Origin of the sequence: Streptomyces olivaceus, from assembly GCF_000721235.1 — a bacterium.
Lineage (GTDB): Bacteria > Actinomycetota > Actinomycetes > Streptomycetales > Streptomycetaceae > Streptomyces > Streptomyces olivaceus.
Genome location: NZ_JOFH01000010.1, coordinates 112,903 through 195,795 on the forward strand (window position 1 = coordinate 112,903; position 82,893 = coordinate 195,795).

The window sequence follows — 82,893 nt, forward strand, 5'->3', positions numbered from 1 at the left end:
CAACGCGGCCGCGGTGCCGGACCAGGTGGTCCTCAGCCGCCGCTCGCCGGACGGCGACTGGTCCGACGTCACGGCGGCGGAGTTCGCCGCGCAGGTCCTGGCGGTGGCCAAGGGCATGATCGGGGAGGGCCTGATGCCGGGCGACCGCATCGCGGTCATGGCGCGGACGACGTACGAGTGGACGCTCCTCGACTTCGCCGCGTGGGCGGCCGGCCTGGTCACCGTCCCGATCTACCCGACCTCCTCCCTCTTCCAGACCCGCTGGATCCTCCAGGACTCCGGCGCCGTCACCCTGGTCACCGAGACCACCGCGCAGGCCGCCGCGCTCGGTCCCGAAATGGACCGCATCCCCGACCTGAAACACCTGTGGGTGATGGAGAAGGGTCACGTGGAGCGCCTGGCCGAGCTGGGCGGGCGGCTGCACGACGCCGAGGTGGAGGTGCGCCGCGGCATGCTCGGCCCGGGCACCCTGGCCACCCTGATCTACACCTCCGGCACCACCGGCCGCCCCAAGGGCTGCGTCCTGAGCCACGGCAACTTCTTCGCCGAGGTCGACAACGCGATCGAACTGCTCTACCCCGTCTTCAAGGCGGAGACCGGCGAGGAACCCTCGATCCTGCTCTTCCTCCCCATGTCCCACGTCTTCGGCCGCATGGTCGCCGTGGCCTGCGTCCGCGCCCGGGTGCGCCTGGGGCACGCGCCGAGCCTGAAGCCGGACGACCTGCTCCCCGACCTGGCCGCCTTCCGCCCGACCTGCCTCCTGACCATCCCGTACATGCTGGAGAAGGTCTTCAACACCGCCCGCGCCAAGGCCGAGTCCGGCGGCCGGGCCACCTCCTTCGACCGCGCCGCCTCGGTGGCGGTGCGCTACGGCGAGGCCAAGGAGGCCCGCCAGACCGGCACCGGCAGCGGTCCCGGCCGGGGCCTGCGCACCGCCCGCTCCCTCTACGACCCCCTCGTCTACCGCAAGATACGCAACGCGATGGGCGGCCGGGTCAAGTACGCCATCTGCGGCGGCTCCCCGCTCGGCCGCCGCCTGGCCGCCTTCTACGCCGGGGCCGGCATCGACATCTTCGAGGGCTACGGCCTCACCGAGACGACCGCCGCGGCCACCGTGACGCCGCCCCTCCAGCCGCGCCTGGGCACCGTCGGCTGGCCGCTGCCCGGCACCCGCATCCGCATCGCCGCCGACGGCGAGGTCCTCGTCGCGGGCGACCAGGTCCTGCACGGCTACTGGGACCCCCAGGCGGGCGTCGTCCCGGCCGCCCCCGACGGCTGGTTCGCCACCGGCGACATCGGCAGCCTGGACGACGAGGGCTATCTGACGATCACCGGCCGCAAGAAGGAACTGCTGATCACCGCGGGCGGCAAGAGCGTGGCTCCGGCCCCGCTGGAGAACTGGCTGCGCTCCCACCCCCTCGTCTCCCAGTGCATGGTCCTCGGCGACCGCCGCCCCTACGTCTGCGCCCTGTTCACCCTCGACCCCGACGGCGTCACCCACTGGCGCCGCATGAACGGCAAGCACCCGGTGCCGCCGGAACTGCTGACCGACGACGAGGACGTCCACGCGGTGCTCCAGCGCGCGGTCGACGAGGCCAACAAGCTGGTCTCCCGCCCGGAGTCCATCCGCCGCTTCGCCGTCCTGCCCAGGGACTTCACCGAGTGGGAGGGCCACCTGACCCCCTCGATGAAGCTCCGGCGCGAGACGATCATGCGGGACTTCGCGGGGGTGGTGGACGGGCTGTACGAGGGGTAGCCCGCTCCGGGGATCCCCGGCTTCGGGTTCCTGGCCGTGGGGTCCCGGCTGTCGGGTCCGGGTCGTGGGGTCCTGGCCGTGGGGGCTCGGCTGTCGGGTCCGGGTCGTGGTCCTGGCCGCGGGGTCCTGGTCGGGGAGGTATCCGGCCTCAGCGCCGGGCGATGAGACAGGCCTGCGGGACCTTCGCGGAGGCGTCGCCCTCCTGTATGCGCACCGTCCGCGACAGCACCGTGAACCCGGCCTCCTCCAGCAGCCCGGCCATCGGCTCCGGCCGCCGCCGCTCGAAGTCCAGGGCGACCGGATGACCCCACGGACGGTCGTGGTGCTGTGGCTCGTCCCCGACCTGGAACCCGACGAGCAGGTGCCCGCCCGGCGCCAGCACGCGCCGCACCTCACCGAAGAGGTCCGGCAGCCGCTCCCACGGCGTGTGGATCGACGAGTACCAGGAGACGGCCCCCGCGAGCGCTCCGTCGGGCAGGTCCAGCTCCATCATCGACCCCCGCTCGAACCGCAGCCCCGGATTCTCACGGCGCGCGATCTCCAGCATCGACGCGGACAGGTCGAGCCCGAAGACCCGCAGACCCAGCGACGCGAGGTACCCGGTGACCAGGCCGGGCCCGCAGCCCAGGTCGGCCACCCGCCCCTCCGTCCCCACCAGCTCGGCGAAGGCGCCCAGCAGCGCCCGGTCCAGCGGGGCGTCGGCGAGCACGGTGCGGAAGCGGTCGTGGTAGTCCTCGGCGACCGCGTCGTAGAAGGTCCGGGTGGTGGCCACGAAGGCGGGATCGGTCATGTCGGGAACGGTCATGACGGTACCCTAGCGGCGGCCACTGACATGGGCCCCAGCGACGGCCACTGACACCGGTGCGGGCGGGAAGCCGCGTAGAACTCGTGAAAAGGGCCGAAAAGGGCAGGAGCCCCGTCGCCGAAACCGGCGCGGGGCTCCTTGGGTACTGCTGTCAATCAGACAGGAGTGACATTCTCCGCCTGCGGGCCCTTCGGACCCTGCGTGACGTCGAAGGACACCTGCTGGTTCTCCTCGAGGGAACGGAATCCCTGAGCGTTGATCGCGGAGTAGTGGACGAAGACGTCCGGGCCGCCGCCTTCCTGGGCGATGAAACCAAAGCCCTTTTCGGCGTTGAACCACTTCACGGTTCCGGTAGCCATAAGCCCTCCTTGGGCCCAAAGGGTTGCCCTGCTCCAGAACCAGCAAGTGTGAAGATGTTAAATTCCGCACAACTGCATACGCCTGAGAACGACGAGAGCCCGCGGTCACATGCTCCGCAGGCTCTGTACTGCAAGGGAAACCAAACTGCAACTTGCTGTGAGCCTAGCACGCAGGCCCCCCGGCGCAACAGAGGCCAAGATCACTTCACCTGAACGTTTGAACAACTGCGCCGTTCGGCTGACCCCGGGGGTCGGGGCCGGGCCGATACACAGGGAGGTCTAGCCTCGCGATGTGGATAATTCTCGCACCCGGCCGCGTGTCGGCCACATCCAGTTCCTGAACTGCCTGCCCCTGTACTGGGGGCTCGCGAGAACAGGCACGCTCCTCGACTTCGAGCTGACGAAGGACACCCCGGAGAAGCTCAGCGAGCAGCTGGTGCAGGGCGATCTCGACATCGGTCCGGTCACCCTGGTCGAATTCCTCAAGAACGCCGACGACCTCGTCGCCTTCCCCGACATCGCCGTCGGCTGCGACGGCCCGGTGATGTCGTGCGTGATCGTCTCGCAGGTCCCGCTGGACCGGCTGGACGGCGCCCGGGTCGCCCTGGGCTCGACCTCCCGCACCTCCGTACGACTCGCGCAGCTGCTCCTGGAGGAACGCTTCGGCGTCCAGCCGGACTACTACACCTGCCCGCCGGACCTGAGCCTGATGATGCAGGAGGCCGACGCGGCAGTCCTCATCGGCGACGCGGCCCTGCGCGCCAACATGATCGACGGCCCGCGCTACGGCCTCGACGTGCACGATCTGGGCGCGCTGTGGAAGGAGTGGACGGGCCTGCCGTTCGTCTTCGCGGTCTGGGCGGCCCGGCGCGACTACGCGGAGCGCGAGCCGGCCATCACCCGCAAGGTGCACGAGGCATTCCTCGCCTCCCGCAACCTCTCCCTGGAGGAGGTCGACAAGGTCGCCGAGCAGGCGGCCCGCTGGGAGGCCTTCGACGAGAAGACCCTCGCGAAGTACTTCACCACCCTCGACTTCCGCTTCGGCGGCCCGCAGCTGGAGGCGGTCGGCGAGTTCGCCCGCCGGGTCGGTCCCACCACGGGCTTCCCGGCGGACGTCGAGGTGGAGCTGCTCGGCAGCTGACGCGCCCGGGGTGCCCCTCGCGGCGGCCCACTACCCTGCTGGCAGACACCGGCGTACGGGGGAGGGGTGGACGCCATGCGGGACACCGTGCGGCCGCTCGATGCCGACGAGCCCACCGTCGTGGGGCCCTACCGGCTCCTCGGGCGGCTGGGCTCCGGCGGCATGGGCCGGGTCTACCTGGGCCGCAGCGCCGGCGGACGCACGGTCGCGGTGAAGATCGTGCACCCGCACTTCGCGCTGGACGAGGAGTTCCGCACCCGCTTCCGGCGCGAGGTGGAGGCCGCCCGGCGGGTCGGCGCCGCCTGGACCGCGCCGGTACTGGACGCGGACCCGGACGCGCGCGTGCCGTGGGTCGCCACGGCGTACGCGGCCGGCCCCTCCCTGACGGCGGCCGTCGCGGACGGCGGCCCGCTGCCCGCCCACTCGGTACGGGCACTCGGCGCGGGCCTCGGCGAGGCGCTGGCGGCCGTGCACGAGCTGGGCCTCGTCCACCGCGACGTGAAGCCGTCCAACGTCCTCCTCACCCTCGACGGCCCCCTCCTGATCGACTTCGGCATCGCCCGTGCCTCTGGGGGAGGCACGGCCTCGCTGACGTCGACGGGCGTGTCGATCGGCTCGCCCGGCTACATGTCGCCCGAGCAGATCCTCGGCAAGGGCGTGACGGGCGCCGCGGACGTCTTCTCGCTGGGCGCGGTACTGGCGTACGCGGCGACGGGCCGGCCACCCTTCCCCGGGGACTCGTCGGCCGCGCTGCTCTACAAGGTCGTCCACGAGGAGCCCCGGCTGGACGGCCTGGACGATCTCGACAGATGTGATGGTCCCGGCGGTGGGCTGCGTGAGCTGGTCGCGGCCTGCCTGGCCAAGGACCCGGCCGCCCGCCCGGCGCCCGGTGAGGTGGCCCGGCGGCTGGCCCCCGAGGGCGCGGCCCGGCTGGTGACCGGCGGCTGGCTGCCGGGGGCGCTGGTGGAGCAGGTCAGCCGCAGCGCCGTACAGCTGCTCAATCTGGAGGCGGCGGAGTCCGCGCCGGGCCCGGGGGCGGGCGCGGGGTCCGTGACGGCGTCGGGTCCGGTGGGGTTCAGCCGGTCGTCGGTGACGGCGGAGGGCGGGGCCGCGGGAGCCGCGGGGGCGGCGGCCGGTGTCTTCGGGCCCCCACCGGTGATGCCACCGCACACCCCGCCCCCGTCGCTCTCGCCCTCGTCGCCCTCCCCGCCGGGCTCCGTCCCGGGGCAGCGGAACGCCGCCGGGCGGAGTGCCGAGCAGGTCGGCGACCGGGCCGCCGGGTCCGCGCCCGACCGGCTGGCCCTCTCCGTCGAGGCGACCGCAACCCGGGGCGCCGGGGGACGTGGCCGGCGCCTCAGCTGCACCGTGGCGCTCGCGGTGGCGGGCGCGCTGGCGGCGGTGACGGTCGGCTCGGTGTTCGTCCTCGACCTGCTGCCGGGCGGGGGCAAGGACGCCAACGACTCCGGCGACAGCGCCCCCGCCGGGCGCCCCCCCTCCGCCTCGGCCTCCACCGGCAGCCTGCCCCAGCGCTACGTCGGCACCTGGGAGGGCCAGGCCGCCGCCCTGGAAGGCAAGCTCCCGCTGGGCACCTTCCGCATCACGATGAAGCGGGTGAACGTCGGCCAGGAACTCGGCAGGCTGCACCAGACCGACGCGCTGGGCGGCGTCTGCGTCGACGTGCTCACCCTCAAGAAGGTGACCGGCAAGCAGATCGTCGCCGGGTCCGTGGGCGCCGAGGGCAACCACGACGGCTGCAACCCCGCCCCCACCACGGTCACCTTCGCCCCGGTCGGCGACGACCTCGACTACGCGTCGCGCAGCGAGGAGTCGGGCCGGCCGGAGGCGCGGCTGTCGAAGATCGGGTAGCGGGACCGGCGGCCGGCCGGGGGAAGGGGAGGCCCCGGTTCCCCGCCGCCCCGTCCGTCCCGGCTCGGCCGTCCCGCCTCTGCCGATCCTCCTCCTGCCCCCTCGGCTCAGCCCGGGACCACGACCGTGCGCAGTTCCCCGTCGCCGAGGTGGAGCATGCCCTTGCCCGGCGCGACCTGGCCGCCGACCATGCCGCGCGAGATGCGCAGGCCGATGAGGTCGCCGCTGGAGGACTCCTGCGGGGAGAGCAGGATGCCGCGGCGGGCCTTCTTGGCGTCCACCTGCCACCCGGAGAAGCCGCTGCACACGTCCTCCTCGTCACCGGCGATGACGAGGGCGAGGCCGCGTTCGGCCCCACGGGACACGATCTTCTTCATCTGGCTCTCGGCGTCGCAGTCCTCCAGGATCTCGCCGTCGTCGATGAGCACGGCGATCGGCTCCTCCGGGCTGGCCTCGTCGATCAGCTCCTCGAACTCGTCCTCGTCGATGTCGTCGCCGGTGAAGACCTTCAGTACGCCCTCCCTGCCGTCCAGTTGCCGTACCGGTGACTGACGGGGCGCCGCGACGACCAGGCGGGTGCCCTGGGCCAGGAGCGACTGGGCGACGTTCATCAGCACCGTGGAGCGGCCCGACTTGGCGGGCCCCGCGATGACGAACGACGGCACGCCGTCGGCGAGGTCGGGCCCGAAACCGACGATCTCGTCGCCGCCGATGCCGATCAGCGCCCACAGCTTGGAGCGGGACGACTCCGGGTCGCGCATCTCCCAGGCATCCGGGAAGGCGATCCGGCTGGGCAGGCTGTCGACGCGGAACGGCCGCCGGGCACGCGGCACTTCGGCGTCGCGGGCCGTGGCGGCCTCGCCGATGGCGGTGATCGCCGCCGCCTGGCCCTGTCCCGTGGTGTCCTCGGAGAGCAGCGCGAACTGAGTCTCCGTACCGGCCTCGTTGCGGAAGGCGCGGCCCGGCGGGATCTCCTCGGGCACCTTGCGGGTCGGGATGCCGAGGGCGGAGAAGTCGCCGCGGTCGGCCAGGCGCAGACCGTACTTGTCCTCGGTGAGGGTCGCGATGCGTCCCACGAGCAGCGTGCGGTCACCGGTCAGGACCAAGTGGATGCCGACACTGGCGCCTTCGCGCATCATCGTCTGCAACTCGTCGGTCAGCGACCCGTGGTCGACCTCGCCGAGGGTGGGCACCCAGCCCTCCCACCGGTCGAGGAGCACCACGATGTGCGGCAGCCGCTCGTCCTCCGCCACCGAGGTCCGCTGCTCGCCGATGTCCGCGAACCCCGCGTCGGCCAGCAGGTCCTGCCGGCGGGACAGTTCGCCCTTGAGCCGGTTGACGAGGCGCACCACCCGCTCGGTCTGGTTGCGGCCCACGACCGCGCCGCAGTGCGGCAGCCGGGTCAGCGCGTTGAGAGCGCCGTTGCCGCAGTCGATGCCGTACAGGTGGACGTCGGCGACGGAATGGGTGCGGGCCAGCGAGCCCGCGATGGTGCGCAGCACCTGCGAACGGCCGCTGCGCGGGGCACCGCCGATCATCAGGTGGCCGAAGCTCGCGAAGTCGACGACGACCGGGCGGCGAGCCTGGTCGGAGGGCAGGTCCTCGATGCCGAACGGGGCGGGCGGCAGCTTGCCCGGGGCGGCGCCGGCGAGGACCGGGGCGTCGATGTCGTCAAGCAGCAGCGTCTCGTCGAGCGCCGGCAGCCAGGGACTGTGCTGGGCCGGAATGCCCAGGGACCGGTTGGCGTCGCGCACCGCGTCCACGAGCACCTTGAGGTCGGTGACCTCGTCGTCCTCGCGGGCCTCCGTCTTCGGCTTGGTCAACGCCGCACGGCCCAGGTCCTCCCAGCCCAGCGCCCCGACCCACGGCGCGAGCGCGGCGGGGTCGGCGGCACCGGGGCGGCGGCCACCGACGCGCCCCGACTGGAAGGGAACCAGGGAGGAGTGGCCGAGCCGCACGTAGGCGCGCCCCGGGGTGTTCTTCGAGATGTGCCCGGCCTCGGGCGAGTCGATGACGTCGCTCGACTCGCCGCCGTCGGTCACGCGCAGCGCGATCCGCAGGTTGGTGTTGGCACGGATCTCGGGGGAGACCACACCGCTGGGCCGCTGCGTGGCGAGCAGCAGGTGGATGCCGAGGGAACGCCCTCGCTGGGCGATGTTGACGAGCCCGGTCACGAAGTCGGGCAGGTCGCGCACCATGGAGGCGAACTCGTCGATGACGATGAGCAGCCGAGGCACCGGAGCATGCGAGGGATCGCGTTTGACGAGATCCTGGTAGTCCTCGATGTCCTTGGCGTCGGCGGCGGCCAGGATGTGCTCGCGCCGCTTCAGCTCGGCCCCGAGCGACTCCAGCGCCCGCTCGACCAGGTGCGCGTCGAGGTCGGTCACCATGCCGACGGTGTGCGGCAGCTTCACGCAGTCCTTGAACGCCGACCCTCCCTTGTAGTCGACGAGGACGAAGGTCATGTTCTCGGGCGTGTTCGCCACGGCGAGCGCCGCCACGATGGTCTGCAGCAGCTCCGACTTGCCGGAACCGGTCGTACCGGCGATGAGGCCGTGCGGCCCGTCCTTGCGCATGTCGATGCCGAAGGGACCGTCGTACGACTCGCCGATGACGGCCATCGTCGACTGCCCGCCCATCCGCCAGCGGGCGCCGATCGCGTCGGCCGTCGGCGGCTCCAGCTGCAGCACGTCGAGGAGCCGGCTCGCCCCGGGCAGCGCGGAGTCCTCGGTCTCCCCGCTGATGTCCCGCAGCGCGGACATGGCACGCGCCAGCCGCAGGCACCAGGCGGACGTGACGAAGTCCGGCCGTACGTCGGTGATCCGCTCGACCCCCGCCTCCTCGACCCGCAGCCGCAGCTTCTCGGTACGAGCCCGCTGCTCGGTCTCGGCCGGGGCGCCCGTGTGCCACGCCTGGAACGACGGGAAGCCCCCCACGACCGGCTGCGCGGCCTGCACCTGCTCCTCGTCCTGCGGCCGGCCACTCTCCTCGGCCATCGGCTCGGCGACGACGAACGCCTGGCACTCACCCGGCAGGAACCGCTCCTCGGCGTCCAGGCAGACGGCGAACATCGACACGGCCGGCCCCTCACGCAGCAGCCGCACCACGCCGGGCAACGACCGCAGCCGCCGAGACCCGTCCCACACCACCACGATGTCCGGATCGCTGAAGCTGCTCCCCTGCGCCCCGCCGCCCTTCTGCTCCGCGGCCTTCTTGCGGGCGTCGAGGATCTGCGTCAGCTCGCCGATGCGGGCCCCGACGGTCTCGGCGTCGGTGCCGATGAGGACGTTGACGTCCTGTCCGCCGGAGGGCTTGGAATGCGGCAGCCACCGCACCCAGTCCCACCCGCTCTGCGCGGAGTTCTCACTCAGCACGTAGAACTGCACGTCCATGGGGCTGTGCAGCGCGGCGGTCTGCGCGACGGCCCACCGCCCGAGCGACCGCGCGGAATCCCCGGGCCCGGCGATGCCGACGACCCCGAGGGTGCGCAGCGACAGCGCGACGGGAGCGTCCTGGATCTTCCAGGTGACCTGCCGCCGGTGGTCGTCCTGCTCGGGATCGTCGAGCACGACCTCGGAGGCCAGTTGGCCGGTCCCCACCCGTACCAGCAGATGGTCCCGATCGGTGCGCCGCCGCTCCCACAGCCGCGTCCGCGGCCCGGTCCCGACGGAGAGCACGACCGCAGGATCCGGAATGGCCTGTCGCCGATCGTCCCGCTCGGCGACCAGCGCGTCCCGCGCGTCCTTCTCGATCCGCTCCTTCTGCTCCTCGTACTCCTTGACCTGCTTGGCGTGGGACTTGCGCCCGTGCTTCTTGTCGTTGAAGTAGTTGGCGAACAGCAGGATCGGGCTGAGCCCCGCCATGATCAGGTAGTACCACCGGCCGAACACGGCCACCGCGATGACGGCACCGACGAGCGGCGTCAGCGCCATCAGCCAGGGCAGCGGCCGGGCCTCGTACTCGCGGGGCGGCGACGGCAGCCGGAAGCTGGTCTGCCGCTGCGGCGGGCGCAGCCGCGGCGGCCGGTTGTAGTCGAGCCCGACCCCGTCCTCGGACCACTTGAGCGCGGCGTTGGGCGGCGCGTACCGGGCCAGCTCGACGAGCGAGTTCCCGACCCCGATCTGCCCCCCGAGCGGCCACTCCTCACTGTCCCGGTCCTTGACGGTCTCCCCGTCGAGGGTGACCTTCTCCTTGTCGCCGTGCACGACGACCTTGCAGGCCCCGTCGCTGGAGACGGACAGCGTCAGCGCCCGGGCCTCGACCTCGGGATCCTCGATCTTGACGTAGGCGGCAGGCCCACTCCCGATGTCGTACTTCCCGACCCCGAGCCGGTGCACGAACCCGGCCCCCGGCCCGCCGACGACCCGCAGCTCCACGAGCCCGGTGGGCTCCCCGGGCAGGCACCCGGACGGATCCTGGAGCGAGACGACGGCCCCCTCGCGCAACGGCGACCCGACAACGGTGGCCGAAGGATCAACGGCGTACCCGTCCACATAGACAAGCGGAGCGCCGCCGCTCCCGCCGCCGCCCTGCTGCCGCTGATGCCCGATCGGAATGACCTGCGCGCCCGAGACCCCGACCTGCTTGGCCAGCTCCTCGGCGATGTCCCCGACGGTGGACTCGGGATCGGCGTCGAGTACGACGTCGGCGGCACCCCCGCCGTACGGGTCGACGACGGTCAGAGTCAGTCGCACGCTTGTCCTCCCCAGGCGAGCCCACAGTCCCAGGCGACGATATCCGTCGCGTGTCGCGATACGGCAACAGGGATGCGCCCGGCCGTTCCCGAAGGCAACGCAGGGATGTGACACCACTGGCCTCCCCCGTAAGCTGCTGCCTCAAGAGCGGACGATCACACCGGCCAGCACACACGGCCGGTCCGACCGGTGCGCCGGTTCGGTCCGCAAACGAGGAGCCACGGGGGTTGGCCCTGCGGCGTTGTGAGAGGAAGCGGTCTCATGGCCAAGGACCTTGATGTCACATATGACGACATGCGGAGTGCGGCGAAGCACGTCGTGAAGGAGAAGGAAAAGCTCCAGGAGAAGCTCGACGGCCTCCGCAAGTACATCTCCAACCTGGTGGAGGGCGGCTACGTCACGAAGTCCTCCTCCAAGGCCTTCGACGAGAACTTCGACGAGTTCACCAAGGGCGCGAAGGAAACCCTCGACGGCCTCGACGGCATGGGCAACTACCTGACGACCGCCGCCGACAAGTTCGAGCAGATCGACGAGGAACTGGCGAAGCAGGCGCGGAGCAAGTAGCGCAGGCGGACGCCGAGCGGGACGCGGTGCGGCGGGGGATGCCACATGCCTCGCCGCACCGCTGCCGCGGGAACGGGTGAGGATGCGTCCTCAACCCGCCTCGTCGGCCGATGCTTCGGCCGGGTCGACGAAGGACACCGTCTGAAGAATGGCCTCCAGCATTTCGCAGAACTGCGGCCAGTGATCCACGTATGCCGTGAGAAGCGTGAAGACCGCGGTGAAAGGTCCTGTGGGGAACGGGACGTGCACTTGTATCTGCGCGGTGACGACCTCCTTGGCCTCTCCGTCGGCCGTGGCTTCCGGATTGATCCGGTACTCGCGCCATGTGATGCAGGCCACTGCCGGGCCGCACGGTAGATCCAGCCACCGGACGTCGTTGTGCTGCTCCGCCGACAGGGCCGCGACGATCCCCTGAGCCACGACGTCCGTGTTCGCGCCCTCGTGCTCCGTCGGGACCGCGGCCAGAGTGAAAGCGCACTGCGCGGCACCTTCCGACAAGTCGTGCCGGGTCTCGCCGCTGTCCGGCGCGAGGCTCTCGTCGGCGGTGGAGAACAGCCCCAGCGCGGCGTACGAGACACCGGTGTCCGTCAGGAGTTCCGCCAATGCCGCGTAGTACGGCGCCGCCGGGCCCCAGACGGAGTCGTCCCCCCGCGAATACAGCTCGCGCACGAAGGAGTCGGCACGCTCGGCCCGCCCCTCAGCGCTGTCGGCGAGCGGCAACGCGAAGAAGCCTTCCGGCGTGAGGAACCAGAGCGGGGGAGGCTCGGAAGGCGGCGCCGGAACAGCGTGATGCGAGAGAGAAGTCATCGTCTTGCGGGCTCGATTTCAGAGATGTGTGTGAACTTCGTCAGAAGTCGCCGGGGAGGTAGTCGTCGATGTCAACTCGCCGCCCTTCGGCGTCCAAGGTGACACGCACCTCTGCGATACCAAATGCAGGCGTCAGGCGGGCGGGTAGGAGGATCTCGGCTCGGAGGCGTCCCGTTGGGTTGCGGGTGATGTTCGCGGGCGCCGAGTCCGAGTTCTCATTCTCCGCAGTGAAATCAAGTACCGCCTGTCGCTGAGGGGGCGGGAGGGTTTCGAGTGGGATCAGATCACGCGGGGGCGCCAGATAGCGCATCAGCTGTTGCCGTCCGCTGGAGCACAACCTGCTCCACGACCCGTCCTTGAACGTGATGGTGAAGTCGTTCCCCTCCTTGAAATTGCGAGGAGTCACGGCTTCGATCTCGGTGAGAGGGCACTCCCAGATCATTTCGTCCTCGAAGACCCTCTCGCGTACGGAGAGCAGCACGACGACCAGTCTCTGATCCGTGACGATCAGATGAGTGTGGCCGTTCTTTCGTTTCATCCGGCCGGGGTCCAGCTGCCACGGAAGAGTACGGGCCCTCGTCATCGGCGCGGCCCACATCACGGGGAAGTCGTCAACCTCGTTGGTCGGCTCGTCAGGCGTGTCCTTACCCTCTTCGGAGGGTGCGACGCTGGTACCGGTGACATTGCCGCCGGCGGAGCTGAGCAGGGCCATCACTGCCACCCCCGCGACCTTGGCCGCGCCCAGCAGGGTCTTCTGGGCGGCCGAGCCTGCGCTCGTGTGCGGGGTGAAGGACGGCCCGGCGGGCCAGCCCGCCAGCTCGTGCTGAATGTCGTGGCGTTCGGTGTCCCGGAACCAGCGCATGCCCTTGACGCGTGACGCGGCTCCGGTGGCGAAGGCCACTGAAGACCGAGCAACCATGTTTTCGTCCGGATCCGGCTGCCAGATGTTCATCGCTATACGCTCTTCCTGCCCGGGAACTCTTGTCCTCTACTCAATCACCGGACACGGCCTGGCCGATGTGTGTCGCCACCTTCGGTGCAATTTTCAGGCTGCCGTCGAGGGCCCTGCCCACACCGCTGATCGGATCCATGTTCCCCTTGAAGAAGGTATTGATCCCCCTCGTGCCCAGCCACTGTCCTTCTTGGTAACCCGCGCTCACCAGTCCTCCCATCCGCGATGCCAGCCCACTGCCGGCGTGCGAGACCTCGAAGACGTTTTGGGCGCGGCCCCCGATCATCACCAAACCCGGCTTTCCCAGCCCCTCCGCGAGGTCCGCGGACTTCTTGCCGAATGCCATGAGGATGCGGGAACTGCCGATGTCCGTGTACTTGAAGCCCTTGCCCAGCAGGGAGGTCGTGGCCTTTGCAGCCCCCTCCGCGGCATCAACCGTTTTCCCGGCCACCTTGATGCCCTTGCCGAACATGCCGATGCCCGGCATGAGTCCCACGGCGTCCAGCCCGATGGTCGCCCAGCTCACGTCCGCGCCGGCTGCCATGGCGACGCCGTGGGTGGCCAGGGTGAGCCCGCTGCCGATCAGTGCGGCCGTACCGAAAATGGCTGCGAGGGGCGGGAAGGGGAGGGTGGCGATGGCCAGCATTCCCAGGACCGCGGTGATGTCGCTGAGTACGTCGCCGATCGCCTTGATCAGGTCGGCGTGCTCCTTGAGCCAGTCGCCGGTGGCGTCCCAGGCGTCGGAGATGCCCTTGCCCAGTTTGTCCCAGAAGCCGGGCTCGTTGGGTGCGAGGTCGCCGGCCTTGTCCAGCTCCTTGCCGATGAGGCGGGCCGCCTCTTTGAAGCGTTCCTCGAGGTCGTGAACCTTCTGGACGACCCCGTCGACGGCGCTGGACGCCTCGCCGAGTTCCTTGCTGCCCTTGCCGTCGGCCTTCGCCTCGGCGTCGGCCCTCTCGTCGAGCTTCTTCCCGGCCGACTTCTCCAGCCGGTTCGCCTCGTCCTGGAAGTCCTCCAGCTCGTTCGACCAGCGGTGCAGCGCGCGTGAGGCCTTGTCGAAGGACTCGAAGCTCTTGCGGATGAGCGGGGTGACGTCCTCGCCGACGTACTCGGTGAAGGCGATCGCGGTCTTGCCCTTCCAGGCACCGCACTCGATGCGCTCGAGTTCCCGCACGGCGGTGCCCAGATCACTGGCGAGACTGCCGAGCTTCTTGGCGAGGTCGCGGGTGTCATCGACGTTCCCCGGGGTGGGGTCCCAGCCGATGTTCGGGAACGCGGGACGCGTACCGGCCACGTCTACTTGCCCTTCTTCGCCTTGGCGGCCTTCAGGGACTCGGCCAGCTCCAGGTCGAGTTTGCCGAACGTGTCGCCGATGTGGTTGATCATCTTCACGGCACCGTGCGTGTGCTTGCCCAGCTGCTTGACGCCGTAGCCCCACTCGTCGGCGAAGTCCTGCACGTCCTCGACCAGCCCGGGTTCTCCGACGGCCGAGGCGTCGGCGCCGCGCAGCGTTCGGCGCGTCGATTCCATACGGTCGCTGATGGAGGAGAACGTCTCCTTCAGGTGCTGGAAGATGGTGTCGTCGAGTGTCAGGTCGCTCATGCGGCGTACCGGGTCCCTCCGGGCGATGGGGCAAGCTCGCTGACCGTATCGATCAGTTGTCGGCTTTCGCCAGCGCGAACGAGTCAAGAATGGCTACCGGTCCCGATGACGTCGGCATCGGAGCGGGACAGCCGCATCAGGTGCATGTGGATCTCGCTGCGCTCCTCGTCGGTGACGACGGTCAGCCACGACCCGTCGTGAAACAGAACGCGGAGTCTGTCACTGCGGTGGACGCCGAGGAGGGGATCCTCGACCCGGGCATCCGCCCCGGCTATCTCGGCAACCACCACCATGCGCTCGGTCTGCCGCACGGAGACCCGTTTGGGAGGAGCCGCCAGCACGATGCGGTCCGGTGTCAGCACGAGCAGGCGCCTGGGATGCGACGAGTGCCCGTACCAATGCAGCAGGAACTGCCCGGCCGCCGCCGTCCAGTCCCCGTCGAAGAGTTGGTCCAGGGCATGAGCGGAGACGGCCTCCCGCTGCTCCTTGGCGTCATGGGCCCGGGCGCGGGCCCTGTCCCGCTCCTTGGAACTCAGGCACCACTCCGCCAGGTCCTCCAGTGAAGCGAGCAGTGTCAGGACCGCCATGACGGGCCAGAGGACGACCGTCACAACCACGCCCAGCATGCCGAGCGGCCTGATGAACGCCGGCCGCAAGGGTGCACCGCCCGCGACCTGGACGAGGTCTGCGGGCGGTCGCGGGATTCTGGTGATCCGGCACCAAGCGGCGCAGTCGGCTTCAAGTCCGAGACGTGTACTCGCGGTTCTTGCGAGTCGTGCGCGTCTCATCAGCGATTGACCGCCTGGATCTCCTGGACGGTGACCGCCTGCGTGGTGCCGAACGTCCCGTCGGGCAGGTCGCCGCCCGCGCCGCCGGTGCCGGTCCAGGCGATGTCCCAGGTGATGGTGGCCTGGAGGTCGAAGGTGCCGTTGCCGGAGGAGCGGAGGTACTTGATGCCGCAGGGCGGGGCCTGATCGGCCTTGCCCTTGGCGTAGGGCTCGCCGATGGAACCGTCGGCGTTGATCGTGCACTCGCCGGACGCCGGGTAGGTCTCGGCGTCGTCGGTGCCCGGCTTCAGTTGGAGGGCCACCGGCTTGGCGGTCGTCGTGGCCTGGAGGGCGAAGCCGGGGGCGTTGATCGCCGCGGTGGCCTGGACCTCGTGGAAGTCGGCCTTGTCGAGCCAGCTCCAGGTCGGCAGGTTCACCTTCGTGGTCCCGTCGGGAGCGAGGGTGACCTCGGTGTCGGGGAGTTCCATGTGCTGGTAGGCGAGGGCGGCGAGCATCTCCGGGTCGATGGCCTGCTCGAACTGGGGCGGCGGGGCCTCGCCGTTGTCGACCCAGAAAGGCAGCTCGCTGCAGGAACCGCGTTTGAGGATGTCGGGCTCGTTCGGATTCTCGACGCCGGCCCAGAACATCCCCTCGCCGTCCTTGTCGACGTTGTAGTCCTTGTAGCCGGGGTGGTCCTCCCAGCCGAACTCGTCCTCGTAGTGCTGCTTCGTCTGGCCGATCGCGGAGCTGGCGGTACCCGTCGCGGTGCCTGCGGCTTCCTCGATGTCCGCCGACATCTTCTTCTTGAAGTCCTTGGCGCCGAGGTAGGGGGCGTACCAGCAGGGCGGAGGTTCCCAGTTGACGTCGGCGGACGTCACGTTCCCCGTGCCGCCGTTCGGGGCGACGGATCCGGAGTACTCGATGCGGACGGCGGCGTGGATGCCGGTCTTGTCGCTGCCGGCTGTCTGCTCCGTGCCGGCACCCTCATCGTTGCCCGTACGCTCCGCTGAGTGGGCTGGCGCCGCTAGAGAAGCGACGGCGACGGCAAACGCCAGGGCGGCAGATGCTCTGCCGAGTGCCGTCCGCTGCGACGAGTTCACTGGCACTTCTCCGCCTTTGTCTCGACGAACACCTTGGAGGCCTGCCACAGGTCCTCAGTCGTGGGGTACTTGATCATGATGATCTTGAAGAAGTCGAAGTCCGCGATGCTGGGCTCGCTCTTCAGGACCTTCCCGGTCTTGACCTCTTTGCCGTAGAACTTGCTGGAGTCCACGCAGAATGCAACTTCGACAGAGTTGCCGTTCGACGCTGACCGCGTGGCCAGCTGGTAGTGACGCCGGGTGCCCGTTGCGGTCCAGCCGTCGTCGACCCTGCTGTCGATCTGAGTCTTTGCGTACTTCAGCCCACCGTCTGTGGCATATGTGGCCACGGCGGGTTCCTTGGACGTGCGCCTGTCGACACCCCGGTAGATGGCCCGGAGGAAGTTGGCGGCATCGTCCATGGCCGCCGCCTCGTTCTTGTCCGTCGGCTTGTCCCAGTCGAAGACCAGGTTCATGTCCTTGGGGAGGGACAGGTCCACGCCGTCCGAGTTTCCCTCCGTCGGGGTTCCGGAGGACGCCGCCGACTCCTTCGGTGTCTCCGATCCCTGGTCGGCGCCCGCGATCTTGTCGTTGTCGCTGGACTTGTCGTCTCCGCCCCCGCAGGCCGTCAGCAGCAAGGCTGCTGATGCGGCGAGCGCGGCGGCAACGGGCAAAGAGCGGCGCTTCACAGTGAACTCCCCGTGAGACAGCAGTGAGGTATGGCCTACTGACGGTATCCGTGGGGTTCCGCAATTGGCCAGGGAGGGTTACGCCAGGAACCGTGTGATGCAAGGCCCCTGGGTGCGGGTTGGTCGTGTCCTTGTGTCCTGATCGTGCCTGAACGCGCGGCAGCCCCGGACGCGTTGGGTGTCGCGTCCGGGGCTGTGCAGTGGGGGGTGCAGCCAGTGGTTACTGGGAGGCGCGGCGGCACCTCGGGCACGTGCACGGCGGGTACGCCGACGAGTGGGGGATTGGTCCGTTGGGGGCCGCCGGCGTGGACCCCGACCTGGCGGTCGACATCGGCCGCGATCCCGTCCGCGTCGACCTTGTTAACGCGGAGAGTGAGGTGGGAGCGGTGGCGGGCGGCGGAGTCGAGGATGTCCAAGGGGTCCGTCGTCGGCGGGTAGTGCGGGACGCACTCGGGGCACGCGTAGACGTTGAAGCCTGGGCCGGTGGCGGCGTGAACCTCGTGGACCAGGACTGGCTCGTCCGTCGTTCGCTGGCAGCGGGCGCACATCCGCACGGTGGGGCGGGTCACCGGTTGGCCGCCGATGCTGATGGGTCGTGGAAGGGCTTCTGGGCCCGGGCTGCCGGGGGTTGCCGTGGTCTGGCTGCAAGCGAGGGTGATCTCGGTGTCGGGAAGTTCACTGCCGTCCTTGGCGACGTTGCAGTCCTTGTACTCGGAGTGGTCATGCCGACCGGACTGCGTCCCGCAATGACGCCCACAGGTCTACCGGCATCTTCTTCCAAGTCCTTGGCGTCGATGTAGGTGGCCTAACAGCAGGGCGGCTGGTCACTGGCTGACAGGAGGATTCCGCGGTGGCGGCGGAACAGGTCGGCCACCTGATGCACCGGGCCGTTGTGCGTCGGCGCGCCGGTTCCCACGCACGCCAAGTACGGCCGCGCTCAGCGAACACGCAGTGAAGGCGATGTTCGCGCCGGCCGCTGCCCAGAGCCACCTGGCGACGTGCGGTGCGCTCCAACTGGGCGGTACTCGTCCTTCGGGGTCGTGGAACACGCGAATCCGGTCCCCGGGCCGCGCGCCACGGCAGCCACCGACCGGGCCCGCGACGATCGCGCCATCGCTCCGGCGCAGCTCACAGGTCGAGTTGACTCTGGTCCGTGCCTTGGACGTCACGACCACGTCGATCCACTCACCATGCTGCTGCAGGGCCCGGTCCTGGACCAGGAACAGACCGAGGACGAAGAGAACCGCCGTAGAGAGGAGGAACATCAGGGTCAGCGCGATCCGCTGTCCGGTGTGCACCGCGATGAGCCAGAGCAGCACGAGCGCCACCGCCAGGCCGGGAAGCACGAGCCAACGGCCGACGAGTCCGCAGAGCATGGCGCCGTCGAGGGCGGCCAGGACGGTCACTCCCGCGTAGAAACGTGGGGCGGAGTGGCGCAGTTCCAGGCGGTCGAGCCACGCGGGGCCTGCCATCACTGCGTCCCTTTCTCGCGGTCGCGGCTCTGCCCGCGAAGACGCACGGGGCGGCCGTTGCCTACCACCGGGAAGGGGCGCTGGGCCAGGACTTCTCCTCCGAGACTCTCGCCCGGGCCTCTCGCAGTGCCCACGCATAGTGCCGCAGGCCCTTGCCCACGCCCCACAGACCGAGGGCGGCGAACGCAGAGCCTCCGCCCGCCACACCGATCTGAAGGCAGAAACCGCCGTCCTTCCGGTCGAGGTCTCCCGTCAGGGCAACGAGCACCAGAACGACACCCATCATGAGTGGAGCGACGGGGGCCATCATCCACATGAGCGACTTACCGGAGAGGAACACGAGGTACCGGCGCCCGTCGAGTGGAACGGTGTTCTTCCAGGGCTGCCCCGCACGCATCAGGTCCCACGTCGAGGCGAGAGGCTGCTGAACGTTTCCGGGAGGGAGCGAGCGGGCCGGGGCGAGGCGGTCGAGCCTCGTCCACGCCTCAAGCAGTCGCTGTGCGGCGCTGCCCCGCCGCACCACCCGCACGAACACCGCAGCGGCCACTGCCGCCGCCAGAGACGATACGGCCATGAGCAGGACGACGACGAGCAGGTCCGCCCCCTTGGGATCGTCCAGACCGAGGTACCAGCCCAGCCCCGCCCAAGCGACGAGCCAGCTGCCCGCGACCACCGCTGTGGCCAGCCCGGCCCACAGCATGTTCCGTAGCGCCATACTGCGCCGGGCCAGGACGTCCGTGGCCGCGGCCCTGGAGCTTAGAAGCCCGGCGCGGTCGTACCAGCTCAGCGTCCGGGGGTCCGGGGGAAGGTCGGGCGGGTTCCCGGCATTCATGACGATGCACCGTCCTCTGTGGGTTCCGGGTCTTCGAGAAAGGTCGACTTCCCGGCGATGAGGGCCACGACGCTCGCCATGGAAAGCACCTGCTCGGCGTCCAGGCAGGTACCCACGACCATGAGACCGCGCCCGCCACCGGGAGGGCAGGCGAGGCAGACGGCGAGTCCCAGCTTCGCCAGCGGCCGGGTCGAGCCGGCCGTCTGCGGCTCCGGAAAGAGTTCCGTCCTGTTGACCGATATCAGTTCCGGCTGGGAGATGACCCCCATGCCGATCCCCATCTCGGTGGGGAAGGACTCGGTGTAGACCTGCCGCCCCCGCAGTTCCTGTCCGAAATGACGCGCGAGCACCTCGCCGAGGTCGACGTCTTGATGGACCGTGGACACCTCGACGACCCCGGCACTGATCTGCCACACAGCCCTACCGTATTCACCTTCCGGCACAGCTACGACGCCGTGGGCGATCACACCCTGAGAGAGAAGAACTTGGCGCCAGGCCATCAGCGCGTCGGCGTAGGCCTGACGTGGTCCGGCTGCCTTGTGCGGATAACTCCGGTTGATCACGTCAACGCAGCGGGTGTGTGCGGCCTCCTCGTCGTCGCCGTCGGCGAGAAGGTCGAACCAGTCGGTCGGTGCGTACAGCAGGACGGAACCGAGCGGGTCCCGCAGCGCTGAGGCTTCAAGAGGTCGGGAGACAGGCATGTCAGGCCGTTCTGAACGTACGGTCGGTGGGCGCACGGGTCGCGGCCGTCGGGCCGGCCACGTCCGTTCGCAGTTATTTCTTGTCCCTGAGGGGCTCGGGTGTCAGGGCCTCGGGCCACACGTCCTCGCCAGGACCCTTCGTCTGGTCACCCGGGATGGCGTACTTGCCGACGTCCCACATCAGCTGAGCTCCTCCGCCAGGGCCGAGAGCGGCGGTGTTGGCGCCCCAGTTGGCGCCGAACTGGGCGACCTTCAGTCCGAACTCGGCTCCTTCCAGCACGTGGCCGGGCTGCGTGAGAACTCCGCGGAAGAAGCCGTATGGGGAGGCTCCGGCCAACTTTCCCAGCTGACTGCCGGCTTTGTAGGCACCGAAGCCGAATGCCAGCGCTGCGGCGTCGGCGACTACTGTCGGATCTGTCAGCGCGTCGATGAAACTTCCTGACTTACCCACCTTTTCCAGGTAGTGAGACCCAAGGGCAACGGCTCCGAGGATCAATGCCGGTGCAGCCAGGAACTGGAGTCCGGGGACAAGTGACATCAGGCCAAGGACGGTGCTGGCGAAACCGGCGACGTTGCCGATGAACTCGAAGACCCAGGCGTATTCCTTGAGGAAGTCCTTGAGGTCGTCGAGGATCGCCTCACCCAGTTCTGCGGCCATCTCCGCGAACTTCGCAATGGCTTCGCCGATCTTGTCCCAGATTCCGGGCTCGTTGGGCGCGATGTCCATCGCGTGCTTGAGACGGTCGGCGATCGCCCCGCCTTCCTCGATGTAACGTTCCCGCAGTCGTTCGGCCCGGCCGCGTATCTCCTCCAGGTCGGCGTTGGCCGCATGCAGCGACTTCTCCTTGCCGCTGCGCTTCTCCTCCTGCCGCTCCCGCTTCGCCTTCTCCTCGTGCGTCTGGGCGCCCAGCCGCTCGCCGAACCCGGGCTTGGACGGCATGCCGTCCAGTTCGCGCTGGATGCCGGCCGCCTTGGCCTTGGCGTCCTGCGCCTCGCTCTCCAGCTTCTCCGCGTACGCCTGGTGCTCGCGCATGTACCGCACCCAGTCGTCCAGGGCCCGCCCGGCATCGGTGAAGGAGTCACGTGCGTCGTTGACCTTGGGCCGGAAGTCGTCTTGGAACTGTTCACGGAACGCCTCGGCGGCCTTGCCCTTCCACTCCCCGCGGCCGGTGCCGTTGAGGACCTGGGCTATATCGCCGAGCGTCTTTCCCGTCCTGACCACGATCTCCGCGACGCGTGCGGCATCCGCCCGCTTGCCGGGGCAGGGGCAGAACCCGATTGCAGGGAAGCGGGCGTCGGCGGCGGGGTCCGGACGCAGCCAGCCGGGCTGGGAGTAGTCCGTCACCGCTGCCCGCCCTTACCGGACCGGGCTTTCTCCAGCTCCCGCGCGAACTCCTCGTCCGTCTCCTCGAAGGTCTTCTTGATCTGCCCCAGCGCCTTCGCCGCAGACTTCGAGAACTTCGACATCTGCTTGATCCCGTACGACCACTCGTCACCGAAGTCATCCATGCGCTGCGCCAACTTGAACACACCCATCGCCGCGCCGTCGACCTCTTCCATCTCACGGCACGGCGCCGCCATCACCTCATGGATGTCGTGGATGTCCTTCTGCGTCTGCTCCAGCATCTCGAAGTCTATGTACAGGTCACCCATGACTCCCCCGTTCCTGCTGCGACTGCTGCTTCACATGTACGCACCAACGCTATACAGAAAGTGAACGGGGCACTTGAGCGGGGGTGAAGGCCACCATCGCGCCGCACACGATCACTGCGAGGGGTGTGTGAGTGGTGCCGGCTGCACCACGAGCCGATGCGACGCGGTACCGCAAGGCAAGGCACCTCGGGCGTCACGATGGGACTTCGCCCTCGTACGAGCCGAAGGAAGAGATGGCCATGGACGAACGGCACCTGCTGAACGAACTGATGAAGGCGGTCGCTGAAGAAGCGCACGAGTTCGTGGTCAGGCCGCACATCCCCGGTTTGAAGAAGTTCGCGGCCTTCGCATATGTTGCTGAACGCTTCGGATATCGCTACATGGGACACGCCCCGGGCGGTGTGGCACTGAACAACCCCTACTTCCTGTTCCTACGCACACCTGATGCTCGGGAGGGGGCTGCCCTGCTTACGCTCAGCTCAGAGGCATCCAACCGCAAGCTACTGCCGGGCATGCGGCCGGGTCTTGGTCTCACCCCGGACAAGGAAGCCCGGCCACAAGTGCAGATTCTCTACTCACAGATGGTCGTCGATGCTGGCGGGCGATACAACGCGCGTGTTCTGAGTAACATTCTCATTCTGCCGATCGTTATGGCGATCTTCCTCATCTTCCCCGGGTACACAACGAAGAGCGTATCCATCGCAGCGGGAATTTGGTTCGCCTTCTTCCTCTGCTATCTCGTCGGTCTCGGTGTGACCCGACGAAGGCGGACCAAGCACCTCGCACTTCTCTCCGCAGCGGGCGTGGAGTGGCCGCCGCGGATCGATGCGTGAGGTACTCAAGGCCCGCGAAGATCAGCCGTTCTTCTAATCCGTAGTCCCACGAGTCGGCACTTCGTCGGAGAAGAACCTCAGGAGCGACATGTGCAGACCTCTGGTAAGTGCGTACCGGCGGCTGGAAGCCGGCTTCGGATTCGCAGCGCTACCCCAGCTTCCCGTTCTGCGCCTTCACCACCGTGGGTGAGAGTTTCACGTCGCTCGGCCTGTTGCTGGCCATCGCCAGCCCGTCGACCGAGAAGTAGACGGCGAGGACGTCACCGCTGCGGACGACCTCGCCGTGCAGAACGTGCTTCACGTCGCGGAAGGTGATCGTGGACTTGAAGCCCAGCGACTCGTCCCCGGCCGGCGTGACCTTCTCCGGTGTCACGGAGTCGTACGGGCTCTCGTCGCCGTTCGCCTCGGCCGTGAAGCCGCTCCCGCACGCGTCCACGGCCTTGCGGGCGTCGGCAAAGGCGGACCGCGCGTCCCCGGAGGCGTGGGCGGACAGAGTGACGTACGTGTAGGTGATGCCCTTGGTCAGCGCTGTCTCGGCGTCCGTCTGCCCCGAGGCCACCCGAGTGAGGGAGGCTTGTGGGTCGCCGAGCGGCAGTTGATTCATGGCGTAGGCGAGGGGCGCGCAGACAGGCTTGTCGACCGTCACCTCGTCCGACGACTTCGCGAAGATGTATTCGTCCTGCGTCTCTTGAACACGGAAGCCGTCGGTGTCCGACGTCGTGATGATGGTGTCGGCCAGGCGCTTCCCAGGAGACGCGGTCCTCTCCGTCGAGGCCGTCGCGTTGGCCTTCGGCTTGTCTGCAGCCGGGTCCGAGTCCGAGCTGCCGCCGCAGGCGGTGAGTGCGGTGAGGGACAACAGGGACAGGGTGGTGGTGACGACTGCCGTGGCGGGGCGGTTCACGAGTACTCCGTTGCTTCGAGGGCTTGGGTGCTTCGAGGATCTGTCCTGCGCCGCGCGCCTTTGAGGTCAGTCGCCGTCGACCAGTTCGCGCAGTTGCGGGGAGAGCTCCGGTACGTGTGCGCCCGCCGCCTGTGCCGCTTCCAGCGACTTGACGTACTTCAGGGCCTCTTCCCGCAGCTGATTCTTCTCGTGGCCCTGGCGACTGCCCGCGAGCCACACGAGGATGGCCACGGGGACGAGGAGGAGGGCGGCGTATCCGACCGGGGAGCCGGTGGAATAGGCCCAGGCGGTGCCGATCAGGCCCGCGAAGACGAGGAGCCAGCCCGTCTCGTCGTGCCAGCCGCCTACGTCTGCCAGGTGCTCGTATTCCGTGACGGCTGGGGGCTTCGGCGGCACGGGTGCGGGCGCGGAGGTCGCGGGCGATGCGCGTATAGCGGCCTGCGGTGCCGGTCCTCCCTCATCGGCGGTGCCCTCGTGGTCAGGAGAGGAAGAGGACGCCGCCGCCTGAGCGGTGGCCGGTGGAACGGGCGGATGTGCCGGGACGGGGGTGGCCCCCTTCCCGCCGCCGGTCGGAGACCGGCCCTCCAGCCACGCCGGCACGTGCGTCAGCCGGATTCCGTGGGCACGGGCGATGCCCAGTGTCTCGCGGTAGCCGACGAGCGCCGGGTGGGTCAGCTCCCGTTTCCAGCGGACGCGTACGAGTGCGAGGGCAGCGACGGCGACTACGAGCAGGGGCCCAGCCGGGGCGTACACCAGTACCGGTTTGCCCGCGAACGCAGGGAGGATCGGGGCGAGGAACGGCCAGATGACACCCACCGTGAGCGTCGAGCCGCCCAGCCAGACGAGTGGGCCGCGCTGCGTCGCCTCCACTGCCCGCCGCCGCTCCGCCAGCAGCGCCGTCACCGCCGTGTCGTCGCTGTAGTCGACGCCGTGGCGGGTGCCGACGGTGCGTACGGCCGCCAGGGCTCTCGGGTCGGCCGACAACGCGGCCCCGCTCACCGGAAGTAGGTCCACCGTTGCCGCCCCCATGCTCTCTCCGTACTCGCCCCGTCACTGATCCGAGCGAAGATCATGGCATGGGGGCGACGTTCTCCCGTGAGTGAATCGTGCAGGACCCATGGGCGCAGCGTGATGAAGTGCACGCGGGTGGTGTCCGGGGCTGGTCGTCTGGGATTCGCGCCAGCACAGTGGGAGTGGCTGGTCGGTGGGCCGTGCTCAAGGGGGTTCTGTGGATGCGAAGTTGCAGATGGGTAGCGGTGGACGGGGTGCGTGGGCGGGGGTGGGTATGCCTTGAGGGGCTTATGTGGGGCTGATACGGTGCGATGGCTTGACACTCGCCTTACTGCTGGTTGTTCGCCCAGGTCCGGCGGGTGTGTCAGCGGATGTCCCGGGACGTCATCGGTCGGGTGAGTGCGGGGCAAGTGTCCGGAAATGCAGATGTGATAGCGCGTTCTGTGTGCTGGGCGCGCTCCGGCAGTTGATGGCAGTCGATGTCCGCGTCAGGGCATGTCGGAACATGGCAGACAATTTCTTGGGTGTACGGGGAGCGGTTGCGTGAAGATCCAGGAGCGTACGGGGGCGGGCGCGGGACGTTCCGCATCTCCGGCTCAGCCACCGGTCGGTGACCGGCTTCCCAGCCCTCCTCGCGAGCGCAAACCCGCGCTGGCCGCGCTGGCGGTGCTGCTGATCCTGGTGGGTGCGCTGGGCGCCACGATGCTGGTGCTGCGGGCCGGCGACCGGGTGGAGGTCGTCAAGGTGACGGCGGACATCCAGGCCGGCGAGTCCGTCGGCAACAAGGTCACCTCCGTCATGGTGGCCGCCGACGACAGCATCAACTACATCGAGTGGTCGCAGCTCGGAGCCCTGAAGAAGCTCAAGGCCAAGTCCACGATCTACACGAACACGGTCGTCATGGGGCAGATGTTCGCCGCGCAGGAGCAGATCCCCGAGGGTAAGGCGTCCGTCGGCGTCGCCCTGAAGGAGGGGCAGTACCCGGCAGGCGTGAAGTCCGGCGACATCGTCGCCGCCTACCGCGTCGGCTCCAGCAGCTCCGGCGACTCCGCCGACAAGGACACGTCGTCCTCCGCCTCCGGCGGCGCGATCGTCCCCGACGCCCGCGTGAACGGCGTGGCGGACGACGGCGACTCCACCGTGAGCACCGGCAACAAGTCGTTCACGCTCCTGGTGGACGAGGCCGACGCTGCGGCCCTCGCCTCGGCGGCCGCCGCCGGCGAGGTCGCCATCGTGCGCGTTCCCGGCAACTAGAAGGCGACCGAAGAAGCCATGGCCCTCATCGCCCTCGCCGCCGACAAGGGTTCCCCCGGCGTCACCACCGCGGCCGTCGCCCTCGCGGCGGTCTGGCCGCGCCGCGTCCTGCTCGCCGAGACCGACCCGGCCGGCGGCGACCTGGTGTACCGGTCCGCCGCAGCGCACGGCGGTCCGCTGAACCCGAACACCGGCATGCTGTCGATCGCCGCCACCGCGCGCCGCGGCCTCGTACCCGACCAGCTCTGGGACCACGTACAGCCGCTCAGCGGCGGCCTGGAGGTACTGGTCGGGCTCGGGATCTCCGAGCAGGCCGCCGGTCTCGCGGGGCTGTGGCCCACCCTCGGCCGGGCCTTCGCCTCCCTCGCCGACTCTCCGAACGCGCCCGCCGACGTCATAGCCGACTGCGGCCGCGTCAGCGGCGACACCCCGGCCGCGGAGCTGTTCCCGCACGCCGCGCTGGTCCTCCTGCTCTCCCGTACCGAGCCCGAGGCCATCGCCCGCGTGCGCGACCGCGCCGCCGCGCTCTCCAACAAGCTGCACGGCGGAACCAACCCTTCGGTGCGTCCCGGCGTGCCCGGCGCGCCGCTGATCGGCGTCGTCCTGGTGGCCGACACGAACAACGCCGCCAAGCTCTCCGGCCAGGTCAACGACATGCTGGTGCACGCCCAGACCGGCGCCCGCGTGGTCGGCACGATCGCCGACGACCCCGCCGGTGCCGAGCAGTTGGCCGGGCGCCGGCGCGGGCGGCTGGAGAAGTCGCTGCTCATCCGGTCGGCCCGCAAGGTCGCCTCCGACCTGTACCAGCAGTTCGGCGCCGCCTGGTCCGTGCCCCACACGGGGCCCGCCGGGCACCCCGGTCCCGCCGCCGGACCCGCCGGCCCCACCGGCCCCGTCGGGCACCACGGACAGCCCGGCTACCCCGGGCCCGCCACCGGCCACCCCGGACCCGCCGGCACCGCCGGTCCCGGAGGCCACGCGGGGGCCGGTCGATGAGTGCCGTCGACCACTCGCTGGTCAAGCGGTTCCGGCAGGACGCCGGTGACCGCATCTCCGAGCAGCGCCGCCAGGACCAGGTCGCCGGTGTCACACCGATGTCGACCGAGGACGAACGGCACTACGCCCGTGCCGTCATCGCGCAGATACTGGAGGAGTACGCCCGCGCCGAGATCAACGCCGGGCGTACGCCGCTGGACGCGGAGACGGAGGAGGCGTACGCCGCCGCCGTGCACGCCGCGCTGTTCGGCGTCGGGCGGCTGCAGCCGCTCCTCGACGACCCCGAGGTCGAGAACATCGACATCAACGGCTGCGACCACGTCTTCGTCGGGTACGCCGACGGGCGTGAGACGCGCGGTGAGCCGGTCGCCGAGACCGACGAGGAGCTCATCGAGCTGATCCAGATCCTCGGCGCCTACTCGGGCCTCTCCTCACGCCCCTTCGACTCCGCCAACCCCCAGCTCGACCTCAGGCTGCCGGACGGTTCGCGTCTGTCGGCGGTCATGGACGTCACCCGGCGCCCCGCGCTCTCCATCCGCCGCGCCCGCCTGGGCAAGGTCTTCATCTCCGACCTCGTCGGCAACGGCACCCTCACCCCCGAGCTGGGCCACTTCCTGGCCTGCGCGGTCCGGGCCCGCAAGAACGTCATGATCGCCGGTGCCACCAACGCCGGCAAGACGACGCTGCTGCGCGCCCTCGCCAACGAGATCCCGCCGGGCGAGCGGCTGATCACGGTCGAGCGGGCGCTGGAGCTCGGGCTCGACACCTTCCCCGAACTCCACCCCAACGTCGTGGCGTTCGAGGAGCGGCTGCCCAACTCCGAGGGCCAGGGCACCATCAGCATGGCGGAACTGGTCCGCCGTTCCCTCCGTATGAACCCCTCCCGCGTCATCGTCGGCGAGGTCCTCGGCGACGAGATCGTGACCATGCTCAACGCGATGTCGCAGGGCAACGACGGCTCGCTCTCCACGATCCACGCCAACAGCTCGCACGAGGTTTTCAACCGCATCTCCACGTACGCCCTCCAGGCCACGGAGCGGCTGCCGATCGAGGCCAGCCAGATGTTGGTGGCCGGCGCCGTGAACTTCGTCGTCTTCGTGCAGCGGCGCAACGACTTCCAGAGCGGCGGCCGCCTCCAGCGCATGGTCACCTCGGTCCGCGAGGTCAACGGCGTCGACGGCCGCGTGCTGTCCAGCGAGGTCTTCGCCGAGACGCCCGACGGCCAGGTCGTGCCGCACGCCCCCATCGCCTGCCTGGAGGAACTCATCGCCTACGGCTACCGGCCCAACGGAACCTGGGGGTGAGGGACGTGACGACGCAGACCACGCACGTGCCGCTCGCGGCGCTGGACTCGCTCGGCTCCATGGGGGGCCTGTTCTCCACCACGGTTCTGTACGCCCTCGGCTGCGGTGTCGCCGTCGGCGGCGGCCTCGCCCTGCTCCTGGTCGCCGTACGCGGACTGCCCGCCAAGCCCGAGCACGAGAAGCGGCAGACGAGCGAGCGCGTCAACGAGCTGATCCGCTGGGCGGGCCGGCGCGGTTCCGCCGCCGCCATCGTCGGGCTCGTCGTCCTGCTCCTGACCCGCTGGGCGGTGCTCGGCATCGCGGCCGGCGTCCTCGTTTTCTTCTGGGACCGCCTCTTCGGCGGAGCCTCCGAGGAGCGCGCCGCCATGAAGCGGGTGGAGGCCCTCGCCTCCTGGACGGAGTCCCTGCGCGACACCATCGCGGGCGCGGTCGGCCTGGAGCAGGCCATCCCCGCCTCGGCCCGCGCCGCCGCCCCGGTGCTGCGCCCGCACCTGGACGCCCTGGTCGACCGGCTGCGCTCGCGCACGCCGCTGCCCGAGGCGCTCCAGCACCTCGCCGACGAGATCGACGACGCGTCCGCCGACATCATCGTCGCCGCGCTCATCCTCAACGCCCGGCTGCGCGGCCCCGGTCTGCGCCAGGTGCTGGGCGCGCTCGCCAAGTCGGCGCGCGAGGAGGTCGACATGCGCCAGCGCGTGATGGCGCAGCGCGCCTCGACGCGCCGGTCCGTGCAGATCGTCGTGGCGGTGTCGGTGCTGTTCGTCCTCGGCCTGTCCATCTTCAACCGCGACTTCGTCGAGCCGTACGGCTCACCCGTCGGCCAGCTCGTCCTGGCCTGCGTCTGCGGGCTGTTCGCGCTCGGCTTCTGGTGGCTCCGCAAGCTGTCCACCATCGAGACGCCGGAGCGCTTCCTGGTCCGGGACGGCACCGACGTCCAGTTCGTGCGCCCGCGTACGCCGGGGCAGGCGGCCGGCCCGGGGGGCGTCTCCGGTCACCCGGGTCAGCCCGTACAGCGCCTGCCGCAACCGTCCCAGCAGCCGCCGGCGTCTGGGAACGAGGGGGTACGTCGATGAACCTGACCATGCCGGTCCTGGTGGGCGCCGTCATCGGCCTGGGCATCTACGCCCTGGTCCGCGCCCTGATGCCGAGCAGACGCAGCTCCATCCAGCAGGTCGCCCGCATCGACGCGATGCGGGCGCGCGGGGCGGCGTACGAGTCGTCGCGGGTGGCGCAGGACGCCGGCCGCCTCGGTTCGCTGCGCGCCCAGGTCGGCGCGCGCGTCGCCGAGCTGTACCTGCAGCAGGGCTGGGAGCAGCGCTCGCTGCGCGCGGACCTCGCGGTGCTGGACCGCAGCTGGGAGAAGTTCCTGGCGACGAAGGCGCTCCTTGCGGTGGGCGGGCTGTTCTTCGGCCCGTTCCTGTTCGCGATCGTATGGCAGCTGGGCTTCGGCGACAGCCCGATCATCCCGGTCTGGCTGGCCCTGCTCTGCGCCGCGCTGTTCTTCTTCCTCCCCGACCTGGAGGTACGCCGGGACGCCGCCGACAAGCGCCGCGACCTGCGGCGCGTCATCGGGGCGTACCTGGACCTGGTCTCCATGAGCCTGGCCGGCGGCCGCGGTCTGCCCGAGGCCCTGATGGCGGCGGCGGAGGTGTCGGACGGCTGGGCCACCCACCGCATCCGCAACGCCCTGGCCGACGCGCGCATCACCGGCACCAGCCAGTGGCAGGCGCTCGGGCAGCTCGGTGAGGAACTGGGCGTGGAGGAACTCAAGGACCTCTCCGCCTCGCTCGCCCTGGTGGCGGACGACGGCGCCAAGGTCCGCGAGTCGCTCGCCTCCCGCGCCGAGACCATGCGCCACCGCGAACTGGCCGACATCGAGGGCAGCGCGGGGGAGAAGTCGCAGTCGATGCTCGTGGCGCAGCTCCTGCTGTGCGCCGGATTCCTGGTGTTCCTGATCTACCCGGCGGCGATGCGGGTGTTCCAGGTGTGACGCGGCTTCCCGCGCTGTCCGCGCTTCGCTCCATTCGGTTAGCAGATCCGAGCCGCTCCACTCCCAGAACTTGCACGATTCGCCCCACAACTGACACGAGAGGACAGAACCCGCCATGAACGGACGGAACTTCCGCACCGGCACCACGGGCATCGTGCCCGTCGACTTCCTGATCACCTTCCTGCGGGCCCGCGTGGACCGCGCCCGCTCCGGCGAACTGGACCGCGGCGCCTCCGCGGTCGAGTGGGTCATCATCTCCGCGGTCGTCGTCGCGATCGTCGGCGTCGTGGCCGCCATCATCAACGCCGCGCTCAGCGACGGTGCCAACAAGGTCGGCGACTGCATCAAGGGCGCGGACGCGGGCAAGACCTGCTGACCAGCCGCGACACGCGAAACGGGGCTGACGGGGACGATGACGTGAGGGAACCGACGGGGACGGGGATGCCGGCCGCTGTGCGCGGCGTCCTCGGACGGGTGCGCCGAAGAGTGGACGCGGCACGCGAGGCGGCGGCCACCCGCGGCGACGACTCCGGCATGACCGCGATCGAGTTCGTGCTGCTCACGCCGGTCCTGTTCTTCATGATCTTCGCAACGGTGCAGTTCGGTCTGTACTTCTTCGCCGACCACGTGGCCCAGGCCGCGGCCCAGGCGGGCGCACGCAAGGCCCGCGCGACGGCCGACGCCCAGCCCGGCGGCTGGCGGGGCGAGGCCAACGACGTGGTCGACAGCTACATCCGCCAGCTCGGCCCGCAGCTGGTCCTGTCCCCGGACGTGAAGACGCTCCAGCCGCAGCAGGACACGGTCGGCGTCGAGATCACGGCCCGGATCCCGACGGTCTTCCCGGGCCTGGACCTCACGGTGCACGCCCAGTCGATGGGCCCCGTGGAGCGCTTCGTGCCGGAGGGGCAGAACTAGATGAACGCAGCCCCTGCCGACCGGCGTCGGCGGCGCACCGGTGACGACGCGGGCCTGTCCACCATCGAGGTGGTCATCCTGGCCCCCGTGATGATCCTCTTCATCCTCGTCCTGGTGGCCTTCGGCCAACTCGTCGACGGCCGCGGCGCACTCGACGGCGCGGCCAGGGACGCGGCACGCGCGGGCTCGATCCAGAAGAACCACGGCACGGCGATCGCGGAGGCGCGGAGGGCCGCGGAGGCCGACCTCACGGACGTCTGCTCCGGCCCGGTCTCGGTCGTCCAGAAGAGCGCCGGCTTCGAACCGGACACCCTCTTCACCGTCGAGGTGAGCTGCGAGGTGCGCGGCCTGGCCACGATCGGCCTCGACATCCCCACCACCCTGTCGGCGACCTTCAGCTCCCCGCTGGACCCGTACCGGAGGACGGCGTGAGAACCCCCGTACCCGTCGAGAGAACGGTCGTGGCCGACGTACGGAGGCTCGTACCCGAGTGGTGCGCGCGCCCGCTCGCCCGCCGGCGCGCGCACCTGGACGACCGCGGCTCGGGCGCCGGCGCGGTCATCATCTTCGCCCTGGTCTTCCTCTCCCTCTCGGCCTTCGTCATCGACGGCGGCATGTCCATCTCCAAGCGCGAGCGCGCCGCGGACATCGCCGAACAGGCCGCCCGCTACGCCGCCCAGGACATAGACCGCGAGGCCCTCTACGACGACGTGGGCGGCCCCGCCCCCATCAACTACGAGAACTGCGACGCCCGGGTCAAGGCCTTCGCCGCCGAGATGGACATGACCGGCGCGGACATCGCCGCGACCCACTGCGTCGCGGCCGACGCGGCCCAGGTGGAGGTCGAGGTCCAGCTCACGTACTCCCCGGTCTTCACCGGCATGTTCTACGGCGGCGACGTGGTCGTCCACGGCCAGGCGCTGGCGGAGAACGAGGTGGGCTGACCGACCGCTGGCCACCCCTTCTCCGTACCTCTCTAACCAAAGGAGGCAACACCCCTCATGCGCACCCGCACCCGTACCGGCACGACCACCACCGTGGCCGCCGCCCTGACGACTGCGGTGGCCCTGCTGCTCTCAGGCTGCGGCGGCTCCGACTCCGACGACTCGGGCAAGGATCAGATCGCCGGCGCGGACACGGGGGCTTCAACGTCTGCACCTTCGACGCCTAGCAAGGACACGGTCGAGCGACCTGAGATCAAGCTACCCGAGGACATCGAGAACGTGTTCGAGGGCAGTCCGACCGGCGATGCGAAGAAGGACGCCGTTCTGGCGGACAACGAAAGGCGCGTCAATTCGATCGATGAGGCGATCGTCGTCGATGCGGAGAAGCACCCGGCGCTGGAGTTCTACTCCAAGGGGGACGCCCTCGCATCGGCCGCGACGTACATCAAGTCCTTCTACGACAACGACCGCAGCTTTACCGGCAAGACCCGCTACTACGACCGCGAGGTCACGTTGGCGAAGGACGGGTCGGCGACGGTCACCTACTGCGTGGATGGGACGGACACCTACCCCAAGGACCGCAAGACCGGCAAGGCGGACCGCTCGGTCAAGGCGTCCCCCAGCGACTACGTGTTCTACAACTCCCGCCTGGAGAAGAGTGCCGAAGGCGTGTGGCAGACCACGAGCGTGTCCTCGACCAAGGCGGCGAAGAGGTGCATGTGATGCGCCCCGCGATCCCGAAGCGTCTGTTCCTCGTCCCCGCCCTTGCCCTCATCCTGAGCGCTGTGCCGTCCGCTGTCGTAGCCGGTGGTGGCCGTGATGCGGGCGCTGGTACGGAGGGGAACGCCGAAGGTTCCGCCCGCGACGGTGTGATCAGGGCAAAGACCAAGGTCACAACAAGCGTGAACGGCGTCTCTCGGGGGACAGGCACGCTCACGGCTCAGAACAGCAGCTGGACGCCTCCTGCCTGCTGGTACGAGCCCGCCTTTTCGCCCAAGGAGATCGAGACCACGGTCAAGGCGTGGCGAAGCATAGACGGCGTGCCGTTCCTCGGCGGCGTCGGGAAGCTGGTCGGCGACTCGCTGGACGCGTACTACAAGGACGGGGAGCCGTACGAGGACTACAACGTTGACAAGCAGGGTGAAGGAATGTTCTGGGCGGCGGTGAAGAACCCGAACCGTCACGATGATCCCGAGGCCAATGCCTGCGACAAACAGCCGTTCTGGGTGAACGAAGGGGATGTACCGGAGGAGCCGCTCGCTGTGTCTCCGCGGATTCTCGCCGAATACGCCTACGACGAACTCCCCGTGCCCGGGACCGAGATCGAGATGAAACCGGCCGGTGCGACGAAGGTGAATCTGCCCACCTGGGTCTGGCTGGACAAGGCGACGTTCAAGAAGATCTCGGTGACTGCCAGTCTCCCCGGCACCGGCCTCTCGGCGACCACCTCCGCCGAACCGGTCTCCCTTCATCTCGACCCGGGCACGGGCGACGCCCGGACGTACCCTGCCTCCGGCGACTGCGAGATCAACGCCGACGGCAGCATCGGCCAGCCGTACGCGCAGGGCAAGGCCAACGACACCCCGCCCTGCGGAATCACCTACCTGCGCGCCTCCGGCTCCGACCGGCCGTATGCCATGCAGGCCACCGTCACCTGGCAGATCACCTGGACAAGCACCACGGGCGAGGGCGGCGACCTCCCGGACGGCACGTTCGGAGTGACACGGGACGTCGCGGTCCAGGAGATCCAGTCGGTGAACCGCTGAGAGAAGGGGGAGAAAGCCGTGAGCGATCAGCAGGCGGACATCGACCGAATAGCCGAGTGCGCGCGGGAGCTGGGCAAGATCCACCGCACGTTCACCAAGGGCGCCGACCCGGCTTCGGGCTTGGGAGTATCCGTACTCGGTAGCGAAAAGGTGATCGATGCCCTGTCGTCCTTCGGCAGTAACTGGAAGATCCACCGGGAGAAGCTCGCCGAAGAGGTGAACGCGCTGGCCGGGATCACTTCCGCCGCGGCAGAGGCGTACGAAACGATCGACAGTGAGCTGGCGAAGGCCCTCCGCGAGGTGGATGCCAGGCATGGTGGGAAGCGGGGGAGGAAGTGAGCGCCCGCCCGGCACCACACCGCTGGGAAGTTCTGGGCGAGCCGTCCGATCCGGTGCCGGGTGATCCGTACGAGGTGGCTGCGCTCGGCAAGAAGCTTCGTAAGACGGCGGAATCGATCCAGAAGCAGGCCGACAGCATCAAAGCACTGTCCAGTGTCGAGAACTGGAAGAGCAAGGCCGCCACAGAGTTTCGCGAGGCGGCTGAGGGTGCGGAGGGCAGGCTGCGGAAAGCCTTCAAGCGCTATGACGCGGCAGCTGACGCCCTGGGCACCGAAGTCCGCGAAGGTGTGTGCAGCACGGAGTACGCCTCAGAGTTGCACCGGGCGCAGCAGGCGGCAGACAAGGCGCTTACGGAGGCCGAGGGTGCGGACTCGGACAGACAGAGCGCGGAGAAGGCCCTCGAAGGTGACCTCCCGGACAAGGACAAGGGCCGGAAAGAGGACGACAAAGAAGCCGCAGAGGGAGCAGTACGGGCAGCCAAGCGCGCCCTTGAGGGGGCCAAGGCCGTTCGTGACGGCGCCGCGAGGGCCGCAGCCGAGGCCATCGAGTACGCGATCGACAACGACGGGTTGAAAGACGGCTTCTGGGACAAGTTCAAGGAAGTCGTCAACGAAATCTCCAACTGGGCGGGGCAGATAGCTTCATGGCTGGGAGTGGCAGCTCTGTTGCTTTCCTGGGTCCCAATCCTCGGCCAGGTGCTGGCGGTGCTGGCGACTGTGGTCACGGTGGTCTCCCTGCTCTCCAACATCACCAAACTCGCCATGGGGGAGGGGAGCTGGGCTGACGTGGCGCTCGATGTCGTCGGGCTCGCGACGGTGGGCGTCGGCCGGGCCGCAGCTCTGGGGGCCAAGGCGGGTATCAACGGGACCAAGGCATTGGCCCACTCCCGGCTGTTCCAGCAGGGTGTCAAGGCCGCCGCCAAGGCGGGAGCCCGCTACCCGGCCCGTGCGGCGCTTCAGTTCGCCAACAAGAAGGCGCCCGGGGCCGTGCTCGGACCGGGTAAACAGGCTCTGATCGATGCCATCCCCAAGAAGGGGTGGCCGGGGCTGAAGAACATCAAGGACGGCTTCAGCCCGGCCGGTATGGGCAAGGACTTGGCCGGCGTCCTCAAGGGAGGCTTCAAGGTCGACGCGCGTTCGCTCGGCGACGCCAACGTCGTCGAAAGTCTCAAGGGGCTGAAGGACCTCGGGAGCGTGGGCCTTCAGAATCCGGCGATCCGGTCGGCCATGCTGAACACCGCGGGGCAGTCCGCGGTGTGGGCCGGCTCGACGGCCACCAGCATGGCCGCAGGGCCTGGAAACGTCTGGGGACACTGGTATGACGACCTCAAGTAGACGACGCCGAAAGTAGTGACATGACCGATATCGCAGTGGAGATCGAGCTGCCACCCGACTGGGTCGAGCTGCCGCTGTCGCCCACCGCCGATGTGGACTCCTGGTCCGTGACGGAGGCGGAACGGATCGCTCAGCGGTTTGCCGCAGAAGGCGAGGAGGCCAGTCCCGAAGCGCTCGCCCGGGACCTCAGAGAGCGTGCGGAGGACAGCCGCGAACGAGAGCCGCAGTTCGCCCTGGCCCTGTTCCTGAGCGGATTCAGCGCGTCGGTCGGCTGGCTCGAGACCGAGGTGTGGAAGCCGAGCGAGGCGATGCCCGAACTGTCCTTGGAACAGCTCGTACAGGCATTGTCGTACGACCACTTCGGTGAGCCGGACCTGCGGGAGGTACAGACCTTGGCCGGCCCCGGTGTTCGCATTCGTCAAAATATTCGCGGGGAGCGGCTACTTCGGCTCGGGCCAAGGCGCGTGTTGCAGACGCTGACCTATGCCATCCGGCCGGAGGCGACGGACCGGGCCGTGGTGATGCGGGTGTCCTGGCGTTCGGCAGCACTGGACGAGCCGATGCAGACCATGGCCGATCGCGCCGCGGAGACGCTCACGGTGACGGCGGCGCCCGGGCGGGAGGGCACCGAATGAGCGCCGACCTGACACCCGACGACGGGTCGCGTGCCGCCCCGCCGGGCCCTGCGGAACCACCCAGCGACTACTCCCTGACGCTGCCAGAGGGATGGTTCAGGATCCCGCTGAGCCCCGAGGAACTGGACGCTTCCGTCGATGCACTGGTCGAGCGGCAGTTCGAGGGTGTGGACGATGCTCCGCATCTCAAGCGGCAGATCCGGCGTGACCTGGTGAAGCGTGGCAGGAAGTCCTTCCGTAACGGCGGTATCGAGTTCTACGTGAGCTTGGAGATGGGTGGCCCTCTCCCGATCCCGGCGTCCCTTGTCGTGACCCTTGTCCCACCGGGACAGGACGCACTTGTCCCGAGGGACCTGGCGGTGAGCCTCGCCGCTTCCGGGCCTCTTGGACGGGAGGTGAGCATCATGGAGCGGCTGACGGGCGACATCGTCCGTACTCGCGTGCGCACAGAACCGGAACCGGACGACGCCATGGGTAACACGTTGCCGGTCACCTCTGCCGACTACTACCTGCGGGTTCCCCGTTCTCCGGCGATCCTGCTCCTGTCCTTCTCCACACCGCTCGACCCGATCGCCGAGACCATGGTGGAACTCTTCGACGCGATCGCCGGCTCGCTGACATGGCGCGAGTAGCGGAGCCGGCGGAGTCGGAGCGGTTCGCCGTACGCCTCCTCTGGCTGCTGGCCGGGTCCTGCGTCGCCTGGGTCGTAGGCATCGTCCTGGTGGCGGCGCTGCTGCAGGACGTCATGATCTCCTGGGCCCGAGGGTGGCCCGGAGGCGCGTACGGGTTCCTGCTCAGCATGGCGGTCCTGGCGCCGACCGGCTTGGCCGGCATCGCGCTAGCGTGGAACTGGCGGATGCATGGCGCGGGTCCGCTGAGGTGGGCGTGCGCAGCCGCTTTCGCTGCCGTAGTGGCGGGTTCCACGGTGATCCCCCTGCTGGCCGCAGCTCCGAGGGGACGCGACGACTCGGGGGCGACCCCGGAGTTCCAGACGTGGGTGACCGCCGCCGCCCCCGGGGCGTTCTGGTGGGCGCTGGCAGTGTCGTTCGTGACCATCATCGGCTGGTCCTTCGTCGTTGCCAAGGCGGCCAAGCCGGGAAAACCGACAACCTCTGTGCGAAGAACCACAGTTCGCCGACCTGGACGGAGTGACTACTGACATGACCGCCGACGACCTGTCGAACCTCGGCCTGGAGTGCTCGGAGGACTGGGTCCCCTTCCCCGTCGCCGGAACACTCGACCTCGACTACTGGGCCAAGCACCAGGCAGGGGAACTGGTCGAGCGGTACGCACGCGACGGGGAGAAGGGCAACGCCCGCCTCCTCGCCCGCGACCTCAAACGCGCCGCGGCCGACAGCCGTACCCGCGAACCCCTGGGCGCCTTCGGCTGGTACCTCAGCGGCCACCAGACGGTGGCGGCCGTCCTCGAACTCGACGCGATCCACCCGGACGCCACGTTCCCGGAGGTCACCCTCCCGCTCCTCACCGAGCACATGACGGCGAGGGACTTCGGCGAACCCGACGTCCGCGAGGTCCGCCTCCCCCTGGGCGACGCGGTCCGCATCCGCCAGAACCTCATCGAGGAGAGGAAACGCCTCCTCGGCCCCCGCCCGGTCGTCCACACCCTCTTCTACGCCGTCCGCCCCGCGACGACGGACGCGGCCATCACCCTCCTGGTCTCCTGGACCGAACCGGTCCTGGACGAGCCCCTGGAGAACATCGTGGACACCATCGCGGAGACGCTGCACCTGTGACGACGGAAGTTACTTCTCGCTGCCGCCCTTGCCGCCCTTGCCGCCCCGCTTGTCCTCGGTCTTCACGGCGTCGTTGATCTTCTTGGTCAGCTCGTCCTCGAGCTTCTTGAACTCCCGGACGACGGCGTCCGACATGTCGCCGAGCGCGTCGAGCTGCTGGCCGATGTCCTCGCGGCCGTCCTCCCAGTTGGACTCGAAGTCGCTGAGGGCGTCGTTGACGCTGCCGTCGCCGATGTCGTCCTTGTACGACTCGAAGAGCTTCTTGGTGTGGTTCAGCCGCGTCTTGAGCGACCGCAGCCGGCGCCCGTAGTCCTCCATCTCGGTCAACGGCAGTGCGAGGTCGCTCTTGCCCATGGCCGAAGTCCTCTCTGCGGGGTCAGGGTCAGACGAAACGGAACGTGCCGGTCACAGCGTCGAAGATGTCGTGGAACGCCTCGGCGAGATCCAGCACCGGGCTGGCTCCGGAGACGAGCACGACCTGGTCGGTGGTTCCCGGTACGGGGACGTACGTCTGCGTCAGCACCATACGAAGGGTACGACGGTCGCCCGGCGCGACGGGCACGTCTTCCACGCCGTACGTCCGCGCGGCCGGGCCCACTTCGGGGATGTCGACGGTCGTCACCTTGCGCCAGGCGTCCCCTTCACGCCGAGCGGTGACCGTCCGCAAGCTGTCGGCGATGGCCCGAGGGTCGGTGGACAGGGCGACACCCTGCTGGTTCTTGGCACCGAGGACGGACACGGTGACGGTGGCGGAGAGCGGGACGCCTTCGAAGTTCTCCGCCATGCAACCCAGGTAGAGGGCCCCGGAGTCGTGGGCGTCCCTGGCCATCTTGCGGAGCATGGCAGTCAGGTCGGAACGGTACGGGGCGAGTTCCGGTGTCTCGTTGACGCGCTCGTCCACGAGGTCACGGATCGTCGCTTCCCGTCCTTCGGGACGGATTTCGAACTCCCACCATGAATCGGGAACAGTGAGGGAGAATCCGGCGGGCGATACATCCGTTGAGGTCATGGCTGCTCTTTTGCTGTCACAGTGGCGGTCAGGCGAAGAATTTCCTGATGTCGGTCGGCGCCTTCCCTTGCTTCTTCCACTGGGTGCCGAGATGAGCTGCCAGCAACCTGAAGTCTTCCACTCCGAGCGAGGTCGGACTGCTCGAGCTCTTGTCTGTCACCTCGACATTTCCGCTCAGGAGCGACATGCGCATGCTGTCCGAAGTCTCCCCGCCGCGATCTGAGAGGTAAACAGTCTCGGAGTCTTCTTCCAGCAGCAGAAAAGCCTCCAACGTGCCGTCCACAAGCGCATGGTAGTGATGTGGAGAGTTCCCATTGGAAATCAGTTTCAGTCGAAAAGAGTGAGCCATCATCATTCCTCTGCGGTGACCGGCCGCCCGTGACCGTCACGGGCGGCAGCAGCTTGATCCCAAGTGTAGCCAGCGTCGATCGTGGCCTTGTGAGCCGTGCTGTAACTCTGACTTCCGGTGGTCCTCATGTGGTTTGATTCGTGTAGTTCATGTCGCAGAAGGTCAATATCAGCCGAGTGTGGACTTCCGTTATTCAATCTCTGCCAAGCTTCAGCGATGCGTGGGTTGGCATCGAATCGCGCCATGTAGGCGTCACCATAGCTGTCGAGAAGGTGCTCCTCGTGAAAGAGATGGTTCTTGATCTGCTCGATCTCTGACCGGGAGAACCCGTGATCGGCAGTATTCCTGGCGACATTGTCGATGTCGTCCGACGAACGGATGACGTCGTATGCCTCATCTGCCCAATCGGTGACGAAGTCCACGTCGCCACGTACGCGGCGGAGTGCTCCTCCTGTTTGTAGCAGACGGTCAACCTGTCTGAGTCTCGCGGCACCTTCGCGTATTCCGCGGAGAGTTTGCGCCACACTTTTAAGACCGCCGCCGATGCCCTTCATGAACCCGGCCCCCAGGGAGCGCAGGCCCCCCGCTTTCCACAGCTTGCCGAGCTTGGCGAGGCTGGTGAAGCCCTTGGTGGCGGGGATGCAGTCCAGGGCGGCCCATAAGAGGTCGCCCCAGCCGGCCTCTCCCTTGATGACCTTTCTTATCGTGTCGGCCATCACGACGAGCGCCGCCGCGAAGACGAGCCAGCCGAGCGGGCCGCCGACGATCATCACGATGATGCCGACGATGGTCACGACCCACTTGCAGACGGTGACGATCTCGTCCCAGTGGTCGGAGACCCAGTCGCCGATCTCCTCCCACCAGTGCCGGTTCGGGATTCCGGCGTCGGAGGCTTCCTGAAGCTTGGTCACTGTCCGGCGGGCCGCCTCCTGGCGCAGGCCCTTCGCCTGGCCGGCGAGCTTCTTGGCCGCGTCCAGGGCACTCTGCGCGCTCTCGACGTTCCGCTCGGCCGCCGCCTGACGGGCCTTCGCGTGCTGGGCGTCGCGGGTGGCGCGGCGGACGTCGGCCTCGGCGGGCTTGGGTACGTCCTTGCCGCCGTTCTTGGCGGGGTCGTACGAGTCCGTCTTCTCGGTCGCCCTGCGGACCCAGTCGTCGGCGCCGGTCAGCGCGGTCTGGGCGGTGGTGAGTTCCTCACGGGCCTTGCGGCCGTCGCGCAGCGCCTTGTCGGCCTTCTCCTGGGCGTCCTGGAGGTCGGGCCAGAAGGTGGCGAGCGCGTCGCCCGCCAGGCCGTACGACTTCTTCAGCTTGCGCAACTGCTTGGGGGCGTCCTCGAACTCGTCGGCGAACACCTCCGCCGTCTTGCCCGCCCAGGAGAGGATCTCGTCCTCCTTGGCGATCCCTTTGAGATCGCGCAGGGCGTCGGACACGTCGTCGGCGAAGTCGTGCAGAGTTCCGGCGAGTTTGCGAATACGGCCGGGGTCGCCCGGAGTCGGATCGTTGTCCAGGTCGAGCACGTGCCAATCCGTCGGCCTGTACGACACCGTGTCCCCCTTGTACGCATGCATCGCCCTCGCGCAGAACGCGCGTATGAACTTATCGCACGGGTGCTGCGTCCGAAGGTCAGGTCGTGGGCGCCTTGAGGCTCCGGAGGAGGGAGGCAAAGGAGCCGGCCGGGACGGTCAGGGTCCCGCGGGACGGGTCCTTCGAGTCGCGTATCGCGATCCGGGTGTGCAGTCGGGCAATCTCGACGCACGTGTTGCCGTCACCGCCGCCGGAGAACGACGACTTGCGCCAGCACAACGTCTCGATCACTGCTCGCCTCACAGTTCCTTGGCCAAACGGTGGATGAAGTCCCGTGACGCCGCAGGGCTCAGTGACGCCTTCTCCACCTTACGGAACAGTGTTCGAAGCTGGTTCAGTTGAGGCTCTGCGTCGATGAAGGCAGTCCCCGTGGGAGAGTCGCGGAGTACGGTGTCCAGCGGGGGCACAGGTCCGCATGCCTGCATCATCGAGGCCTCGGCGCCGGCGAACCCGTCCTGGTCGGCGGGGATGACTCGGACCGTAGCGTGACCGTCCTCGCTCTGCGCCAGGATCTGACGGAGCTGCGCCTGCGCCACCGGACGGTCGGCCACACGCACTCTGAGCGCGAACTCGTGGATGATCGTCTCGTACGGAGTCGGGCTGTCGCCCTCGATCACGGAACGGCGCCGCATCCGGTGCTCGATCCGAGGAAGTACCTCGCTGTCGGGCAGTCCCGGCATCATGTACGTGAACACCGCGCGGGCGTAGTCCGTGGTCTGTAGCAGCCCGGGAACGTGCGTGATCACGATCTCGCGCAGAGCCGTCGCATGGTGCTCCACCTCGGCCGTGTCCAAGAACACCGGTGGCAGCACGCCTCGGTACTCCTCCCACCAGCCGCGGGTGCGATCGGTCGCCATCGCGACCAGCGCGTCGATCAGGTCGTCGTCCGTACAGGCGTAATGAGCCGCGAGGCGGCGTACGCGCTTGGCGCTCACCCCGGCTACCCCGGACTCGATCTGGCTCATCTGGACTGAGTCCGCCCCGAGTAGTTCGGCAGCCTCCCTGGACTTCATGCCCATTGCCTCGCGCAGTTTCCGCAGTTCGGAGCCCAACCGCACCCTGCGTGCCGTGAGGTGTCTCTTCGGCGGCAACTCGCTCCTCCTGGTTTCAACTGCACACGTGACGTCGCTCGTTCGGGGGCAGAATACGGCAGCCGCTTGTAGTTTCCTAAAACTAGGAAATACGGTCAGTGCTGCCACGTACACCGTGTGGCATTCAAGAGTGCCGGAAGAGCACCGCTTCGTCCTGCCTGGATGAGCGGCGACGCCACCGGTTGGTCACTTGTCCTCATCGAACGGAGTTAACCCATGCCTGATGTCGAGCCGACCGCCCAGTCGGCCGTGGCCCCCTGGGAGTACACCCTCTACATCCCGAACGATCTCCGCGCCGTCACCGTCTGCCGCCGCACTCTCCGGCTGGTCCTCACCATGCACGGCCTCATCCGCCTCGTGGATACCGCCGAGCTGCTCGCGACCGAATTGGTCTCCAACGCCGTGCGTCACACCGAGGGCCCCGCCGCGCTGAGGGTGCGGTGGGCGGCCGGCGTGCTGCGGGTCGGGGCGTGGGACGCCGACCCCGAACCACCGGAGCCCCCTGGCGAGTTCGAGGCGCTCGGCGAGGCTGAGGAAGGGCGCGGGCTCGCGCTGGTGCGGGCGTGCGCAGATGCCTGGGGATGGCAGCCGCTGGTCAGGGACGGGAACCGGGGCAAGTATCTGTGGTGTGACCTGGTCGCGGCGTAGCGCGTTGATTGCTTCGTACAGGAGGGAGAGCTGATGGTCAGCGCGTCGCACGAGGCGCTGCACTGGGTCTTCCAGAAGGATCCTGCGCTGCTGACGCGAGCGTTTCAGAAGGTGCTGCGTGTTCCGTTCCCGGAGCCGCGTGACTTCGCGGTCCTGAACACCGATGTCACGGAGATCGAGCCCGTCGAGCGGCGGGTGGACACGTTGATGCGGGTGGAGACGGATGAGGGGGCGTACCTTCTCGTCGTCGAGGCGCAGGGGAAGAAGGACGACGACAAGCGTGCCAGTTGGCCGTATTACCTCTCGTATCTCTATGCGAAGTATCGGTGTGAGCCGGTGCTGGTGGTCATCACGCAGAGCAGTGCGACAGCCCGCTGGGCGGCGGAGCCCATCCGCAGAGGGCTGCCCGGCTGGGATTCGCTCACCGTGCGGCCGTTGGTGATCGGCCCGGACAATGTGCCGGTGATCGCGAATGAGCGGGAGGCCGAGCGAGACGTCCCGCTTGCCGTTCTGTCGGCCATGACGCACGGGCGGGGCGTGAAGGCCGCCGCCATACTGGAACCGTTGGCGTTTGCCCTGCGTACCGTCGACGGCGAGAGCGCGGCGGTGTTCGGACAGCTCATTGAATCGTGCCTGGGGGACCCCGAGGCCAGAGACCTCTGGAGGGAACTGATGTCGGAGATCCGCTACTTCTTCAACAATCCGGTGGCCGAGAAGGTCCGTGAGGAAGGTCGGGAGGAGGGCCGGGCCGAGGATCGTTCCGAGATCACGTTGCAGATCCTTGAGTGGCGGGGCATCCCCGTGTCGAGTGCCGTGCGGGAGCGGGTGCTTGCCTGCACCGACCTGGAGCAGCTCAAGATCTGGTCCCAGCGGGCCATTCAGGTCGCTCGGGCCGAGGACCTGTTCAGCGGTTGATGGACTGGATCTCCTGGACGTCCATGTCCTGGGTCGTTTCGAAGGTGCCGTCGGGGAGGTCGCCCTGGGTGTCGCCCGTACCTTCCCAGGAGATCTTCCAGGTGATCGATGCCTTCAGCTGGTACGGCTTGCCGCCCGAGGCGCGCAGGTAGCGGATTCCGCAGGGCGGGGTCTGGTCGGCCTTGCCCTTCGTGTACGGCGTGCCGATGGAACCGTCGGCGTTGATCTCGCAGTCGCCCGAGGCGGGGAAGGTCTCGGCGTCGGCCGTGCCGGGCTCCAGGTGGAGGGCGACGGGTTTCGCGGTCGTCTCCGCCCACAGCCCCGTGTTGGGCAGTTCGGCGCGGACCTTGACGTCCTTGAAGGTGCCGTTGTCCAGCCAGACCCAGGTGGGCAGGTTCACCTTGGAATTCGTCTGGGGCTTCAACTCGACCTCGGTCTTCGGTACGTCGATCTGGTCGTACGCGTAGGCGGCGAGGGTCTCGGGAGTGGGGGCGTGCGGGTCGTCCGGGATCGTTCCGGCGTCCTGCCAGAACATCACCCGGCCGCAGTCCCAGGCCTCGGTGTCGTCCTCGTGGCCGTTTCGGACCACGCTGCGCCAGAACATTCCGTCCTTGCCGGTGTTGTAGTCCTTGTAGCCCTCGGCCATGGTGTTCTTGGAGGAGTTGAGGTCGAAGTTGTCCTGTTCCTCGCCCTCCTCGTAGTGATCCACGAAGATGCCCGAGGTCCAGAACTCATGGGCGTTCACAGCGCCCGATCCGCCGTTCTTCTTGAGGTCCGCGACGGCGGCCTTGAGCTCCTCGGGCGTGAACACCGGCTCGTACCAGCAGACGGGCGGCTCCCAGTTGGGGTCGACCGAGGTCAGGTCCTCCATGGAACCGCTGCCGGTTCGGCCGTTGGGATAGGTGACTTGAATGCGGGACTGGGAGACCGAGGCCAGCAGGGTGCGGCCGTGGCGGTTCCCCTCGGGACTCTGGTCGGCCGGCGGAGACGTGGTGTTGCCGGGGGCCCCGTTTGCGTGGGCCGCAGGGGCCATGCTTCCCAACAATGTGGCCGAGAGAGCGGCGGACGACCAGTACAGAACGCGGCGAGACATGGTCATCCCTGGCACTCCTTCACCCGGCCCTGCACCTCGATCTGCCGTGCCTGCCAGACCTTTGCCGACTGCTCGGACGGGCTCATCAGCAGACTGAACTTCTGGTAACTGTCCAGGTTCTCGTCGGTGTAATTGACCTTCCCGGTCTTGACTTTCTTGCTGTAGAACTTCGCCTGGTTGCGACAGAAGGTGATGAGTGTGGACTTGCCTTCACCCACGGGATCGATACTGGCGTTGAAGTAGCGGTCGTTCCCCGTGACCGTCCAGCCGTCCTTCACCCAAGCTTCGATCTGTGACTTGGCGTATTTCGCGGCCCCACCTGTCGAGTAGAACTGGTACGCCGGGTCGTTCGGATCCTGCTGCGCGATGCCATGGTCCAGGGCTCGGATGTAGTTCGCGGCGTCATCAAGTGCCGCGGCCTGTTCCGCGTCCGACGGCTTCTCGAAGTCGAAGACCAGCTTCAGGTCCTCGGGCAGGCTCACGTCCGGGCGGTCCACGTCGGACGAACCCGATGCCGAAGGCGACGGCGTGGCACTGCTCGTGCTCGTCTCCGCCCCCTTGATGTCGTCCTGCGACGAGTCGTCGGCTCCGCCGCCGCAGGCGGTCAGGAGGAGGGCCGCCGTTGCGGTCAAGGTGGCGGCGGTCATGGTGAGGGCGGTGCGGGCCACTGGTGTTCCCCCCGGGGTGCGGCGTGTGCGACAGGGAACGAAGTTATCAGGGGGCGTGCAGGCGCTCTGGCCGGATTCGGGGCGCGTGTGCGAGGTGTGAAGCGTTGGGGGCGAGGGGTTCACATCCCTGCTCCTGCTTCCTCTCCCGTACTGGAGCCGGCAAAGGTGTGGGCCGAGAGGGGTGTGTCCGAGGGGTCCGAGGGCGGTCGGTCGCCAGTAACGCGGCGGTCGTGGGCAGCCCTGCGCCAGGCCCTCACTTCGCGCAGCCGCCCCTCTCCGAGCGAACGGTGTCGTTCTGCCACACGCCTTGGCTGCTCTTGCGAAGTGTGACCTGGTAATACACGTGAGGGTCCATGTACTCGGGGTTCCCCTCGGTCTCGCCGGTCTTACGGTGCTTGGTGTAGGCCTCGCTCTCGTCGGTGCAGTAGCCGAGGGACGCCGTACTGCCGTCGTCGAGAAGGGTCACCTTCGGATCGAAGACCGGCAGCTTGCCGACGACCGTCACGCTCTTGTCCGTGTACGACTTGATCCACTTCTTGCTCTGCGACCGACTGGAACCGGTGTCATAGAAGGCGACGGACTCGCTGTCGGGGTCGTCGGCGGTGATCGCGGCGTATCCCGCCCGCAGCTCTTCCCTGGCGTCGTCGAGCACGGCCTGCTGCTTGGCGTCGCTGCTTTTCCAGTCCTCGAAGGTCAGTTGAAAGCTGCTTGGAAGCTTGATCACCGGACGATCGATGCCGGGACGTGTTGATGGGCTCGGCGATTCCGAAGCCGAAGGCCTTGCCGCCCCCGTCTCTGTCCCGTTGATGTCGTCCTGCGACGAATCGCCGCTGCCTCCGCCGCAGGCGGTCAGGAGCAGGGCCGCCGTCGCGGTGAAGGTGGCGGCGGTCGTGGTGAGGGTGTTGCGGACCACTGGTGTTCCCCCGGGTGCGGCGTGTGCGAGAGGGAACGAAGTTATCAGGGGCGCGTGCAGGCGTCCTGGCCGGTTTTCGGGACCGGGTAGGGGCGTGAAGGAGAGGGGTGACAGGGACAGGCAGTGGAGGAAAGGCGCTGCGCATGGCCGGAGGCGATCAGCTCCGACAGGCGTCGGACTTCCCCTCCACGGTGATCTGTTGGGCGTGCCACACGGACGAACCCTCCTGGGGCGCCATGAGGAGGCTGAACTTCTGGTAACTTGCCGGGCTTTCCTCAGTTCGGTGGACCTTGCCGGTCTTCACTTCCTTGCCGTAGGCCTGGGACTGGTCCTCGCAGAACGTGACGACGATCGACTCCCCCTCGTCCGTGGGGCTGGTTCCGGCCTGGTAGTACCGGTCCTTGCCTGTCAGGGTCCAGCCGCCGTCCACGTACTCCTGAATCTGCGACTTGGCGTAGCGGGCGGCTCCGGCTGCCGAGTAGAAGCCGTACGCGGGGTCCTTCGCGTCCTGCTCGGTGATGCCGTGGTTCAGCGCTCTGATGTAGTTCGCGGCGTCGTTCAGGGCGGCAGCGGAGTCCGCGTCCGACGGTTTCTCGAAGTCGAAGACCAGCTTGAGGTCCTTGGGCAGGCTGACGTCCGGCCGGTTCACGTCGGCCGTACGCGACGGCGGGGGCGAAGACGACGGGCCGCTCACTCCCTCGGTGTCGCCTCCTGAGCCGCAGGCGGTCAGGAGCAGGGTCGCCGCCGCGATGAGGGTGATGGCGGTCGTGGTGAGGGTGTAGCGGGCCACTGGTGTTCCCCCGGGTGCGGCGTGTGCGAGAGGGAACGAAGTTATCAGGGGGCATGCAGGCGCTCTGGCCGGTTTTTGGTGATTGTGTGCGGGGCTGAAGGGGAGATTGGCATGGGCGGGTGAAGGGGGATCAAGCGGGCGGCAGTTGTGAGGTGGTCCGTTCCCGGGCCTTCGTCGCTGTCGGTCGGAGTCCATAAGATCTCTGTAGGCTCAGCACGCCCCGCATACCGGACGCCCCCACGGCCTCCGCCGCCCACGACCCAGGACTCCGCCCATGCCGCGACGCCGCACATCAAGCTCCTCAAGCTCGTCGGCGCCTTCGGCAGCGCCCTCGGCACCTTCGTCTTCCTCTTCCTCGTCTTCCCCGACACCGAGGAACCGCACGCCTCAGCCCGTGCGGGTGCGGCGGCGGTCGTTCGGGGACTTCGTCAAGGCGTTCTTCGCCTTCGTCGCGCTGGCGGGGCTCGTGGCGGGGGTGCCGGTCGCGTTGGCGCTGACCGTCGGGTGGCCGCTGCCCGGCGGTGCGCCCAGTCTCGACTGGCTGCAGCGTGAGATCACCGTAGAGACCTTCCTGCACATCCTCACCGTCATCGTCTGGCTCGCGTGGGCGCAGTTCACCGCCTGCGTGCTCGTCGAGGTCAAGGCCGCGCTGTCCGGCGCCGGGGTGCCGGGACGGGTGCCCGGGTCCGGGCCCAGTCAGCTGCTGGCTCGGCAGCTCGTCGCCGCGCTGCTGCTCGTCGGCGCCACCGCGGCGAGCCTCACGCCGGGGCTGTCGCAGCTCGGGCAGAGCCTGGAGGGGAACCAGAGGCCGGCCGTCGCCGCCGCGCAGCAGACGCCGGGGCTCTTCGCCCAGCAGCAGGAGCAGGCCGCCGCCACGGCCGGTGCCCTCGCCGAGCAGGCCGGACAGGCGGAGCAGGCGGCGGCGCGGGCCGACGGAGGCGGTTCCGCGGCGCACGGGGACACGAAGTACTACCGGATCCAGCCGCCCGAGGGACGTCACCACGACTCGCTGTGGGAGGTGGCCGAACGGCACCTCGGGGACGGGCGGCGGTACAAGGAGATCTTCGAGCTCAACAAGGACCGGGTGCAGCCGGACGGGTCCCGGTTGTCCGAGGCCTCGCTCATCCGGCCGGGCTGGATCATGGAGATGCCCGGCGACGCGCGCGGCGGCGAGCTGGTGGAGATGCCCGACGAGGCGCCCAACGTCTCCGAGCAGGTGCAGCAGCAGATCAGTGACTACGCCCGGAGCGGGGATCACGCGCAGGGGGGCGGTCACGCCGGTGGCGGGAGTGGTGACGCGCGGGTGTCTCTGCCCGAGCAGCGGCCCGCGCCCGCGACGCCCGCGCCCGCTCCGAGCGCCGGGCAGGACCACGCGACCCCCGCCGCCGGACAGGCCGGGGCCTCCTTCGGGCTGCCCGAGGCCCTCCTCGCCGCGCCTCTCCTGGCCGCCGGGCTCCTCGGGGCCCTCGGCCGGCGGCGCCGGCAGGCGTTGTGGCAGTCGGCGCTCGGGGCCGTCGGCGGGCGGCGCGGTATGGAGCCGCCCACGCCGACCGGCGACGCCCAGGACGTCCAGGACGCGCTGCTCGTCGGCGCCGACCCCGACGGTGTACGCCTGCTGGACCGTTCGCTGCGCGGGCTGGCCGCGTCGCTCGCCGCCGAGTCGCGCGCGCTGCCCGTCGTCTACGCGGCCTGGATGAGCGGCGACGGCGACCTGCACCTCCAGCTCGCCCAGCCCGCCGGGAAGCCGCCCGCGCCCTGGCAGCTCGGGCAGGACCAGACCTTCTGGATGCTGACCCGCGCCGATGCCGAGCGGTACGAGGAGGCCGAGACGGCCGCTCCCTACCCGGGGCTCGTCAGCCTCGGCACCATGGACGACTCCCGGCTGCTGCTCAACCTGGAGGCCGTGCCCGGCATCGTCTCGCTCAGCGGCACCGAGGCCGACCGGGCCGCCGTGTTCGCGTCGGTCGCCGCCGAACTGGCCACCAACGGATGGTCGGACCGTATGACCATCACCCTTGTCGGGTTCGGGGACGACCTCACGCCGCTCGCGCCCAACCGGATCCGCCATCTCGACGGGTTCGAGGACCTCTTCGAGACCATGTCCGCCGAGACCCGGCAGCGGCGCGGCGCGCTCGGGGCCGCCGGGCACGACTCCGTGCTCACCGGCCGCACCGGGCCCGCCCAGCACACGCGCTGGGCCCCGCACCTCGTCCTGCTCGCCGCCCAGCCGTCCGACGAGGAGGCGCTGCGGCTCGCCGAACTCGCCGCCGACGCCGGCCGGCTCGGCATCGGCTACCTCGTCGGGACCGGCGGCACCGATCTGCCCGGTGCCGCCTGGGAGATGGAGATCACCGGACAGGGCCGGCTGCTCGCGCCGCTGCTGGGCCTGGAACTGGACGCCCAGTTGCTGCCGGTCGCCCAGCAGCGGGCCGTCGTCGAGCTGTTCAGCGACACCGACCCCGAGCACGGGTCCGACGGCTCCGGCGGCTCCGGCAACAGGCCGCCGTTCCTCGTCGACGTCAGCGAGCAGGGGCGGCCCGCGGTCTACGCCCGGCTCGTCGGGACGTACGAGATCATCGGCCTGGACGCGCCCGACGGTGACCGCAGCGCCCAGCTCCACGAGGCGCTCGCGCTGCTCCTGCTGCACCGCGAGGGCGTCCACCCGCGCGTGCTCTCCTCCGCGCTGTGGCCGCGCGGCGTCACCGAGGACGTGCGCGACGCGCTCCTCGACCGGCTGCGGACCTGGCTCGGCACCGACCCCGACGGCGGCGCCCGGCTGCGTACCGACGCCACCGGACGGCTCACCCTGGCCCGGTCCGTCGTCTCCGACCTCGACGTACTGCGCTCCCTCTACTACGAGGCCACCCAGGGCCGGGGCGCCGGCAGCCGCCAGGTGCGCGGACGGCTGCTCACCGACGCGCTGGTGCTGGTGCGCGGGCCGCTGCTCGCCGACCGGCCCGAGGGCCGCTACCGCTGGCTCACCCACGAGATCATCGACGCCCAGCTCCCGCTCCTCGTCGCGGACACCGGGCTGGCGCTCTGCGAGTTCCACCTGGAGAGGGACCGCGCGGAGAAGGCCATCGAGGCGCTGAACGCCGCCCTGCGCACCGCCCCCGCCGACGAGCGGCTGTGGCACGAGCTGCTGCGCGCCACGCACGCCACCGACGACACCGACCGGCTGCGCGCCCTCGCCGCCGACCTGATCGGCCGCAGCGGCGCGCGCGGTCTGCCGCCGCGCACCGAGGCGCTGCTCGACGAACTCCTGCCGACCTGGCGCGACGGCGCCGCGGCGGCGGGCTGACCTCGGGCCGCCGGATGGGTCCCGGTCTCGGGGTGGACCTCGATCTCCTGGTCGTTCTCGTCGCCGCGCTCTGGGGCGCGGGGGCGGGCGCGCTGCTGCCCCGCGCCGTCTACCGGTTCGCCGCCCCGTCCGGGGAGGCCTGGCGCGAACGGTGCCCGAGGGAGCACCCGGTGCGCGGCTGGCTCGGACGGGCCCGCTGCGCGCAGTGCACGGGCGAGCGGCAGGCATACGGTCCCGGTGCGGGCCTGCTCGCCGCCGTCACCGCCGTCGTCTGCGTCGCCCTCGCCGGTGCCACCGGTGCCCGGCCCGAGGTCGCCGTCTGGCTGCTGCTCGCCCCGGTGGGCGTGCTCCTCGCCGCTGTCGACCTGCGGGTACGGCGGCTGCCCGACCCCCTCACCCTGCCGCTCGCCGGCGCCGCGCTCGTCCTGCTCGGGCTCACCGCGCTCGTGCCCGAGCACGCGGGGGAGTGGACCACCGCCCTGCTGGGCTCCCTCGCCCTGGGCGCCGGCTACCTCGTGCTGTTCCTCATCAACCCGGCCGGCATGGGCTTCGGCGACGTGAAGCTGGCCCTCGGCGCCGGTGCCGTCCTCGGCTGGTACGGCTGGCCCACGCTGATACTGGGCACCTTCGCCGGGTTCCTGCTCGGCGCGTTCTACGGCGGAGTCCTCCTCGTCACCCGGCGGGCGGGGCGCAAGACGGCGATCCCGTTCGGGCCGTTCCTCATCGCGGGCGCCTTCCTCGGCCTCCTGGTCGGCGCCTTCACTGCTTGAGACGTGCCTGGTCGGTGCCTGCGCGGCCTGCGCACGAGGCCGCGGAAGGGCTGGCGTACGCTGGTCGGGTCCGTCCACAACCCTTACGAACCTTGCGAAAGGGACGCCGGTGACCGAGAAGGCCGACCTTCAGCCCATCCTCGACCGCGCCGCCGCCGGTGGGCGGATCACCCCCGAAGAGGCGCTCGACCTCTACCGCGACGCCCCGCTGCACGCGCTGGGCGCCGCCGCCGACGCCGTACGCAGGCGCAGGTACGCCGGCACCGAGCACATCGCCACGTACATCATCGAGCGCAACATCAACTACACGAACGTGTGCGTCACGGCGTGCAAGTTCTGCGCCTTCTACGCGGCCCCCAAGGACACCAAGAAGGGCTGGACCCGCGAACTCGACGACATCCTGCGCCGCTGCGCGGAGACGATCGAGCTGGGCGGCACGCAGATCATGTTCCAGGGCGGCCACCACCCGGACTACGGCGTGGAGTACTACGAGAAGCACTTCGCCGCCATCAAGAAGGAGTTCCCGCAGCTCGTCATCCACAGCCTGGGGGCGAGCGAGGTCGAGCACATGGCGCGGATCTCGAAGGTGTCGGTCGAGGAGGCCATCACCCGCATCCACGCCGCCGGGCTCGACTCCTTCGCCGGTGCCGGCGCCGAGCTGCTGCCCGAGCGGCCCCGCAAGGCGATCGCGCCGCTCAAGGAGTCCGGCGAGCGGTGGCTGGAGATCATGGAGATCGCGCACAACCTGGGCGTGGAGTCGACGTCCACCATGCTCATGGGCACCGGCGAGACCAACGCCGAACGCATCGAGCACCTGCGCATGATCCGGGACGTGCAGGACCGCACCGGCGGCTTCCGCGCCTTCATCCCGTACACGTACCAGCCCGAGAACAACCACCTGAAGGGCCGCACGCAGGCCACGCTCTTCGAGTACCTGCGGATGATCGCGATCGCCCGTGTGTTCATGGACAACGTCGCCCACATCCAGGGCTCCTGGCTGACCACCGGCAAGGAGGTCGGCCAGCTCTCCCTGCACTACGGCGCCGACGACCTCGGGTCGATCATGCTGGAGGAGAACGTCGTCTCCTCCGCGGGCGCCAAGCACCGGTCCAACCGGCTGGAGATCATCGACCTGATCAGGAAGGCGGGGCGGGTGCCCGCTCAGCGGGCCACCACGTACGAGCACCTCGTCGTGCACGACGACCCGGCGAACGACCCCGTCGACGAGCGCGTCGTCTCGCACATCTCGTCCACCGCCATCGAGGGCGGCACGGCGCACCCCGAGTTGAAGCTGCTCGCCTCCAACTGACGGCGGCCGTCCCGATGCTGACGATTCACGCGGCCGAGCGGGTGCGGCGCACCTGGGACTCGGCCTCGCTGGAAGGCGGCGCCGTCGCCGTCGAGGGCGGCCGGGTCGCCGCCGTGGGGCCGCTCGCCGAGCTGGCCGAGCGGTTCCCGGGCGCGCGGGTGCGGCGCTGGCCCGGTGTGCTCGGCCCGGCGCGGGTGCACGAGGGCCCGCTGCCGGACGCGCCCACGCCGCGCGAGCAGGTCCACGCCGTGCTGAAGCTGGGCGCGGTGGCGGTCCTGGCGGAGTACGCCGGTTCCCGCGAGCTGCGGGCGGCGGCCGAGCGCAACGACGTCGCGGTGCTCGAACGGGCCCGCCCCGCCGCCCTCGTCGACCTCGGCCGCGCCGACCTCGCCGTCCTCGACGACGGCGGCGCCTGCATCGCCACGGTGTGCGCGGGGCGCCTGGTGCACCGGCGGCGCTGAACCCCGGAGACACCCGAAGAGGCCCGGCCAGGCGCCGTGCCTCGGCGACACCCGGCCCGGAGGTTCCTTCGGCTCGGCACTCCGTGCGGCTCGACACCCCGTGCGGCTCAGCCTCCGAAGGCGGCTGCGAACGCCCCCGCCTCCTGCTTCACCCCGCTGCAGTCCGTCGCCGCGTCGTCCGAACCGGATCCGTCGTCCGAGCCGGAACCGTCGTCCGAGCCGGAGCCGCCCGTGCACGGCTGGTCGCGGAAGGCCGCCCACATCGACACCCAGCCGATCCCCTTCTCCTCGGCGAAGGCGCGGACCTCGGCCGCGTCGTCGAGGGTGAACGTCTCACCGGCCACGTCGTTGACGCCGAGCATCGAGGTGAGGGCCATGCCCCGCCAGGCGTCCGCGTCGGACGTCCCGAAGACGTCCCTGAGCTGGGTGTGCGCGGCCTTCGCCGAGGTCAGGGCGTACTCGCCCATGTCGCCGGTGTAGGACTCGCCGTAGTTCATCGTCATCAGGTCGACCGTGGCGACCCGTACGCCGTGGTCGTTGGCGGACGCCAGCAGCGCCAGGCTGTCGGCGTCCAGGCCCGAGGGCATCACCGGCAGGGTGAAGGAGACCTCCAGGTCGCCCCGCTCCTCCTGGAGCAGCGCGATCGCCTCCGAACGCAGGGCGCGGGAGCCGGCATCGGTCAGCTCGTCGCCCTCGACGTCGAAGTCCGCCTGGGCGGAACCGGCGGCGTCCAGCGCCTCGCCGTACGCCGCCGCCAGGTCCGAGGCGCTGTCGCAGGCCGCCGCCAGCTCCGTGCCGGAGGCGCCGCCGAAGGAGACGCGGACGGTGGCGCCGGACTCCTTCAGCTTCTCGACGCGGGCGGCGACGGAGGTGTCGCCGATGTCCTGGGTGCCGTTCCAGCGCGGGACGCAGTCGTCGCCCGAGGAGATGACGAACGCCAGGTTGTACGTCGCCGGGGAGCCCGCCGTGTCGTTGGCGGAGGCGGTGGTGGCGCTGACGTAGGGGGCGTAGGCCGTGGCCGCCGAGGACGGTGCGGAGGTGCCGGCCGGGGCCGCCCCGTCGGCGGTGCCGCCCGAGTCGTCCTGTCCGGCGCAGCCCGCCGTGGCCAGGGCGAGCAGCAGGGCGCACCCGGCCGCCGCCTTCCGGTGAGCCCTCATGTGCGTACGCTCCCGATCCTGTCGGCGTCTGTGTTCGGACGAGTGAGCCTGGCACGCGTTTCTGGGTCTTCGCTGAGGAAAGGGCACGGATCGGCCCCCTCTCCCAGCAGACGCACAGCGCGGGCCGGTTTTCACCGGGATCTCTCAACAAGCTCCCGGTTCACGACAGGGAAGGCTCCTTAACGTCCGGGGAATGCAACCCGAGCCTGCCATCGCCTCCCGTGCCGCCGCGCGCGGTCGCCGTCGCAAACGAGGCAAGGGGTCCGCCGAGGGCCCCGTGTTCGTCGACAGCTCCGGACGCCGTGCGCGGCTGCTGCGCCGGCTCGGGCTCCTCGTGGGAGCCGTCTGCGTCGGTTACGCGGCCGTCCTGGGCCTGGCCTTCATGGGCGTCGGCATCTCGGTCAACCCGTCGTCGCTGCTGCCGTTCGGGGCCGGCGGCGACGGGCCGGGCGGCCCGGGGCCGGGCAGTGGCGCGGGGCCGCAGGGCGGTGTCGCCCCCACGGGTCCTCCGCCGAGCGCAGGTCCCTCCACTTCTCCCAGCGCGGTCCCCAGCGCCGCCTCCACCGACTGACCGGACGCGCCCACTCCATGACCACGCCCACCACGCCCACCGCACCCCCCTCCCCGCCCGCCCGGGGCCGTCGGCGCGCTCCCTCCCGGATCGGCCGGGCCGCCTCCCGCGCCGCCGCGCTGCAACGCCCGCGCGTCCTCCTCGCCCTGCTGCTCCTCCTCGCGCTGACCTGCGTGATGCTCCTGGACGGCTATCTGCGCGCCGAGGTCGGCGGCGACGAGCGCGTCCGCACCGGCGCCTCCGCGAGCGACGTGCCCGACGACGTCCTGGACGGCGGGCCGATCCTCACCTTCCCCGGCGGACAGGCCACCACCGTCTCGGTGCCGGACAAGACGATCGTGCTGACCTTCGACGACGGACCGGACCCCACCTGGACGCCGCAGGTCCTCGACATCCTGGACGAGTACGACGTGCCCGGCACGTTCTTCCTGGTCGGCTCGATGATCTCGCGCCACCCCGGCATCGTCCGGGACCTGGTCGAGCAGGGCAACGAGGTGGGCGTCCACACCTTCACCCACGTCGACCTCTCCTACCAGAGCGAGGCCCGCGTCACGCGGGAGGTCGAGCAGACCCAGCTGGCGCTGGCGGGCGCGGCGGGCATCACCACCACACTGTTCCGGGCGCCGTACTCCTCCGAGACGAACGCCATCGACGACTACAGCTGGCCCGTCTACCAGAACCTCGGCGAGGACGGCTACACCAGCGTCTTCATCGACACCGACAGCGACGACTGGAAGCGGCCCGGCGTCTCGAAGATCGTCGAGTGGGCCACGCCGGAGGACGACGAGGGCGCCTCCGTCCTCTTCCACGACGCCGGGGGCGAGCGGTCGCAGACGATCGCGGCGCTGCCGAAGTACATCGAGAAGATGAAGGCGAAGGGCTACACCTTCACCACCGTCAGCGGCGCCATGGCCGACCAGCAGTCACCGCAACAGCAACAGCAACAGGAACAGGAGTCGCAGCAGCCGGGTGGCGGCCGGCAGCCGGAGCAGTCCGGCGGTGGTCTCCAGGCCGCCCACCACAAGGCCACCGGCGCCACCCTCTACGAGGGCAAGGCGCTCGTCGCGGCGGTCGCGGTCGCCGAGTGGACGGTGCCCGCGCTCTCGGTCGGGCTCGTGATCGTGGGCGTCGCCGTCATGGGCCGGTTCGCGATGATGCTGGTCCTCGCCCGCCGCCACCACAGGCAGCGCAACAGACGCCGCTTCAGCTGGGGCCCGCCCGTCACCGGGCCGGTGAGCGTGGTCGTCCCGGCGTACAACGAGAAGGAGTGCATCGAGGCGACCCTGAGATCACTGGCGCGCAGTACGCACCCCGTCGAGATCATCGTCGTGGACGACGGTTCGACGGACGGCACGGCCGAGATCGCCGAGTCCCTGGGGCTGCCGGGAGTGCGGGTGGTCCGGCAGGCCAACGCGGGCAAGCCCGCCGCCCTCAACAACGGCGTCCGGCACGCCCGGTACGACATCGTCGTGATGATGGACGGCGACACCGTCTTCGAACCCGACACCGTACGGCACCTGGTGCAGCCCTTCGCCGACCCCGCCGTCGGCGCGGTCGCGGGCAACGCCAAGGTCGGCAACCGGCGCACCCTCATCGGCGCCTGGCAGCACATCGAGTACGTGATGGGCTTCAACCTCGACCGGCGCATGTACGACCTGCTGCGCTGCATGCCGACCATCCCCGGCGCGATCGGCGCGTTCCGGCGCGAGGCGGTCCTCCAGGCCGGCGGCATGAGCGACGACACGCTCGCCGAGGACACCGACATCACCATCGCCCTGCACCGCGCGGGATGGCGGGTCGTCTACGAGGAGCACGCCCGCGCCTGGACCGAGGCGCCGGGGTCGCTCGGCCAGCTCTGGTCGCAGCGCTACCGCTGGTCGTACGGCACGATGCAGGCCCTGTGGAAGCACCGCCGGTCCCTGACGGACAAGGGGCCCTCGGGCCGCTTCGGGCGGGTCGGCATGCCGCTGGTCGTGCTCTTCCAGGTGGTCACGCCCGTCTTCGCCCCGCTCATCGACGTGTTCACCGTGTACTCCATGGTCTTCGTCGACTTCCGCGCGGCGCTGCTCGCGTGGCTGGCGGTGCTCGGCGTGCAGCTGGTGTGCGCGGCGTACGCCTTCCGGCTCGACCGGGAGAAGTACCGGTACCTGCTGATGATGCCGCTCCAGCAGCTGGCGTACCGGCAGATGATGTACCTGGTCCTCATCCACTCCTGCGTCACCGCCCTCACCGGCGGCCGGCTGCGCTGGCAGAAGCTGAAACGGACGGGCGAGGTGGGGACGCCGGCGGGGAACGGGTGATGGGGGCGCACAGCAAGGGGGCGGCGCGCCGAGGGCCAGCGGAGGGAAAGCCCCACGCCGAGGAAAGCGCCCCCGCACCGGACCGGGGCGCCGTACCGGACCGGGGCTCCGCACTGGACCGGGGTGCCGTACCGGACCAGGGCTCCGCGCGGGACCGGTATTTCGACACCCTGCGGGCGCTCGCGCTCGTCCGGGTGGTCGCGTACCACGCCTTCGGCTGGCCCTGGGCGGGGCTGGTCTTCCCGTCCATGGGGGTCATGTTCGGCCTGGCCGGCACGCTGATGGCCCGCTCGCTCCGGCGCCCCGCGCCGACGGTGCTGCGGAGCCGGCTGCGCCGCCTGCTGCCGCCGTTCTGGTGCTGGGGCCTCTTTGTGGTGGGCGCGATGCTGGTGCGCGGCTGGATGCCGGGGTGGCAGATCGTCTACTGGGTGGTGCCGCTGGGCGACCCGCCGGGCAGCGCCTGGGGCGAGCAGGCCTGGGAGATCCTCTGGTACCTGCGGACGTACCTGTGGTTCGTCCTGCTCTCCCCGCTGCTGCTGCGGCTGTTCCGGCTCGCGCCCGTGCCGGTGCTGCTGCTCTCCCTCGTCCCGATCGTCGTCCTCCAGTTCCTCTGGCAGCCGCCGGGCAACCGCTTCGGCACCGGGCTCCTCGACCTCGCGACGTACCTCTTCTGCTGGATCCTGGGCTTCGCCCACCACGACGGCGTGCCGGCCCGCGCGAGACCGGTCGCGGTCGTCGCCCTGTCGTCCGCGGCGCTCGCCTGCGGCGCCTGGTACGCGTTCGCCCACCGGAGCGAGTACGGCACCTACGACCTCGACGACATCCCGCTCGCGCAGGCCCTCTGGTCGGCCGGGTTCCTGACGCTGCTGATGTACGCCAGGACGCGGCTCGGCACCGGCTTCCCGGGGCCGGTCCGGATGCGGCGGCTGGACCGGCTGGTGAGGGTGTTCAACGCCCGCGCGGTGACCGTCTACCTCTGGCACGAGCTGGCCCTCGTCCTGGCCGTCCCGCTGATCGACCGGTGCTGGGACGTGCCGGCCTTCGAGGCGTACCTGCCGCTGAAGAGCCAGTGGTTCCTGCTGGGCGTCGGCTGGGTCCTGGTCGCGGTGTTCGTGTTGCTGTTCGGATGGGTGGAGGACGTCGCCGCGCGGAGGAGGCCGCGCCTGGTGCCCTGAGGGGAGGCTGCAACAATGGGCCCGTGACCCGCGCCTCCCTGAACAAGCAGCCGCACGAAGTCGCCTCGATGTTCGACCACGTCGCGGAACGGTACGACCTGACCAACGCCGTGCTCTCGCTCGGCCAGGACCGGGCGTGGCGCAAGGCGGTCGCCCAGGCCGTCGACGCCCGGCCCGCGCAGAAGATCCTGGACCTCGCGGCCGGTACGGCGACCTCGTCGCTGCCCTTCGCCCGCACCGGTGCCTACGTCGTGCCCTGCGACTTCTCCCAGGGCATGCTCAAGGTCGGCAAGGAGCGGCACTCCTGGCTGCCGTTCACCGCGGGCGACGCGACGCGGCTGCCGTTCAGGGACGACGTCTTCGACGCCGTCACCATCTCCTTCGGGCTGCGCAACGTGCAGGACACGGACGCGGCGCTGCGCGAGCTGTACCGGGTGACGCGGCCCGGCGGGCGGGTCGTCATCTGCGAGTTCTCGCACCCGACGTGGGCGCCCTTCCGCACCGTCTACACCGAGTACCTGATGCGCGCGCTGCCGCCGGTGGCCCGCGCGGTGTCCTCCAACCCCGACGCGTACGTCTACCTCGCCGAGTCCATCCGCGACTGGCCCGACCAGGCGGCGCTCGCCGGGAGGCTGGGCGGGGCCGGCTGGTCGAGGGTGGCGTGGCGGAACCTGACGGGCGGCGTGGTGACGCTGCACCGCGGCTTCAAGGCGGGCTGAGGCGCCGGGGCGGGGGCGGCCGCGGCGCACCCGCGGACCCCGGGCAGCCTCACGGCAGGCTGAGGACCGCGCGGCGGGCCGGCGGCTCGCCCGGCTCCGCCAGTTCCCTGCGGAGCCCGCCCGGCGGCGGCCGCGGTACGCGCGGCTCGCGGATGCCCCCGCCGCCCTCGCCCTCCCCGAAGTCGAACCACACGTACACCGTCGACTCCCGGGGCACCTGCGCGCCGGGCTGCGGATACTGGCGTACGACGTGGTCGACGACGGCGTTCCGCAGGTCGGGCCGGTCCGGCGCCTGCAGGGACAGGCCCTGTACGTGGGCGGTTTCGGCCGCGTCCACGGCCATCAGGCCGACCAGGCGCGGCACGCGGACATCGGGTTTCTCGGATACCAGGCGCACGGACGTCACCCCCAGCGGTACCCGGCAGAGTAGCGCCGCCGGACGTCACCCGGAAGCGTCAAGTGGCTGACTGTGACAGTCGACTACTCTGTGTTGCGGTGCGGCTTCACACCTCGTCCAGGGCCAGGCGGTAGCAGTGCCCCCGCCGTTCGGAGCCCGGGGTGGTGAAGACCTCGGCGAGCCGCATGCCCAGCCGCCCGGTGACCGCGATGGACCGGGCGTTGCGCGCGTCGACCATCGCGACCACCTCGGACACCCCCGCCGCCCGCACCCGCCGAACGGTCTCCCGGGCCGCCGCGGTGACGTACCCCTTGCCCCAGTGCGCCCGACCGAGCCGCCAGCCGATCTCGATCTCGCCCCTGGGACCCCAGTCGCGCGGCCACGGCTGGGCCCCGGTGAAGCCGAGGACCTGCCCGGACTCGTCCACCATGGTCCACAGGCAGAATCCGCGCTCGGCCTCGTGGCGGCGCTGGCGGGCGGTCAGTTCCTCGTAGACGGACAACTCCGCGGACCGCGCGCCGTGGAACTCCATGACGTCCGGGTCGTCGAAAACCCGGTGCCAGGCGAGGGCGTCCTCGTCGGTGGGGACGCGCAGCCGTACAACGGGGAGAGGTCGCTTCACGGGGCAGCCCTTCAGCCGGGTGGTCGATGACGCTGAATAGACTGCCCATGTCCAGTGCCGGTCGGCACGCAGATTCCGAACTTGGGGAGATCCCGCCGTGACCGTCGAGACCGAGCCGCTCTCCGAGAACACCGCCGATGTGATCGTCGTGGGCGCGGGGCCGGCCGGCTCCACGACCGCGTACCACCTGGCCAGGTCGGGACTCGACGTCCTGCTCCTGGAGAAGACCGCCTTCCCCCGGGAGAAGGTCTGCGGCGACGGCCTCACCCCGCGTGCGGTCAAACAGCTCGTCGCCATGGGGATCGACATCTCCGAGGAGGCCGGCTGGCTGCGCAACAAAGGCCTGCGCATCATCGGCGGCGGCTCCCGCCTCCAGCTGGACTGGCCGGACCTCGCCTCCTTCCCCGACTACGGACTCGTCCGCAAGCGCGACGACTTCGACGAGCAGCTCGCCCGGCAGGCGCAGAAGGCGGGCGCCCGGCTGTACGAGCGCTGCAACGTCGGCGAGCCGATCGTGGACGACCGCACGGGCCGCATCACGGGCGTGCGGGCCAAGCTGGGCGAGGACAAGCGCGAGGTCGCCTTCCACGCCCCGCTCGTCGTGGCCGCCGACGGCAACTCCACGCGGCTGTCCCTGGCGATGGGCCTGCACCGCCGGGAAGACCGCCCGATGGGCGTCGCGGTGCGCACGTACTTCACCTCGCCGCGCCACGACGACGACTACCTGGAGTCCTGGCTGGAGCTCTGGGACCGGCGCGGTGCGCAGGACCGCCTGCTGCCGGGCTACGGCTGGGTCTTCGGCATGGGCGACGGCACGTCCAACGTCGGCCTGGGGGTGCTCAACACCTCCGCCGCCTTCAAGGAGCTCGACTGGCGCGAGATCCTCAAGGCCTGGTGCGCGTCCATGCCCGAGGACTGGGGCTACACCCCGGAGAACATGACCGGCCCGATCCGCGGCGCCGCCCTGCCCATGGCCTTCAACCGGCAGCCCCACTACACCAAGGGCCTGCTCCTGGTCGGCGACGCCGGCGGCCTGGTGAACCCGTTCAACGGCGAGGGCATCGCCTACGCCATGGAGTCCGGCCAGATCGCCGCCGACGTCGTCGTCCAGGCCCACGCGCGGGCCACACCGGCCCAGCGCGAGATCGCCCTGCAGCGCTACCCGCGTGTCCTGAAGGACACCTACGGCGGCTACTACAACCTGGGCCGCGCCTTCGTGAAGCTCATCGGCAACCCGAAGGTCATGCAGATCGCGACCCAGCGCGGCCTCACCCACCCGATCCTGATGAAGTTCACCCTCAAGATGCTCGCCAACCTGACGGACCCGACGGGCGGCGACGCGATGGACCGCATCATCAACGGGCTGAGCAAGGTCGCGCCGAAGGCCTGAAGCCGAAGGCCTGAAGCAGACGCCCGGCGTCGGCGCCCCGATCAGTCGAAGGCCGCCGCGTTGGCGGACCGGCGCGCGAAGACCTCCTCGCGTCGGTCCGCCGACTGCCTCAGCGCGGTCTTCCGCTCCCGCGCGGAGAGCCGGTCCAGGTAGACGTGCCCGTTCACGTGGTCGGTCTCGTGCGCGAGGCAGCGCGCGAAGTACCCGGTGCCCTCGACGAGCAGCGGCGCGCCGTCCTTGTCCAGGCCCCGCACGACGGCCCGGTCGGGCCGGGGTACGGCCATGACGGCGCCCGGCACCGACAGGCACCCCTCGCCCTCGTCGAGCAGCCGGCGCGCGGCCGGGGCGAGGGCATCGAGGACCGGGTTGACGATGTGCCCGACATGTCGGACACCCTCGTCGTCCGGGCAGTCGTAGACGAACAGGCGCAGGCCGAGGCCGACCTGATTGGCCGCCAGCCCGGCCCCTTCCGCGACGTACATGGTGCGGAACATGTCGTCGATGAGTGCGGCCAGGTCCGGCCCGAACTCCGTGACGTCCCGGCACGGCCGGTGCAGCACCTCCTCGCCGACCTCGGTGACGCGCCGCACCGATCCGCGCCGGGCCTCGGGTGCGAACGGGGGGTACGAGGCGGTGGGCCGCCCCTGTACGAACACACTCGGCATGACGTTCTCTCTCCTCCGGCTCGTGGACGGGCCGGTGGGGGGCCGGCCCGCGCCGAGCATGCCAGGAGAGGCCGGAGGGCCGCAGCCCCCGAGCGGCTGCGGCCCTCCGCGCGGACGTGTCCGCGGTGTGCCTCGTGCGCGTGATGCGCATGGTGCGCTTCTTGCGTCGTACGTGCCGTACGTGACGCCGTACGCGGCCGTACGGGACGCCGTACGCGCGACGGTGACGCGTGCGGGTTACAGCACCCGCACCGCGCCGCTCGGCGGGTCGTACGACAGCGGCTTCTCGACCACGCCGGTGGAGGAGTTCTGCGCGCCGACGAACATGCCGTCGCCGACGTAGACGCCCACGTGGTACGCGCTGCCCGCACCGCCCCAGTACAGGATGTCGCCCGGCTGGAGGTTGTCGAGCCCGACCTGGGTGCCGGCCGTCGACTGGGCCTGGGAGACGCGCGGGAGGCTGATGCCGACCTGGTTGAAGGCGGCCTGCACGAGTCCGGAGCAGTCGTAGGCGGACGGTCCGGTGGCGCCGGAGACGTACGCCTTGCCGACCTGCGCCTGCACGAAGGAGACGATCGCGGCGGCCGACCCGGAGGCCGGGGGCGCGACGCTGCTGCTGCCCGTGCTCGCGGCCGAGCCGGTGTCCGCGGAGGCGCTCAGGGTGGTGCGCTCGGCGGTGCGCGAGGCGCGCTCGGCGGCCTCCTTGCGCGCGGCCTCCTCGGCCTTCTTCTTCTCCTCGGCGGCCTTCTTCTTGGCCTCGGCGAGGTCCGCCTTGGCCTGCTTGGCGGCCTTCGCGGCAGCCGCGTCGCGCTCGGCCCGCAGCTCGTAGCTGGAGGCGGCCTGCTGCGTGACGTCCGCGGAGTGGGCGACCTGAGCGGCCAGGTCGGCCGTCAGGGTGGGCAGTTCGAGGGTCTGCGTCACCGGTTCGGCCGCGGTGGCCGACCCCGACGCACCGGCCACTGCCAGGGTGCTGAGGACGCCACCGGCAACTCCGGTCCGCATCGCGATCGTCGACGCGCTGCGGCGGGGCTTCCGGTGGCTGCGTATGTGAGCGGTGTGGGACATAGGGACAACCGGTATCAGTGACTCCTCCATACCTTCAAGAAACGTGGGCTGCGCCACAATTGTTCAATCGGACCTCCGAATCCCGGGCGTGTCGCTCTTTATTGACGCCCTAGCGGGCATATCGGGCGCCCGTGACCGGGCCGTGATCACGCACTTTCATCGTTACGTCCGAATTGCCCCGCACCTACCATTGGTTGGGGTGGTTGGCCAATCCCTGCTCTCATGCGCCTCTCATGGATGTGACGGAGGCCACGCGTCGAGGCGGCGCTGCGACGCGCCGGAGCCGGTGCAGACCGGCGCGTCCGGCGCGGCGGGTGGCCGGGGCGGGTCAGTCGCCCGCCCGGGACTCCTTCACGGGCGGCCCGCCCAGGTACTTCCCCTTGGAGTCGTAGGGCCAGGCGTTGGCTTCGCAGCCGTCGAGTCCGTATATCTGCTGCATCATCGCCGGGGCCGGCTTTCCGCGGCCGGGGCAGCCTTCGTGGCCGTGGCCGATGCGGTGCCCCACCTCGTGATTGATGATCAGGGCGCGGTACTCCGAGGTGGGCCCCGGGAACTCGGGCGACCCCGTGAGCCAGCGTTTGAGGTTGACCACGACCTTGTGCCCGACGTCGCAGTTCAGCTCGCCCTTGGTGTCCAGGTCCCCCTCGGCGCAGATGCGGTCCGCGGTGTCCGGGCTCGCGATGTCGATCACGAAGTCGTACGGCTTCTCGGAGACGAGCTGGAAGGAGTTGGCCCCGTCGGCGGTCCAGCCCCGCTTGTCGGCGAGGATCTTCTCGATCTCCCGGGCCGCCCCGTCGGCCGAGACCCCCGTCTCCTCCTCGACCATGACCGCGAACCGCCGCACCTTGCCTCCGTCGCCGTGCACCTCTCCGGAGGCCCGCGCCGTGTCGAACTCGCCGCTGCCGTGCTGCAGGACGCCCGGGACCGGTCCGCTGTCGGTCACCAGCGGTCTGTCGTCCACTCCGTTCCCGTCGTCGGCGCCGCCGACCGTGCCGCAGGCCGACAGGACGGACGCCGTGGCGAGTGCTGCGAGGGAAAGAGCCAACGATGGGCGGACCGGCATGCTCTTCTCTCCTGACTCTTCTCTTCGCGGTGCGGCTCTCTGCGAGGCGTGACCGGCCGTGCCGTTCGAGGCGCTCTCCTCACTTGCCATGACGCTGAAGCGGCGCGCGAAGTTCACTCCGTGCAAGGGGAGACGGACTTCGTGAACGCGTGCACGTGTTCACGGCGGCCCCCGGCTCGCCTCCAAGAGGTGAACGCGTCCTCTATCAAGCAGGCGCGTCCAGCGCCAATTTGCATGCACGGGAACCATCTTGATATTGAGACGCGCTCCGCTCCGGGTCTCTGGCCTGCGATGACGAGTGAAAATGTCACCTATGGTGATCAGCTGAACGCTTCTTGTGTGAAGATCACCGCTCATCCGACTTCATGATCGTTCGTCAGGTGGTGGAGATCACAAAGCTTGTGCAATACCCCGTGTCGCAGATCACAGAGCGGCGGGCATAAGATGCGAGGCAGTTGGGCTTGTGACCTGCTTCACATGTTCGCGATCTTCGTCGGGACGGGCGGGGCTCGTGGGGCTGTTGGGGCGGTGGTGAGTCCAGTGCAACCGCCAGCAGTCAGTGCCGACTGAGAGGAGCGAGGAGCGGTGAACGCGTATGCGCCCATCCTCGTACTGGGAGCCCTCGGGGCAGGCTTTGCGATCTTCTCCGTGGTGATGGCCACGCTGATCGGTCCGAAGCGGTACAACCGGGCGAAGCTCGAGGCCTACGAGTGCGGCATCGAGCCGACCCCCACGCCGGCCGGCGGCGGGCGCTTCCCCATCAAGTACTACCTGACGGCGATGCTCTTCATCATCTTCGATATCGAGATCGTCTTCCTCTACCCCTGGGCCGTCACCTTCGACGCCCTGGGGATTTTCGGGCTCGTGGAGATGCTGCTCTTCGTGCTCACCGTCTTCGTCGCGTACGCGTACGTATGGCGGCGCGGCGGCCTGGAATGGGACTGAGGGGCTCTTTGACATGGGACTCGAAGAAAAACTGCCGAGCGGCTTCCTGCTGACCACCGTCGAGCAGGCCGCGGGCTGGGTGCGCAAGTCGTCCGTCTTCCCGGCCACGTTCGGCCTCGCCTGCTGTGCCATCGAGATGATGACCACCGGCGCCGGCCGCTACGACCTGGCGCGCTTCGGCATGGAGGTCTTCCGCGGATCGCCGCGGCAGGCGGACCTGATGATCGTCGCGGGCCGGGTCAGCCAGAAGATGGCGCCGGTGCTGCGGCAGGTCTACGACCAGATGCCGAACCCGAAGTGGGTGATCTCCATGGGGGTCTGCGCCTCCTCGGGCGGCATGTTCAACAACTACGCCATCGTCCAGGGCGTCGACCACGTCGTCCCCGTCGACATCTACCTGCCCGGCTGCCCGCCGCGGCCCGAGATGCTGATGGACGCGATCCTCAAGCTCCACCAGAAGATCCAGGGCTCCAAGCTCGGGGTGAACGCGGAGGAAGCGGCCCGCGAGGCGGAGGAGGCGGCGCTCAAGGCCCTGCCCACGATCGAGATGAAGGGGCTGCTGCGGTGAGCGACGCCGACAAGAGCGCGGGTGACGCGGACGGGGTGAACCCCGAGAAGGACCTGTCCGCGGAGAACCTCCCGGGTCAGCGCGGCCAGGGCGGCGAGGAGATCCGCGTCCAGCGCGGCATGTTCGGCGCCAACAACGGCGGCGACACCTCCGGCTACGGCGGCCTGGTCCGCTCCGTCCGGCTGCCCGGACCGGCGAGCAGGCCCTACGGCGGATGGTTCGACGAGGTCGCCGACGAGCTGGAGGGCGCGCTGGAGGAGCAGGGACTGCTGCCCGACAACGCGATCGGGAAGACGGTCGTCGACCGCGACGAACTGACCTTCCACATCGAGCGCGAACACCTGGAACGCGTCGCCCGCACCCTGCGCGACGACCCGGCCCTGCGCTTCGAACTGTGCACCGGCGTCAGCGGCGTCCACTACCCGCACGACAAGGGCCGCGAGCTGCACGCCGTCTACCACCTGCGCTCGATCACCCACAACCGGCTGATCCGCCTGGAGGTCAGCGCGCCCGACAGCGACCCGCACATCCCGTCGCTGTTCGCCGTCTACCCGACCAACGACTGGCACGAGCGCGAGACGTACGACTTCTTCGGCATCGTCTTCGACGGTCACCCGGCCCTGACGCGGATCATGATGCCGGACGACTGGCAGGGCTTTCCGCAGCGCAAGGACTACCCCCTCGGCGGCATCCCCGTCGAGTACAAGGGCGCCCAGATCCCGGCTCCGGACCAGCGGAGGTCGTACTCGTGAGCACTTCCCACGCCTCCCCCAGGGAGACGACCGAAGGCACCGTCTACACGGTCACCGGCGGTGACTGGGACGAGGTCGTCCAGTCCGCCGCCCGCGCCGACGACGAGCGCATCGTCGTCAACATGGGACCGCAGCACCCGTCCACGCACGGCGTGCTCCGCCTCATCCTGGAGATCGACGGCGAGACGGTCACCGAGGCCCGCTGCGGCATCGGCTACCTGCACACCGGCATCGAGAAGAACCTCGAGTACCGGACCTGGACGCAGGGCACCACGTTCGTGACGCGCATGGACTACCTGACGCCGTTCTACAACGAGGCGGCGTACTGCCTGGGCGTCGAGAAGCTCCTCGGCATCGAGGACGACATCCCGGACCGGGCCTCGGTCATCCGGGTCCTGCTGATGGAGCTGAACCGGCTCTCCTCGCACCTGGTGTGCGTCGCCACCGGCGGCATGGAGCTGGGCGCCACCACGGTCATGATCTACGGGTTCCGCGATCGTGAACTGGTTCTCGACATCTTCGAGCTGATCACCGGCCTGCGGATGAACCACGCGTTCATCCGGCCGGGCGGCCTCGCCCAGGACCTGCCGCCGGGCGCGGTGGACCAGATGCGCGAGTTCGTGAAGAAGATGAAGAAGAACCTCCCGGAGTACGACAAGCTGTTCACCGGGAACCCCATCTTCAAGGCCCGCATGCAGGACGTCGGCTACCTCGACCTGGCCGGCTGCATGGCCCTCGGCGCCACCGGACCGGTCCTCAGGTCCGCGGGCCTCCCGCACGACCTGCGCAAGACCCAGCCGTACTGCGGCTACGAGACCTACGACTTCGACGTCCCGACCGCCGACACCTGCGACTCCTACGGCCGCTTCCTGATCCGGCTGGAGGAGATGCGCCAGTCGCTGCGCATCATCGAGCAGTGCCTGGACCGGCTGGAGCCCGGCCCGGTCATGGTCGCCGACAAGAAGATCGCCTGGCCCGCCCAGCTCGCCCTGGGGCCGGACGGCCTCGGCAACTCCCTCGACCACATCAAGAAGATCATGGGCACTTCCATGGAGGCCCTGATCCACCACTTCAAGCTGGTCACCGAGGGTTTCCGCGTGCCACCGGGACAGACGTACGTGGCCGTCGAGTCGCCCAAGGGCGAACTGGGCGTGCACGTCGTCTCCGACGGCGGCACCCGTCCCTTCCGGGTCCACTTCCGCGATCCGTCCTTCACCAACCTGCAGGCCATGGCGGCGATGTGCGAGGGCGGCCAGGTCGCCGACGTCATCGTCGCGGTGGCCTCCATCGACCCCGTGATGGGAGGCGTCGACCGGTGACCACCTCTTCTTCGGAGCGGGGCGTCAGCCTGGGCATGCCGGAACTGCCCGCGCCCGCCTACCCGGACGACGTCCGGGCCCGGCTGGAGACCGACGCGCGCGAGGTCATCGCCCGCTACCCGGACTCCAGGTCCGCCCTCCTGCCGCTGCTGCACCTCGTGCAGTCGCAGGAGGGGCACGTCACGCGCACTGGGATGCAGTTCTGCGCGGACATGCTGGGCCTCACCACCGCCGAGGTCACCGCGGTCGCCACCTTCTACACCATGTACCGGCGCCGGCCGAGCGGCGACTACCAGGTAGGCGTCTGCACCAACACGCTGTGCGCGGTCATGGGCGGCGACGCCATCTTCGAGTCCCTGCAGGAGCACCTGGGCGTCGGCAACGGCGAGACCACCGAGGACGGCAAGGTCACCCTGGAGCACATCGAGTGCAACGCGGCCTGCGACTTCGCCCCCGTGGTGATGGTCAACTGGGAGTTCTTCGACGACCAGACCCCCGCGAGCGCCCGCGGCCTCGTCGACGACCTGCGCGCGGGCCGGCCGGTGACGCCCACGCGCGGGGCGCCGGTGTGCACCTTCAAGGAGACCGCCCGAATCCTGGCGGGCTTCCCCGACGAGCGGGACGGCGCCGTCGCGGCCGGCGGCAGCGCGGGACCCGCCTCCCTGGCCGGGCTGAAGCTGGCCAAGGGCGAGGTGCCCGCCGCACGCGTCGTACACCCGCGGGACGGCGGACCGCACGACGCGCCGCAGGACCGGGACGTGCACGACCCGTCCCCGACGGAACACCTCAGCTCGCACGACGCGCCGCAGGACACATCGGCGTCCGACCCCGCCAACCCGGCAGGGCCTGCCGCCGAGGAGGGGGAGTGATGACCGTGGCAGCCGAGATCAAGGGCAGCAGCCCGGAGAAACTGCTCGCACCCGTGCTGTCGGCCTTCTGGGACGAGGAGGAGTCCTGGACTCTCGACGTCTACCGGAGGCACGAGGGGTACGAGGGGCTCCGCAAGGCGCTGGCCATGGCGCCGGACGACCTGATCGCCTACGTCAAGGAGTCCGGTCTGCGCGGACGCGGTGGCGCCGGGTTCCCGACGGGGATGAAGTGGCAGTTCATTCCGCAGGGGGACGGCAAGCCTCACTATCTTGTTGTCAACGCCGACGAATCGGAGCCGGGGACCTGCAAGGACATCCCGCTCCTCTTCGCGAACCCGCACAGCCTCATCGAGGGCATCGTCATCGCGTGTTACGCCATCAGGTCTTCGCACGCCTTCATCTACCTGCGCGGTGAAGTCGTCCCAGTGCTGCGGCGACTGCACGAGGCCGTGCGCGAGGCCCGTGAGGCCGGCTTCCTCGGCGAGAACATCCTGGGCAGCGGGCTCGACCTGGAACTCACCGTGCACGCCGGCGCCGGCGCGTACATCTGCGGTGAGGAGACCGCACTGCTCGACTCGCTCGAAGGCCGCCGGGGTCAACCGCGGCTCCGTCCCCCCTTCCCTGCCGTCGCGGGCCTCTACGCGTGCCCGACTGTGGTGAACAACGTCGAATCGATCGCTTCGGTTCCCGCGATCCTCAACAGGGGCAAAGACTGGTTCCGGTCGATGGGCAGCGAGAAGTCCCCGGGCTTCACGCTCTACTCCCTCAGCGGCCACGTCGCGGGCCCCGGCCAGTACGAGGCACCGCTCGGCATCACGCTGCGCCAGCTCCTCGACATGAGCGGCGGCATGCGACCCGGCCACCGCCTCAAGTTCTGGACGCCCGGCGGCTCCTCGACGCCGATGTTCACCGACGAGCACCTCGACGTCCCCCTCGACTACGAGGGAGTGGGCGCCGCCGGTTCCATGCTCGGCACGAAGGCGCTCCAGTGCTTCGACGAGACGACCTGCGTCGTGCGCGCCGTCACCCGCTGGACCGAGTTCTACGCCCACGAGTCCTGCGGCAAGTGCACACCCTGCCGCGAAGGCACGTACTGGCTCGTCCAGTTGCTGCGCGACATCGAGGCGGGCAAGGGACAGATGTCCGACCTCGACAAGCTGAACGACATCGCCGACAACATCAACGGCAAGTCCTTCTGCGCCCTCGGCGACGGTGCCGCCTCGCCGATCTTCTCCTCGCTGAAGTACTTCCGCGAGGAGTACGAGGAGCACATCACGGGCCGCGGCTGCCCCTTCGACCCGGCCAGGTCGACGGCCTGGGCCGACCACCGTACGGAGGTGAACGCATGACTGTGACCACCAGCGCTCCCTCCGGCGGGGGAGAGGCGGCGGTCCCGCCGGAGGACCTCGTCTCGCTGACGATCGACGGCGCCGAGATCAGCGTGCCCAAGGGCACCCTGGTCATCCGGGCCGCCGAGCAGCTCGGCATCGAGATCCCCCGGTTCTGCGACCACCCCCTCCTCGACCCGGCCGGCGCCTGCCGCCAGTGCATCGTCGAGGTCGAGGGCCAGCGCAAGCCGATGGCGTCCTGCACCATCACCTGCACCGACGGGATGGTGGTGAAGACCCAGCTCACCTCGCCCGTCGCCGAGAAGGCCCAGCACGGCGTGATGGAGCTGCTGCTCATCAACCACCCGCTGGACTGCCCGGTCTGCGACAAGGGCGGCGAGTGCCCCCTGCAGAACCAGGCGATGTCGCACGGCCAGGCCGACTCCCGCTTCGAGGGCAGGAAGCGGACCTACGAGAAGCCGGTGCCGATCTCCACGCAGGTGCTGCTCGACCGCGAGCGCTGCGTGCTGTGCGCCCGCTGCACCCGGTTCTCCAACCAGGTCGCGGGCGACCCGATGATCGAGCTGATCGAGCGCGGCGCGCTCCAGCAGGTCGGCACCGGCGAGGGCGACCCCTTCGAGTCGTACTTCTCCGGCAACACCATCCAGATCTGCCCGGTCGGCGCGCTCACCTCGGCGGCCTACCGGTTCCGCTCCCGGCCCTTCGACCTGATCTCCTCGCCGTCCGTGTGCGAACACTGCTCCGGCGGCTGCGCGACCCGCACCGACCACCGGCGCGGCAAGGTCATGCGGCGCCTTGCGGCCAACGAGCCCGAGGTCAACGAGGAGTGGATCTGCGACAAGGGGCGCTTCGGGTTCCGGTACGCCCAGCAGCGGGACCGGCTCACCACCCCGCTGGTGCGCAGCCCGGAGGGCGACCTGCAGCCGGCCTCCTGGCCCGAGGCCCTGCAGATCGCCGCCCAGGGGCTGCTGGCCTCCAGGGGCCGCACCGGCGTCCTGACCGGCGGGCGGCTGACCGTCGAGGACGCCTACGCGTACAGCAAGTTCGCGCGCGTGGCGCTCGAAACCAACGACATCGACTTCCGCGCGCGCGTGCACAGCGCCGAGGAGGCCGACTTCCTGGCCGCCCGGATCGCCGGACGCGGCCGGGACCTCGACGGTAAGGGTGTCACCTACACCGCGCTGGAGAAGGCGCCCGCCGTCCTGCTGGTCGGCTTCGAGGCCGAGGAGGAGGCGCCCGGAGTCTTCCTCCGGCTGCGCAAGGCCTGGCGCAAGCACGGGCAGAAGGTCTTCGCCCTGGCCACGCACGCCACGCGGGGCCTGGAGAAGGCGGGCGGCACCCTGCTCCCCGCCGCCCCCGGCACCGAGACCGAGTGGCTGGACGCCCTCGCGAGCGGCGTCGGCCTGGAGGAGGGCGGCGCCCAGGCGGCCGAGGCACTGCGCGCCGAGGGTTCCGTGATCGTCGTCGGCGAGCGGCTGGCGTCCGTGGCCGGCGGTCTCACCTCCGCCGTACGCACCTCCGCCGCGACCGGCGCCCGCCTGGCGTGGATCCCGCGCCGGGCCGGGGAGCGCGGCGCGATCGAGGCGGGCGCGCTGCCGTCGCTGCTGCCCGGCGGACGCCCGGCGACCGACCCCCGCGCGCGTGAGGAGGTCGCCACCCTGTGGGGCCTGGCCGACCTTCCGCACCGCTACGGCCGCGACACCGGCGAGATCGTCGAGGCCGCGGCCCGGGGCGAACTGCAGGCGCTGCTGGTGGCGGGCGTCGAGGTCGCCGACCTGCCCGACCCCACGCGCGCGCGTGCGGCACTCGACGAGGCCGGTTTCGTGGTGTCGCTGGAGCTGCGGCCCAGCGAGGTCACCGAGCGCGCCGACGTGGTCCTGCCCGTCGCCGCGGTCGCCGAGAAGCCCGGCACGTTCCTCAACTGGGAAGGCAGGGCGCGTCTGTTCGAGGCCGCGCTCAAGCCGGACCAGATGACCCGCCGCCTCGCGCCCGCCGACGCCCGCGTCCTGCAGATGCTGGCCGACGCCATGGACGTACACCTCGGCCTGCCGGACCTGCGCACCACGCGCGCGGAGATCGACCGGCTCGGCGCCTGGGACGGGCCGCGGGCCGGTGAGCCGCTGCAGACCGCGAGCGCGCTGCCCCGGCCGGCCGCCGGAGAGGCCGTACTGGCCGGGCACCGCCTGCTGCTCGACCGGGGCCTGCTCCAGCAGGGCGACGAGGCGCTCGCCGGCACCCGGCACGCCGCACGCGCGCGCGTGTCGGCCGCCACGGCCGCCGAGGCCGGGGTCAAGGACGGCGACGTCCTCGCCGTGACCGGTCCCGGCGGAGCCGTCGAACTGCCGCTCCAGGTGACCGAGATGCCCGACCGGGTGGTCTGGCTCCCGCTGAACTCGGCCGGCTCCGGTGTCGCCTCCGACGCCGGTGCGCTGCCCGGCACCCTCGTCCGCATCGGTCCGGCGACCTCCGCCGGCGAGGCCCCCAAGGAGGTGGAGGCATGAGCCCGCACCTCGCCGCTGAAGACCTCTCGATGTTCGGCACCGACCCCTGGTGGCTGGTCGTCGTCAAGGCGGTGTTCTGCTTCGCCTTCCTGATGGTGACGGTGCTGTTCGCCATCGTGTGGGAGCGCAAGGTCGTCGCCTGGATGCAGCTGCGCATCGGCCCGAACCGGCACGGCCCCTGGGGCCTGCTCCAGTCGCTCGCCGACGGCATCAAGCTGATGCTCAAGGAAGACGTCATCGTCAAACGCGCCGACAAGGCGGTGTACGTCCTCGCCCCGGTCGTCGCGGCCGTCCCGGCCTTCATGGCGATCGCGGTGATCCCCTTCGGACCGGCCGGCAACGAGATCTCGATCTTCGGCCACCGCACCGCCATGCAGCTCACCGACCTGCCGATCGCGATGCTGTTCATCCTGGCCGTCGCCTCGGTCGGCATCTACGGCATCGTGCTGGCCGGCTGGAGCTCGGGCTCGACGTACCCGCTGCTCGGCGGACTGCGCTCCTGCGCGCAGATGATCTCCTACGAGATCGCGATGGGCGCCGCGTTCGCCTCGGTCTTCCTCTACTCCGGCTCGATGTCCACCTCGGAGATCGTCGCCCAGCAGAACGACCGCTGGTACATCGTGCTGCTGCCGGTCTCCTTCATCCTCTACATCGTCACGATGGTCGGCGAGACCAACCGCGCCCCCTTCGACATGCCCGAGTCCGAGGGCGACCTGGTGGGCGGCTTCAACACCGAGTACTCGTCGATCAAGTTCGCGATGTTCATGCTCGCCGAGTACGTGAACATGGTGACGGTCTCGGCGGTCGCCACCACGCTGTTCCTCGGCGGCTGGCGGGCTCCCTGGCCGATCAGCACCTTCTGGGAGGGCGCCAACCACGGCTGGTGGCCGCTGCTCTGGTTCGTGGTCAAGGTCCAGCTGCTGCTGTTCTTCTTCATCTGGCTGCGCGGCACCCTGCCCCGGGTCCGCTACGACCAGCTGATGAAGCTCGGCTGGAAGGTCCTCATCCCGGTCTCCCTGGTCTGGCTGATGTGCGTCGCCACCGTGCGGGCCCTCAGGAACGAGGGCTACGACTTCACGGACATCGCCCTCTACATCGCCGGCGGCGTGCTGGTCCTGCTGCTGTTGTCCTTCCTCGCGGACATGTTCCGCGACAAGGGCGACAAGGGCGCGGAGGCCGACCGGGCCGACGAGGACCGGGCCGCCTTCGACCCGATGGCCGGCGGATTCCCCGTACCGCCCCTGCCCGGGCAGCAGTTGCCGCCGGTGCCCAGGCGCCGCCCCCGCCGGGAGCGGGAGCTGATTGTCAGTGGTGGGCCCGATACTCGGAGTGACGGACCTGTGAGCGGATCTACGGATGGAAAGGAGGCGTCCGATGGCTGAGGGACACAAGAAGAACGCAGAGCACGCGGGACACGCGGAACACGTGGAGAACCAGCGGGACAAGGGGCACAAGGAACCCGTGCAACCCAAGGGGACCGATCCCGGTTTCATGAACCCCGTGGCCGGCTTCGGCGTGACCTTCAAGGCCATGTTCAAGAAGCGGCTGACCGAGCAGTACCCGGAGCAGAAGAAGACCACCGCTCCCCGCTTCCACGGACGGCACCAGCTCAACCGCCATCCGGACGGCCTGGAGAAGTGCGTCGGCTGCGAGCTGTGCGCCTGGGCCTGCCCCGCCGACGCGATCTACGTCGAGGGCGCGGACAACACCGACGAGGAGCGCTACTCGCCGGGCGAGCGCTACGGCCGCGTCTACCAGATCAACTACGCCCGCTGCATCCTGTGCGGCCTGTGCATCGAGGCGTGCCCCACGCGCGCGCTGACGATGACCAACGAGTTCGAGCTGGCCGACTCCAGCCGTGCCAACCTCATCTTCACCAAGGACCAGCTGCTCGCCGGCCTGGAGGAGGGCATGGTCGACTCGCCGCACGCCATCTACCCGGGCACGGACGAGCAGGACTACTACCGGGGCCTGGTGACCGAGGCCGCGCCCGGCACGGTCCAGCAGGCGGCCCACTCCGAGGGAGAGGTCGTCCAGGAGGCCGAGTCCACCTTCGGTCCCGAGGAACCGGCGTCCGAGGAGGTGATCCGCCGATGAGCGCGCAGCTCGCGGCGGCGATGACGCTCTCCGCCGGCACCTCCACCGGGGAGGCCGTCCAGTTCTGGATCCTCGGCACGGTCGCGGTGATCGGCGCCCTGTGCACCGTCTTCATGAAGAAGGCCGTGCACAGCGCGCTCTGCCTCGCCGGAACCATGATCGTCCTGGCGGTGTTCTACCTCGCCAACGGCGCCTACTTCCTCGGCATCGTGCAGATCGTCGTCTACACCGGCGCCATCATGATGCTGTTCCTGTTCGTGGTGATGCTCGTCGGCGTCACCGCGGCGGACTCCCTGAAGGAGACCATCAAGGGCCAGCGCTGGCTGGCCCTGCTGTCCGGGCTCGGCTTCGGCATCCTCCTGGTCGGGGGCATCGGCAACGCCTCCGTCGGCGAGTTCACCGGCCTCGGCCAGGCGAACGCGAACGGCAACGTGGAGGGCCTGGCGTCCCTCATCTTCACCAAGTACGTCTTCGCCTTCGAGATCACCGGCGCGCTGCTCATCACGGCCGCCGTCGGCGCCATGGTGCTCACCCACCGCGAGCGCACCGAGCGGGCGGCGACCCAGCGCGAGCTGTCCGAGAAGCGTCTGCGCGAGGGCAAGTACCTGCCGCCGCTGCCCGCACCCGGCGTCTACGCCCGGCACAACGCGGTCGACATCGCCGGCCTGCTGCCCGACGGCACCCCGTCCGAGCTGACCGTCAGCAAGACGCTGCGCGAGCGGGGCCAGATCCGGGACGTGTCCATGGAGGCGCTGGGCGACCTGAAGGCGCTGGAACAGCGGGCCGGGGAGCGCCTGGAGCGCGGGATGCCGGCTCCGGCGGACTCCGAGGGGTCCGGCGCCAAGAGGTCCGAGGAGGCGTCGAAGTGAACCCGGTCAACTACCTGTATCTCGCGGCCCTGCTCTTCACGATCGGCGCCACGGGCGTGCTGATCCGGCGCAACGCGATCGTGGTCTTCATGTGCGTCGAGCTGATGCTCAACGCCTGCAACCTCGCGTTCGTCGCCTTCTCCCGGCTGCACGGAAACCTGGACGGGCAGATCATCGCCTTCTTCACGATGGTCGTCGCCGCCGCGGAGGTCGTGGTCGGACTCGCGATCATCGTGTCCCTGTTCCGTTCCCGCCACTCGGCCTCGGTCGACGACGCCAGCCTGATGAAGCTGTGAGGGGCTGAAGTGGAGAACCTGATTGCGCTGCTGGTGGCGGCGCCCCTGCTCGGAGCTGTGGTCCTGCTGTGCGGCGGACGCCGGCTGGACGCCGTCGGCCACTGGATCGGCACGCTGCTGGCCGCCGTGTCCTTCGTGATCGGCGCCGTGCTCTTCGCCGACCTGCTCGGCAGCGGCGCCGAGGACCGGACCCTGACGCAGCACCTGTTCAGCTGGATCCCGGTGGAGGGGTTCCAGGCCGACGTCGCCTTCCGGCTCGACCAGCTGTCGATGACGTTCGTCCTGCTGATCACCGGCGTCGGCTCGCTCATCCACCTGTACTCGGTCGCGTACATGGAGCACGACGAGCGGCGCCGCCGCTTCTTCGGCTACCTGAACCTGTTCCTCGCGGCGATGCTGATCCTCGTCCTCGCCGACAACTACCTGCTGCTGTACGTCGGCTGGGAGGGCGTCGGTCTCGCCTCCTACCTGCTGATCGGCTTCTGGCAGCACAAGCCCAGCGCCGCCACGGCCGCGAAGAAGGCCTTCCTGGTCAACCGCGTCGGCGACATGGGCCTGTCCATCGCGATCATGCTGATGTTCCTGTGGTTCGGCACCTTCGCCTTCGGGCCGGTGCTCGGCGGCCACGGGGAGGCCGGACTCGCGAGCGGGGCGGACGAGGGCAAGCTCACCGCGATCGCCCTGATGCTGCTGCTCGCCGCCTGCGGCAAGTCCGCCCAGGTGCCGCTGCAGTCCTGGCTCGGTGACGCGATGGAGGGCCCGACCCCGGTCTCGGCCCTCATCCACGCCGCGACCATGGTGACGGCGGGCGTGTACCTGATCGTCCGGTCCGGCGCGATCTTCAACGGCGCGCCGGACGCCCAGCTGGTGGTCACCATCGTCGGCGCGGTCACGCTGCTCTTCGGTGCGATCGTCGGTTGCGCCAAGGACGACATCAAGAAGGCGCTGGCCGGCTCGACGATGTCGCAGATCGGCTACATGGTGCTTGCCGCGGGCCTCGGCCCGATCGGCTACGTCTTCGCGATCATGCACCTGGTGACGCACGGCTTCTTCAAGGCCGGGCTGTTCCTCGGCGCCGGCTCCGTCATGCACGGCATGAACGACGAGGTCGACATGCGCCGCTACGGCGGACTGCGCAAGTACATGCCGGTCACCTTCGTCACCTTCGGCCTCGGCTACCTCGCCATCATCGGCTTCCCGGGCCTGTCCGGCTTCTTCTCCAAGGACAAGATCATCGAGGCGGCGTTCGCCAAGGGCGGCACTGAGGGCTGGATCCTCGGCGCCTGCGCCCTGCTGGGCGCGGCCCTCACGGCGTACTACATGACGCGCGTGATGCTGATGACGTTCTTCGGCGAGGAGCGCTGGCGCAACGCCCCGACGCCGTCGCCCGCCAAGCCCGACGTGGAGCCCGCCGCCGAGACCCGCGGCACGTACGAACCGCCGCACCCGCACGAGTCGCCGGGCCTCATGACCATCCCGATGATCGTGCTGGCCGTCGGATCGGTCGCGGGCGGTGCCTTCTTCAGCATCGGCGACCGCTTCCTGCACTGGCTGGAGCCCATCACCGGGCACGACCACGGGCACGCGCCGATCAGCGCGGGGGTGGTCACGGGGGCGACGGTGGTCTGCATGGTCGTCGGCGTCGCGATCGCCTGGGCGCAGTACGGGCGCCGCCCGGTCCCGGCCGTCGCCCCGCGCGGGTCGCTGCTCACCCGGGCCGCCCGCCGCGACCTGCTGCAGGACGACTTCAACCACGTCGTCCTGGTCCGCGGCGGCGAGCACCTCACGCGGTCCCTGGTCTACGTCGACCACACCCTGGTCGACGGAGTCGTCAACGGCACGGCGGCCTCGGTCGGCGGCCTGTCCGGGCGGATGCGCAAGCTGCAGAACGGCTTCGCGCGCTCGTACGCGGTCTCGATGTTCGGCGGTGCGGCGCTCCTCGTCGCCGCGACCCTGCTGATGAGGGCGGTCTGATACCGATGTCCTTTCCCCTGCTGACAGTCACGGCGGCCCTCCCGGCCGTCGGGGCGATCGCCACGGCCGCCGTGCCGGCCGCGCGACGCACCGCGGCCAAGTGGCTGGCGCTGCTGGTCTCGCTGGCCACGCTCGCGCTGGCGGTCACGGTCCTGGTCCGCTTCGACCCCGGTGGCGACCGCTACCAGCTCACCGAGTCCCACTCCTGGATCGCCGACTTCGGCGTCCGGTACGAACTGGGCGTGGACGGCATCGCGGTGGCGCTGATCGCGCTGACCGCGCTGCTGATCCCGTTCATCATCCTCGCGGGCTGGCACGACGCCGATCCGCTGGAGACCGGCAGCAGCCGGTGGCGGCCGACGCAGGGCTTCTTCGCCCTGATCCTGGCCGTCGAGGCGATGGTGATCATCTCCTTCGAGGCCACCGACGTCTTCCTCTTCTACATCTTCTTCGAAGCCATGCTGATCCCGCTGTACTTCCTGATCGGCGGCTTCGGGGACCGGGCCCACCAGCACGGCGAGAAGACGGCGGCGACCCAGCGGTCCTACGCCGCCGTGAAGTTCCTGCTCTACAACCTGGCCGGCGGCCTGATCATGCTGGCCGCGGTGATCGGTCTCTACGTGGTCGCCGGGAACTTCTCGCTCACGGAGATCGCCCAGGCCCGGGCGAGCGGTGAGCTGGACATGGCGACCAGCACCGAGCGCTGGCTCTTCCTCGGCTTCTTCTTCGCCTTCGCGGTGAAGGCGCCGCTGTTCCCGCTGCACACCTGGCTGCCCAACGCCATGGGGGAGTCGACCGCGCCGGTCGCCGTGCTCATCACGGCGGTCGTCGACAAGGTCGGCACCTTCGCGATGCTCCGCTTCTGCCTCCAGCTCTTCCCGGAGGCCAGCAAGTGGGCGACGCCGGTCGTCCTGGTCCTGGCGGTCGTCAGCATCATCTACGGGGCGCTGCTGGCGGTCGGCCAGCGCGACATCAAGCGGCTGATCGCCTACGCGTCGATCTCGCACTTCGGCTTCATCATCATGGGCATCTTCGCGATGACCAGCCAGGGCCAGTCCGGCGCCACGCTGTACATGGTCAACCACGGCATCTCGACCGCCGTGCTGATGCTGATCGCCGGGTTCCTGATCTCGCGGCGCGGCTCGCGGCTCATCGCCGACTTCGGCGGTGTGCAGAAGGTCGCCCCGGTGCTCGCCGGCACGTTCCTGATCGGCGGCCTCGCGACCCTGTCGCTGCCGGGCCTGGCGCCCTTCGTCAGTGAGTTCCTGGTCCTGGTCGGCACGTTCACGCGGTATCCGGTGATCGGCATCATCGCCACGCTGGGCATCGTCCTCGCCGCGCTCTACACCCTCGTCCTCTACCAGCGGACGATGACGGGCCCGGTGAAACCCGAGGTGTCGGCCATGCCCGACCTGCGGGTGCGGGAGCTGGTGGTCGTGGCGCCGCTGGTGGCGCTGCTGATCTTCCTGGGCGTCTTCCCGAAGCCCGTCACGGACATCGTCAACCCCGCGGTGGAGCAGACCATGTCCGACGTACACAAGAAGGACCCCCAGCCTGAGGTGGAGGCGGCCAAGTGAGCGCAACAGCCGTCCACAGCCTGTGGACAACGGCGGCGACGGCAGCCGACCCGATCGGCAGGATCGACGCGCCGAAGATCGAGTACGGCCAGCTGGCGCCCACCCTGATCATCATCGGCGCGGCGGTCGTCGGGATCCTGGTCGAGGCCTTCGTGCCGCGCCGCGCCCGCTACTACGCGCAGATGTTCCTCTCCGTCGTCGCGCTGATCGCCGCCTTCGCCGCGGTCGTCGCGCTGGCGGCGGGCGGATACGGCACGACCAAGGCGGGCATCGCGGCCATGGGCGCGATCGCCGTCGACGGGCCCGCCCTCTTCCTGCAGGGCACCATCCTGCTGGTGGCGCTGGTCGGCCTGTTCACCTTCGCCGAGCGGCGGCTCGACCCGGAGGCCCACGGCAGCCGCGTCGACTCCTTCGCCGCGCAGGCCGCCGCCGTACCCGGCAGCGAGAGCGAGCAGAAGGCGGTCAAGGCCGGCTTCACCACCACGGAGGTGTTCCCGCTCCTGCTCTTCGCGGTCGCCGGCATGCTGGTCTTCCCGGCGGCCAACGACCTGCTGACGCTCTTCGTGGCCCTGGAGGTCCTCTCCCTCCCGCTCTACCTGCTGTGCGCGCTGGCCCGCCGCAAGCGGCTCATGTCGCAGGAGGCGGCGGTCAAGTACTTCCTCCTCGGCGCGTTCGCCTCGGCCTTCACCCTGTTCGGCATCGCCCTGCTCTACGGCTACGCGGGCTCCATGTCGTACGGCACGATCGCGCAGGTCGTCGACGGCACCGTGCCGACCGTGACGCCGGCGCTCGCCGACACCATGGGCAACGACGCGCTGCTGCTCGTCGGCTCCGCGCTGCTCGTCATGGGCCTGCTGTTCAAGGTGGGCGCGGTGCCGTTCCACATGTGGACGCCGGACGTGTACCAGGGCGCGCCGACGCCGGTGACCGGGTTCATGGCGGCGGCGACCAAGGTGGCCGCCTTCGGCGCCCTGCTCCGCATCCTCTACGTCGTGCTGCCGGGCCTGCGCTGGGACTGGCGGCCGGTGATGTGGGCGGTGGCGATCGTCACCATGCTGGCCGGCGCGATCGTCGCGATCACCCAGACCGACATCAAGCGCCTGCTGGCGTACTCGTCGATCGCGCACGCCGGCTTCATCCTCGCCGGTGTCATCGCGACCACGCCGGAGGGCATCTCGTCCGTCCTCTTCTACCTGGCCGCGTACTCCTTCGTCACCATCGGCGCCTTCGCGGTGGTGACGCTGGTGCGCGACGCGGGCGGCGAGGCGACGCACCTGTCGAAGTGGGCCGGGCTCGGCCGCAGGTCGCCGCTGGTCGCGGCCGTGTTCGCGGTGTTCCTGCTGGCCTTCGCCGGCATCCCGCTGACCTCCGGGTTCTCCGGCAAGTTCGCCGTCTTCAAGGCGGCCGCGGAGGGCGGCGCGGCCCCGCTGGTCGTGATCGGTGTGATCTCGTCGGCGATCGCCGCGTTCTTCTACATCCGGGTGATCGTGCTCATGTTCTTCAGCGAGCCGCGCCCGGAGGGACCGACGGTCGCGGTGCCGTCCCCGCTGACGATGACGGCGATCGGCGTCGGCGTGGCGGTCACGGTGGTGCTCGGCGTGGCGCCGCAGTACTTCCTCGACCTGGCCGGCCAGGCGGGAGTGTTCGTACGCTGACGCGGCGCCCGCAGCTTCGGGGCTGTGGCCCGGCACCCTTTTCGCAGGGTGCCGGGCCACAGCCTTCGGCGCAGCACCCGCACGTCTGTGACGGGTGAACCCTGTGGACAACTCCGAGGCTGTCGGTGCGGGCCCCTATCGTTGATGCAGTGGCCGGGGCAGGACGGGCCGGACAGACGTGAGTGACCGGACGGGCGAGGCAGTACGTACGGGGACCAGAGGATGGGCGGGACGGCGTGATCGGCGAGATGGCAGAGACGGCGCAGGTGGGGGACGGGGGCAGCGAGGCACTGGCCACGCTGCACCGGGTCTTCGGGTACGAGGCGTTCCGCGGCGAGCAGGAAGCGGTCGTCGACCACGTGGTGGCCGGCGGCGACGCCGTCGTACTCATGCCGACCGGCGGCGGCAAGTCCCTGTGCTACCAGATTCCGTCCCTGGTCAGGCCCGGCACGGGCATCGTGGTCTCGCCGCTGATCGCGCTGATGCAGGACCAGGTCGACGCCCTGCGGGCGCTCGGCGTGCGCGCCGGGTTCATGAACTCCACGCAGGACTTCGACGAGCGGCGCGTGGTGGAGGCCGAGTTCCTCGCCGGAGAGCTGGACCTGCTGTACCTGGCGCCCGAGCGGCTGCGCCTGGAGGGCACGCTCGACCTGCTCTCGCGCGGCAAGATCTCCCTCTTCGCCATCGACGAGGCGCACTGCGTCTCGCAGTGGGGCCACGACTTCCGGCCCGACTACCTCGCTCTGTCGCTGCTCGGCGAGCGCTGGCCGGACGTGCCCCGCCTCGCGCTCACGGCGACGGCCACGCACGCCACCCACCGCGAGATCACCGAGCGGCTGAACATGCCGTCGGCACGGCACTTCGTGGCCAGCTTCGACCGGCCGAACATCCAGTACCGGATCGTGTCGAAGACCGACCCCAAGAAGCAGTTGCTGAGCTTCCTGCGCGAGGAGCACCCGGGCGACGCGGGCATCGTCTACTGCCTCTCGCGCAACTCGGTGGAGAAGACCGCCGAGTTCCTCTCGCGCAACGGCGTCGAGGCCGTCCCGTACCACGCGGGCCTGGACGCGGGCACCCGCGCGGCACACCAGTCGAGGTTCCTGCGCGAGGAGGGCCTGGTCGTCGTGGCGACCATCGCCTTCGGCATGGGCATCGACAAGCCCGACGTACGCTTCGTCGCCCACCTCGACCTGCCCAAGTCCGTCGAGGGCTACTACCAGGAGACCGGCCGCGCGGGCCGGGACGGACTGCCCTCGACGGCCTGGATGGCGTACGGACTCAACGACGTCATACAGCAGCGCAAACTGATCCAGTCCGGCGAGGGCGACGAGGCGTTCCGCCGCCGGGCCCAGTCCCACCTGGACGCCATGCTGGCCCTGTGCGAGACCGTCCACTGCCGCCGCGGCCAGCTCCTGGCCTACTTCGGACAGGATCCGGACCCGGCCGGCTGCGGCAACTGCGACTCCTGCCTGACCCCGCCCGAGACCTGGGACGGCACGGTGGCGGCGCAGAAGGTGCTGTCGACGGTGGTGCGGCTGAAGCGGGAGCGCGGACAGAAGTTCGGCGCCGGACAGATCATCGACATCCTGCTCGGCAAGCGCACCGCCAAGGTCATCCAGTTCGACCACGACCAGCTCTCCGTGTTCGGCATCGGCGAGGAACTGACCGAGACCGAGTGGCGCGGCGTCGCCCGGCAGCTGCTGGCCCAGGGACTGCTCGCCGTCGAGGGGGAGTACGGCACGCTGGTGCTGACCGAGGCCAGCGGGACGGTGCTGCGGCGCGAGCGAGAGGTCCCGCTGCGCAAGGAGCCCAAGAAGCCCGCCACGGCCAGGTCGGCGGGCGGCGGTCGCGGCGAGCGCAAGGCCAAGGCGGCGGCGGCCGAGCTGCCCGCGGAACTGGCCCCCGCCTTCGAGGCGCTGCGCGCCTGGCGCGCGGAACAGGCCCGTGAGCAGGGCGTACCGGCGTACGTCATCTTCCACGACGCCACCCTCCGGGAGATCGCCACCGTGTGGCCCACCTCGGTCGGGCAGCTCGGGGGCATCAGCGGGGTGGGCGAGAAGAAGCTGGCGACGTACGGGGAGGGCGTGGTGGCGGTGCTGGCGGGACTGGAGGGGCCGTCCGCCGCCTCGACGCCCGCGGCCGGCCCGGGCGCCGGGCCCGCGCCCCACTCCGGCGAGGACGACTGGCCCGAGCAGGAGCCCGAGGACTGGGAGTAGAGCGGGAGGGGGGGGAAGAGCAGGACGGCAGCCGTCCCGTTCCGGTCCGTCCCGCCGCCCGGGCGGGGCGGCTGGTGTACTGACTCGTGAGGTTGGGGACGCGGCTGGCGGGTGGTTGCCCTTTCAGCGCGGTGTGTCCGCGGTGGTGATTGTAGGTATGCAGCCATTGCGG

General features: G+C 69.8%; 81 protein-coding genes and 1 pseudogene (1 of these 82 only partly in view). 48 read left to right on the plus strand and 34 right to left on the minus strand.

All coding sequences use genetic code 11. The features are described 5' to 3' along the window. Positions 1-1,756 carry the 3' portion of an AMP-dependent synthetase/ligase gene (locus IG94_RS0113265; protein WP_031035017.1) on the plus strand. Its footprint begins 170 nt before the window's first position, so the window shows 1,756 of its 1,926 coding nt (coding positions 171-1,926); its start codon lies off the left edge, out of view; it ends in the stop codon at positions 1,754-1,756. Positions 1,757-1,904: 148 nt separating this feature from the next. Here IG94_RS0113265 and IG94_RS0113270 read toward each other — a convergent pair whose 3' ends face one another. Further along, on the minus strand, positions 1,905-2,561 hold the full coding sequence (locus tag IG94_RS0113270) for a class I SAM-dependent DNA methyltransferase (protein ID WP_031035020.1): 657 nt from the start codon (positions 2,559-2,561) through the stop codon (positions 1,905-1,907). Between the two features lie 155 nt (positions 2,562-2,716). Continuing rightward, the gene (locus IG94_RS0113275; RefSeq protein ID WP_003974443.1) at positions 2,717-2,920 is read right to left on the minus strand and encodes a cold-shock protein; all 204 of its coding nucleotides are present in this window, start codon (positions 2,918-2,920) and stop codon (positions 2,717-2,719) included. Between the two features lie 292 nt (positions 2,921-3,212). Here IG94_RS0113275 and IG94_RS0113280 point away from each other — a divergent pair, with 292 nt between their 5' ends. After that, positions 3,213-4,061, plus strand: a complete 849-nt coding sequence (locus IG94_RS0113280) for a menaquinone biosynthetic enzyme MqnA/MqnD family protein (protein WP_031035022.1) — start codon at positions 3,213-3,215, stop codon at positions 4,059-4,061. Between the two features lie 75 nt (positions 4,062-4,136). After that, the gene (locus IG94_RS0113285; protein ID WP_224326544.1) at positions 4,137-5,927 is read left to right on the plus strand and encodes a serine/threonine-protein kinase; all 1,791 of its coding nucleotides are present in this window, start codon (positions 4,137-4,139) and stop codon (positions 5,925-5,927) included. Positions 5,928-6,034: 107 nt separating this feature from the next. Here the strand turns inward: IG94_RS0113285 and IG94_RS0113290 are convergent, their stop codons facing one another. Beyond that, entirely contained in the window at positions 6,035-10,621 is a 4,587-nt protein-coding gene (locus tag IG94_RS0113290; protein ID WP_031035027.1) for an FtsK/SpoIIIE domain-containing protein, read from the minus strand. Positions 10,622-10,882: 261 nt separating this feature from the next. Here IG94_RS0113290 and IG94_RS0113295 point away from each other — a divergent pair, with 261 nt between their 5' ends. Then, positions 10,883-11,185, plus strand: coding sequence for a WXG100 family type VII secretion target (locus tag IG94_RS0113295; RefSeq protein ID WP_194963037.1), 303 nt, complete (start codon positions 10,883-10,885; stop codon positions 11,183-11,185). 90 nt (positions 11,186-11,275) lie between these two features. Here the strand turns inward: IG94_RS0113295 and IG94_RS0113300 are convergent, their stop codons facing one another. The 12 genes from IG94_RS0113300 to IG94_RS0113355 form a co-directional block, all read right to left on the minus strand. Continuing rightward, positions 11,276-11,992, minus strand: coding sequence for a hypothetical protein (locus tag IG94_RS0113300; protein ID WP_052410671.1), 717 nt, complete (start codon positions 11,990-11,992; stop codon positions 11,276-11,278). Positions 11,993-12,032: 40 nt separating this feature from the next. Continuing rightward, the gene (locus IG94_RS0113305) at positions 12,033-12,944 is read right to left on the minus strand and encodes a hypothetical protein (protein WP_031035033.1); all 912 of its coding nucleotides are present in this window, start codon (positions 12,942-12,944) and stop codon (positions 12,033-12,035) included. Between the two features lie 40 nt (positions 12,945-12,984). Next, positions 12,985-14,235 (minus strand): membrane protein, encoded by a 1,251-nt coding sequence (locus IG94_RS0113310; protein WP_031035036.1) that lies wholly within the window; start codon positions 14,233-14,235, stop codon positions 12,985-12,987. A 2-nt stretch (positions 14,236-14,237) separates the two neighbouring features. Then, on the minus strand, positions 14,238-14,543 hold the full coding sequence (locus IG94_RS0113315) for a hypothetical protein (RefSeq protein WP_031035038.1): 306 nt from the start codon (positions 14,541-14,543) through the stop codon (positions 14,238-14,240). An 83-nt stretch (positions 14,544-14,626) separates the two neighbouring features. Further along, positions 14,627-15,199, minus strand: a complete 573-nt coding sequence (locus tag IG94_RS0113320) for a hypothetical protein (RefSeq protein WP_224326545.1) — start codon at positions 15,197-15,199, stop codon at positions 14,627-14,629. A 131-nt stretch (positions 15,200-15,330) separates the two neighbouring features. Continuing rightward, entirely contained in the window at positions 15,331-16,410 is a 1,080-nt protein-coding gene (locus IG94_RS0113325) for a hypothetical protein (RefSeq protein ID WP_043483541.1), read from the minus strand. Next, positions 16,407-17,078: a hypothetical protein gene (locus tag IG94_RS38565; protein WP_031035046.1), complete on the minus strand. Its 672-nt coding sequence runs from the start codon at positions 17,076-17,078 to the stop codon at positions 16,407-16,409. The genes IG94_RS0113325 and IG94_RS38565 overlap by 4 nt, the downstream gene beginning before the upstream one ends. Before the next feature lie 824 nt (positions 17,079-17,902). Next, the gene (locus IG94_RS0113335) at positions 17,903-18,550 is read right to left on the minus strand and encodes a hypothetical protein (RefSeq protein ID WP_031035048.1); all 648 of its coding nucleotides are present in this window, start codon (positions 18,548-18,550) and stop codon (positions 17,903-17,905) included. 61 nt (positions 18,551-18,611) lie between these two features. Beyond that, positions 18,612-19,382 (minus strand): hypothetical protein, encoded by a 771-nt coding sequence (locus IG94_RS0113340; RefSeq protein ID WP_031035050.1) that lies wholly within the window; start codon positions 19,380-19,382, stop codon positions 18,612-18,614. Further along, on the minus strand, positions 19,379-20,083 hold the full coding sequence (locus tag IG94_RS0113345) for a hypothetical protein (protein WP_052410672.1): 705 nt from the start codon (positions 20,081-20,083) through the stop codon (positions 19,379-19,381). The genes IG94_RS0113340 and IG94_RS0113345 overlap by 4 nt, the downstream gene beginning before the upstream one ends. 73 nt (positions 20,084-20,156) lie before the next feature. After that, the gene (locus IG94_RS0113350) at positions 20,157-21,428 is read right to left on the minus strand and encodes a WXG100 family type VII secretion target (protein WP_031035054.1); all 1,272 of its coding nucleotides are present in this window, start codon (positions 21,426-21,428) and stop codon (positions 20,157-20,159) included. Further along, positions 21,425-21,736, minus strand: coding sequence for a hypothetical protein (locus IG94_RS0113355; RefSeq protein ID WP_031035058.1), 312 nt, complete (start codon positions 21,734-21,736; stop codon positions 21,425-21,427). The genes IG94_RS0113350 and IG94_RS0113355 overlap by 4 nt, the downstream gene beginning before the upstream one ends. 239 nt (positions 21,737-21,975) lie before the next feature. Between IG94_RS0113355 and IG94_RS0113360 the strand changes: the two genes are divergently transcribed. Beyond that, positions 21,976-22,569 (plus strand): hypothetical protein, encoded by a 594-nt coding sequence (locus IG94_RS0113360; protein ID WP_031035060.1) that lies wholly within the window; start codon positions 21,976-21,978, stop codon positions 22,567-22,569. Positions 22,570-22,717: 148 nt separating this feature from the next. Here IG94_RS0113360 and IG94_RS0113365 read toward each other — a convergent pair whose 3' ends face one another. Together IG94_RS0113365 and IG94_RS0113370 are read right to left on the minus strand one after the other, a co-directional pair. Then, on the minus strand, positions 22,718-23,470 hold the full coding sequence (locus IG94_RS0113365; RefSeq protein WP_031035063.1) for a hypothetical protein: 753 nt from the start codon (positions 23,468-23,470) through the stop codon (positions 22,718-22,720). Positions 23,471-23,536: 66 nt separating this feature from the next. Next, positions 23,537-24,499: a hypothetical protein gene (locus IG94_RS0113370; RefSeq protein WP_031035066.1), complete on the minus strand. Its 963-nt coding sequence runs from the start codon at positions 24,497-24,499 to the stop codon at positions 23,537-23,539. 525 nt (positions 24,500-25,024) lie between these two features. Here IG94_RS0113370 and IG94_RS0113375 point away from each other — a divergent pair. The 17 genes from IG94_RS0113375 (at position 25,025) to IG94_RS0113455 (ending at position 37,712) form a co-directional block, all read left to right on the plus strand. Then, a complete protein-coding gene (locus IG94_RS0113375; protein ID WP_031035068.1) occupies positions 25,025-25,735 on the plus strand; it encodes a hypothetical protein in 711 nt (236 codons plus the stop codon). Positions 25,736-25,753: 18 nt separating this feature from the next. Further along, on the plus strand, positions 25,754-26,731 hold the full coding sequence (locus IG94_RS0113380; RefSeq protein ID WP_031035070.1) for a hypothetical protein: 978 nt from the start codon (positions 25,754-25,756) through the stop codon (positions 26,729-26,731). Beyond that, entirely contained in the window at positions 26,728-28,035 is a 1,308-nt protein-coding gene (locus IG94_RS0113385) for a TadA family conjugal transfer-associated ATPase (protein ID WP_031035072.1), read from the plus strand. The genes IG94_RS0113380 and IG94_RS0113385 overlap by 4 nt, the downstream gene beginning before the upstream one ends. A 59-nt stretch (positions 28,036-28,094) precedes the next feature. Continuing rightward, entirely contained in the window at positions 28,095-29,108 is a 1,014-nt protein-coding gene (locus IG94_RS0113390; protein ID WP_043483564.1) for a type II secretion system F family protein, read from the plus strand. Further along, the gene (locus IG94_RS0113395; RefSeq protein ID WP_031035075.1) at positions 29,105-30,025 is read left to right on the plus strand and encodes a type II secretion system F family protein; all 921 of its coding nucleotides are present in this window, start codon (positions 29,105-29,107) and stop codon (positions 30,023-30,025) included. The genes IG94_RS0113390 and IG94_RS0113395 overlap by 4 nt, the downstream gene beginning before the upstream one ends. A gap of 115 nt (positions 30,026-30,140) precedes the next feature. Further along, positions 30,141-30,401 carry a hypothetical protein gene (locus tag IG94_RS0113400; RefSeq protein WP_031035077.1) on the plus strand — a complete coding sequence of 87 codons (261 nt, stop codon included), beginning with the start codon at positions 30,141-30,143 and terminating at the stop codon, positions 30,399-30,401. A gap of 65 nt (positions 30,402-30,466) precedes the next feature. Further along, complete coding sequence (locus IG94_RS0113405) at positions 30,467-30,940, plus strand: TadE family protein (RefSeq protein WP_031035080.1); 474 nt, start codon at positions 30,467-30,469, stop codon at positions 30,938-30,940. Further along, positions 30,941-31,372 (plus strand): TadE/TadG family type IV pilus assembly protein, encoded by a 432-nt coding sequence (locus IG94_RS0113410; protein ID WP_031035082.1) that lies wholly within the window; start codon positions 30,941-30,943, stop codon positions 31,370-31,372. A gap of 29 nt (positions 31,373-31,401) precedes the next feature. Continuing rightward, positions 31,402-31,884 carry a TadE/TadG family type IV pilus assembly protein gene (locus IG94_RS0113415; protein ID WP_031035084.1) on the plus strand — a complete coding sequence of 161 codons (483 nt, stop codon included), beginning with the start codon at positions 31,402-31,404 and terminating at the stop codon, positions 31,882-31,884. Between the two features lie 57 nt (positions 31,885-31,941). After that, positions 31,942-32,607 (plus strand): hypothetical protein, encoded by a 666-nt coding sequence (locus IG94_RS0113420; protein WP_031035087.1) that lies wholly within the window; start codon positions 31,942-31,944, stop codon positions 32,605-32,607. Next, a complete protein-coding gene (locus tag IG94_RS0113425) occupies positions 32,556-33,650 on the plus strand; it encodes a hypothetical protein (protein ID WP_224326547.1) in 1,095 nt (364 codons plus the stop codon). Before IG94_RS0113420 ends, IG94_RS0113425 begins: the two co-directional genes overlap by 52 nt. An 18-nt stretch (positions 33,651-33,668) precedes the next feature. Then, positions 33,669-33,989 (plus strand): hypothetical protein, encoded by a 321-nt coding sequence (locus IG94_RS0113430; RefSeq protein WP_031035092.1) that lies wholly within the window; start codon positions 33,669-33,671, stop codon positions 33,987-33,989. Further along, positions 33,986-35,323: a hypothetical protein gene (locus IG94_RS39660; RefSeq protein ID WP_052410673.1), complete on the plus strand. Its 1,338-nt coding sequence runs from the start codon at positions 33,986-33,988 to the stop codon at positions 35,321-35,323. The genes IG94_RS0113430 and IG94_RS39660 overlap by 4 nt, the downstream gene beginning before the upstream one ends. Positions 35,324-35,343: 20 nt before the next feature. Next, the gene (locus IG94_RS0113440; RefSeq protein WP_031035096.1) at positions 35,344-35,958 is read left to right on the plus strand and encodes a hypothetical protein; all 615 of its coding nucleotides are present in this window, start codon (positions 35,344-35,346) and stop codon (positions 35,956-35,958) included. Further along, positions 35,955-36,590, plus strand: coding sequence for a hypothetical protein (locus IG94_RS0113445; protein WP_052410674.1), 636 nt, complete (start codon positions 35,955-35,957; stop codon positions 36,588-36,590). Before IG94_RS0113440 ends, IG94_RS0113445 begins: the two co-directional genes overlap by 4 nt. Further along, a complete protein-coding gene (locus IG94_RS0113450; protein WP_031035101.1) occupies positions 36,578-37,117 on the plus strand; it encodes a hypothetical protein in 540 nt (179 codons plus the stop codon). Before IG94_RS0113445 ends, IG94_RS0113450 begins: the two co-directional genes overlap by 13 nt. Before the next feature lies 1 nt (position 37,118). Then, positions 37,119-37,712 carry a hypothetical protein gene (locus tag IG94_RS0113455; protein WP_031035103.1) on the plus strand — a complete coding sequence of 198 codons (594 nt, stop codon included), beginning with the start codon at positions 37,119-37,121 and terminating at the stop codon, positions 37,710-37,712. A 9-nt stretch (positions 37,713-37,721) separates the two neighbouring features. On the opposite strand, the gene IG94_RS0113460 is transcribed toward IG94_RS0113455, so the two are convergent. From IG94_RS0113460 to IG94_RS0113485, 6 genes are all read right to left on the minus strand, one after another. Continuing rightward, positions 37,722-38,066 carry a hypothetical protein gene (locus IG94_RS0113460; RefSeq protein WP_031035105.1) on the minus strand — a complete coding sequence of 115 codons (345 nt, stop codon included), beginning with the start codon at positions 38,064-38,066 and terminating at the stop codon, positions 37,722-37,724. A 28-nt stretch (positions 38,067-38,094) separates the two neighbouring features. Beyond that, the gene (locus IG94_RS0113465; RefSeq protein ID WP_031035107.1) at positions 38,095-38,721 is read right to left on the minus strand and encodes a hypothetical protein; all 627 of its coding nucleotides are present in this window, start codon (positions 38,719-38,721) and stop codon (positions 38,095-38,097) included. 28 nt (positions 38,722-38,749) lie between these two features. Next, positions 38,750-39,004 carry a hypothetical protein gene (locus IG94_RS0113470; protein ID WP_224222171.1) on the minus strand — a complete coding sequence of 85 codons (255 nt, stop codon included), beginning with the start codon at positions 39,002-39,004 and terminating at the stop codon, positions 38,750-38,752. A gap of 68 nt (positions 39,005-39,072) precedes the next feature. Then, a complete protein-coding gene (locus tag IG94_RS0113475; protein ID WP_224222172.1) occupies positions 39,073-40,584 on the minus strand; it encodes a putative T7SS-secreted protein in 1,512 nt (503 codons plus the stop codon). Between the two features lie 106 nt (positions 40,585-40,690). Beyond that, on the minus strand, positions 40,691-40,882 hold the full coding sequence (locus IG94_RS0113480; RefSeq protein WP_031035113.1) for a DUF397 domain-containing protein: 192 nt from the start codon (positions 40,880-40,882) through the stop codon (positions 40,691-40,693). A gap of 8 nt (positions 40,883-40,890) precedes the next feature. Then, positions 40,891-41,709: a helix-turn-helix domain-containing protein gene (locus tag IG94_RS0113485; RefSeq protein WP_282916617.1), complete on the minus strand. Its 819-nt coding sequence runs from the start codon at positions 41,707-41,709 to the stop codon at positions 40,891-40,893. 249 nt (positions 41,710-41,958) lie between these two features. Here IG94_RS0113485 and IG94_RS0113490 point away from each other — a divergent pair, with 249 nt between their 5' ends. Together IG94_RS0113490 and IG94_RS0113495 are read left to right on the plus strand one after the other, a co-directional pair. Beyond that, complete coding sequence (locus IG94_RS0113490) at positions 41,959-42,390, plus strand: ATP-binding protein (protein WP_031035118.1); 432 nt, start codon at positions 41,959-41,961, stop codon at positions 42,388-42,390. A gap of 33 nt (positions 42,391-42,423) precedes the next feature. Then, positions 42,424-43,305 (plus strand): hypothetical protein, encoded by an 882-nt coding sequence (locus IG94_RS0113495; protein ID WP_031035119.1) that lies wholly within the window; start codon positions 42,424-42,426, stop codon positions 43,303-43,305. Here the strand turns inward: IG94_RS0113495 and IG94_RS0113500 are convergent. From IG94_RS0113500 to IG94_RS0113515, 4 genes are all read right to left on the minus strand, one after another. Further along, positions 43,295-44,338: a hypothetical protein gene (locus tag IG94_RS0113500; RefSeq protein WP_224326549.1), complete on the minus strand. Its 1,044-nt coding sequence runs from the start codon at positions 44,336-44,338 to the stop codon at positions 43,295-43,297. The genes IG94_RS0113495 and IG94_RS0113500 overlap by 11 nt on opposite strands. A 62-nt stretch (positions 44,339-44,400) precedes the next feature. Beyond that, entirely contained in the window at positions 44,401-45,066 is a 666-nt protein-coding gene (locus IG94_RS0113505) for a hypothetical protein (RefSeq protein WP_031035123.1), read from the minus strand. Between the two features lie 253 nt (positions 45,067-45,319). After that, the gene (locus IG94_RS0113510; RefSeq protein WP_031035125.1) at positions 45,320-45,979 is read right to left on the minus strand and encodes a hypothetical protein; all 660 of its coding nucleotides are present in this window, start codon (positions 45,977-45,979) and stop codon (positions 45,320-45,322) included. A 157-nt stretch (positions 45,980-46,136) separates the two neighbouring features. Next, positions 46,137-46,769 carry a hypothetical protein gene (locus IG94_RS0113515; protein ID WP_031035127.1) on the minus strand — a complete coding sequence of 211 codons (633 nt, stop codon included), beginning with the start codon at positions 46,767-46,769 and terminating at the stop codon, positions 46,137-46,139. A 274-nt stretch (positions 46,770-47,043) separates the two neighbouring features. Between IG94_RS0113515 and IG94_RS0113520 the strand changes: the two genes are divergently transcribed. The 4 genes from IG94_RS0113520 (at position 47,044) to IG94_RS0113535 (ending at position 52,610) form a co-directional block, all read left to right on the plus strand. After that, positions 47,044-50,070 (plus strand): BTAD domain-containing putative transcriptional regulator, encoded by a 3,027-nt coding sequence (locus IG94_RS0113520; protein WP_031035129.1) that lies wholly within the window; start codon positions 47,044-47,046, stop codon positions 50,068-50,070. 14 nt (positions 50,071-50,084) lie between these two features. Then, complete coding sequence (locus tag IG94_RS0113525; protein WP_031035132.1) at positions 50,085-50,840, plus strand: prepilin peptidase; 756 nt, start codon at positions 50,085-50,087, stop codon at positions 50,838-50,840. Between the two features lie 109 nt (positions 50,841-50,949). Next, positions 50,950-52,149, plus strand: coding sequence for a cyclic dehypoxanthinyl futalosine synthase (gene mqnC / locus IG94_RS0113530; protein ID WP_031035134.1), 1,200 nt, complete (start codon positions 50,950-50,952; stop codon positions 52,147-52,149). A 14-nt stretch (positions 52,150-52,163) separates the two neighbouring features. Beyond that, a complete protein-coding gene (locus IG94_RS0113535; RefSeq protein ID WP_031035137.1) occupies positions 52,164-52,610 on the plus strand; it encodes an imidazolonepropionase-like domain-containing protein in 447 nt (148 codons plus the stop codon). Between the two features lie 107 nt (positions 52,611-52,717). Here the strand turns inward: IG94_RS0113535 and IG94_RS0113540 are convergent, their stop codons facing one another. Beyond that, positions 52,718-53,767 carry a chitinase gene (locus IG94_RS0113540; RefSeq protein WP_031035140.1) on the minus strand — a complete coding sequence of 350 codons (1,050 nt, stop codon included), beginning with the start codon at positions 53,765-53,767 and terminating at the stop codon, positions 52,718-52,720. 193 nt (positions 53,768-53,960) lie between these two features. On the opposite strand from IG94_RS0113540, the gene IG94_RS38575 reads away from it, so the two are divergent. The 4 genes from IG94_RS38575 to IG94_RS0113560 are packed head-to-tail and all read left to right on the plus strand — an operon-like array spanning position 53,961 to position 58,532. Then, positions 53,961-54,338 (plus strand): hypothetical protein, encoded by a 378-nt coding sequence (locus IG94_RS38575; RefSeq protein ID WP_043483545.1) that lies wholly within the window; start codon positions 53,961-53,963, stop codon positions 54,336-54,338. Between the two features lie 17 nt (positions 54,339-54,355). Further along, a complete protein-coding gene (locus tag IG94_RS0113550; RefSeq protein WP_031035143.1) occupies positions 54,356-56,638 on the plus strand; it encodes a bifunctional polysaccharide deacetylase/glycosyltransferase family 2 protein in 2,283 nt (760 codons plus the stop codon). Next, entirely contained in the window at positions 56,638-57,813 is a 1,176-nt protein-coding gene (locus IG94_RS0113555) for an acyltransferase family protein (RefSeq protein WP_078892289.1), read from the plus strand. The genes IG94_RS0113550 and IG94_RS0113555 overlap by 1 nt, the downstream gene beginning before the upstream one ends. Positions 57,814-57,836: 23 nt before the next feature. Beyond that, positions 57,837-58,532, plus strand: coding sequence for a demethylmenaquinone methyltransferase (locus IG94_RS0113560; RefSeq protein WP_031035149.1), 696 nt, complete (start codon positions 57,837-57,839; stop codon positions 58,530-58,532). A 49-nt stretch (positions 58,533-58,581) separates the two neighbouring features. On the opposite strand, the gene IG94_RS0113565 is transcribed toward IG94_RS0113560, so the two are convergent. Both IG94_RS0113565 and IG94_RS0113570 read right to left on the minus strand, forming a co-directional pair. After that, positions 58,582-58,929, minus strand: a complete 348-nt coding sequence (locus tag IG94_RS0113565) for a PASTA domain-containing protein (protein WP_031035151.1) — start codon at positions 58,927-58,929, stop codon at positions 58,582-58,584. A gap of 106 nt (positions 58,930-59,035) precedes the next feature. Next, complete coding sequence (locus tag IG94_RS0113570; protein ID WP_031035154.1) at positions 59,036-59,551, minus strand: GNAT family N-acetyltransferase; 516 nt, start codon at positions 59,549-59,551, stop codon at positions 59,036-59,038. Positions 59,552-59,648: 97 nt separating this feature from the next. On the opposite strand from IG94_RS0113570, the gene IG94_RS0113575 reads away from it, so the two are divergent. Continuing rightward, positions 59,649-60,941: a geranylgeranyl reductase family protein gene (locus IG94_RS0113575; RefSeq protein WP_031035156.1), complete on the plus strand. Its 1,293-nt coding sequence runs from the start codon at positions 59,649-59,651 to the stop codon at positions 60,939-60,941. Between the two features lie 41 nt (positions 60,942-60,982). Here the strand turns inward: IG94_RS0113575 and def are convergent, their stop codons facing one another. From def to IG94_RS38580, 3 genes are all read right to left on the minus strand, one after another. Next, positions 60,983-61,606, minus strand: coding sequence for a peptide deformylase (gene def / locus IG94_RS0113580; protein ID WP_031035158.1), 624 nt, complete (start codon positions 61,604-61,606; stop codon positions 60,983-60,985). 237 nt (positions 61,607-61,843) lie between these two features. Next, positions 61,844-62,671: a C40 family peptidase gene (locus IG94_RS0113585; protein ID WP_031035162.1), complete on the minus strand. Its 828-nt coding sequence runs from the start codon at positions 62,669-62,671 to the stop codon at positions 61,844-61,846. Between the two features lie 328 nt (positions 62,672-62,999). Continuing rightward, on the minus strand, positions 63,000-63,734 hold the full coding sequence (locus IG94_RS38580; RefSeq protein WP_078892290.1) for a DUF3152 domain-containing protein: 735 nt from the start codon (positions 63,732-63,734) through the stop codon (positions 63,000-63,002). A 585-nt stretch (positions 63,735-64,319) separates the two neighbouring features. Between IG94_RS38580 and IG94_RS0113595 the strand changes: the two genes are divergently transcribed. The 15 genes from IG94_RS0113595 (at position 64,320) to recQ (ending at position 82,721) form a co-directional block, all read left to right on the plus strand. After that, positions 64,320-64,679: an NADH-quinone oxidoreductase subunit A gene (locus IG94_RS0113595; protein ID WP_003974383.1), complete on the plus strand. Its 360-nt coding sequence runs from the start codon at positions 64,320-64,322 to the stop codon at positions 64,677-64,679. 13 nt (positions 64,680-64,692) lie between these two features. Further along, the gene (locus IG94_RS0113600) at positions 64,693-65,247 is read left to right on the plus strand and encodes a NuoB/complex I 20 kDa subunit family protein (RefSeq protein ID WP_031035164.1); all 555 of its coding nucleotides are present in this window, start codon (positions 64,693-64,695) and stop codon (positions 65,245-65,247) included. Next, complete coding sequence (locus tag IG94_RS0113605; RefSeq protein ID WP_031035165.1) at positions 65,244-65,999, plus strand: NADH-quinone oxidoreductase subunit C; 756 nt, start codon at positions 65,244-65,246, stop codon at positions 65,997-65,999. Before IG94_RS0113600 ends, IG94_RS0113605 begins: the two co-directional genes overlap by 4 nt. After that, positions 65,996-67,318, plus strand: a complete 1,323-nt coding sequence (locus IG94_RS0113610; RefSeq protein ID WP_031035166.1) for an NADH-quinone oxidoreductase subunit D — start codon at positions 65,996-65,998, stop codon at positions 67,316-67,318. The genes IG94_RS0113605 and IG94_RS0113610 overlap by 4 nt, the downstream gene beginning before the upstream one ends. Continuing rightward, positions 67,315-68,187, plus strand: a complete 873-nt coding sequence (nuoE, locus tag IG94_RS0113615) for an NADH-quinone oxidoreductase subunit NuoE (protein WP_031035168.1) — start codon at positions 67,315-67,317, stop codon at positions 68,185-68,187. The genes IG94_RS0113610 and nuoE overlap by 4 nt, the downstream gene beginning before the upstream one ends. Then, complete coding sequence (nuoF, locus tag IG94_RS0113620) at positions 68,184-69,536, plus strand: NADH-quinone oxidoreductase subunit NuoF (RefSeq protein ID WP_194276441.1); 1,353 nt, start codon at positions 68,184-68,186, stop codon at positions 69,534-69,536. Before nuoE ends, nuoF begins: the two co-directional genes overlap by 4 nt. Then, the gene (locus tag IG94_RS0113625) at positions 69,533-72,037 is read left to right on the plus strand and encodes an NADH-quinone oxidoreductase subunit G (RefSeq protein ID WP_031035170.1); all 2,505 of its coding nucleotides are present in this window, start codon (positions 69,533-69,535) and stop codon (positions 72,035-72,037) included. Before nuoF ends, IG94_RS0113625 begins: the two co-directional genes overlap by 4 nt. After that, on the plus strand, positions 72,034-73,419 hold the full coding sequence (nuoH, locus tag IG94_RS0113630; protein WP_031035172.1) for an NADH-quinone oxidoreductase subunit NuoH: 1,386 nt from the start codon (positions 72,034-72,036) through the stop codon (positions 73,417-73,419). Before IG94_RS0113625 ends, nuoH begins: the two co-directional genes overlap by 4 nt. A 109-nt stretch (positions 73,420-73,528) precedes the next feature. Then, the gene (nuoI, locus tag IG94_RS0113635; RefSeq protein WP_051159445.1) at positions 73,529-74,134 is read left to right on the plus strand and encodes an NADH-quinone oxidoreductase subunit NuoI; all 606 of its coding nucleotides are present in this window, start codon (positions 73,529-73,531) and stop codon (positions 74,132-74,134) included. After that, a complete protein-coding gene (locus IG94_RS0113640; protein WP_031035174.1) occupies positions 74,131-75,003 on the plus strand; it encodes an NADH-quinone oxidoreductase subunit J in 873 nt (290 codons plus the stop codon). Before nuoI ends, IG94_RS0113640 begins: the two co-directional genes overlap by 4 nt. Continuing rightward, on the plus strand, positions 75,000-75,299 hold the full coding sequence (gene nuoK, locus IG94_RS0113645) for an NADH-quinone oxidoreductase subunit NuoK (protein ID WP_006133113.1): 300 nt from the start codon (positions 75,000-75,002) through the stop codon (positions 75,297-75,299). Before IG94_RS0113640 ends, nuoK begins: the two co-directional genes overlap by 4 nt. Positions 75,300-75,308: 9 nt before the next feature. After that, positions 75,309-77,273, plus strand: a complete 1,965-nt coding sequence (gene nuoL, locus IG94_RS0113650) for an NADH-quinone oxidoreductase subunit L (RefSeq protein ID WP_031035177.1) — start codon at positions 75,309-75,311, stop codon at positions 77,271-77,273. A gap of 5 nt (positions 77,274-77,278) precedes the next feature. Next, positions 77,279-78,850, plus strand: a complete 1,572-nt coding sequence (locus IG94_RS0113655) for an NADH-quinone oxidoreductase subunit M (protein WP_031035180.1) — start codon at positions 77,279-77,281, stop codon at positions 78,848-78,850. Further along, the gene (gene nuoN, locus IG94_RS0113660; RefSeq protein WP_031035182.1) at positions 78,847-80,505 is read left to right on the plus strand and encodes an NADH-quinone oxidoreductase subunit NuoN; all 1,659 of its coding nucleotides are present in this window, start codon (positions 78,847-78,849) and stop codon (positions 80,503-80,505) included. The genes IG94_RS0113655 and nuoN overlap by 4 nt, the downstream gene beginning before the upstream one ends. 248 nt (positions 80,506-80,753) lie before the next feature. Then, on the plus strand, positions 80,754-82,721 hold the full coding sequence (recQ, locus tag IG94_RS0113665) for a DNA helicase RecQ (RefSeq protein WP_031035183.1): 1,968 nt from the start codon (positions 80,754-80,756) through the stop codon (positions 82,719-82,721). Positions 82,722-82,794: 73 nt separating this feature from the next. Here the strand turns inward: recQ and IG94_RS41700 are convergent. Continuing rightward, positions 82,795-82,893: pseudogene (locus IG94_RS41700) on the minus strand (IS481 family transposase); the annotation flags it as partial.

Excerpts from the sequence above, each read along its gene's own strand:
- IG94_RS0113270 (WP_031035020.1), bottom strand. The coding sequence starts at position 2,561 with ATGACCGTTCCCGACATGACCGATCCCGCCTTCGTGGCCACCACCCGG.
- IG94_RS0113275 (WP_003974443.1), bottom strand. The coding sequence starts at position 2,920 with ATGGCTACCGGAACCGTGAAGTGGTTCAACGCCGAAAAGGGCTTTGGT.
- IG94_RS0113285 (WP_224326544.1), top strand. The coding sequence starts at position 4,137 with ATGCGGGACACCGTGCGGCCGCTCGATGCCGACGAGCCCACCGTCGTG.
- IG94_RS0113295 (WP_194963037.1), top strand. The coding sequence starts at position 10,883 with ATGGCCAAGGACCTTGATGTCACATATGACGACATGCGGAGTGCGGCG.
- IG94_RS0113300 (WP_052410671.1), bottom strand. The coding sequence starts at position 11,992 with ATGACTTCTCTCTCGCATCACGCTGTTCCGGCGCCGCCTTCCGAGCCT.
- IG94_RS0113305 (WP_031035033.1), bottom strand. The coding sequence starts at position 12,944 with ATGAACATCTGGCAGCCGGATCCGGACGAAAACATGGTTGCTCGGTCT.
- IG94_RS0113315 (WP_031035038.1), bottom strand. The coding sequence starts at position 14,543 with ATGAGCGACCTGACACTCGACGACACCATCTTCCAGCACCTGAAGGAG.
- IG94_RS0113335 (WP_031035048.1), bottom strand. The coding sequence starts at position 18,550 with ATGGCAGGCCCCGCGTGGCTCGACCGCCTGGAACTGCGCCACTCCGCC.
- IG94_RS0113340 (WP_031035050.1), bottom strand. The coding sequence starts at position 19,382 with ATGAATGCCGGGAACCCGCCCGACCTTCCCCCGGACCCCCGGACGCTG.
- IG94_RS0113345 (WP_052410672.1), bottom strand. The coding sequence starts at position 20,083 with ATGCCTGTCTCCCGACCTCTTGAAGCCTCAGCGCTGCGGGACCCGCTC.
- IG94_RS0113355 (WP_031035058.1), bottom strand. The coding sequence starts at position 21,736 with ATGGGTGACCTGTACATAGACTTCGAGATGCTGGAGCAGACGCAGAAG.
- IG94_RS0113360 (WP_031035060.1), top strand. The coding sequence starts at position 21,976 with ATGGACGAACGGCACCTGCTGAACGAACTGATGAAGGCGGTCGCTGAA.
- IG94_RS0113370 (WP_031035066.1), bottom strand. The coding sequence starts at position 24,499 with ATGGGGGCGGCAACGGTGGACCTACTTCCGGTGAGCGGGGCCGCGTTG.
- IG94_RS0113380 (WP_031035070.1), top strand. The coding sequence starts at position 25,754 with ATGGCCCTCATCGCCCTCGCCGCCGACAAGGGTTCCCCCGGCGTCACC.
- IG94_RS0113385 (WP_031035072.1), top strand. The coding sequence starts at position 26,728 with ATGAGTGCCGTCGACCACTCGCTGGTCAAGCGGTTCCGGCAGGACGCC.
- IG94_RS0113390 (WP_043483564.1), top strand. The coding sequence starts at position 28,095 with ATGGGGGGCCTGTTCTCCACCACGGTTCTGTACGCCCTCGGCTGCGGT.
- IG94_RS0113395 (WP_031035075.1), top strand. The coding sequence starts at position 29,105 with ATGAACCTGACCATGCCGGTCCTGGTGGGCGCCGTCATCGGCCTGGGC.
- IG94_RS0113400 (WP_031035077.1), top strand. The coding sequence starts at position 30,141 with ATGAACGGACGGAACTTCCGCACCGGCACCACGGGCATCGTGCCCGTC.
- IG94_RS0113405 (WP_031035080.1), top strand. The coding sequence starts at position 30,467 with ATGCCGGCCGCTGTGCGCGGCGTCCTCGGACGGGTGCGCCGAAGAGTG.
- IG94_RS0113410 (WP_031035082.1), top strand. The coding sequence starts at position 30,941 with ATGAACGCAGCCCCTGCCGACCGGCGTCGGCGGCGCACCGGTGACGAC.
- IG94_RS0113420 (WP_031035087.1), top strand. The coding sequence starts at position 31,942 with ATGCGCACCCGCACCCGTACCGGCACGACCACCACCGTGGCCGCCGCC.
- IG94_RS0113440 (WP_031035096.1), top strand. The coding sequence starts at position 35,344 with ATGACCGATATCGCAGTGGAGATCGAGCTGCCACCCGACTGGGTCGAG.
- IG94_RS0113445 (WP_052410674.1), top strand. The coding sequence starts at position 35,955 with ATGAGCGCCGACCTGACACCCGACGACGGGTCGCGTGCCGCCCCGCCG.
- IG94_RS0113450 (WP_031035101.1), top strand. The coding sequence starts at position 36,578 with ATGGCGCGAGTAGCGGAGCCGGCGGAGTCGGAGCGGTTCGCCGTACGC.
- IG94_RS0113455 (WP_031035103.1), top strand. The coding sequence starts at position 37,119 with ATGACCGCCGACGACCTGTCGAACCTCGGCCTGGAGTGCTCGGAGGAC.
- IG94_RS0113460 (WP_031035105.1), bottom strand. The coding sequence starts at position 38,066 with ATGGGCAAGAGCGACCTCGCACTGCCGTTGACCGAGATGGAGGACTAC.
- IG94_RS0113465 (WP_031035107.1), bottom strand. The coding sequence starts at position 38,721 with ATGACCTCAACGGATGTATCGCCCGCCGGATTCTCCCTCACTGTTCCC.
- IG94_RS0113490 (WP_031035118.1), top strand. The coding sequence starts at position 41,959 with ATGCCTGATGTCGAGCCGACCGCCCAGTCGGCCGTGGCCCCCTGGGAG.
- IG94_RS0113495 (WP_031035119.1), top strand. The coding sequence starts at position 42,424 with ATGGTCAGCGCGTCGCACGAGGCGCTGCACTGGGTCTTCCAGAAGGAT.
- IG94_RS0113500 (WP_224326549.1), bottom strand. The coding sequence starts at position 44,338 with ATGGCCCCTGCGGCCCACGCAAACGGGGCCCCCGGCAACACCACGTCT.
- IG94_RS0113520 (WP_031035129.1), top strand. The coding sequence starts at position 47,044 with ATGCCGCGACGCCGCACATCAAGCTCCTCAAGCTCGTCGGCGCCTTCG.
- IG94_RS0113525 (WP_031035132.1), top strand. The coding sequence starts at position 50,085 with ATGGGTCCCGGTCTCGGGGTGGACCTCGATCTCCTGGTCGTTCTCGTC.
- IG94_RS0113535 (WP_031035137.1), top strand. The coding sequence starts at position 52,164 with ATGCTGACGATTCACGCGGCCGAGCGGGTGCGGCGCACCTGGGACTCG.
- IG94_RS0113540 (WP_031035140.1), bottom strand. The coding sequence starts at position 53,767 with ATGAGGGCTCACCGGAAGGCGGCGGCCGGGTGCGCCCTGCTGCTCGCC.
- IG94_RS38575 (WP_043483545.1), top strand. The coding sequence starts at position 53,961 with ATGCAACCCGAGCCTGCCATCGCCTCCCGTGCCGCCGCGCGCGGTCGC.
- IG94_RS0113550 (WP_031035143.1), top strand. The coding sequence starts at position 54,356 with ATGACCACGCCCACCACGCCCACCGCACCCCCCTCCCCGCCCGCCCGG.
- IG94_RS0113555 (WP_078892289.1), top strand. The coding sequence starts at position 56,638 with ATGGGGGCGCACAGCAAGGGGGCGGCGCGCCGAGGGCCAGCGGAGGGA.
- def (WP_031035158.1), bottom strand. The coding sequence starts at position 61,606 with ATGCCGAGTGTGTTCGTACAGGGGCGGCCCACCGCCTCGTACCCCCCG.
- IG94_RS0113585 (WP_031035162.1), bottom strand. The coding sequence starts at position 62,671 with ATGTCCCACACCGCTCACATACGCAGCCACCGGAAGCCCCGCCGCAGC.
- IG94_RS38580 (WP_078892290.1), bottom strand. The coding sequence starts at position 63,734 with ATGCCGGTCCGCCCATCGTTGGCTCTTTCCCTCGCAGCACTCGCCACG.
- IG94_RS0113600 (WP_031035164.1), top strand. The coding sequence starts at position 64,693 with ATGGGACTCGAAGAAAAACTGCCGAGCGGCTTCCTGCTGACCACCGTC.
- IG94_RS0113625 (WP_031035170.1), top strand. The coding sequence starts at position 69,533 with ATGACTGTGACCACCAGCGCTCCCTCCGGCGGGGGAGAGGCGGCGGTC.
- nuoH (WP_031035172.1), top strand. The coding sequence starts at position 72,034 with ATGAGCCCGCACCTCGCCGCTGAAGACCTCTCGATGTTCGGCACCGAC.
- nuoI (WP_051159445.1), top strand. The coding sequence starts at position 73,529 with ATGAACCCCGTGGCCGGCTTCGGCGTGACCTTCAAGGCCATGTTCAAG.
- IG94_RS0113640 (WP_031035174.1), top strand. The coding sequence starts at position 74,131 with ATGAGCGCGCAGCTCGCGGCGGCGATGACGCTCTCCGCCGGCACCTCC.
- IG94_RS0113655 (WP_031035180.1), top strand. The coding sequence starts at position 77,279 with ATGTCCTTTCCCCTGCTGACAGTCACGGCGGCCCTCCCGGCCGTCGGG.
- recQ (WP_031035183.1), top strand. The coding sequence starts at position 80,754 with ATGGCAGAGACGGCGCAGGTGGGGGACGGGGGCAGCGAGGCACTGGCC.